Source organism: Variovorax sp. F042 (assembly GCF_057814215.1).
Genome location: NZ_JBVASX010000003.1, coordinates 282,972 through 397,641 on the forward strand (window position 1 = coordinate 282,972; position 114,670 = coordinate 397,641).

The following is a 114,670-nucleotide window of genomic DNA, read 5'->3' on the forward strand; positions in this document are numbered from 1 at the left end:
GCCCGGCTTCGGCATCTTCGTGACCCAGTCGGGCCAGTACTCCGACCTAGTGATGCGCAAGGACGCGGGCCCCGGCGCCAACCCGGACTTCGTGCTCGGCATGAAGCACCTGTTCGACCGCGAGCAGATGAAGAAGACCATCGCGCTCGACTACGCAGTGGTCGCCAACGACCAGCCGATCGACCCGACCAACCGCTTCTACTTCGGCGGCCTGCCGCAGCGCCCCTTCGACCTGGACAAGGCGAAGTTCCACCTGCAGAAGGCCGGCGTCACCGGCAAGGTGCCGGTGGTGGCGTCTCCCGCGGCGCTCTACTCGGTGGAGATCGCGCTGATGCTGCAGCAGACCGCGCAGCGCGCAGGCCTGGAGCTCGACATCAAGCGCATGCCGGCCGACGGCTACTGGTCGAACCACTGGCTCAACAGCCAGGTGGGCTTCGGCAACGTCAACCCGCGCCCGAGCGCCGACGTGCTGCTCACGCAGTTCTTCCAGTCGGGTGCGGCCTGGAACGAGTCGCGCTGGAAGAGCGAGAAGTTCGACCAGCTGCTGCTGGCCTCGCGCGCCGAGACCGACCTGGCCAAACGCAAGCAGATGTACGCCGACATGCAGACCATGATCCACCAGGACGCCGGCATCGGCATTCCGCTTTTCCTCGCGAGCATCGACGGCCACACTTCCAAGCTCAAGGGGCTGTCGCCGATTCCGCTCGGCGGCCTCATGGGCTACAACTTTGCCGAGAGCGTATGGCTCGAAGCATGAGCCCGCTGACATGAACCGACAGATCCTCAAGCTGCTCGGCCAGCGCATAGCGCTGGCGCTGCTGTCGCTGCTGGCGGTGTCGGTGATCGTGTTCTCGATCACCGCGGTGCTGCCCGGCGACGCAGCCCAGGAGCAGCTCGGCCAGGACGCCACGCCGGAAGCATTGGCCGCGCTGCGCGCGCAAATGGGCCTGGACGTACCCGCGCCCAAGCGCTATGCGCAGTGGCTGCTCGGCATCGCGAAGGGCGATCTCGGCCGCTCGGCCACCACGCAGATGCCGGTGTCGGAGCTGGTTGCCAGCCGCCTGCCCAACTCGCTGCTGCTGGCTGCTGTCACGGCACTGTTCTCGGTGCCGATCGCGCTGGCGCTGGGCATCGCCTCGGCGGTGTGGCGCGGCTCCTGGTTCGATCGCCTGGCCTCGACCTCGGCGGTGGCGGTGGTGTCGGTGCCGGAATTCCTGGTCGCGACGCTGGCGGTGCTGGTGTTCGCGGTCAAGCTGCGCTGGCTGCCGGCGCTTTCCTTCGTCAGCGACATCGACTCGCTGGGCCAGATGCTGCAGGCCTTCGCGATGCCGGTGCTGGTGCTGTGCTGCGTGATCGTCGCGCAGATGATGCGCATGACGCGCGCCGCGGTCATCGACCAGCTCGAGGCGCCCTACATCGAGATGGTGCGGCTCAAGGGCGCCTCGCCGATGCGCATGGTGCTGGCGCACGCGCTGCCCAACGCGGTAGGCCCGATCGCCAATGCGGTGGCGCTCAGCCTGTCGTACCTGCTCGGCGGCGTGATCATCGTCGAGACCATCTTCAACTACCCGGGCATCGCCAAGCTGATGGTCGATGGCGTCTCGCAACGCGACATGCCGCTGGTGCAGACCTGCGCCATGATCTTCTGCTGCGCCTACCTGATCCTGGTGACCGCTGCCGACATCTGCGGCATCGTCGCCAACCCGCGGCTGCGGCACCGCTGAAGAAGAGGCAGCAAGCATGGAATCGTCCACCTCCCCCTCCTCTTCTCCGGCTGTGAACGCCATGGCCTCCATCGCGGCCGCGCCGCTGCCCGAGCCGAAGCGCGGCCGGTTGCACTGGCTCGCAGGCTTCGGCGTCTCCGGCCTGCTCGGCCTCGCGGTGCTGCTCTTCTGGATGCTCGCGGCGGTGTTCGGCCCCTGGCTGCTCTCGTACAGCACGGCATCCACCGGCACCTCGAACGTCTTCATGCCGATCGGCGCGGCGCATTGGCTCGGCACCGACTACCTCGGCCGCGACATGCTGGCGCGCGTGATCGAAGGAGCGCGCTACACGGTCGGCGTCGCGCTGCTCGCCACGCTCGTGGCCAGCGGCACCGGCACCGTGCTGGCGCTGCTGGCAGCAGCCAGCGGCCGCTGGATCGACGCAACGCTCAGCCGCTGCCTCGACACCCTCACGGCCATTCCGAGCAAGATGTTCGCGCTCATCATGGTGGCGGGCTTCGGCTCCTCGGTGCCAATGCTTGTCTTGACCGCGGCCATCATCTACGTGCCCGGCGCCTACCGCATCGCTCGCTCACTGGCCGTGAACATCAACGCGCTCGACTACGTGACCGTGGCGCGCACGCGCGGCGAAGGCACGCTCTACATCATGCTGCGCGAGATCCTGCCCAACATCGTCGGCCCGATGCTGGCCGACCTGGGGCTGCGCTTCGTCTACACCGTGCTGCTGCTGGCGAGCCTGAGCTTCCTCGGCCTGGGCATACAGCCGCCGGCCGCCGACTGGGGATCGCTGGTGCGCGAAAACATCGGCGCGCTGGCCATGGGCGGTGCCTCAGTGATCGTGCCGGCGCTGGCCATCGCGAGCCTGACCATCGCGGTCAACCTCGTCATCGACAACCTGCCCGGCGGCGCCGCGCGAGAAAAAGGAACACGCTGATGGGAGCACCACTCACAGTCCGGGGCCTGAGCATCTGCGCCGGCGCGAGCACGCTGGTCGACAACCTGAGCTTCTCCGTGCAGCCCGGCGAAGTGCTGGCGCTGATCGGCGAGTCGGGCTCCGGCAAGACCACCACCGCGCTGGCGCTGATGGGCTATGCACGCCACGGCTGCCATATCTCGGCAGGCAGGGTGCAGATCGGCGACACCGACGTGCTGGCGCTCGATGCCCGCGCACAGCGCGCGCTGCGCGGGCGCACCGTGGCCTACATCGCGCAGAGCGCGGCTGCATCCTTCAACCCTTCGCGCACGATCATGGACCAGGTGGTCGAGCCGACCGTGATCCACGGCCTGTGCAAGCGGGCCGAAGCCGAGGCGAAAGCGGTGCAGCTGTTTCGCGAACTGGCGCTGCCCGATCCGGAGAGCATCGGCTCGCGCTATCCGCACCAGGTGTCGGGCGGCCAGTTGCAGCGGCTGATGGCGGCGATGGCGCTGATCGGCGACCCCGACCTCGTGATCCTCGACGAGCCGACCACCGCGCTCGACGTGACCACGCAGATCGAAGTGCTGCGCGCCTTCCGCCGCGTGGTGCGCGAGCGCCGCGCCACCGCGGTGTACGTGAGCCACGACCTGGCGGTGGTGGCGCAGATGGCCGACCACATCCTGGTGCTGCGCAACGGACGCATGCGCGAGCTGAACGCGACGGGGCAGATCCTCACCGCGCCGGCCGACGAATACACGAAGAGCCTGCTGGCCGCCGCACGGCCGGTGCCGCGTGCTTCAGCCGGGACAACCGACGACGGCCGCGAACTGCTGCTCGAAGTGCGCCAGCTCTCGGCCGGCTACGGCCCGGTGGATGCGCAGGGGCGCCCGGCCAAGCCGATCCTGCAGGACATTGACCTGAAGCTGTACCGCGGCCAGGCAATCGGCGTGATCGGCGAATCGGGCTCGGGCAAGACCACGCTGGCGCGCGCGGTGGCGGGCCTGCTGAAGCCCAGCCATGGCAGCGTGCTGTTCCACGGCCGCGAACTGAAGCCCACGCTGCAGCAGCGCGAGCGCGACGAACTGCGCCGCATCCAGATCGTGTTCCAGATGGCCGACACGGCGCTGAACCCGTCGCAGACCATCGAGCGCATCCTGGCGCGGCCGCTGGAGTTCTACAAAGGCCTGCGCGGCGAACCGCTGCAGAGGCGCATCCGCGAACTGCTCGACCTGGTGAAGCTGCCCCAGACCGTGGCCGGTCGCCTGCCGGGTGGGCTGTCGGGCGGGCAGAAGCAGCGCGTGAATCTGGCGCGCGCGCTCGCTGCCGACCCCGACCTGATCCTGTGCGACGAAGTCACGTCGGCGCTCGACACCGTGGTCGGCGCGGCGGTGCTGGACCTGATGGCAGAGCTGCGGCGCGAGCTCGGCGTGTCTTACCTCTTCATCAGCCACGACCTGCACACGGTGCGCGCCGTGTGCGACGAAATCGTCGTGATGCAGCACGGCCGCAAGCTCGCGCAGGTGGCGCGCGCCGACTACGACCGCGGCCCGCACCACCCCTACTACGAGCTGCTGGCGCGCTCGGTCCCCGAGTTGCGCCAGGGCTGGCTCGACGAGATGGACCGCGCGAATCACGTGGACCGCGCCACGGCCCTCACATCATGAGAAAGACCGAAATGACACCGACCTTCCGCATCGCGCTGATTGCCGGCGACGGCATCGGCAAGGAAGTGATGCCCGAGGGCCTGCGCGTGGTGCAGGCCGCCGCGGAGCGCTTCGGCTTCGAGCTCGACTGCCGCACCATCGACTGGGCCAGCGCCGACTACTACGCAGCGCACGGCCAGATGATGCCGGACGACTGGAAGGAACAGCTCAAGGGCGTCGACGCGCTGTTCTTCGGCGCCGTCGGTTGGCCCGCGACCGTGCCCGACCACGTCTCGCTCTGGGGATCGCTGCTGAAGTTCCGCCGCGAGTTCGACCAGTACATCAACCTGCGTCCGGTGCGCCTGTTCGAGGGCGTGCCCTGCCCGCTGGCCGGCCGCAAGCCCGGCGACATCGACTACCTCGTGGTGCGCGAGAACACCGAGGGCGAATACACCTCCCTCGGCGGCGTGATGTACGAGGGCACCGAGCGCGAAATCGTGATTCAGGAATCGGTCTTCTCGCGCCACGGCGCCGACCGCGTGCTGCGGTACGCCTACGAGACCGCGCGTGCGCGCAAGCGCAAGCACCTGACGGTGGCCACCAAGAGCAACGGCATCGCGATCAGCATGCCCTGGTGGGACGGACGCGCTGACGCGGTGGGCCTCGACTTTCCCGACGTGACGGTCGACAAGCAGCACATCGACATCCTGTCGGCGCGCTTCGTGCTGCAGCCCACGCGCTTCGACGTGGTGGTGGCGAGCAACCTGTTCGGCGACATCCTCTCCGACCTCGGGCCCGCGACCACCGGCACCATCGGCCTTGCGCCGTCGGCCAACCTGAACCCCGAGCGCAAGTTTCCGTCGCTGTTCGAGCCGGTGCACGGCTCGGCGCCCGATATCTACGGCCAGAACATCGCCAACCCGATCGCAATGATCTGGTCGGGCGCGCTGATGCTGGACTTCCTCACGCAGGGGCAAGGCGCGGGCCGCGCGGCGCACGACGCGATCCTGGGCGCGATAGAGGCGGTGCTGCGCGACGGTCCGCGCACGCGCGACCTCGGCGGCTCGGCGAGCACCACCGAAGTGGGCATCGCGATTGCAGAGCGCGTCGCGGCGGCCTGAAAAAAGACTTTTCGACCATGACGACACTCGAACTCGAACACAAAGACCTGATGCCCGGCCGCCAGCTCATCGGCGCCGATTGGCGCGAGGCCGGCGACGCCCGCCGCCTCGACGTGACCAACCCCGCCACCGACGCCGCCTTCGCGAGCGTGCCCGACGGCACGGCCGCCGACGCACGCGCAGCCGTCGATGCCGCGCACGCAGCCTTCCCAGCTTGGCGTGCGGTGCCTGCCAAGCAGCGCGCGCAGATCCTCAAGCGCTGGAACGACCTGATGCTGGCGCATCAGCAAGACCTGGGCCGCCTGGTTTCGCGCGAACAGGGCAAGCCGTTGGCCGAGGGGATCGGAGAGATCGCCTACGCGGCCAGCTACGTCGAGTGGTTTGCCGAAGAAGCCACGCGCGCCAACGGCGAAGTGATTCCCGCGCCGGTAACGGGCCGCCGCATGCTCGCGTTGAGAGAGCCGGTGGGCGTGGTCGCGGCGATCACGCCGTGGAATTTTCCGGCGGCCATGATCGCGCGCAAGATCGCACCGGCCCTCGCGGCGGGCTGCACGGTGGTGTGCAAGCCGGCCGAAGACACGCCGCTGACCTCGCTGGCCCTCGTGAAGCTGGCGCAGGAAGCGGGCGTGCCTGCCGGCGTGCTCAACATCGTGACCGCATCGCGCGAACGCACGCCCGAGGTGGTGGACGTGTGGCTGGCCGATGCGCGCGTGCGCAAGATCAGCTTCACCGGCTCGACGCCTGTGGGCAAGCACCTGGCGCGGGCTTCGGCCGACACGCTGAAGAAGCTCTCGCTCGAGCTCGGCGGCAATGCGCCCTTCATCGTGTTCGACGACGCCGACATTGACGCCGCGGTGGAAGGCCTGATGGCCTCCAAGTTCCGCAACGGCGGCCAGACCTGCGTGTGCCCGAACCGCGTGTTCGTGCAGGCCCAGGTGCACGATGCGTTCGTCGACAAGCTGGCCGCGCGGGTCGGTGCGCTGCGCGTGGGCCCGGCTACCGAGCCAGACTCGCAGATCGGCCCGATGATCAACGCGCGCGCGGTCGACAAGATCGAGCGCCATGTGCGCGACGCCGTCTCCAGGGGCGCGCGCATCGTGGTCGGCGGCGAGCGGCTGCGCAATGCGCGCTGCGACGGCCCCAACTACTACGCGCCCACCGTGCTGGTGAATGCCGACTCAACGATGGAATGCAGCTGCGAGGAAACCTTCGGCCCCGTGGTGCCCGTCATGCGCTTCGAGACCGAGGCCGAAGTGATTGCCGCCGCCAACGACACGCCCTTCGGGCTCGCGGCGTACTTCTATTCGACCGATGTGCGCCGCATCTCGCGTGTGGCCGATGCGCTGGAGTCGGGCATTGTCGGCATCAACGAAGGCGCGCTGGCCGCCGAGGCCGCGCCCTTCGGCGGCGTGAAGGAATCAGGCTACGGCCGCGAAGGCTCGGTGCATGGCCTGGAGGACTACATGCACATCAAGTACGTCTGCCAGGGCGGGCTGGGCTAGACGCTACCGGATCGCCTACTGGGCCAGCGCCGCCACGTCCGCGCTGCCCAGCGCGCCGCTGTAGATGCGGAAGTCGTCGATGCGCCCCTTGAGATACGAATCGCCGGAGAACTGCGAACGCCCCAGCCAGTTCTGCGTCGTCGAGCCGAGGTCGAAGGGCCCCAGGCTCATCTGCGCGTTGGAGCCGGCCTCGACGCCGTCCACGTACAAGGTGCCGAGCGCGCCGGACACGGTCACTGCAACGTGCACCCACTTGCCGGTCGGCAGCGCCGCCGATCCGTCGATCACCTGCTCGTTGTAGCCGTGGACGGTGGAGATCGCGAAACGCGGCGTGCCGCTGTTGCTGCGGGCGGTCAGCATCATGTAGCGGCGCTCGCCGGAGCCGAAGTCGAAGGCCCGCGACCACGTCGCGAGGCTGTCGATGTACAACCATGCGGTGATGCTGAAGTCGGCAAGGTCTTTCGACACCACGCCCGCAGGCAGGGCGACATAGCTGCCGGCCTTGCCGTCGAGCACAACTGCATTGCCTTCGCGTCCGGCAACCCGGGCCGCGCCGCCTTGCAATGCGCTGGCGCCGAACCGGCCGGTCGCGTCGGCAGCTGTGGTGCCGCTCGCTTCATCGAACTTGAGCTGCATCAGCAGCTCGGCCTTGATCGCGGCCCTCTCTTCGTTGGAGGCAGCGCTCTCTCCCGACGCGGTTACCGCAACGATCACGTAGTACCAGACTTCTCCGGCAACGACACTGCTGTCCGTGAACGTGAGCGTGTCGGTGATGTCCGGGGCGATGGTGGCGTACGGCCCGCCCGCGGTGCTCGCGCGCTTGACCGAATAGCTCTGCGCGTCGGGGCAGCCCCACCATGACAGCACCACCTGCGTGCCGCGCACCCGGGCTGTGAGCCCGCTCGGCTTTCCCTGTGCCGCGAGCGGATCGCGCGTGAAGGTCAGCGTGCCGAAGCCCAACTGGTCGCCGTTGCCACCGTCCCCCTCAGGGTACATCTGCGCCACCTGCAGGGCGGTGTAGGGCGTCGCGATGCCCAGGCGATTCGCGTAGTGGTTGTGCACGCTCTCCCAGACAGGTCGGCGGCTCCCCTGGCTTCCCGTCGACAGCACGGATTGCGTGCCCTGCCTGTTGATGTTGGTGACGTACGGCACCGTGTAGAAAGCGCCCGCACCATCGCGAAGATTGGACTTCGCCACGTACTCGGCACCGGCCAGGAAGCGGTTGTTCTCGTAGCCGTAGATGTCGTCGCCCTGGTTCCAGGCCATCTCGCAGAATGCGCCCGCAAGCCCGATGCCGAGCGTGCTGTGCCCCTGGTCGCGCCCGCTTTCCTGCCATTGGCCAAGGTAGCCGGGATGTACGTAATAGACCGCTTGCAGGCCCGCGCCGTTGCCCTGGCCTGTCTTGTAGTAGCTCATTGCCTCGTCGTAGATGTCCTGCCGGTCGCACAGCACGCCGATGGCCAGCATCGCGGCCAGGGTGCACTGGTCCCAGTTGGCCCAGTAGTTGGTGATGCCAGTGACGTTGGTGCCGTTATGGTCGGTGAGGAAGCTGTGGTTGAGCGGGTAGAAGATGTCCAGCATCATCTTCTGGAAGCGCGCGAAATCGGAGGCGGCCCAGCCCTCGTAGGTGCGCATGATCTCGGCCGCGTTGGCGAACTGGTAGCCGTAGATACCAGCGGCCAGGAAGCGGTCCGCATTGCCGGTGAGCGTGGTCATCGTGGATGACCATTCGTTCAGGAAGACCACGGCCAGATCGGCATAGCGCGTGTCCTGCGAGACCTTCCAGCGCAGCGCCAGTTGATAGGCGCGCGCGATGTCGATGTACATCTGCGCGAAATTGGAGTCGTCGCCGCCGCGGATCACGGTGGCCAGCGGGCGCGGCTTCGCACCAAGCTGCGCGCGGCCATTGCCCGTCAATGCGTTCCAGCCGTCGAGCCAGGGTTGCGCCTTGTCCTTGACCTTCTGGCGCATGCGCTCGAAGTCGGCTTCGGTGTGCAGCAGGCCGGGGTGGACGAACTTGCGCGCTTCCACGGATGGAGTCGTCGATTCGGGGACAACGACATCGGCAACGGCTGCTGCATCGGTCGACCCTGCCGCGACCGTTCCCTGCTGTGCGGCGCCAGAGGTGCCAGCGCCCGACGCGACCGAGAAGCTGCCTCCTCCACCGCCGCAAGCCGTTGTTCCCAGTGCCAGGGCGCTTGCCGTGCCCAGAAAAAACGTACGGCGGTCCAGAGAAAAGCCGTTCTTGTCGTCCAACGAATTTGCCATCTGCCGAATTTTTGTAAAAATTTAATTCAGCAACATGCATGCCATTCGCTTTGCGCCGTGCAAACGCGTGCCATTGGTAGCACGGATGAATGCATTCGGCCTGGATTGCGTTGGCGAATCGCGCAATCCCATGACATTGATGTCACAGGCGGCTTGCGACTGCGCCAGAAATGTCGGCTATCGAAGAAAGCGGCCGGGCGCGAACGGCAGTGGATCGATGTCGCAAGGCTCGCCGTGCATCAGCGATGCCAGCAGGCGGGCCGTTCCCGGACCGGTGTTGAAGCCGATGTGCTGATGGCCGAACGCAAGCCACAGGCCGGGACGCTGCGGGCATTCGCCGACGATCGGCCGGCTGTCCGGCAATGTGGGCCGGCTTCCCATCCAGGCCTCCGGTTCGAGGCGGCTGTCCAGCGGGAAAGCTTCGCGTGCCGCGCGTTCCGCAAGTTCGAGTTGAACGAAGTTCTTCGGCGCATCGCGCTGCGCGAGCTGCACGCCGGTGGAAAGCCGCAGGCCCTGCTCCATGGGCGACAGCACATAGGCGCCGCAGGTGTCGTACACGGGCCGTCCGAGCGAGGCGTTGCCCACTGCGCTGTAGTGCATGTGATAGCCGCGCTCGAACGCCATCGGCACGGAAATGCCGAGCGACTTCTTCGCGAACTCCCGGGTCCACGGCCCCAATGCGAGCACGACCTTCGATGCCTTGTGCACCGAGCCGCTCTCCTCGCGGAGCTGCCAGGCATCGGCTGAATCGGAGTAGCCGATCCCGCTGATCGACGCCTGCCTGACCTGCCCTCCGCGCGAGACGAAAAGCCTGGCGTACGCCTCCACGACGCGGCCCGGGCTGTCCACCGAATCGGTGTCCTGGATCCACAGCGCACGCGGAAAGAGAGGCTTCAGATGAGGCTCGAGGTCCGAGAGCTCTTTCGCATCCAGCACGCGCGTGGCGACGCCGAAGCGATCGAAGGTCTCGCGCGAAAGACGGCTGCCGGCAAAGCCTTCTTCGCTGCGGTAGAGAAACAGCCACCCGTTGGTGCGCAGGCGATGCGCCGCCCCTGCTTCGACGAGCAGGCGCCGGTGTTCCGACGTCGAGAGCCGGATCAGCGCATCCAGCGCGGTAGTGGTCTCCTGGAACACGCTGGCGCGCGCGCTGGCGAGAAAGCGCACGGCCCACGAAAGATTCTTCGCAAGGAACGCGGGGTCGTAGCGAAAGCTCGCCGCGGTGTTCTTCAACAGCTTCGGCAGCACCGACCACAGCCCGGGATGATTGAACGGCATCAGCGAGCTGCGTGCGATCACCCCGGCGTTGCCATACGAGGTCTCGCGGCCCGGGGCAGTGCGGTCGAACAGCGTGACCTCATGCCCTCTGCGTTGGAGCTCCAGGGCACACGACACGCCGACGATGCCGGCGCCCAGAATGGCAACAGTGTTCTTGTTCATTCCCTCGATTTTCGTCGGCGGCGAGGGCCAAGCCAGGTGCGCAACGCACTCGGGCTGCGAGATGGACGAATCAATCAGGCGTGCGCAGGCTCGCCCTTGGGCCTTGGCGCGGGAGCGAACGACGCCACGCCCAGGCCCTGGTAGTAGTGGCCGACCTTGGTGGCAAGGAACTGCCCGAGCGGCGCCTGCTCCTGCCCGACGAAACCGTGCGCGGGAAGCTGGCCCTGCCGCAGCAGTTCGAACACACCGACGACGCCGGCGGCCGTGGTCAGCTCGATGGCGGTGCGGTCCTTGCCGCGCAGCGGCGCTCCGAACACGCGCCCGACGCGCGTCTCCTGCTCGAAGCGGCCATTGCGCATGCCCGAGGCCGATGCAAACAGGATCACCACGTCTTCGCGGCTGTGCGGCACTGCATGCTCGAGCACCTGGCGCAGCAGGTCGCGCCGCTCGATCAGGCGCAGGTCGTGCAGCAGGAAGTTCATCGCGTCGCGATGGCCGGGATAGCGGATGGTCTTGTAGTCGAGATTGCGGACCTTGCCTTCGAGCGTCTCGCACAGCGTGCCCAGGCCGCCTGAGGTGTTGAAGGCCTCGAAGGCTTCGGCATCGAGCGTGAAGGTCTCGTGCCCTTCCATCGGCTGCACCGACACCAGCTGGCCGTTCACGATGGCGTCGCACGGGTTGCAGTACTCGTTGATGACGCCGTCGATGCTCCAGGTGAAGTTGTAGCGCAGGCTGTTGGTGGCATTGCGAGTGAGTGCGCCCACGCGCAGGCGCAGGTCGTAGAGCTCGTCGAAGCGGCTTGCGAGGTAGCCGCCGAGCATGCCGATCACGCCGGGCGCCAGGCCGCTCTGGGGCATGAGGACCGAGGTCGCCGTCTTCGAGATCTCGCGGATGGCCTTGGTTGCCGCCACGTCCTCTGTCAGGTCGAAGTAATGCACGCCGCATGCAGCAGCCTCGGTGGCCACGCGCTGCGCGAGGAAGAACGGCAGGCAGTTGATCACCACCGAGTGCGCGCGCAACGTGGTGCGCAGGTCTTCGGTGCTCTCCACGTCGAGCGCGATGCGCTGCACCAGCGGGTCGTTTTCGTCGCCGCGGCCCGGCCTCACGTCGGCCAGCGTCACGGGCAGGCGGTGGTATTCCGCAATCATGTCGGCCACGGTGCTGCCGACCTTGCCGGCACCCAGAACCAGGACTTTCTCGATCTTCACTTTGGTCATTTCATTTCTCCTGCGGGGCACCGTTGCCCTGTAAAAGAACTGTAAAAGTGAGTCCTGGCAGTTGATAGAGAGCAGATCGGCGAAAGGGCTGCGCGCTTCGTCGATACGACGACGCCGTTCGTCAGCTTGGACTGTCGGCACAGGGGCAATGACTTTCAGGCCTGAAGTCGCCGCGCGCAACGAAGCGCCGCATGCCCGGCCGAAACCGTCGAAACGACGCGCCAGACTGCATATCGCCGAAGACTCTGACGGTATGACGAGAGAAATCCGTCGTCCTGACGATGTGCCGCGTTGCTTGTGACAGTCCGCACTTCTAGACTCGGACTCGGGCTGGGAAGCGATACTTTCCTTTTCTTTTTATGGCGAGCTTCTTGCTTGGAGTGAACGTGCTTACCAAACGAATCCTTTTCCGTGCCCTCGTGGCTGTGACAACCGTCTGCGCGCTGGGCTCGACCTTTGCGCAGGAATCAGCAGAAAGCTCGCTGGCCCGGGTGCAGCGCACCAAGGTATTGCGCGTCGGCGCCGTCGCAGGCGCCATTCCGTATTTCGCCAAGGACATCACCACCGGCAAGTGGGAAGGCTTCGGCCCCGACTTCGCGGAAAGCCTGGGGCAGAAGCTCGGCGCCAAGGTCGAGTACGTCGAGACCACCTGGGGCAACGCGGTGCTCGACCTGCAGTCCAACAAGATCGACGCCATGTTCGGCATGGCCCCCACGCCGGCCCGCAAGGAAGTGGTGGGCTTCTCCGACACGCTCTTCGACAACACCTACACGGTGGTGTGCAAGAAGGGCATTCCGCAGAAGACCTGGGAGCAGCTGAACTCGCCCGACATGAAGATCGTGGTGGACGTCGGCTCCAGCCACGACCAGCTGGCAACGCGCGTGCTGCCCAAGGCCGATGTCTCGCGCCTGGAAAACTCCGGCGCCGCCACGATGTCGCTGCAGGCCGGCCGCTCCGATTGCCAGGTGCTGGTGATCCTGCTTGCCCAGCCGCTGCTCGCCAAGCGCGGCTCCATCGGCACCATGTACATCCCGCAGCCGGTCTACACCGCCCCGGTGAGCATCGGCCTGCGCAAGGAAACCGACACCGGCATGCAGAAGGCCGTCAACGCCTGGCTGGCCGATGTCCGCGCGAAGGGCGAAGTCCGCAGCGTCATCCTGAAGAACATGGAGAAACTCGCGGGCGTGCCCGCCAGTGCCTTCCCGCCCGAAATCAAGTTCTGAGGACGCCCCGATGGACAGCGTGGAATCTTCGAGCGAGCCGAAGAGCCGCTCCCCGCTCGGCTCGGCCCTGCTGATCGTCCTGGCCCTCGCGGGCGCCTGGGCGGCCCTGAAGCACTTCTCGGGCGGAGCCCTGGGAGGCGGTGCAGGCAGCTACGACTGGGACTTCGGCGTGCTCTGGAAATACCGCAGCCTGCTGGTGTCGGGCCTGCTCTACACCCTGCTCTTCACGGTGATCTGCGTGGTGCTGGGGCTGTTCGTCGGCCTGGTGACGGGCCTGGGCCGGCTGTCGAGCAACCCGCTCATCACCGCGCCGCTGCGCGCCTACATCGAAGTCTTCCGCTGCACGCCGGTGCTGGTGCAGCTCGTGTGGTTCTACTACGCGCTGCCGGTGCTGACCGGGCTCGAGATGTCGGCGGTCGTGGCCGCCACGCTGTGCCTGTCGCTCTACGGCGGCGCCTTCTATTCGGAGATCGTGCGCGGCGGGATCATCTCGATCGACGCCGGCCAGACCGAAGCCGCCAAGGCGCTGGGCATGACGCGGCTGCAGCTGCTGCGGCGCGTGATCCTTCCGCAGGCGTTCAAGAAGATGGTGCCGCCGCTGATGAACCAGTCGATCATGCAGCTGAAGAACACCTCGCTGCTGTCGGTGCTGGCCGTTCCCGATCTGCTCTACCAGGGCCAGGTCATCGCGCACGACACGTACCGGCCGCTGGAGCTCTACACCTTCATCGCGATCGCGTACTTCGCGGTTCTGCTGCCCATCACGATCTGGGCCAAGCGCATGGAATTCGGCTCCGGCCCGAAAGAGGTTTGACATGGCCAGCCCCCTGATCGAAATCGCCAACCTGAAGAAGGCCTTCGGGCAGAACGTCGTGCTGAAAGACATCTCGCTGCAGATCGAACGCGGCCAGGTGGTCGCGATGATCGGGCCCTCGGGCTCGGGCAAGTCGACGCTGCTGCGATGCATCAACCTGCTGTCGATACCGAACGCCGGGCGCATCACGGTCGGCGAGCAGACCATCGAGTTCGACGGCGCGCGCACCACGCTGCCCAGCGAGCGCAGCCTTGCGCGCTTCCGGGCCTCGACCGGCATGGTGTTCCAGCACTTCAACCTCTTCCCGCACATGACCGCGCTGCGCAACGTCATGGAAGGACCGGTCACCGTGCTGAAGACGCCCAAGGCGCAGGCCGAGGCCGAGGCGCGCGCGTTGCTGGCGAAGGTCGGCCTGCTCGACCGGGCCGACTACTACCCGGACAAGCTGTCGGGCGGACAGAAGCAGCGCGTTGCGATCGCGCGCGCGCTGGCGATGAAGCCCACGGTGATGCTGTTCGACGAAGCGACTTCCGCGCTCGACCCGGAACTGGTCGGCGAAGTGCTCAACGTCATCAAGGGCCTGGCCCGCGAAGGCATGACGATGATCCTCGTGACGCACGAGATCGGCTTTGCGCGCGAAGTGGCTGACCAGGTGATCTTCATGCGCGACGGCGTCGTCGCCGAATGCGGCCCGCCGGGCGTGGTGATCGACAACCCGCAGCAGGAATCGACGCGTGCCTTCCTCGGGCGCTTCAAGGCTTCGTCGGAAGCTGCCAGCAGCAGCAGCAGCAACAACAACGTCGTCACGGCCGTGGCGTAAGCGGGCGATGGTCCCCGCCATCGAGATCTCAGCGTACGACGGCCGCGACGCGGCGGCACAATCCACTCATTTCCGCTGCAGGGCCGCCATGGACCTACGACTCGACGACCTGGACCGCCACCTGTTGACGCTGCTGCAAGCCAACGCCCGCGAGCCCGCCGCCAATCTCGCTCGCAAGCTCAAGGTCGCCAGGACCACCGTGGTCGCACGCATCGCGCGACTGGAGCGCGATGGCATCGTCTCGGGGTACGGGGTGCGCCTCGGCCAGCGGCTGGAGCAGGCTGCGGTGCGGGCCTTCTGCGGCCTCAGCGTCAATGCGAAGAGCGCCCCCGTGATCATCAAGGCGCTCGGGCGTTTGCCCGAAGTGGAAGAAGTGTGGGCCGTGAGCGGCCAGTTCGACTACATGGTCCTGCTCCGATGCAGCAGCCCCGAACAGCTCGACACCCTTCTCGACCAGATGGGACAGATCGACGGCGTCAACCAGACGCAGACCTCGATCGTGCTGAGCCGCAAGATCGATCGCCGCAGCACGGTGGAGTGACGGCAGGCCCCACGATGGCAATGACCCGCGACGCCGGTGCCTTCCTTGGCGTGCTGATGCTCGACACGCGCTTTCCGCGGCCACCGGGCGACATCGGCAATCCTGAGACCTTCAGCCGCCATGGCATCCCGGTGCGGTTCCAAGTGGTCAGGGGCGCTTCGCCCGAGCGCATCGTGAAGCAGGCCGACCCTGCGCTGCTGCAGCCTTTCGTCGATGCCGCTCGGGCGATGGTCGACGAAGGCGCAGCGATGATCACGACCAGCTGCGGCTTTCTGGCCGCCTACCAGGACACGCTGGCCGACGCGGTGCCCGTTCCCGTCGTCACGTCGAGCCTGCTGCAGTGCAAGGACTTCGCGCGGCCGGGCGTCCTGACCTTCGATGCGGCTTCACTGAGCCCCGCCATCCTGGCCATGGCCGGCGTACCGCAGGCGACGCCCGTGCAGGGCGTGGAGCCGGGGTGCGAATTCCATCGGCGCATCCTCAACAACGAAACGCAGCTCGACCTCGAAGAGGCCGGCCGGAATGTGGTCGATGCCGCATGCCGCCTCGTGGAGCTGTCGCCCTCGGTCGAGGACATCGTGCTCGAGTGCACCAACATGCCGCCCTACCGCGAGGCGATTGCGCGCGCGACAGGGCGGCGCGTGCACGACATCGAAACCCTGCTGGTCGCGCGTTGGGCGGGGCGCGGGAAGCCCCACAGCAAGTAAAGGCGCGCCGCAAGCCGGCCGCCTCTTCCACCCCCTGAATTCCTGACTGCGGGCACGCCATCGGCGGCAGCCCGGGCAGCGCCGACGGCCGAATTGCGCCACCAATACAGCCCCCACTTTGGTGCCAATACAGTTATTTATAACGATTTGAACCGTAAATGGAATGCCTTCGACAAGGCACCGTACGATCCGCTCGGCTTCAATTGTTTTTATTCTTCAATCTTCTTTTCGAGCAAATCCGGACAATTAATCCTTTTTATTTAATTCGACAAATCACCAATCCCGACAGGGACTTTTTTGGCCCAACCGATGCCGAAGGCTGTTTATCGCCTCGGATTTTCTTTTCTTCATCTCCTGGAGATTTTATGGACAGCAATTCCGGTCGATCGATATTTCCAGCACCGCACCCCAGCATCGCGTGGATGGACGGTGAATTTGTCAATTGGGAGCAATGCACTTTGCATGTTCGCACCCAGGCTGGGTTTTTTGGTGCAAACATATTCGAAGGGCTTCGGGCTTATTGGGACGAATCCACGAAAAAATCGTACATCTTCCGCCTGGACGACCATCTGAAGCGGCTCGAGCAGTCGATGAAGATCATGCGGATGAAGTCGCGCTTCGATACGCCAACGCTCCGGCAGGCGACGATCGAGCTGCTGAGCCGCTGCGAATTTCAGGCGCACGCGCAAATCAACCTGTCGACGTATTTCAGATATTCCGGCCCCGGCGAGCCACTGGTTGCTACCGAAGACACGGGCGCGCACATTACCGCAATTCCGCTGCCGCGCTCCCCGAAGATAGAAAAAGGAGTTGCCGCTGCAATTTCCACCTGGCGCCGGATTTCCGACGACTGCATACCGCCGCGCGCCAAGGTAGCAGCCAATTACCAAAACAGCCGTCTTGCACAAAACGAAGCGCGCGATAACGGTTTTGATATCGCAATCATCCTGAATAACAGGGGCAAGGTGTCCGAAGGCCCGGCGGCGTGTCTTTTCATCATCAGAGACGGCGTCTTGATCACGCCTCCGACCTTCGCCGATATCCTGGAAAGCCTGACCCGCGACACACTGATCGTGCTGGCCAGGGAGAAATTGGGGCTGCAGGTCGTGGAGCGCGAAATCGACCGCACCGAATTGCTGATTTCCGATGAAGTGCTGATGTGCGGCACCCTGTTCGAAATACTTCCCGTGACTTCCGTCGATCGCCTGCCCATCGGCGACGGCGAAGTGGGGCCCATCACCCGCCAGCTGCAGGCGCACTACCTGACGACGGTGACGGGCGGATACCCGGAATATTCGTCCTGGTGCACCGAGGTGGCCGCGCCGCCCGCAGCGCTTCCACCCAAGGTCACGCTGACTCACCAGGAAGCCATCGAATGGGTGGACAGCGCCGACAACGCCTACCCGTGGGCCAAGGCGAGCCTGGACGATTTCAGCGGCTACCTGCGGGAGCCGAGCAAGTTTCCATGCAACTTCGCACGCGCGGCGTTCCGCACGAACACGCTGCATTTCGTCTTCGCGGGCTCCGACACCGATCCGCTCGAACTCGCTCGCGTGCGACAGGGGCTGCGCGAATACCTGAAGACGGTCTCGGTGATGACGGGGATCGAGGAATCCATGAACGTGCTGGTGATCCTGTTCAAGCCCGAAGCACAGGAGCGGGCGCTCGATCACTACCACCAGACCGCCTGGCACGTGATGCAGGACTGGGTCGACAACGATCCCGAACCGTGGCCGCCCGAGATTCCCACCGACCCCGAGCAGCCGTTCTGGAGCCTGTGCTTCGCGGGCGTTCCGCTCTTCATCAACGTCAGTGCGCCGGCGCACCGGCACCGCAAGAGCCGCAATCTCGGTCGATCGCTGGCCATGGTCACGCAGCCGCGGGCGGGCTTCGACCTGCTCGCCGGCCCCACGCCGGAAGGCGACAAGGTGAGGCAGCGAATCCGCCGGCAGGTGGAGCTGTACGACGGGCAGCCGGCGCCGGACGTCGTCGGCACCTACCACCGGGGCGACCTCGAGTGGAAGCAGTACGTCTTCACGGACACCAACGACGAGAAGCTGACCCGCTGCCCGCTGCACATCGACGCCGCAGCACCCACGCAGCAACGCCGCACGGGCTGAAGAAAAAAGGAGAACGAATTGAACGGTTCCGATGTCATTTGCGAAACCTTGATCGCCTCGGGCGTCGAGGTGTGTTTTGCCAACCCGGGAACCTCCGAGCTCCACCTCGTGGCCGGCATGGAGCGCCGGGCGGACCTGCGCTGCGTGCTGGGCCTTTTCGAAGGCGTGGTCACGGGCGCGGCCGACGGCTATGGGCGCATGACCGACAAGCCCGCCGCGACCCTGCTGCACCTGGGCCCGGGCCTGGGCAACGGGCTGGCGAACCTTCACAACGCCAGGCGTGCCAGGACTCCCATCGTCAACATCGTCGGCGACCATGCGACGCACCACCTGCCCTTCAACGCTCCGCTGACCTCCGACATCGAAAGCCTCGCCAGGCCGATGTCGAACTGGTACGGACGCATCGGCTCCGTGCATGACATTGCCTCGAGCGTTTCCGACGCGTGCCGGGCAGCCAGGTCGCTGCCCGGTGTCGCCACGCTGGTCGTGCCCGCGGAAGTCACCTGGGGCGATGCCGATCCGGTGCAGCCACCGAGTCTCACAAGATTCGCAGACTCACCGCCGCCTCCCGATCGCGAGAAGGAACAGCGGGCCGTGGCCCTGCTGCGCAGCGACCGGAAGACGGCGTTGTTTCTCGGTGGCCGCGCACTGCGGCAGGAAACCCTTGCGCTCGCTTCCGAGATCGCGCGCAAGACCGGCGCCAGCCTGCTGGCCCCCTTTGCGAATGCGCGCATGGCACGCGGGGCAGGAAGGCCCGCCGTGCCGCGCGTGGCCTACGCGACGGACCTGGCCGTGGCCCAGCTGGGGCAGTTCGATGCGATCGTCATGATCGGCGCCGAGCGGCCGGTGGCATTCTTTGCGCATCCGGGCATGCCGAGCCGCCTGCTTCGCGACGATTGCGAAGTGATCGAGCTGTGCGAACCGGGGGGCGACGTTGCTGCGGCCATCGAAGGTCTCGCGGAATACTTCGCTTCGGCCCGGTTGGTCCTGGACGAGCCCCCGCCCGCAAGACGCCGCGACCAGCCACATCTTCCACTAGGCCCCCTCACGAACGAAGCGCTCGCGGAGCTGATTGCCCGGCTGCTGCCGGACAACGCCATCGTCTGCGACGAGGCCCTGTCTTCCGTGACGCAGCTTTTTTCCAAGTCGTACGACGCGGCACCGCACGACTGGCTGCAGATTACCGGCGGCTCGATCGGCATCGGGATTCCGCTCGCAACGGGCGCCGCCATCGCCTGCCCCGACAGAAAGGTGATCACGCTTCAAGCCGACGGCAGCGGCATGTACACGCTGCAGGGGCTCTGGACGCAGGCGCACGAGAACCTCGACGCGATCACGATCGTTCTGGCCAACAGGAAGTACGCGCTGCTGATCGACGAGATGCGGCGCATGGGCGTGAAGCCCCCCGAACACCAGACGCGCGGCAGCTTCGACCTCACCGATCCCATTCTCGATTGGGTCTCGCTGGCAAAAGGCATGGGCGTGGAGGCCGCGCGTGCTTCCACGGCGGAAGAGTTCATCAAGGTCTTCGTCGGCGCGCTGAAGCGCAGGGGGCCTTTTCTGATCGAGGCGGTTCTCTCATGAGAACGCGCTCATAGCGCGGACAGGAACTGCCAGAACCTGTCCGTGTCGCAATAGGCCACGTTGAAACGGAACCAGGCGCTGGCGGTGTCCGATGCGCTGAAGTACATGCCTGGGGCGAGCCAGATGCCCTGCCTGAGTGCGCGTGCCGTCACTTCCCTGGCCTCGGCAGGATCGATCGGCAGGCGCCCCCAGAGAAAGAGGCCTCCGCGCGGGCGATGGAACAGTTCCACGCCGGCAGCGCAGAGCTTTCGCTCGATCTGCGTGTGCACATCCGCCAGGCGATGGCGCAGCCGTTCGAGATGCTGGCGATAGGCGCTGTCGACAAGAATCTGGTGAACGGCCTTTTCCGTGACCGCGGAAGAAGTGAGCCCCGTGACCATCTTCAGGTGCACCAGCGCTTCGAGGGTGGCCGCATCGGCCGCAATGAAGCCCACGCGCAGCAGCGGCGAAATGGTCTTTGAGAATCCGCCGATGTGGATGACCGGCCCGAGGCCCGCCATGGCGGCCAGCATCGGTGTGTCGGGCGGAGCGAGCCCCCGGCTCACGTCGTTCTCGACGATGAGCATCTGCGTGCGCTGCGCAATCTGGAGCACCTTGTAGGCCATCGGCAAGGTGATCGACGTGCCCGTGGGGTTGTGCAGCGCGGAGCTCACGAAGAGGGCCTTGGGCTTGTGCTTCTGCACCAGGGCCTCCAGCACGTCGGTGTCCAGGCCGGCCGGCGTGCGAGGCACGAACAGCAGCTGCACGCGCGCCAGCTTCAGCCGTTCGAGCAGGTTGCAATAGCAGGGGTCCTCGACCACGACGACGTCGCCTGGCTTGAGGAGAAAGCGGATGACGAGGTCGATGGCCTGCGTGGCGCCCTGCGTGATCAGCACCGAGTTGATGTCGGCAGGCACGCCGAAGCGCGCCAGCTCGAAGGCCACGCGCGACCGCAGGCTGGCATCGCCGAAGGGCTGGCCGTACCCGCCGACCTGGCTCTTCATGGTGCGGCTCAGCGATCGCAGGGCCCGTCCGAATTCGATGCCGTCGAGCCAGCCCGATGGAAGCCACCCGCAGCCGGCCTTGATGGACGCCGTCTGGTCGGAGAACACCTCCGACAGGAGCCATGCATCGTTGGGGCCGGACGGTGGCACACGCGGCTGCGGTGCAGGCTCCATCGTGACCTGGCTCGCCACGATGAATCCGGCGCCGGGGCGCGACGCGATCATGCCGAGCGACACCAGCCGCTGGTACGCCTGTGCAATGGTGAAGGTGCTGAGCTGCAGATGCATTGCCATCTGCCGCACGGATGGCAGCTTCTCGCCGGACAGAATCCTGCGCTGCCCGATCGCCTCGGCAATGCCGTCCACAAGCTGGCTGACCAGCGAGCTTGCGCGGCCTTTGCGGCGGTCGATGGAGAGCTTCAACCCATGGTCGCTCAGCTCCACTGCGTCCCCACCGGCCATGGCTTGCGCGCAGCGCCGGGGTTCGAGCACAGCCTGCTCAAGGCTTCGCCGCCATTGGAGCGAACTGCTGCTTTGCACGTTTGTCGAGCGCCTGGAAATTGGCACCAAATGCAGGGCGCGGCAGATAGCGGCCCGCGCCCCGCTCTGCGCGCAGGTCACCGTTGGCATACACCACGCGCCCCTGGCTGATCGTGTGCGTCGGAATGCCGCGCACGGTGCGTCCTTCGAAGATGTTGAAGTCGCCCCTGGAGTGCTGCGTTGCCGCCGAAAGGGTCTTGGAGGCCTGCGGGTCCCACAGCACGAGGTCGGCATCGGCCCCCTGGGCGATCAGGCCCTTGCGGGGATACAGGTTGAAGAGCCTGGCCGCATTGGTCGATGTGACGGCGACGAATTCGCTGGGCGTCAGCCGACCGGAGTTGACCCCGGCATCCCAGATCACGGCCATGCGTTCCTCGATGCCGCCGCAGCCGTTCGGTATCTTGGCGAAGTCGTCCTTTCCGGCGGCCTTCTGGGCCGCGCAGAAGGTGCAGTGATCGGTCGCGGTGGTCTGCAGGCTGCCCGACTGGAGGCCGCGCCACAGAAACTCCTGGTGCGCCTTCGAGCGGAATGGCGGGCTCATCACGTGTGCAGCAGCGCTGGCAAAGTCTGGCGCGCGATAGACGCTCTCCTCGACCACCAGGTGGCCTGCAAGGACTTCGCCGTAGACCCGTTGCCCGGCCGCGCGGGCGCGCGCAATTGCGTCGGCCGCCTCCATGCAGGACACGTGCACGACGTACAGGGGAACGCCCAGCACGTCGGCGATGGCAATGGCCCGCTGGGCCGCCTCGGCCTCGACCGCGGGCGGGCGCGACCGCGGGTGGCCCTCGGGTCCGGTTACGCCCTTGCGGGCCAGCTCCTGCTGGAGAAAGTAGACAAGCTCGCCGTTCTCGGCGTGCACCGTGGGCATGGCGCCGAGTTCGAGTGCGCGGCGAAAGCTCTTCACCAGGATCTCGTCGTCGCACATGATGGCGTTCTTGTAGGCCATGAAGTGCTTGAAGCTGCTCACGCCTTCTTCATTCACCAGGGTGCCCATGTCGCGGTGCACGCTCTCGTCCCACCAGGTGATGGCGACGTGGAAGCCGTAGTCCGCGGCGGACTTGCGCGCCCATTCCCTCCAGGTGCCATAGGCTTCCATCAGGGACTGCTGCGCATTGGGGATCACGAAGTCGAGGATGGTCGTGGTCCCGCCGGCCAGGCCCGCGGCCGTGCCCGTGAAGAAATCGTCCATCGTGACCGTGCCCATGAACGGCAGCTGCATGTGCGTATGAGGGTCGATGCCGCCGGGCAGCACGTACTGCCCGGAAGCGTCCAGCTGCACCGCGCCGGCCGGCGCCTGGCGTGCGGCATCGACGCCGATGGCGGCAATCTGCCCTTCGACGCACAGCACGTCGGCTGTGAACTCCCGGTCGGCGTTGACGACGATCCCGCCTCGGATCAAGAGCGCGTTCGTCATGCTCAAGCCTCCGAAGGCCTGGTCTGTTGCGGCACCGTCGTCTGCTTCTGCAGCCGCATCGACGCAACGTACACGACGGTCGAGATGGCGATGCCCGCGAACCATGCGTAGGTGTAGATCGTCTTGAAGACTTCGGGCACGGTCGGAAAGACGCTCGGCAGCGCCGCATTGAGGAATCCGGGGAGATTGGGCAGGACACCGGCGATGAACGCTGCGATTGCAGCAGGGTTCCACCCGTTCCTGTACCGGTACTCGCCATGGTCGCTGTACAGGTCGTTCACTTGCAGCTGCGTGCGGCGGACGATGTAGTAGTCGGCAATCAGGATGCCGGCGATCGGCCCGAGCAGCGCGGAGTAGCCGATCAGCCACGTGAAGATGTAGCCCTGCGTGGATTCGAGCAGCTTCCACGGCATCATCGCGACCGCGATACCGGCCGTGATGTAGCCCCCCGTGCGGTACGAGATGGCCCGCGGATTCAACGCCGAGAAATCGTAGGCCGGGCCCACCAGGTTGGCCGCCAGGTTGACGCTGACGGTATCGACCAGCAGCACGATCAGCGCGATGAGCACGGCCGCGCCCGTCATGCGGCTGGCCAGGTCGACCGGGTCCCAGATCGCCTTGCCGTAGATCACGACCGTGGCGGAGGTGACGACCACCGCAAGGGCCGCGAGCAGCCCCATGGGAACGGGCAACCCGACCGCCTGCCCGACGATCTGGTCGCGCTGCGATTTCGCGAAGCGCGTGAAGTCGGGAATGTTCAGCGCAAGGGTGGCCCAGAAGCCCACCATGGCCGTCAGCGACGGCCAGAAGACCGCTGCGAACTGACCCGCCTTCTTGCCGCCTTCGACGAACTGCGAGGGCTGCTGCAGGATCGGGCCCAGGCCTCCGGCGCGGTTGAGCGCCCACGCCAGCAGCACGAAGCAGATGAGGATCTTCAGCGGCGCCGTGTACGTCTCGAGCTTGCGGATCGATTCGATGCCGTGAATGACGAAATAGAACTGGAGCGCCCAGAAGACAAGGAAGCTCGCCAGCTGGAAGAAGTTGATGCCCAGCCAGGCGATCTTCTCGCCTTCGAGCGGATGGCCGATCAGCACGCCGACCAGCGTGTAGATCATCATCCCGCCGAACCAGGTCTGGATACCGTACCAGCCGCATGCCACGAGCGCGCGCAGCAGCGCCGGTATGCGGGCGCCCCGGGTGCCGAACGAGGCACGCGCGAGCACCGCGTAGGGAATGCCGTACTTCACGCCCGCATGCCCGATCAGCAGCATCGGGATCAGCACGATGAAGTTCCCCAGGAAGACCGTGCCGACGGCCTCGGACCAGGACATGCCGGACTCGATCAAACCGGCGGCAAGGGTGTAGGCGGGAATGCACATCACCATGCCCACCCAGAGCGCGGCGAAGTGATACCAGCGCCAGGTGCGCTGCTCGGGCCGCGTGGGCGCCAGGTCGTCGTTCCAGAGTCTCGAGTGGGCTTGCAAAGGTTCGCTTGATTTCATGATTTTTCCTTTGAGAGAGTCACGTGGGGCTGGGAATTGAGCTTCTTCGATATGCCTACTATTTATCCGTATAAAACATATAAATAGGAGCATTACATAGCAAGTTCGATGCCCGAACAAGCCCGATCACCGGCCTATTGCGCATGTTTTTGACTCAATTGCATTCAATTGCATCGATTTATCATGGGCGATCGGCTCCGCTCGGGAGCTCCCCAAGGAACAGGGCATGCCCATTGGTCAACGCGCAAGAAAACGCCCCAAGCTCTCGGACCTCGTCGTCGAAGACGTGAAGCGCTGGATCGTTACGGAGCGCAAGCAGCCGGGCGACCGGCTACCGAACGAGAAAGAGCTCGTCGAGCTTTTCGGCGTCTCGAAGAGCACCATGCGGGAGGGATTGAAGGCACTGGAAGTGCGCGGCCTGATCAAGACGCGCACAGGCCCGGCCGGCGGCGCCTATCTCCAGCAGGTCTCGCTGGATCACGCATCAGAGCCGCTGCGAAACTTCCTGCACTTCCACCACCTGGACGGGCATCACATCTACCAGCTGCGCAAGATCCTGGAGCCCGAACTCGCGGTCAGCGTCGTCGGCCGGCTCGACGCGAAGCAACTGGACCTGATCGAGCAGACCATCCGCCTGTGCGAGCAGGAGCCTCGCAACGACATCGAGTTGCGCGCACAACGCGTCGCCGAGCTGGAGTTTCACAACCTGCTGGCGGACAAGTGTCCCAACGCCCTGCTCGCCTTCATGTGCCGCTTTCTCAACGACCTGCTGCGCGACCTCATGGTCTACAAGAATGCGTGGGAGCACCGCCACTTCGGCGAAGCCAACCTGGGCTTTCACACCAGGCTGCTGCAGGCCTTCCGCGATGAGGATGCCGACGCCGTGCATCGCCTGATGACCGAGCACATGGTCGATGCCGAAACGCACATGCACGAAATGGAAGTGCACGTCGGCGTGCAGCAGTTGCTGATGCCCGCGGGTCGGCGCCACGCGTGACTGGCCTGCCCAAATAGAAAGAGCCGCTCCCTTTCGGGAAGCGGCTCTTTGCTTGTGAACCTGCGAAGGTCCGGATCAGAACGGAATGTCGTCGTCCATGTCGTCGAAGCCCGACGAAGACTTGGCCGGTGCCTGGCGCGGAGCCGGCGCCGCAGCGCGCGGAGCGGCTGCCGGCGCGCGCGGGGCGTAACCGCCGCCGCCGCCACCACCACCATTGCCGCCTTGCGAATAACCACCGCCGCCACCCTGCGAGTAGCCGCCGTCGTCCTCGGGACCGCCCGACGGGCCGCCCTGGCCCTGACGGCTGCCGAGCATCTGCATCTGGTCGGCGCGGATCTCGGTGGTGTACTTTTCGATGCCGTCCTTGTCGGTCCACTTGCGCGTGCGCAGGCTTCCTTCGACATACACCTGCGAGCCCTTGCGCAGGTACTGGCCGGCGATTTCGGCCAAGCGGCCGTTGAAGACGATGCGATGCCACTCGGTGGCTTCGCGCATTTCGCCGCTTTGCTTGTCTTTCCAGCGATCGGTGGTGGCCACTGTGACGTTCGCGACCTGGTCGCCGCTCGGGAAGGTACGCATTTCGGGGTCGCGCCCCAGATTGCCGACGACGATGACTTTATTGACCGATGCCATATGCACTGCCCCTGATAAGTAGATGAAGGAGGAGGTTGAGAAGAACCCTCGATTGTGCCCCAAGGCGATCGGCCGCACTCCCGCCAGGTGCCAGAATGGGCCTCTCCGATGAACCGCGAACCAGACTTTTTCGAGCATCTGCGCGCCGAGCTGTCGAACGGCCGCGTCTGGCTCGACCGGGCGATCGTGCTGGGCTACGCCATCGCGGCCGGGCTGTTCGTGGTGGGCTTCACGCTGGCCAGCGACTGGGTCTTTGGCGAATTCCACCGCTTCTACGCCGCCTGGCCCTGGGCGGTGCTGCTGACGACACCGCTGCTCACGGCCGGCATCGTCTGGTTCACATTGCGCTTCTTCCCCGGCGCGGGCGGTTCGGGAATTCCGCAGATCAAGGCGGCCCTGAATCCGGCCCTGCCCGAAGAGCGGCGCTTCGTTTTTGCCTCGCTGCGGCTCACGGTCGCCAAGATCGGGCTGGGCGCGGCGGGCTTCGCGGCCGGCCTTTCGATCGGGCGCGAGGGGCCTTCGGTCCAGGTGGCGGCGGGGGTCATGCAGCATGCGCGCCGCTGGCTCTCGCCCAACACCACCATCGATGGGCGGGCGCTGCTGGTTGCCGGCGGTGCAGCGGGCATCGCGGCAGCCTTCAATGCGCCGCTGGCGGGCGTGGTCTTCGCCATCGAGGAGCTGTCGGGCCGGCTCGAGGCACGCTCCAGCGGCTTGATCATCACGGCCATCGTGCTGGCGGGCCTGGTGGCGGTGTCGGCCTTCGGCAATACCAGCTACTTCGGCGTGATCCGTGTACCCCGGCTGGGCTGGGACGTGCTCGGACCCGGCCTGCTGGTCACCCTGCTGAGCGGCGCGGCCGGCGGGCTGTTCGCGCGGCTGCTGATCGCCTCGCTCACGGGCGCGGCGGGGCGCTTCAACCGCTGGCGGGCGCGCTTTCCGGTGCGGTTCGCGGCCTGCGGCGGGCTGGCCGTGGCCGTCATCGGTCTGGCGACGGGCGGCGTCACCTTCGGCGCGGGCTCCGAGGCGGTCAAGCAGATGCTGCAGGGCCACGACGAGCTCACGCCGCTCTACACCGTGCTCAAGTTCATCGCCACCTGGCTCACGGCCTGGTGCGGCGTGCCGGGCGGCATCTTCGCGCCGTCGCTGTCGATCGGCGCGGGCATCGGCGACGCGGTGGCCCGGCTGGCCAGCAGCGACCAGGGGCCGGCACTCATCGCCATGGGCATGGCCGGCTTCCTGGCGGCGGTGACGCAGGCGCCGCTCACCGCCTTCATCATCGTCATGGAGATGGTCGACGGCCACTCGATGGTGCTGAGCCTGATGGCCGCGGCCATGCTGGCCAGCCTGGTCTCGCGGATGATCAGCCGCCCGCTGTACGACACGCTGGCCGAGCACATGGTAGGCCGGGCCATAAGCAGTACGGGCAGTACGGGCAGTGGGGGCAGCACCGAGCCAGTGCATCCGCCCAGGCCTGCAGAGCCCGGCCACTCGCCATGAAATGCGCGGCGGTCTATCATGTCCGGTTGCCCTCGGACGATCGCCCCCTTGAATTCAATATCCACTGAAGACACCGCAGCCGACGCCGAAAGCGCACGCGATGCGGAGCGCGAACGCGCCACCTACCTCGGCGCAGTGCTCGCACAGCAGCGCATCAGCATCCGCGGCGCGCGCACCCACAACCTGAAGAACGTCGATCTCGACATCCCTCGCAACAAGCTGGTGGTGATCACCGGCCTGTCGGGCTCGGGCAAGTCGAGCCTGGCCTTCGACACGCTGTATGCCGAAGGGCAGCGGCGCTACGTCGAGAGCCTGTCGGCCTATGCGCGGCAGTTCCTGCAGCTCATGGACAAGCCCGACGTCGACGTGATCGAGGGCCTGTCGCCCGCCATCAGCATCGAGCAGAAGGCCACCAGCCACAACCCGCGCTCCACCGTGGGCACGGTGACCGAGATCCACGACTACCTGCGCCTGCTGTACGCCCGCGCCGGCACGCCCTACTGCCCCGACCACCACCTGCCATTGCAAGCGCAGACGGTCTCGCAGATGGTCGATGCCACGCTGGCCTTGCCCGGCGAGCCGCGCCTGATGATCCTGGCGCCCGTGGCGCGCGAGAAGAAGGGCGAGTTCCTCGAACTCTTCGCCGAGATGCAGGCGGCCGGCTACGTGCGCTTTCGCGTGGACGGGCAGACCTACGAATACAACGACCTGCCCAAGCTCAAGAAGACTGAGAAGCACGACATCGACGTTGTCATCGACCGCCTGCGCGCGCGCGCCGACATGCAGCAGCGCCTGGCCGAGAGCTTCGAGGCCGCGCTGCGCCTGGCCGAAGGCCGCGCTATTGCACTCGAGCTGGGCGCCGAGGGTGCGGCTGATAAAGAGCACCTGTTCAACGCCAAGTTCGCCTGCCCGATCTGCCACTACTCGCTGTCGGAGCTGGAGCCGCGCCTCTTCTCGTTCAACTCGCCCGTGGGCGCCTGCCCCAGCTGCGACGGCCTCGGCCACCGCGAGGTGTTCGACCCGGCGCGCGTGGTGGCCTTTCCTTCGCTGTCGCTGGCCAGCGGCGCCATCAAGGGCTGGGACCGCCGCAACGGCTACTACTTCAGCATGATCGAGAGCGTCGCGAAGCACTACAAGTTCGACGTCGACGCGCCCTTCGAGTCGCTGCCAGCCTCGGTGCAGCAAGTGCTGCTGCACGGTTCGGCCGCCGAGGAGATCAAGTTCAACTACACCATGGAATCGGGCAACTTCGCGGGCAAGAAGCTCACGAAGAAGCATCCCTTCGAGGGGATCATCCCGAACATGGCGCGGCGCTACCGCGAGACCGATTCGGTGATGGTGCGCGAAGACCTCGCGCGCTTTCGCAACCTGCAGCCCTGCCCCGATTGCGGTGGCTCGCGCCTTCGCCCCGAAGCGCGCAACGTGTTCCTGGTCGACGAATCGAACCGCCCGGCCGACGGCAGCGAACCGCCGCGCATGGCGATCTTCGAGCTCAGCCGCCTCACGCTGCGCGATTCGCTCGCGTGGTTCCATACGCTCAAGCTGCGCGGCGCCAAGGCCGACATCGCCGACAAGGTGGTGCGCGAGATCGGCCTGCGCCTGAAATTCCTGAACGACGTGGGCCTGAACTACCTGAGCCTGGACCGCAGCGCCGAGACGCTCTCGGGCGGCGAGGCGCAGCGCATCCGGCTCGCGTCGCAGATCGGCTCGGGCCTCACGGGCGTGATGTACGTGCTCGACGAGCCCAGCATCGGCCTGCACCAGCGCGACAACGACCGGCTCATCGGCACGCTGAAGCATCTGCGCGACATCGGCAACAGCGTGATCGTGGTCGAGCACGACGAGGACATGATCCACGCCGCCGACCACGTGATCGACATGGGCCCCGGCGCGGGCGTGCACGGCGGGCGCGTGATGGCGCAGGGCACGTATGCCGAGGTTTCATCCAACCCCGACTCGCTCACCGGCCAGTACCTGTCGGGCACGCGCAAGATCGAAGTGCCGAAGCACCGCACCGCGTGGCTGCCCGTGGTGAGCAAGCCTGCATTCAACGAAGGCAAGAAGGCCTCGCGCTTTCCGCCGAGCCCCGCGGCCGAACGCCGCGCCGCACGCGAGGCCGCCCACCTGGCCACGCAGACCGACCTGCAGGAAATTCGCGTCGTCGGCGCCACCGGCAACAACCTGAAGAACGTGAGCGTTGCCTTCCCGGTCGGCCTGCTGACCTGCGTGACGGGCGTCTCGGGCTCGGGCAAGTCGACGCTGGTGAACGACACGCTCTACACGGCAGTGGCGCGCACGCTGTACCGCGCGCACGAAGAACCGGCTGCGCACGAATCGGTCGAGGGCATCGAGTATTTCGACAAGGTCATCAATGTCGACCAGAGCCCCATCGGCCGCACGCCGCGCAGCAACCCGGCCACCTACACGGGGCTGTTCACGCCCATCCGCGAGCTGATGGCCGAGACCAACACCGCGCGCGAGCGCGGCTACGGCCCGGGCCGCTTCAGCTTCAATGTGGCGGGGGGGCGCTGCGAGGCCTGCCAGGGCGACGGCGTGGTGAAGGTCGAGATGCACTTCCTGCCCGACGTGTACGTGCCCTGCGAGGTCTGCCACGGTCAGCGCTACAACCGCGAGACGCTGGAGGTGCTCTACAAGGGCAAGAACATCGCGCAGATCCTCGAGATGACGGTCGAGACCGCGCACGAGTTCCTGAAGGCCGTGCCGACCATCGAGCGCAAGCTGCGCACCCTGCTCGACGTGGGCCTGAGCTACATCAAGCTCGGCCAGTCGGCCACCACGCTGTCGGGCGGCGAGGCGCAGCGCGTGAAGCTGGCGCTGGAGCTCAGCAAGCGCGACACCGGCCGCACGCTCTACATCCTCGACGAGCCGACCACCGGCCTGCACTTCGCAGACATCGAGTTGCTGCTGAAGGTGCTGCACCAGCTGCGCGACGCGGGCAACACCATCGTCGTGATTGAGCACAACCTCGACGTCATCAAGACGGCCGACTGGCTGATCGACATGGGCCCTGAAGGCGGCGCGGGCGGCGGCATGGTGGTGGGCGAAGGCACGCCGGAAGACATCGCGGCGAACGAGGCGAGCCACACGGGGCGTTATCTGAAGCGGCTGCTGTAGCCGCTTCTCGTCATCAACCTCAGGTCGTCGTCTGCACGTGCAGGCGGCTGGTCTTGCAGCGGTGGAGCGCGCGGTAATGCTCCAGCGGCCGGCCGTTGGCGCCGTAGGCGATCGATTCGATGCGCAGCAGCGGCTCGGGCTGCGGCAAATTGAGCAGCTGGCAGGTCTCGGCGTCTGGCAGCACCGCATCGATCCAGCGTTCGGCGCGCACCAGGCGCAGGCCGTACTGGCGGCGCAGCACGTCGTAGAGCGAGCGGTCGTCCAGGCGCGTGCGGTGTAGGCCCGGCGCAAGGTCGGCGGGCACCACGGTTTCGACCAGCAGGCGCAGCTCGCCGTCCACGCTGCGCAGGCGCTTCAGCGCGACCACCTGCGTGTCATCACTCAACCCAAGTGACGCGGCTTCCTGCTCGGTGGGCGCGCGCAGTTCCTGCGTGAGGATCTGCGTGCGAACCGAGCGGCCCTTGCGCTCCATCTCGTCGGAAAAGCCGAGCACGGTAGAGACGAAATCCTCGTCGCGCTCGCGTGCCGACACGAACGCGCCGCGTCCCTTGATCTTGTAGATGAGGTTGTTGCGCACCAGGTCGGCCAGCGCCTCGCGCACCACGATGCGCGAGATGCCGAACTGCTCGCCGAGCTCGGCTTCGGACGGCAGCTTGGCGCCGATGGGCAGCGCGCCCTGCAGGATCTGCAGTCGAAGCGCATCGCGGAACTGGGCCCACAGGGGCGACTCGGAGTCGCGGTCGAGCACGGTCGAAGTTTCGGTCGAAGAGTTCACGTTGAGGGCTGGCCCAAGGCCTGAGGAGTCATCAATGATGCATCGAAAGACGGCGGCGCATCGGCCACCACCGGCGAAAGCCGCACGCCGTGGCGCTCGCGCAGGGCGGCGGAGCAGGCTTGCAGTTCGTGGTGCGCCTGCGCTGCGTCCCAGCCGAGCGCCTCGGCTGCGATGCCAGCCATTTCAGCCAGCGCGGCATCGGTGACGAGCCCGCGAATCGCCAGCAGCGTGCGGCGGATCACGAGGTCGTCGAGATGGACCACGCCGGTTTCGAGGCAGAGGTACGAGAGTTCGGCAACCGAGTAATCGGGCGCGTGCTGCAGCGGCACGTCGCCCGAGGCACCGAGGCGCTGCGCCAGCGGCAGCGCCTTCGATCCGTAGCGGCGCAGCAGCACCTGTGCGCGCGTGCGGCCCAGGCCGGAGGTGGCAACCATGCGATCGACGAAGCGCTCCGTCGCCTGTGCATCGGCAGGCAGCTCCGCACCGCCGCCGATGGGCAGCAGTTCGGTCGATGCGGTGCGCGGGCGGCCCAGCTGCTGCAGCACTTCGTTGGTGGCTTCTTCAGCAAGTGCACGAAAGGTCGTCCACTTGCCGCCGACGAGGCCGACGATGGGAATGTCGCGCGTCGCATTCGGCGGGTCGAGCACCACCGAATGGTCGCGCGAGATCTGGCCCGGCTTGTCGGCGTCGGAGCGTGCGAGCGGCCGCACGCCGACATAGGTGTAGACCACGTCGCCGCGCCCGAAGGAGAGGTTCGGGAACACCTCGGCCAGCACGTCGAGCAGGTAGTCGACCTCTTCGGGCTCCGTGCCGATCTGATCGGGGTCATCCACCGGAATGTCGGTGGAGCCCACCAGCACGCGGTCGAGAAAGGGATAGACGATGCACACGCGCCCGTCCACCGCCTCGAAGTAAGCCATGCGGCCTTCGAGTGCATCGCGCAGCGCGGGGTGGTCGAGCACGAGGTGCGAGCCCTTCGTGCCCATCACGCGTGAGCCCGCGCCGCCGAGCACGGCCGTGCTTCGGTCGAGCCACGCACCGCTGGCATTCACCACGGTGTCGGCCGTCACGCGCACCAGCGCGCCGGTGATCTCGTCGCGCAGCGTGAGGATGTTGCCCGCGCAGCCCATCACGCGGCAGTAGTTGGCGGCGGCCGAGCGCGGCTGGTCGCGGCAGGCGTCGCCGATGAGTTCGAGGATCAACCATTCGGGGTGGCTGATCCACGCATCGAAGAAGGTGGCGGTCCAGCGCACCGCGGCGCGGAACAGGCTGCGGTCGTTCTGCGGCACGCGGCTGATGCGGTGGTTGGGCATCACGCGCTGGCGGCGGCCCAGCAGGTCGTACAGGCGCAGGCCCGCCGCCACGGCCAGCAAGCCGCGCGTGCGCTGCGGCGGCGTGCGGCCGAAGAACTTGAGCGCGCTGCTCATGAGGCCGCCGAAGAAGCTCGACAGCGGCACCACCGTCTTCAGCGGCTGCACCAGGTGCGGCGCGTTGCGCAGCAGCAGGTTGCGCTCGCGCGTGGCTTCGGCCACCAGCGAGAAGCTACCGTTCTCCAGGTAGCGCAGGCCGCCGTGGATCATGCGCGAGGGCGCGCTGCTGGCACCCGCGCTGAAGTCGCCCTTGTCGACGATGAGGCAGTCGACGCGCTGCAGGCACAGGTCGCGGAACACGCCGACGCCGTTGATGCCGGCGCCGACGATCACTGTCGAGAAATGACGATCCGCCAGCGAAGCCGGACGCACGAAAGGCAGTTGCCAGGCGCTCATTTCGCAGCTCCCGACAGATGGGAAAACACAGGAGACATGGTGTCGATCAGTTCGTTGAAGCCGGCGTTGAAATCGGCATGGGCGCGTGCCTCGGCGGCATCGGGTTCGACCGTGTCGCAGGGCGCGAGCAAGGCGCTGCCTTGTTCGGCGTGGTCGATGCCTTGCGACATGGCGGCGTAGATGGCTGCGCCGCGCGCGCCGGTTTCGTCGTCGGCGCAGCGTTCGACCGGGTGAGCCAGGAAGCCGGCGAGCAGGCGCACGAGGCGCGTGTCGCTCGCACCGCCGCCGAGCACAGTCGATGCGGACACGGGCAGGCCGCAGGCTGCAAGGCGCGCGGTGTGCCGCGCGTGCAGCGCGGCGACCGAATCGACCACCGCGCGCGCCATGTCGCCGCGCGTGTGGTGGCTCTTGAGCCCGACGAAGCCCGCCGTCACGCCGCCACCGCCGTTGACGAAGGGCAGGAAGCGCAGGCCGCCCGCGCCCAGCGGCACCGACATCGCCAGGTCGACGACAGCGCGCGAATCGGGCAGCCCGAGCACGCCGGCCAGCCATGCGATGTTGGCCATCGACGACGGACTGTTCTCCATGTAGAGCCGCTTGTCCTCGCGGCCGAAGTTCACGACGGCGGCAACGTCGGGCTTGGGCTCGATCACAGGGCCGATCACCGCGTTCACGCACCACGTGCCGAAGACCGACACCGCGCGGGCGCGCCCTTCCGCGCAGATCGCGGTCATCGAGGCGAGCAGGTCGATGGCGCCCATCGCCACGGGGATGCCGGCGGGCAGGCCGCACAGCGCGGCTTCGGCAGGCCGCAGCTTGCCGACGACCTCGCCGCTCGGCACCAGCGGCCCGAAGACGTGCGGCCCGAGGTCCGCGATGCCCGATGCATCGAAGGCCGCCTGCGACCACGTGCCCGTTGCGATCGACACCAGCCCGGCAGTGCTTGCATCGCTGGCATCGGTCGCGATCTCGCCTGTCAGCAGAAAGCCGAGATAGTCCTTCGCGAACAGCAGCCGGCGCACCGCCCCGCGCTGCACGGCATCGGTGCCCAGCAGCTCGGCCGCGATCACGGTGGGCTGCCCCGGCCACGGCCTGCAGCCGACATCCGCGAACAGAGCGTCGCCATGGCCCAGTGAGAGCGAACGTGCACGCGCATCGGCGCGCTGGTCGGTCGACGCCACGGCCCGCCCGCCCACGAGTTCGTTGCGCACATCGAGCGCATAGAGCCCCGCGCCGTGGCCCGTGCAGCCGATGGCGCGGACCTCGGCCGCGCGGGCGCCGAGCTGGTGGGCGACGTCGCGCAGCACGTGGGTCAGGGCCGCGCGGATCGCCGTCGCGGCCACTTCGCATCCCCCTCCAGGCAGCCGGTCGTGCGGCAGTGGCATTCGGGACAGGGCGATGGAGCGGCCGCTCCCGGCTTCGAGGGCCAGGGCTTTCAGGCTGCTCGACCCCATGTCGATGCCGATCAGTATGTTTGGCTTCATGTCATAACAGCTTCGGCGGAATAAAAGCGCGTTGCCAGTAGCGTTTCCCCTAGTTATCCCGTCAAACGGGCAGCGCGTACATTCTAGCCTGTCATAACAACTGTCGTGACGCAGAGGATCAAAGCGCTGCCCTGAAAAGCAGCATTGCAAGCTGAGCCCACCCAACGTGAGGAGACAAAAAATGAGGCGTAATTTCCTGAAGTCCGCCGCGGCAGCCGGCATCGGCCTGGCCGGCGCCAGCGCATTCGCGCAGCAGCAGGCCGCGGCACCCGCCGCGGGCGGCGGACTGCGCGGCAACCCCAGCGACGTCTACGTGATGAACGTGATGGTGTCGGGGGTCGAGTACTGGTTTCCGGTCTACGAAATGATGAAGCAGCTCGGCCGCACGCTGGGCGTTCGCACCCGCTACACCGGCACGCCGGAGTACGACGTGAACAAGCAGCTCGCATCGTTCGAGCAGGAGCTGGCGCGCAAGCCTGCCGGCATCCTGCTGCACCCGATGAACCCCGACCCGTTCATCGAGCCCATCAATCGCGCGGCGGCGATGGGCATCCCGGTCGTCACCTTCGCGGCCGACTCGCCGAACTCCAAGCGCACCTCTTTCATCACGTCCGACAACGACCGCGAAGGCACGCAGGCCGCCGACGCCATCGCCGCATCGCTGGGCGGCAAGGGCGAATACGCTGTGCTGGAGAACCCGGGCCAGGACAACCACGACCGCCGCATCGCCGCCTTCGTGAACCGCATGAAGGCCAAGCACCCGGGCATGAAGCTGGTCGGCCGCGCCGCCAGCAACCAGGACCCGAACAAGGCCTACCAGGCGGTGCTGAGCCTGGCGCAAGCCAACCCGAACCTGGGTGCCCTCTTCATGCCCGAGGCCAACTCGGCGCTCGGCGCGGCGCAGGCCAAGGTCGAGACCAAGAAGAACATCAAGGTGATGTGCTGCGACGTGAACGCCAAGATCCTCGACATGATCAAGTCGGGCGACGTGTTCGGCGCCATCAACCCGAACCAGGGCATGCAGGGCTACATGGGCATGATGATGCTGTTCCTTGCGAAGAACCCGACACTCATCGACCCGATGAACGACGCCAAGCGCAACGGCACCAACCCGATGGCCGTGCCTTTCCTGGACAACGGCCTTGCCGTGGTCAGCAAGGCCAACGCCGACGACTTCTACTGGGACAAGTACCTCGCCCGCCGCGGTACCAAGGGAATCGGCGAGTGAACGCAGTGAGCGCATTGCTCGAACTGAAGGGGATCAGCAAGCGCTTCGGCGCTTCGCGTGCGCTCTCGGGCGTGGACTTCTCGCTGCACCGCGGCGAGATCCACGCCCTTTGCGGCGAGAACGGCGCGGGCAAGTCCACGCTGATGAACATCATCGACGGCATCCACCAGCCCGACGAAGGCACGATCTCGCTCGACGGACAGAAGGTCGTCATCGACGGCCCGGCGCACGCCATGCGCCTGGGCATCGGCCTGGTGCACCAGGAGATCGCCCTGTGCGGCGACGCCACCGTGGCCGAGAACATCTTCATGCCGGAGATCAACGCCGGCAAAACCGCGTGGATGAACTACGCGAGCCTCAATGAGCGCGCCGCCAAGGTGCTGCAGCGACTGGGGCAGGACATCGATCCTTCCGCGCTGGTGAAGGACCTGAGCATTTCCACGCAGCAGCTCATCGAGATCGCCAAGGCGCTCACGCTGAACTGCAAGGTGCTGATCCTCGACGAACCGACGGCCGCGCTGACCGACAACGAATCGGCCGCTCTCTTCAGGGTGCTGCACGACCTCAAGACGCAGGGCATCGGCATCATCTACATCAGCCACCGCATGGCCGAGATCTTTGCGCACGGCGACCGCGTCACCGTGCTGCGCGACGGACGCGACGTGCACAGCGGCCCGCTCGCCGAGCTGAACGCCGACGACCTGGTGCGCCGCATGGTCGGGCGCGACCTGGGCAACTACTACCCGCCGAAGCAGGAAGAGCCTGCATCGGACGAACACGTACTCGAAGTGACCGACATCGCCGACGGCGAGCGCGTGCACGGCGTGTCCTTCACGCTGAAGCGCGGCGAGATCCTCGGCATTGCGGGCCTGATGGGCGCCGGCCGCAGCGAGCTCGCCGAAACCGTGTGCGGCCTGCGCCCCGCGCGGCGCGGCACCGTGCGCCTGCGCGGCAAGCAGCTCACGATCCGCAAGTACAGCGACGCATTGCGCAAAGGCATCGCCTACCTCAGCGAAGACCGCAAGGCAGCCGGTGTGTACCTCGACCTGCCCATTGCGCAGAACATCGCATCGATGGCGCTGAAGCGCGTCAGTTCGCGCTTCGGCCTGCTTCAACGCTCGGCCGAACACAGGCTGGCAGTGGAGCTCGGCACCAAGCTCAAGCTGAAATCCGACGGGGTCGACATCGACGTGGCGAGCCTGTCGGGCGGCAACCAGCAGAAGGTGGCCATCGCCAAGCTGCTGGCCACCAACCCCTCGGTGCTGCTGATGGACGAGCCCACGCGCGGCGTGGACGTGGGCGCCAAGTCGGAGATCCATCGCATCCTGCGCGAGCTGGCCAACCAGGGCGTGGGCGTGATCGTGATCTCTTCGGAGCTGCCCGAGATCATCGGGCTGTGCGACCGCGCGCTGGTGATACGCGACGGCCGGCTGGCCGGCGAAGTGCAAGACAACGAAATGACGGAAGAGGCGCTGCTGCGGCTGGCCTCCGGACTTTGCGAAGAGGAAACGACAGCATGAACTACCCAGCACAACTCGATGCGGGGGCCGCCCCAGGCCTCCAGCCGCGACCACAGACTGGAGGAGGAGGAGGCCCCGTGAAACCCGCCAGCAAACTCGGCAGCATGCGCGAGATGGGCTTGCTGCTCATCATCGCGGCGCTGTGCGTGGGCATGAGCTTCGCGTCGCCCTACTTCCTCACCTGGGACAACGTGCGCGCGATGCTGCTGTCGTTCTCCATCGAGGGCATCGTGGTGGTGGGCATGACGATCCTGCTGATCGTCGGCGGCATCGACCTGTCGGTGGGCTCGGTCGTGTGCTTCGCGATGGTGGTCACGGGCAAGCTCTTCCTCATGGGCTTCGACCCGTGGACGGCGGGGCTGGTGGCCATCGGCGCAAGCGCGCTGATCGGCGCGATGATCGGCGGCTGCGTCACGCGCATCGGGCTGAACCACTTCATCGCCTCGCTGGCCTTCATGGTGATCGTGCGCGGCCTGTGCCTGGCGCTCACGCAGGGCACGCCGCAGTCGCTGTTCTCGCTGCCGGCCGAGTTCAAGTTCATCGGCCAGGGCACTCTCTTCGGCATTCCGGCCGTGATCCTGATCTTCCTGGCGATCGTGGTGGCAAGCGACTTCGTGCTGCGCCGCTCCACCCTGCTGCGCCGCGTGTTCTACACGGGCAGCAACGAGAAGGCCGCGCTGTACTCGGGCATTCGCGTGGGCAACGTGAAATTCTGGGTCACGGTGCTGTGCTCGGCCTCGGCCGGCCTGGCCGGCGTGATCTACACGGCCCGCTTCGGCGCCGCCACGCCCACCTTCGGCATGGGCATGGAGCTCAACGTGATCGCCGCAGCGGTGATCGGCGGCGCCAGCCTCAAGGGCGGCTCGGGCACGGTGCTGGGCGCTGTGCTGGGCCTGGCGCTGCTGTCGGTGGTGACCAGCTCGCTGATCCTGCTCGACGTGTCGCCTTACTGGCAGGACGTGATCAAGGGCCTCATCCTGCTCGCAGCCGTGACCATCGACCACCTCATGAACACGAGAAAGACCAAGCGATGAACAACGCATCGATGAAGAAGACCACGCTCGGCCCTTCGGGCATCGAATGCTCGGCCATCGGCCTGGGCACCTGGGCCATGGGCGGTTGGATGTGGGGCGGCGGGGACAACGCCGCCGCCGTGCTGGCCATACAGGCTTCGCTAGACGCGGGCGTGAACCTGATCGACACCGCGCCGGCCTACGGCCTCGGGCGCTCCGAGAGCATCGTCGGCACCGCGCTCAAAGGCCGCCGCCACGAGGCCGTGATCGCCACCAAGTGCGGACTGGTGTGGCACACGCAAAAGGGAACGCACTTCTTTGAAGAAGACGGCCACCCGGTGTATCGCTACCTCGGGCGCGAGTCGATCATTCACGAGGCGGAAGAAAGCCTGAAGCGCCTGCAGACCGACTACATCGACCTCTACATCACGCACTGGCAGGACAGCACCACGCCGGTCGAAGAGACGATGAGCACGCTGCTCGAACTCAAGAAGCAGGGAAAGATCCGCGCCATCGGCGTGAGCAACGTGAGCCCCGAGACGCTCGCCGAGTACCTGCGCTACGGCCCGGTCGACGCGGCGCAGGAGCGCTACAGCCTGATCGACCGCGAGATCGAGCAGACGCTGGTGCCCCTGTGCAGCGAGAACAACGTGGCGGTGCTGGGCTACTCGTCGCTGGCGCTCGGCCTGCTCGCCGGCCCCATCGACCCCGAGCGCAAGTTCAACGGCGACGACCAGCGCGCGAGCAACCCGCGCTTCAGCGCCGGGAACCGCGGAAAGCTCAAGGCCTTCTTCGAGGAGATCGAACCGCTACGCAAGCAGCTCGAATGCTCGTTCGGCCAACTGATGATCGCGTGGACGCTGGCACGCGGCAGCATCTCGGTGGCGCTGTGCGGCGCACGCGTCAGCAAGCAGGCCATCGAGAACGCGGGCGCCGGCTCGGTGTACCTGCGCGACGACGCGCTGCAGCTCATCGACACGGCGGCCAGCAGGCATCTGCTCGCGCTGGCCTGACTCACCTTTTCTGTCCCACAACCAAACAAGCAAGGATTTCTTTCGTATGTCGAAGGACAAGACCGCACGCCTGAACCGGCTGCTGAACAACGGGCGCTGCCTGGACATCGCGCTCGACCATGGCGTGTGCAACGAGCCCTCGTTCCTCAACGGGCTCGAGGACATGCCGGCGGTGATCGACAAGCTGGTCGCCGCCGGCCCCGACGCGATCCAGCTCAACTACGGCCAGGCCGATCTGCTGCAGGACCGCCCCGGCCGTGACAAGCCCGCGCTGGTGCAGCGCATCGACATGGGCAACCCCTACAACGCCACCGCGCACCGCGTGATGTGGGCCGTGCTGCAGAACGAGCATGACCCGGTGCTGCCTGCCGTGCAGCGCGACGCCGCCTGCGTGGTCGTCAACCTGTTCATGCTGCCGGACGAGCCCGACCTGTTCCGCCAGTGCGTGCAGAACATCGCGCGCGTGCGCGCCGACTGCGACCGCTACGGCATGCCGCTGATGATCGAGCCGCTGGTGATGCAGTCGCCCACGCCCGGCAGCCGCTACATGGTCGACGGCGACGCCGAGAAGATCGTCACGCTGGTGCGCCTGGCGCGCGAGATGGGCGCCGACATCGTCAAGGCCGACCCGACCAGCGACCCGGCCGACTTCCACCGCGTGGTACAGGCCGCGCGCTGCCCCGTGCTCGTGCGCGGCGGCGGGCGCGAAGACCTGCAGCAGGTGTTCGCGCGCTCGCGCGTGCTGATGGACGAAGGCGCCGTCGGCATGGTGTACGGGCGCAATGTGTACCAGCACGCCAATCCGTCGGCGGTGGTCGATGCGCTGATGGCCATGATCCACCGCGGCGCGAGCGCCAAGGAGGCGTGGGACATCTATGAATCGGGCGGCGTGAAATGAGCTGACGCCACCCGACCAAGGAGAGAGCGAGAGAGGGAAGAAGAGGAAGCAAAGGCTGTACGGCGGGCGACGCATGCGTCGCCCGCCGGGGTGCGTCCTGCGCGCGAGCTTTTGCCAGAAGAAAAAAGACGGAGCGAGTTGGCCGAGAAAAAGGGTTCCCCTGCGGACTTCAAACAACCTGGAGGCAACGATGAAAATCCGGTATTACTTGATGGCGTTCCTGCTGCCGTTCGTCACGCTGCTGACGCACGCGGCAATCACCGGGGTCAGTCCGATGACGACCCTGAACAACATGGCGGCAGCGGTCTCCGCGGCCGTCGCCGACCCGCTCCCGCTGCAGGGGCCGGGCCTGGGCAACCTCACCTACACGTCGGCCGAGCTGTTCAAGCCGGTGTCGATGATCACCAGCCCCGCGCACCCGCTCGATCCGGCGCACAGCAGCGCCTACGAATCGCGCGAGGTGCCCGCCACCTACCCGGGCCGCAAGGACTACGGCATGAACGCGGGCATCATGGTCAACGGCTACTTCCTCACCTCCTTCGCGCCGGACAGCGGCCTGGGCCCGGGCGGCTTCCTGCTGTACGACGTGTCGAACCCGCGCCAGATCCAGCTGGTCAAGAAGATCTACGAACCCGAGGCCCGCACCAAGGAGTTCCGCGAAACGCACTCCTTCGGCACCGCGAAGATCGGCGGCAAGACGTACGTGGTGCTGCCCAGCATCAACGGCGTCGAGTTCTGGGACTTCACCGACGTCAACGACATCAAGCAGGTGAAGAAGCTGGCGCTGCCCGGCGTCAATGGCGGCGACTACGAGAACGTGGCCTGGCAGCTCTGGTGGCAGGCACCCTACCTGTACGTGGCGTCGGCGGGCCGGGGCATCTTCATCGTCGATGCCGGGGACCCCGCGAACGCCGTGATCGCGAACCGCGGCGCCGGCAAGCCCAATCCGGTACCCACCGGCGAGCTCGGCGGTTTCCGCATCGGCCCGATCTTCACGATGGGCAACCACATGGTGCTGACCGCGATGGAAAGCAATGGCGGCTTCGCGAGCCTGGACATCTCCGATCCGCTCAACCCCAAGGTGCTCGACTCCATCGTGGGCACCACGCCGTTCTACTACGCGACCTGCTTCGACGGCCGAAACCTGCATGCCTCCGCGCGCAACAGCGGCGCCAGGATGTACAGCTACGACCTGAGCGACCGCTCGCACTTCGTGGCCGAGGACAACCGACTCGTCATCGACGAACAGCTGTACTGCGCCACGCAGGACAACTACGTCATCCAGGGCGCGCAAACGCGCATCCACAAGGTCGACGTGAGCAATCCGCTCAACCACGTGGAGGTGGGCCGAGGCAGCATCCTGCGCGAGGACGACCCGAACTTCACGCATTCGGACAACGGCCAGGTCGCGATGTTCGGCAATCTCGTCTTCGTGGGCAACGACCATGGCTCGGGCAGCGGCTTCGTCGTGCACTCGGTGGACCCTGATACCACCAAGCCCGAGGTCAAGCATGTCTCGCCCGCCAACGGAGCGAAGCAGCAGGCGCTGACATCGCGCATCGGCCTGGGCATGACGGACAACATCCGGCCCGAGAGCGTGAACTCCAACACCTTCATCGTGCGCCCTGTCGGCGGCAACACGCTGGCCGGTACCTACAGCGTGCAGTTGGGCATCATCAACTTCCACCCCGACCAGCCGCTCTCGCCCGGCACCAGCTACGAAGTGTTCCTGCCGGCCAACGGCGTGAAGGACTATGCGGGCAACGCCATCGGCGCGGACTACAAGTCGACGTTCAACACCGGCAACGCGACCGACATCAACCTGATGCACTACTGGACGCTGGCGGGCAACCTCTCCGACCAGATCGGCGCCAACAACGGCACGCCCGCCGGCGGCGACGCGTTCGAGAGCATCGGCATGAACTTCGCGAACCGCACCACCGGTGTGCCGCTGAAGAACGACAGCGTGGCCACCGTGCTCGGCGGCACCGCGTCGCTGAGCTTCTACATGAAGACCACGCAGGCGGGCGGACCCAACTCGTGGACCGCGCCCGGCATCTTCGGGCGCGACCAGTCCGGCGGCGCGGACGACGTGTTCTGGGGCTGGCTCGACAACGGCGGGCGCATCAAGCTGTCGATCGGCAACGATGCGGGCACCACCTCCACCGCAGCGGTGAACGACGGCAGCTGGCACCACGTGGTGATGACGCGCGACGCGGCCTCGGGTGCGCAGGCCGTGTACGTCGATGGGGTGAAGACCACATCCACAGGCCCCACCGGCAACAAGGGCCTGTCGAACAAGTTCAACCTGCTGGGCCAGATCCAGGGCAATGCCACGCTCTTCAAGGGCACGCTGGCGGAGGTGCGCGTCTACGGCCGCGTGCTCAACGACAGCGAGGTGAGCACGCTGCGCGGCCAGGCCATCATCGGCGACCCCGGCATCGGCGGCGGACCGAAGATCGTCAACGGCCAGCTGGTGTTCAACCCGGCCACGCTGGGCAGCAGCGGCGCGCAGTTCCGCTGGAACTTCGGCGACGGCACGCAGACTGCCTATTCGAGCCAGCCGAACTACACCTACACCTACACGCGCCCCGGCCACTTCACGGTGACGCTGACGGTGAAGGACAGCAGCGGCCGCGAGACCTTCTACACCTACAACCTCACGGTGATCGTTCCGACCACGGCGCGGGCGCCCACGCACACCACCAACATCGCAGGCGACGCGAACTCGGTGTATTCGGTCAACCCCGACAGCGGCACGGTCGCCGCGATCAACGCGCAGACCCTGGCCAAGCTCTGGGAGACCCGCGTGGGCGATGAGCCGAAGACGCTGGCAGTAGGCCCCGACGGACGCATCTGGGTCACGGTGCAGGGCGAGGACAAGCTGGTCGCGCTCAACGCGGCAGACGGCGCCATCTCCGCCACCGTGGCGCTCGCCTACGGCAGCGGCCCCTACGGCGTGGCCTTCACGCCCGATGGTGCGAAGGGCCTACTGACGCTGGAGAGCAAGTCGGTGCTGATGAGCTTCGACCCGAGCAACGGCGCCACAACCGGTGCGGTCGCGCTCGATGGCGCGCTGCGCGGCATTGCCGTCAACTCCGACTCGCAGGTGGCCTACGTCACGCGCTTCAAGTCGAAGATGACGGGCGGCCAGCTGCACAGGGTGAACCTGCAGAGCATGAGCGCCATGACCACCATCGCGCTGCCGGTGGACACCACCACGGTGGACACCGAGAGCCGCGCGCGCGGCGTGGCCAACTACCTGAGCCAGGTCGTGATCTCGCCGGACGGCAAGCGGGCGGTGCTGCCTTCAAAGAAGGACAACATCGTGCGCGGCAAGTTCAGGGACGGCAACAACCTGGTGCACGACCAGACGGTGCGCTCCATCCTGTCGCAGGTCGACCTGCAGGCCGCGGCGGAGAAGTTCGACGAGCAGATCGACTTCGACGACCGCGCACCGGCGCGCGCCGCGCTGTTCTCCGCCTCGGGCGACTACCTGTTCGTTGCGCAGATGGAAGGCAACCGCGTCGCCATCGTCGATCCGTACAGCCGCTCGGTGCGCGGCGAGATCAACGCCAGCAGCGCGCCGCACGGCCTGTACCTGGACTCGGCGCGCAAGCGGCTGTTCGTCAACAACTTCCTGGCGCGCTCGGTGTCGGTGCACGACGTGGCCTCGGTGCTGAGTTCGGAGACCAATGCCCCGACCTTCCTGCAGAACGTGTCGACGGTGGCGCAGGAGCCGATGGCGGCCGCGGCGCTGCGCGGCAAGCAGGTGTTCTACAACGCCTCCGACCGGCGCATGAGCAAGGACAACTACATCTCCTGCGCGAGCTGCCACGCGGACGGCGGCGATGACGGCATGGTGTGGGACTTCACCCAGCGCGGCGAGGGCCTGCGCCGCACCATCAGCCTGCAGGGCCGGCGCGGCATAGGCCACGGCAAGCTGCACTGGACGGCCAACTTCGACGAAGTGCAGGACTTCGAGAACGACATCCGCAACGAGTTCGGCGGCACCGGCTTCCTGACGAATGCGGACTTCGCGGCCACCTCCGACCCGCTGGGCGCGCCCAAGGCCGGCAAGAACGCGCAGCTCGACGACCTGGCGGCCTACCTGGGCTCGCTGAGCAAGTTCATGCGCAGCCCGGCGCGCAACGCGGACGGCAGCCTGAGCGTGGATGCGACGCGCGGCCAGACGCTGTTCAGTTCGGCGCAGTGTGTGACCTGCCACTCGGGCGGCACCTTCCGCGACGGCCTGCGGCACGACGTGGGCACGATCCAGGCATCGTCGGGCAAGGGCATGAACCAGCCGCTGGCGGGCGTGGGCTTCGACACGCCGACGCTGTCGGGCACTTGGAACACCACGGCGTTCTTCCACAACGGCCAGGCGGCCACGCTGCAGGACGTGCTCACCAGCGGCCACGGCAACGCCAACAGCCTGCCAGGGGCCGACCAGGTGGCGATCCGCGAGTACGTGCGCTCGCTCGACACCGCACCGGCCGTCGTCGCGCGCATTCGCTCCGACCTGAACCCCACGATGTGCGTGAACATCAAGGGCGCGGCAACCACCAGCGGCACGACCGCCGTGCAATGGCCGTGCGGCAACGCCGGCAACGAGAAGTTCACGGTGAACAGCCTGACGGGCGGCTACGTGCAGTTCGTGGCAGAGCACAGCGGCCTGTGCCTGGCGCAGAACGGCACCGCGACGACGAATGCGCCTGTGGTGCAGCTGGCGTGCACCGCCGGCGACACGACGCAATGGAGTCTGGTCGGCGGGACGGTTCGCAACCGCGCATCGGGTTCATGCCTCGATGTGCCGAACGGCTCGACAACGCAGGACACGGCACTCATCACGTGGACCTGCAACGGCGGCAACAACCAGAACTGGACCCAGTTGCCCTGAGGCTCTGACGCTCCCCTGAAAGCCGGCCGCTTCTTGCGGCCGGCTTTTTTTTCGTGCAGCCCATGACCTCCCACGTCATGGACCGTGCGCACCCTCTCTGGGAAAGTACCTCCATCGAATCAATCAACCAACCAGGAGAAAACACCATGACCGGCTTCAACATCCTTCCCCTCGCAGTCGCCCTGCTGATCGGCGTCGCGGCCCTCGGCTCCTGCCTCGGCATCGGACTGGTCGGCCAGAAGTTCCTGGAAAGCACCGCGCGCCAGCCCGAGCTGGTCGACACACTACAGACCAAGTTCTTCCTGGTGGCCGGCGTGACCGACGGAGCCTTCATCATCGCCACCGGCATCGGCCTCTGGTTTGCCACCGCCAACCCCTTCGGCTGAGCAGGAACGAGACGGCGCACTGGCACCATTCGTGCTAGCACTGTTGACACCGAATTGTTTACAGTTAAAGTATTTAGCTATCAACGGTTTGATGTCGCCGGTGCCGCATGGGGCGGTACCGGTGCGTTGTTTCATCTTTCCCTGCCGGAGAACCCATGAGCCACCTGCCCCCGAAGTCGCCCGCGCTGCCGCGCACCCTGCTTTCGCTGCTGCTGTGCGGCGCAGCCCTCGGTACCGCGGTGTCGGCCGCTGCCGCACCCGTCAAGGTGGGCCTGGCCCTCGACATCTCGGGGCCCTTCGCGGCATTGGGCGCCGAGGCGCGCGACGGCTTCGCGCTGGGCATCAAGCAGCTGGGCGGCAAGCTCGGCGGACAAGACGTCGAATTCGTGCAGGCCGACATGGCCGGCAGCCCCGACCAGGCCAAGCAGCTGGTCGACCGCATGATCCAGCGCGACAAGATCGACATCTTCAGCGGCCCCATCGGCTCCAACGTGGCGCTGGCCGTGGGCCCCACGCTCTTCAACGCCAAGGTGCCGTACCTCTCGGCCAACGCCGGCCCGAGCCAGTTCGCGGGCGCGCAGTGCAATGCCTACTTCTTCGGCACCGCCTACCAGAACGACCAGTTCCACGAGGCCGCCGGCAAGTTCGCGCAAGACCGCGCCTTCAAGAAGATCGTGCTGATCGCCCCCAACTACCCGGCCGGCAAGGATGCCCTTGGCGGCTTCAAGCGCCAGTTCAAGGGCCAGGTGGCCGACGAGCTCTACACCAAGCTGGGCCAGATCGACTACGCCGCCGAGCTCGCGCAGCTGCGCGCGGCCAAGCCCGACTCCATCTACTTCTTCCTGCCCGGCGCGATGGGCATCAACTTCATCAAGCAGTTCGTGGGCGCGGGCCTGTCGAAGGACATCACGCTCGTGACCAGCGGCTTCTCGGCCGACGAGGACGTGATCGGCGCCGTGGGTGACCCGATGCTCGGCCTGTTCAACACCTCGCACTGGGCGCACGACCTCGACAACGCTGCCAACAAGGCCTTCGTGGCCGCGTTCCGCAAGGAATACAACGGCCGCTACCCGTCGGTGTACGCCGCGCAGGCCTACGACGCGATCCTCGCGATGGACGCCGCCGTGAAACAGTCCGGCGGCAACGCGCAGAACCGCGAAGCCGTGGTGGCCGCGCTGAAGAAGGCCAACTACGCATCGACGCGCGGCAACTTCAAGTACGCGAACAACCACTTTCCCATCGAGAACTTCTACCTGCGCGTGATCGGCAAGGACACGCAGGGCAAGGTCACGAACAAGCTGATCAACACGGTTCTCACGAACTACGGCGACAGCTACGCAGACAAGTGCCCCCTGAAATAGGCTCGCCCCCAGGCTTCGCGCACTTCGTGTCGCTTCTCCTTCCCCCTACCGGGGGCAACACCTGAGGCCCGGCAAAGCCGGTTCCTCGGTGTTCCTCGAATGAAAACGCGAGCAATCCTTGTGATCCTATGAGTGGAATTCTTGTTCTCGAGCAGCTGCTCAACGGCCTCGGCTACGGGCTGATGCTGTTCCTGCTGGCTGCGGGGCTCACGCTGGTGTTCGGCATCATGGACGTGCTGAACCTCGCGCATGGCTCGCTCTTCATGGCCGGCGCATATGTGGCGGCCGAGGCGCACACGCGCACCGGTTCGTTCGCGGCGGCCATCGTCATCGCGGTGGCGGTCACCGTGGTGGTGGCGCTGCTGCTCGAAGTGCTGCTGATGCGCCGCCTCTACACACGCGACCACCTCGCGCAGGTGCTGGCCACCTTCGGCGTGATCCTGGTCGCCGACGACATCGTGACGATGGCCTGGGGCCCATCGCCGGTGATGGCGCCGACGCCGGCCGCGCTCTCGGGGCCGGTCAACCTGATGGACGGCCTGCCCTACCCGGCCTATCGCCTCGTCATCCTCGTCGGTGGCCTGCTGGTCGCGCTGGCGCTGTACCTGCTGGTGAACCACACGCGCATCGGCATGCGGGTGCGCGCGGGCGCCTCCGACCGGCCGATGGCCGAGCTGATGGGCGTGCGCGTGGGCCGCATCTTCAACGGCGTGTTCCTGCTCGGTGCGGCGCTGGCCGCGCTGGCGGGCGCGTTGATGGGCCCGATCGTCGCGGTGCAGGTCGGCATGGGCGAGGCCATCCTGATTCCGGCGCTCGTGGTGCTGGTGATCGGCGGCATCGGTTCGGTGCGCGGCGCCTTCGTGGCTGCACTGCTCGTGGGCGTGGTCGACACCGTGGGGCGTGCCTTCGTGCCGATGCTGCTGCGCGCCACGCTGCCGCCGGCTACTGCAGCCGACCTGGGGCCGCTGTTCGCCGAAGTCGCGATGTACGCGCTGATGGTGGTGGTCCTCATCTTCCGGCCCTCGGGCCTTTTCTCGGCACGCGCATGAAGTCCTCACGCTACATCGGCCTCGGGCTGCTCTTCGTGCTGCTCGCGGCGTTTCCGCTGGTCGCGCCTGTCTTCGGGCTCGAGTTCTACATCGGCTTCGTGCGGCGCGTGCTCATCGTGGCGCTGGCTGCGGCGAGCCTCAACTTCATCCTCGGTTTCGGCGGCATGGTGGCGCTGGGGCACGCGGGCTTCATCGGCGTAGGGGCGTACACGGTGGTCGCGCTCAGCGACGCGGGCGTGATGTCGGCGTGGGTGATGTGGCCGCTGGCCGCGCTCGTGGCCGGCCTCGTCGCGGCGCTGATCGGCACGGTGGCGCTGCGCACGCGCGGCGTGTACTTCATCATGACCACGCTGGCCTTCGCGCAGATGCTGTACTTCGTGGTGGTGTCGCTGCGCCGCTATGGCGGCGACGACGGCTACACGCTGATGTCGCGACCCACGCTGCTGCCGGGGCTGGACCTGGGCAATGAAGCCAACTTCTACTGGGTGGTGCTGGCAATCGTGGCGCTCGCGCTCTGGTGGCTGCACCGTGCGACGCTATCGCGCTTCGGCCATGCGCTGATGGGCATCCGCGACAACGAGACGCGCATGCGGGCGCTGGGCTATCCGGTGTTCCGGCTGCAGCTGGTGGCGTTCGCGATTGCAGGCGCCATCGCGGGGCTGGCCGGTGCGCTGCTCGCGGGCGGCAACGGATTCGTGAGTCCGGCGACGATGCACTGGACGCAGTCGGCCACGCTGCTGGTGATGGTCGTCATCGGCGGGCTGGGGCGCAGCTGGGGCGGGCCGGTGGGCGCTGTTGTCTGGCTGTTGCTCGAAGAAGCGTTGAAGCAGCACACGGAGCATTGGCATATGCCGCTGGGGTTGTTGCTGATCGCTGTTGCGTTGTGGGCACCCAAAGGGCTTGCCGCCCTCTACAAGCGCCGCTTGCCCCTCACCCCAACCCTCTCCCCGGAGGGGCGAGGGAGTAAGACGACACCATGAGCCTTTTCAGAATCGAAGGGTTGGTCAAGCGCTTCGGCGGACTGCTGGCGACCGACCATGTGAACCTCACCGTGGAGCGCGGCGAAGTGCATGCGCTGATCGGCCCGAACGGCGCGGGCAAGACCACGCTGGTGAACCTGATCACCGGCCTGCTGAAAGCCGATGCCGGCCGCATCCTGCTCGACGAAGCCGACATCACGAAGCTGAAAGATCATCAGCGCGTGGCCGCCGGCATGTCGCGCTGCTTCCAGGTGACGCGCGTGTTCCCCAAAGAAACCGTGCACGACAACCTGATGCTCGCAGCGCAGGCCCATGCGGGCACCAGCCTGCGCTTCATGGCGCCGCGCGCGAAGGAACGCGACCTCGTCGATCGTGCAGTGGCGCTTGCGGACCGCGTCGGCCTCGGCAGCGAACGCGAGCGCATCGCGGGCACGCTGCCGCACGGCGCGCAGCGCGCGCTCGACGTGGCGCTGGCGCTCGCGGCCGAGCCCAAGCTGCTGCTGCTCGACGAGCCGATGGCCGGCATGGGCCCGGACGAATCGGCGCGCATGGTGGAGCTGATCGAATCGCTGCGCGCATCGATGGCCATCCTGCTGATCGAGCACGACATGGACGCGGTGTTCCGCCTGGCCAACCGGCTCACCGTGCTGGTGCAGGGCAAGGTGCTGATGAGCGGCACAGCCGACGAAGTGCGGGGCCACCCCGACGTACAAGCCGTCTACCTCGGCACGGAAGCAGAAGGCCATTCATGAGTGCGGCATCCACATTGCTCGAAGCGAAATCCATCGAAGCCGGCTACGGCGCCAGCCAGGTGCTGTTCGGCATCGACCTCGACATCCGCCCCGGCGAAGTGCTCGCGCTGCTCGGACGCAACGGCATGGGCAAGAGCACGCTGCTCAAGGTGCTGACGGGCACGCTCTCGCCGATGCGCGGCAGCGTGCACTTCGGCGGCGCGGCCATCGGCGGCCACAAGCCCGACGCCATCGCGCGGCGCGGCGTGGCCATCGTGCCCGAAGGGCGGCATGTGTTTCCCAATCTCAGCGTCGATGAGCACCTGCGCGCCTTTGCAAGACCGCGCCCGGGCAGCGCGCCGCGCTGGACGCTCGATGCGCTGTACGGCCTGTTCCCTCGCCTGTCGGAGCGCAAGGCCAACGCGGGCAACCAGCTCTCTGGCGGCGAGCAGCAGATGCTGGCCATCGCCCGCGCGCTGTCGACGCACCCGCGCCTGCTGATCCTCGACGAAGCCACCGAAGGGCTGGCCCCGGTGATCCGCGAGGAGATCTGGCACTGCATTGCCACGCTCAAGGCCGAAGGCGAGGCGATCCTGGTGGTGGACAAGTACGTGCAGCGTTTGCTGCCGCTGGCCAACCGCCATGTGATCCTCGAACGCGGGCGCGTGGTGTGGCAGGGCGACTCGGCTGCGCTGGACGCCGACCGGTCGCTGTGGACGCGCTACCTGGGCGTGTAGGGCCTCCGTTCGCCCCCTGGCTCGCGCGGCTTCACGGCGTTCACGGCGCCGTGTCTCATTGCGGACGAAGCGCGAGGAAGTAGACCCACGCTTCCTCGTTGCGGCCGATGCGCTCCATCTCCCAGTGCGTGCGCAAGCCGGCCTCTTGAAGCTGCGCGGCGAACAGGTCTTTCGCCCAGTACACGGTGTGACAGTCGCCATTCGTCTCGCCTTCGCCGACTCGCATGGAGACCAGGAAGGCACCGCCGGGCTCGAGTGCGTCGAAGACCTTGCGCAAGATCGGGCCGATCTGCGCGCGATCGACATGAATCAGCACGCACATCGCGAGGATGGCGTTGTAGGGCCCTCCCAGCGCATCCGTGATGACGTCGAGCAGTTCGCCCTTCTTGCCGCGCTCCGCCTGCAGATCGAGAAATGCCTGTGCCGCATCGGTGCGCCTGACGACCCCGCCCAGGGACTCGATGAAGTCGGCGTCCCGCCCCGGACCGGAGCCGATCTCGAGCACGGTGCCGCCGGTGGGCACGAACTGCATCATCCGCCGCATCGCGTCCGCGATTTCGGGCTGCAGCGGGTGTTCGGCCACGATCGCGTTGTACTCGCGGGCAGAACCTTCGTAGGACTGGACGGTGCGGTGCGATTTCTCCAGCGCCTGTGCGGAGATTTTCATGAGCAGCCTTTCCGGCCCATCGGACATCCGGCGGGACCTGGATGGAAAGTCTAGGTCCAACGCGCCATCCGGCTCATGGGGAAAATCGCCTAGGCGCTGACCGGTGCCCTGGCGTGCGCGAGCCGCAGTGCGCGGGAAGGCACGGCGCCCGCTTGACCTTTCAGTCGGGCGCGGTATCGAGCTGCAGCACCAGGTCGCGGCTGGCCTGGTTCATGCCGGCCACGTCCACCACGCTGCCGTGCTTGCGCAATCGCTCGACCACTTTCTTCAGCGCGGCCACGGCGGTCACGTCCCAGAAATGTGCTTGCGACACGTCGATGCGCACCGCTGCACCGTCGATCTCGCGCACGTCGAAGGCGTCGACCAGCATGTCGGCGGAAGCGAAGAACACCTGGCCGGTGACGCGGTAGACGCGCGCGCCGTCGGCGTCCTGCGCTGCATGGACATGCAGCAGCCGCGCCACCTTGAATGTGAAGAACACGCCGCTGAGCATCACGCCCGTGGCCACACCCGCGGCAAGGTTGTCGGTGGCCACGGTGACGGCCACCGTGGCGAGCATCACCGCGCTCGACATGCGCGGATGCCGCACCAGCGTGCGCAGCGAGCCCCAGTCGAAAGTCGAGGCCGACACCATCACCATGATCGCGACCAGCGCCGCTACAGGCACCTGCGACACCCAGGGCTTGAGCAGCACCATGAGGATCAGCAGGAACGCGCCCGCGAAGAGCGTGGACAGCCGCCCGCGCCCGCCGTAGCGCACGTTGCTCACGGTCTGGCCGATCATTCCGCAGCCCGCAATGCCGCCGAAGAAGCTGGCCGCGACATTGGCCACGCCGAGGCCGCTGCACTCGCGGTTCTTCGAGCTCGGTGTGTCGGTCAGCTCATCGACCACGCTGGCGGTCATCATCGACTCGAGCAGCCCGACCATCGCGATGGCGAACCCCGGCAGCGCGATGATGCGCAAAGTCTCGAGCGTCAGCGGCACGTCGGGCAGCGCGAACGCCGGCAGCGCGCCGGGCAGTTGCCCGAGGTCGGCCACCGTCTTCAGCGGCAGCCCCAGCCAGTGGCCCACCAACGTCACCACCACGATGCACACCAGTGGCGAAGGCACGATCGTTGTGATGCGCGGCAGCAAATAGATGACGGCCAGCCCGAGCCCGACCATGGCCCAGGTCGCGGTGTTGGCACCGATGAAATGCGGCATCTGCGCCGCGAAGATCAGGATGGCGAGTGCGTTGACGAAGCCGGTACGCACGGACGACGAGACGAAGCGCATCAGCACACCCAGGCGCAGCAGGCCGAACACGATCTGCATTGCACCGGCGAGCACGCCGGCAGCCAGCAGGTACGGCAGGCCGTGCGCATGCACCAGCGGCGCGGCCACCAGGGCCACAGAGCCGGCCGCGGCCGACACCATGGCCGGCCGGCCGCCGGCGAAGGCTATGACGATGCCGATGACGAAGGAAGCGAACAGGCCGACCGCCGGATCGACGCCGGCTACAAAAGAGAAAGCGATGACTTCGGGAATGAGAGCGAAGGTGGCGACGGCACCAGCCATGAGCTCGCGGGGAATGCTGGGGCACCACTCGGTGCGCAGGCGACTGTGGGAAGAAGACATGGAAAAAGAAAAGCAGCCCGCATGCCACCGGCAAGGCGGTGCGGGAGATGGCAGGACAAGGGCCGGCGTGCGACCCGTGCGCGTCGCGTCGGCCGAAGCCGCCGCGCATCACTGCGCTCGCGTCAAGGAGGCGTCGGCCGCGAGCAACCCGACTGCCGGCGGCGAATGGGAAAGCGGGGCATCCTCGGGCACATGGGCGAGATTGTAGAGAGCGGCCTGTCGCCGGCCGCCGGGCTTCACACCGAGCGCGTGATGCCGCCGTCCACGCGCAGGTTCTGGCCGGTGATGTAGCCGGCGCCTTCCGAAGCGAGGAAGCCGATGACGGCCGCGATCTCGCTGCTCTTGCCGTAGCGGCCCATGGGAATGCGGCCGCGGAATTCGGCCTTCTCGGGCAGGCTGTCGATGAAGCCGGGCAGCACGTTGTTCATGCGCACGTTGTCGGCTGCGTACTTGTCGGCAAAGAGTTTGGTGAAGGCTGCGAGGCCCGCGCGGAACACGCCCGATGTGGGGAACACCGGGTCGGGCTCGAAGGCGGCGAAGGTGGAAATGTTGATGATCGTGCCGCCGCCCTGCTTCACCATCAGCGGCGCAACGAGGCGCGCGGGGCGCACCGCGCTCAGCAGATAGACGTCCATGCCGCGGTGCCAGTCTTCGTCGGTGATGTCGAGGATGGGTGCGCGAGGGCCGTGGCCGGCGCTGTTGACCAGCACGTCGACGCGGCCCCACTGGGCAACGACCTTGTCTACGAGCCGCTTCAGGTCGTCGTTCGACTGGTTCGAGCCGGTCACGCCGATGCCACCCAGCTCGGCAGCCAGTGCCTCGCCCTTGCCCGACGACGAGAGGATGGCTACACGAAAGCCGTCGTCTGCGAGCTTGCGTGCTGCTGCGGCGCCCATGCCGCTGCCACCTGCGGTGACGATGGCTACTTTTTTCTGTTCTTCAGAAGACATCTGGGATTCCTTGGTTCATGCGGAGCCTGCATTTAGCCAAGGAATCGGGGCTCTTGCCATTCAGGCTCTTGTCTTGTTGTTCAGGGCGAGTGCGAATGACACCGGGTACTCCCCTCCGCGAATGTCCCCCGTCGGCGTGAGCGCGCCCCGAACGAACGAAACCTAAACCGCAGGCAAAGTAGCCTGCATCGACGCACGCTGGTTGAACGCCTCGAACCACTTCGCGCTGTTCGGCGCTTGAGCGCGCCAATCCACTGCGGGAAACCGGAAGTCCATGTAGCCCAACGCACAGCCGAAAGCGATGGTGCCGATATCGACACGGTCACCGAACGAAGGCGCTGCCGTCTCGAGCCATTCGAGGCCGGTACGCACCTTGGCGAGCTGACCGTCGGTCCAGTCGGCCCAGCGCAGCTCCTCGGGACGCAGCACGCTCTCGTAGCGCGCGAGCAATGCGGCGCCAGTCATGCCGTCGGCCAGCGCAAGCTCGGTCAGGCGCGCCCAGCGCGCGGCGCCGTCTACCGGAAACAGCTTGCCCGACTGCATGGCGTTCAGGTACTCGCAGATCACGCGGCTGTCGAACAGCACCTGACCGTCGTCGGTGATGAAGGTCGGCACCTGGCCGAGCGGGTTCTTCGGAATGATGGTGGCGTCGCGCTTCACGGGGCCGGCCGCGCTCGGCAGCTTCTCGATGCGGTCTGCAATGCCGAGCTCGTGCGCCACGACCATGCACTTGCGCACGAAGGGGGAAGCAGGAGAGAAGAAGATTTTCATGGTGATGAGAGCTTGTGCTTCGGGCTTGCGCTGTTGTGACTACGCCGGCTTCCTGATGCGCAGCATGCCCTCCTGCGCGGCCGAAGCCACGAGCCGGCCGTCGCGCGCATAGAGGCTGCCGCGGCACATGCCGCGCGCGCCGCCCGCGCTGGGCGAATCGAGCACGTACAGCAGCCAGTCGTCCATGCGGAAATCGCGGTGGAACCACATCGCGTGGTCGAGACTCGCGGGGCGCACCTGGCCGCTCATGAAGCTCAGGCCGTGCGGCAGCATCGCGGCGCGAAGCAGGCCGTGGTCGGAGGCATAGGCCAGCAGCGCGCGGTGCACCATCGGATCGTCGGGCAGCGGCGCGATGGCGCGCATCCAGATGGCGCTTTGCGACGCCGCCGGGCGCGGCAGCGGCGCCATCAGGTCTTCGGGATCGACGCGGCGATATTCGATGCCGTGCGGCTGGATCGCCTTGGAGCGCCAGGGCTCTGGCAGGCGGTCGCCGAGGGCGATGCGCTGGTCGAGCTCGCTGACGAGGCCTTCGGGGCCGGCCACCTCGGGCATGTCGAACTGGTGCTCGACGCCCTCGTCCACGGTCTGGAACGAGGCCGACATTTCAAAAATGATGCGCTCCTGCTGGCGCGCCACCACGTGGCGGGTGGTGAAGCTGCGGCCGTCGCGCACGCGGTCGACGCTGTACTCGATGGGGGCATGTTCGCCCGGCAGCAGGAAGTAGGCGTGCATCGAATGCACCGGGCGCTCGGCGCCCACCGTGAGGCTGGCCGCCATCAGCGACTGGCCCAGCACCTGGCCGCCGAACACGGCGGGCGTGCCGATGTCCTCGCTCTGGGCCAGGAAGCGGTCGCCGCCCAGTGGCTCGAGCTGCATGAGCGCGACGAGTTCGTTGACGAGGTGGGCGGCGGTGGCGGAATCGGTGGTCATCGGGGGAAGGCTGTCAAAACAGGGCAGAAAGCAACCCTGGACCATAGCAAAGGCCGCGCCCGCGGGCTGTCGCGGGCCGGTCAGCGGCTGCTATCTGAAGAAGCAGATGTCCATGAAGCGGGCCCGGCAGCTGTAGTCCGTTCCGCCCTGCACCACCGACAACGGCGCCCCGCCCAGCACCAGCGAGCCGTCGGCGGCGCGGGCCAGCGGCGTCGGCGCGGCCTTGTCGGCAGGGCCGCTGGCCGTTTCCTGCTCCACGTACTTGAGGTACTGCGTCCGGGAGAAGTCGACCGCCTCGTCCTGCTTCAGCACGCCGGCCTCGTAGCGGCGGCCCTTCACGCTGCCGAAGTAGCGCAGCGCCGGCCCGGTGCGGTCGCCGTATTTCACTTCGGTCTTCGCGAAGCCGGTCTGGATCAGGAAGGCCTGGTCGTCAGGCGTCAGGTCGGTGTCGAAGGCCATCAGCACGTACTGGCCTTCGAGGCTCTGGTTGCGCGCCACCTTCAACTCGCCGACCAGTGCGGGCGAGATCTTGGTGCGCCCTTCCCACCGCAGGATGGTGGCCACGCCCGGGTCGCCGTCGAACACGTAGTGGTACTTCTCGCCGGCAATGACGAGCTTGCGGCCGTCCTTGCTCGCGAGAAAGCTCACCATCGCGTCCTTGCCATGAACGGGCTCGCCCTCGGGCGTGCTGGCGCAGCCCCACTGCATCAGGCCGAGCGCGGCGCACGAAAGAGCCAGGAAGCCGCGGCGCGCGGTGATCGACAACGAAAGAAGGTTCACGTTTCGTCCGGGGGTCGAGTTCATCTTGCCCCGGACTCTAGCGCGCCGCCGTGCTCAGCGGTCGAGGTCGGCGCCGTCGGCGGCCAGCTTTTTCTGCAGGGCCGGCACATCGACCTTCGCGAAGGCCGTGCTGCCCAGCGACGCTGCCGCCGTACCCGCGGCCTGCCCCATGACGAAGCAGCCACCGCTCGCGCGCGCGGCCGACTGGCCCTCGTGCGTCATCGACGCGCAGCGGCCGGCCACCAGCAGGTTGTCGAGCGTCTGCGGCACCAGCATGCGCCACGGCAGGTGGTTGTAGGCGTTGGCTTCGTCGCGCGGAAAGGCCCACTCGATGCGGCCGTCGGCGTGCATTTCCATCGGCCAGGCATTCAGGCCGATGTTGTCGTCGAACTTCGCCGAGCCCAGGATGTCTTCGCGCCCGAGCGCGTAGAGCCCCTGGATGCGCCGCGTCTCGCGGATGCCGACTTGCGGCGCGATCTCCACGATGGACGACTGCGCGAAGCCCGGCACCTCGGCCTTCAGGAACTTGAAGTACTCGCTGATCTGGCGGCGGCCTTCGAGCTCGCCCTCGGTGAGCTCGCGCGCATCGACACCGTTCATCGCGCGGCCCTGGGCGTTGCGGATCTGCGTGACGTTGGCGCGCCATTCGCGCGGGTCCTTGTTGGGCCGCAGGATGGCGCCTTCGCGCGGAAACTTGTAGACGCCCGGCTTCTGCTGCTCGGTGCGCGCCATGTAGTCGTTGATGGCCTTGAACTCGCCCACCGCTTCCAGCGCGGCCGGCGCGTCGACCTGGCCGATGCGGAACATGGTGGTCGGGAACAGCCCGCTGCCGTGTCCGTCGCCCACCTCGAAGGGCACGCCGGCAAAGGCCGCCACGTCGGCGTCGCCGCTGGCGTCGATGAAGGCGTTGGCGCGAATGGCCTGGCGACCCGACTTGGTCTCGACCACCAGCGCCGCGATGCGGCTGCCCTCGCGGATCACCGCGGCCGCGTACGCATGGAACAGCAGCTTCACGCCCGCGGCGTCGAGCAACTGGTCAGCGGCCAGCTTGTAGGCCGAGGTGTCGTACGAGCGCACGCAGATGCGCCCGCCCATGCCGTTCTGCGGCTGGTTCATGCCGTTGAGGCCGGCGATGCGGTCGATCAGCTCGTCGACCACGCCGTGCACCAGCTGCGTCATCTCGCCCTTGCGCTTGCCGTACAGGCCCGCGAAGTTGGTAACGCCGCCGGCAGTGCCCATGCCGCCGAGAAAGCCGTAGCGCTCCACCAGCAGCGTGTTGGCACCGTGGCGTGCGGCGCTCACTGCAGCGGCGATGCCGGCGGGGCCGCCGCCGACCACCACCACGTCGTATTCACCGAAGACCGGCAGCTCGCGCGCCGGTTCATGCAATGTTGTGGGAGACGTAGTCATCACTGGAGCTTGATTCCGCGTGCGGAAATGATCTTGGTCATGATCGCCGCCTCTTCGTTGACGCGCGTGCGCATCCCGTCCGGCGAGGTGCCCACGGCCTGCCAGCCTTGCTCGAAGAGCTTGCGGCGCACGTCCGGGTTCTTCATGACCACTTCGAGTTCGCGGCTGATGCGCGCCTGCGCCGCCTTCGACAGGTTGGCCGGGCCGAGCAGCGCCACCCACACTTCGAGATTGAAGTCCTTCACGCCGGCTTCCGACAGCGGCGGGATCTCGGGCACCAGCGCGCTGCGGCCGCCCGTGAGGCCGATGGCCTTGAGCTTGCCGGCCCTGATCTGCGGCATGGCCACGCCCGGCGGGATCAGGCCCATCTGCACCTGGTCGCCCAGCATCGCGGTGATGACCTGCGGGTTGCCCTGGTAGGGCACGTGCTCGGGCTTGAAGCCGGGCACGCGGGTCTTGAGCAGTTCCATGCCCAGGTGCCCGACCGAGCCGATGCCCACCGAGCCGTAGTTCCACTTGTCGCCGGCCTTGCGGCCCTCGTCGAAGAAGGCGGTGCCGGAGGGCAGGTTGTTCTGCGCCACCAGCACCAGCGGCGCGGTCGCGATCAGCGACAGGTAGGTGAAGTCTTTCACCGGGTCGTACGGCAGCCTGGCGTACAGCATCTTCGACGACGTGAGGTTGCCGTTGATGACGATGCCCAGCGTGTGGTCGTCGGTGGCCTTGGCCACCTGGTCGGCCGCGATGTTGCCCGAGGCGCCGGCCTTGTTGTCGACCACGATCGGCTGGCCCAGCGCCTTCGACAGCGGCTCGGCGATGGTGCGCGCCGCGATGTCGGGCGTGGAGCCGCCCGGGAAGCCCACGAGCAGGCGGATCGGCTTGGTCGGCCAGGCAGCGTTCTCTGCATTGGCGCTCAGCGGCAGCGCGGTGGCGGCGGCCGCCAGACCGCAGGCAATCAGGAGAGCTCTCTTGGTGGCTTGCATGAAAAGAAGTGTGAAAAAGTTGTCAAAAACTAAAGAGGGCCAGCTTAACTGTCGAGCAAGACACCGGGCAAGCCACGCCCCCGCTATTCGAGGCTGATGTTGCCCCTGCGCACCAGCTCGCCGTACACCTTCGACTTGGCCTCGGCATTGCGCTCGATTTCCTCTGGCGACCAGGCCAGCGGCTCGAAGGCGAAGGTGTCGAAGCGGGCGCGGATCTCGGGGTCGGCGATGACCTTGGCCACGTCGGCATTGATCTTCGCCTTGATGGCTGCCGGCACACCCTTGGGCGCGAGCAGCGACACGAACGAATTCACCTCCAGCGAAGCCGGGCCGCCGGCCTCGGCCATGGTCGGCACGTCGGGCATCTGCGGAATGCGCTTGGGCGCCGCGATGGCCAGGTAGCGCAGCTTGCCGGCCTTGTAGATGCCCTGGCTCGACGGAATGCTCGCGAAGCTCCACGGCACCTCGCCCGCCCCCACGTTGGAGAACAGCTGCGACACCTCGCGGTACGGCGCATGACGCATGTGGATGCCGGTGAGCGCCTCGAGCTGCTGCGCGCCCAGATGGCCCGGGCTGCCCACGCCCCACGAGCCGTAGACGATGCCGTCGGGGTTGGCCTTGGCGGCGGTGATCAGGTCGCTCATGTTCTTCCACTTCGAGTCGGTGCCCACGGCCACGAAGAAGGGCGTGCGAAAGAGCGACGCCACCGGGTCGAAGTGCTGCAGCGTCACGAAGTTGCGCGACTTGTACAGATGCGGCAGCGCGGCGATGTGCTCGCTGTCGAGCTGCAGCAGCGTGTAGCCGTCGGGCGCGGCGCGGCGGGCCTGGTCGATGGCGATGAAGCCGCCGCCACCGGGCTTGTTGTCGATCAGCACGCGCTGGCCCCACAGGCGCGAGAGCTTGTCGGAGACCAGGCGCAGCACCGCGTCGGGGCCGCTGCCAGCCGCGAAGGGGGTGACGAGGGTCACGGGCTTGTTGGGGAAGTCGCCGGCTTGCGCCATGGCGCCTGTCGCCGCCGTCAGGGCGAGGACGCCCGCCAGAAGTGCGCGCGAAAAGTTCATGTCTTGTCTCCTGGGCCTGGGGCCTCGATGGTTATGAATGTTGGAAGCAACGAGTGTCAGTGCAGCGAAAGCGCGGCGGCCATGGCGGCCGCTTCAGCAGATGGCCGCCGCGCCTCGGGCGCATCGTCCAGGCAATGCTCGGGCCGCCAGGCGTAGAGCCATTCGACCGCATCGTAGAAACGCTCGGGTGAGCGGCCGACCCACAGGCTGTTGCGCACGAGGCGCTCCACGCCCTTGGCGTGATACAGCCGCCCCATCTCGCGCACCGACAGCACCACGCGCGCCGTGCGGGCGATGCGTGCAGCTTCATAGAGCTTGAACGCGGCGGTCATGTCGAAGCCGCAGGCCTTCACCGCCTCGCCGAGCGTCACCGCGTCTTCGAGCGCCATGCACGCGCCCTGCGCGAGGTACTGCATCATGGGATGCGCCGCATCGCCCAGCAGCGTGGCCGGGCCCTCGCTCCAGCGTTCGACCGGATCGCGGTCGGCGGTGCTCCAGCGGCGCCACGAGGTCGGACGGTCGAGCAACTGGCGCGGGCGCGCATGCACGCCCTCGAAGTACGAGAGCACTTCTTCCTTGCTGCCATCGGTCACGCCCCACTCCTCCTGCTCGCGGCTGTGGAATGTGACGACCAGGTTGTATTGCTCGCCATGGCGCAGCGGGTAGTGCACCAGATGGCAGTTGGGGCCGGCCCAGACCACGGGCGCGTTCCAGCGCAAGTCGGCCGGCATGTCGGCCGCAGGCACCACGGCGCGGTAGACCACGTGGCCCGACACGCGCGGCGCATCGCCGATGAGTTTGCTGCGCACCACCGACTTCACGCCGTCGCAGCCGACGATGGCGTCGGCCTTGAACTGCCGGCCATCGCTCGTGACGGCAGTGACGCCCTGACCGCCCATATCGATAGCCTCGACCTGCGCCGAGGTGTGGAAGCGGATCAGCGGATGCTGCTTCACCGCCTCGTGGATTGCGCCATGAAGGTCGGCACGGTGACTCACCGCATAGGGATTCCTGAAGCGCGCGCGGAAGGCTTCGCCGACCGGCACCGAGGCCACTTCACCGCAATCGACCGCGTCCATCATCACCAGCCTGTCGGTGAACACCGAGCCCCGCCGCACCGCCTCGCCCACGCCCAGCGCGTCGAGCGCGGCGAAGGCATTGGGCCCTAGCTGCAGGCCGGCGCCGATCTCGCCGATGGTGGCGCTCTGTTCGAGCAGGTCGATGGAAACGCCCAGGCGCGCGAGCGCCAGCGCCGCGGCCATGCCGCCGATGCCGCCGCCGACCAGCAGCACGGTGGGAGGGTTCTTCGATGGAGTCATGGCGAGCCTGTGCGGTGAAGAAGATCAGTCGATTTGCACGGTCAGCGACGGCAGGCGGTCGATGCTCACCTTGATCGTCTGGCCGGGCTTCACCGCGCCCACGCCTTCGGGTGTGCCGGTGAAGATCAGGTCGCCGGGCTGCAGCGTGAACAGCGTCGACAGGTTGGCGATGACTTCGTTCACCGACCAGATCAGGTGCGTGATGTCGCTGTTCTGGCGCACCTGGCCGTCGACTTCGAGCACGATGGCGCCGGCGTTGATCTCGCCCACGTCGGCCAGCGTGCGCAGCGGCGCGATGGGCGCGGAGAAGTCGAAGGCCTTGCCGATTTCCCATGGGCGGCCCTGCTCGCGCATCTTCATCTGCAGGTCGCGGCGGGTCATGTCCAGGCCCACGGCGTAGCTGTGGATGTGGCTTGCGGCCTGGTCGACCGGAATGTCCTTGCCGCCCTTGCCGATGGCAACCACCAGCTCGGCTTCGTAGTGGTAGTTGCTCGTGAGCGGCGGGTAGGGAATGGACGCGCCTTTGCCGTCGAACACCGGCACCACGGAAGCGTCGTCGTTCGGCTTGCAGAAGAAGAAAGGCGGTTCGCGGTCGGGGTCGAAACCCATCTCGCGTGCATGGGCCGCGTAGTTGCGGCCGACGCAGTAGACGCGGCGCACGGGGAACTGCTGGTCGGAGCCCATGATGGGCAGGCCGACGATGGAAGGAGGCGTGAAGACGAAGGACATGAAGGCTCCTGCCGCGCGTGGCGGCACACGGTCGAACAAAAAAAGAAAAGAAGGGTCGCCCGGGCTTCAGGCGTCTTCGAGAAAGGCTTCGCGCAGGATGCCCATGGCCTGCTGCACCGGGCGGTCGGAAAAGCTGAAGAGCACGGTGTCTTCGCCCTGCGACGACAGCCGAAGCGGCGCCCACGAAGGCACCACGAAGGTGTCGCGTGGACCGAACTCGAAGCGCTGGCCGGCGATCTCGGCCGTGCCGTGGCCTTCGACCACGCTGTACACCGCGCCATCGGTCGCGCGGTGCGTCTTGCCCGCGAAGCCCTTTGGCAGCAGTTGCAGGTTGGTCGAGATGGTCGGCATCGGCGAGCCGCCCGTCAGCGGGTTGATGTAGCGCAGCTTGTGGCCCAGCCATGCGTCGGGCGCTTCCTGCGTCTGCAGTTGCGCCAGCGCCTCGCGGCTGCGTGCGTAGGGGTAGTTGAAGATCGGCGAGGTGGCCGATGTGTGGTCGTGCCGCACCGGCACCATGTTGTGGCCGAAGCGCGCGAGGCTGTTGCCTTCGGGGCGCGACACGTACTGCACCTTGGCGTCGTCGTTCTCGGCGAAGCCTGCGTCGAAGAAGCGCAGCATCGGAATGTCGAGCCCGTCGAGCCACACCACCGGCTCCACGCTGCCGCCGAGGCCTTCGTTGCCATGGTCGTGCCAGGCCCACGAGGGCGTGATGATGAAGTCGCCGGGGTACATGGTGGTGCGTTCGCCGCCCACCGTGGTGTAGGCACCCTTGCCGTCGACGATGAAGCGCAGCGCCGACTGCACGTGGCGATGCGAAGGCGCCACCTCGCCCGGCATGATGAGCTGCAGGCCCGCGTAGAGCGACTGCGTGATCGACGAGTTGCCGGGCAGCGCCGGGTTCTCGAGCACCAGCACGCGGCGCACGGCCTCTTCGGCGGTGATGAGCTCGGCCGACTCCATCAGCAGCGGACGGATCTCGTCGTAGCGCCAAAGGGCGGGCACGCAGGGCGTCTGCGGCTCGCGCGGCACCAGCGCGTGCAGCGATTCCCACAGCGGCGTGAGGTTCAGCGGGCGGATGCGGGCGTAGTAGTCGCGGCGTTCTGCCGCATTGGAAGGCGCGGGTTTCATGGCGTGGGTGTCTCCGTGGCGGCATTGTTGAGCCGCACCACTATTTCCTCAAGACCGGTAGCCAATACACGGAATTCGAAATTTCGATAATGGTGCCTTTCACCGTACGCAGGAGCCCCCGATGTCCAAGCTCGATCTCGAATGGCTCGCCGTGTTCGACGAGGTCTACAAGACCGGCAACGTCTCGAAGGCGGCCGAGCGGCTGGGCATGGCGCAGGCCGCGGCCAGCACCGCGCTGAACAAGCTGCGCGCGCACTTCGACGACCGCCTGTTCACCCGCACCGCGCAGGGCATGCAGCCCACGCCGCATGCCGAGCGCATCTATCCGAACCTGCGCGAGGCGCTGGCCCAGTTGGCGCAGGCCCAGGGCAACCGCAGCAGCTTCGAGCCCGCGCAGGCGCAGCGGCGCTTTCGCATCTGCATGACCGACATCAGCGAGGTGGTGCTGCTGCCCGGCCTGCTCGACCACCTGCGGCGCGCGGCGCCGGGGGTGCATATCGAGACCGAGATCATCTCGACCATCAGCGGGCGCCGCCTGCAGGACGGCGAGGTCGACCTGGCCGTGGGCTTCATGCCGCAGCTGGACGCGGGCTTCTACCAGCAGACGCTGTTCATGCAGAACTTCGTCTGCCTGGCGGCGCAGAACCATCCGCGCATCGGCGCGAAGCTCACGCGCAAGCGCTTCGAGGCGGAGGCGCATGCGGTGGTGTCGACCTCGGGCACCGGGCACGCCATCGTCGACACGACCATCGCGCGGCTGGGCCTGAAGCGCGACGTGGTGGTGCGGCTGTCGAGCTTCCTGAGCGTGGCGCGCATCGTGGCGCACACCGAGCTGATCGTGGTGGTGCCGCGCATCCTCGGCAAGGTGCTGGCCACGCAGGAGCCGGTGAAGCTGCTGGAGCCGCCCTTCACGCTGCCGGCCTATGCGGTGAAGCAGCACTGGCACGAGCGCTTCCATGCCGACCCGGGCAATGCCTGGCTGCGACGCACCCTGGCCCAGCTGTTCAGCGGCAGCTAGCAGCCGACTGACTGAGCGTGCATGCCCGGACGACGGGCGGCATCCGCAAGCGTGCGCCCGCTCGCATAATCGCGGCTCCCCACCCCATAGCCATATCCGAAAAGGCGGCCCCATGTCTTCGATCACCCTGCGTTTTCTCGCCGAGCCCAGCACCGTCAACTTCGGTGGCAAGGTCCACGGCGGCACGGTCATGAAGTGGATCGACGAGGCCGGCTACGCCTGCGCGACCAGCTGGGCCAAGCGGTATTGCGTTACCGCCTTCATCGGCAGCATCCGCTTTCACCGGCCGATCATGATCGGCGACCTCGTCGAGGTGGAGGCCCGCCTGGCCTACACCGGCAACACCAGCATGAACATCTCGGTCGAGGTGCGCAGCGGCGACATGAAGGGCGGCTCGATGGAAAAGACCACCGAATGCCTGATCGTGTTCGTCTCGGTCGACTCGCACGGGCGGCCGCTGCCGGTCGAAGCCTATGTGCCCGGCACGCCCGGTGAAATGGCCCTGGCCGAGCGCGCGAAGGCGCATCTCGACGCGAGCCGTGCGGCGGGCGCAACGCCCTGAGCCTTCCCGGGGAGGCTTGGCCTCATAGACGCGAAGCTCTAATGGGAAGCACGTCGAACGGCTAGAGTCGGCCGATTGTTTGCAAAGGAACATTCGCATGGCTACCCAGGACGACGACAGCAACGGCAAGGCCGCAGACCGCATCAAGGATTCCGCCCAGCAGATCTGGCTTGCCGGGCTCGGTGCCTTCGCCAAGATGCAGCAGGAAGGCAGCAAGGCCTTCGAGGCGCTGGTCAAGGATGGTGCCGGCATGCAGAAGAAGACCCAGCAGGCCGCCGAGGAAACCCTGTCCCAGGCCCAGCAACGCATGGCCGGCTTCGCCAGCGAGTTTGGCACCAAGGCCGCGGGCCAGTGGGGCAAGCTGGAGAACATCTTTGAAGAGCGCGTGGCGCGCGCCCTCGAAAAGCTCGGCATCCCCAGCGCCGCCGACATGGCCGCGCTGCAGGCGCGCGTCGAGGCGCTCGAAGCACAGCTGAAGAAACCGCAGGGCGCCGCCGCCGCTCCCCGCAAGACCGCGGCCCGCAAGACGGCCGCGCCGGCCGCCAAGAAAACCTTGCGCCGCAGCAAAGCCGGCTGAGCCAGCCCGCGCCGTCTGCCGACCGGTCGGTATTGCGGCACTGCACAAAAAATCAGCGCGGCAAAACATCTCCCGCACCGTTCATGGTGCGGTGCACATGCGCTAGAGTGCCCCCAAGAGACCACGAGACAACCGGGGGCACCGACATGGCAAAGAAGGCGCCACGCCGCACGGCGCAACGCATCCTCGAAGCCGCATTGGATCTGTTCAACCGCTTCGGGGAGCCGAACGTCTCGACCACCCTGGTGGCGGGCGAACTCAACATCAGTCCGGGCAACCTGTACTACCACTACCCGGCCAAGGAAGAGCTGATCAACAAGCTCTACGAAGCCTACGAGACCGAGCTCAACGAACTGCTGCACGCGAGCGAAGGCGTGCACGACGTGGAGGACGCGTGGTTCTTCATGCACAGCCTGTTCGAGCTGATCTGGCGCTACCGCTTTCTCTACCGCGACCTCAACGACCTGCTCAGCAAGAACCGGCGGCTGGAAACCCAGTTCCAGCTGGTGCTGAAAAACAAGGCACGCGCCATCCGCCAGCTGATTGCCGGCCTGAGCCGCGCCGGGCACCTCGAGATCGACGCGCACGAGGTCGACACGCTCGCGCAGAGCATGGTCGTGGTGCTGACCTACTGGCTCAGCTATGAATACGTGCGCAACCCGCGCGAGGCGCTGGAGCCCGCGCATGCGCAGGGCGCGCTGATGCGCGGCGGCCACCACACCCTGCACCTGCTCGCGCCCTACCTCGGGCGGGAACAACGGCGGCATCTGCTGACACTCAGCAATGCCTACAACGGCGAAGATTCCAGCAACAGCGGTGCCGGCAGCAGCGCCGGCGCCGCGGCTTCCCCGGTCGATATGGCGGTCTAGCAACCATGCCTCACCCCGATTTCAAACCGCTCTCGCTGATGTCTGCCAGCCCGCTTGCCGCCGCCGACGCGGCCCCCTGGACGCCCCTGCCCTGGGCCGACGTGCCCCGTTTCGATGCCCGCAGCGTGCTGCTCCACTGGCCGCGCCTGCATGCCGGCCACGAGCTGCCGCTGCCGGCCGAAAGCTCTGCGCTCGCCGAAGGCTGGGCGCTGTACCACAGCGGCGAATTCGAACGCGCCGCCGCCATCGGCCTGCTGCAGGGCGCCGAAGGGTTGGCGCTGGCCAACCAGGCGACCGCGATCTACGCCAACTACGTCGAACCGCGCGAGGCCGTGCGGCTCGCGATGTTCCGCCAGGTGATCGAGCGCGCGAGCGCGCAGGCCGCTGCCGAGCCCGAGAACTGCCAGGCGCTCTACTGGCAGTCCTACGCACTGGGCCGCTACAGCCAGGGCATCAGCGTGGCGCGAGCGCTGGCGCAGGGACTGGGCAGCAAGCTCAAGGGAGCGCTGGAGCGCGTGATCGAGCTGCAGCCGCGGCACGCGGACGCGCACCTCGCGCTGGCTTCGTTCCACGCCGAGGTGATCGACAAGGTCGGTGCGCTGGTCGGGCGCATGACCTACGGCGTGCGTGCCGAGACCTCGCTCGAGCTGTTCGAACGCGGCCTCGAACTGCACCCCCATTCAGCCGCCGGAATGATGGAATACGCCCGCGCGCAGCTGATGCTGCACGGCGAATCGCGCACGGGCGAGGCAACGCGGCTATATGAAAGAGCTGCAGGGCTGAAGCCGGCCGATGCGCGGGAGCGGCTCGATGTGGAGCTGGCGCGGGCGGGGCTGAAGGACTGAATCTGGTACCACCGGGTACCGCGCAATTTAAGATGCACGGTTTCCGCTTTTCTTCAATTCGACCGCCATGTCTGATCTCAACGCCCAATTCGAAGCCGCCCAGGCCAACTCCAAGCTGCTCGCCGAGCGCCCCGACAACCCGACGCTGCTGAAGATCTACGGCCTCTTCAAGCAAGCCACCGAAGGCGACAACACCGCCAAGAAGCCCAGCTTCAGCGACATCGTCGCGCGCGCCAAGTGGGACGCATGGACCGCCCAGAAGGGCGCGAGCGCCGACGAGGCCAAGCAGAAATACATCGACCTGATCGAATCCCTGCGCGGCTGATCGACCGCGCCTTCGCGCCAGTCAGGCCGGAAGCTTCGTATCGGCGTAGCGCCGGATGGGCTGGACGAACGCGATGTCAACGCCATCGAGCACGTCACGCCCTTCGAGGCTTTCGAATTTGAGCCCGGTCTCTGCTTCGACGAACGCGAGCGGACGCTGTGATGTGTCGAAGTCTTCGAGGTCGCGCGCCACTCCTGAATCGAGATAGGTGCCTTGGCTCATCAGATAGGCGATGGCGCTCAACTCGCCCGTCGCCTCGCTGATGAAGGCCACCACCTTCCAGAAGTCCCGCGGAATCTGTATGCCGAATCTCTCCGGGTCGTCCGACCGGAGGATCGGGCCCGTGAAGACGCTGATGCGCTTGTCGTCGCCCTGGGCGTTGCCGAGGATGTAGTCCTCTAGATCGCCCCACAGCCCGTCGTTGAAAGGCTGCCATTGCGGGCAGGCGTTGGTGGCAAAGAAGGTGTCGATGTTGGCCCGTTGCGCCGTTACCAGCGAGCCCCAGTTCGGGTCCTGCCTGCGCGTCATGTGGCCGCGGGAAAATTTCTTGTCCTGCTCGGGGCCGTAGGCCTCCCGCAGCATCTGGTATTCCTTCTTGATGCGGCCGTCGTAGTTCCAGGTGTCATGGCGCGGAACGTTCTTCGACTTCGACCCGTCGATGTTGCACGCCGAGTAAAGCGGCACGCGCCGGGAAATGCATTGCACCGTGCTGAAGTGCTGGTACTTGAGTTCGAAGGAGCCGTCTTCGAGCTTTGCGATGTCGTCCATGGAGATGGCGTCGCCCATCGACGGCAGTTCCACTCGGTTGGCGTCCCCGAAGAACTCTGGTGCGTAGCCTTCACGGCCCCTGAAGAACTCAGGCGGCTTCGGCGTTGCGGCGACGCGCTGGATTCCGGCCCATGAATTGCTCACGACCTGGATGTCTGTATCGGACATGAAGCTCCCTATCCAAAAAACTCCATGACCACCAGCGGCCGTGGGCGCCTTGCGGCTATTTCGCGAGCTTGGCGCGTGCGTTTTTCAGATTGAAGACAGGTTTGCGGATTTCCGCGAAGCTAGGCTGGGACACGGCCCATTCCGGGTTCTGTTCGAGCGCCGCCAGTTGCTCCTCGTCGAGCTGGGCTTCCACCAGGGTGCTCGTCTTTGGCGTGAGCACCGCGCCCGGCACGCTGCGACGCAGCCGTGCTTGCGCCGACAACTTCTTGCCAGGGCTGCCTGTGTAGGTCAACACGACGCTTGTCACTTCAGAACTCCAAAACCTTCATATTCGGCTGGCCAACCCACCTTTTGCGCTGTCTGAGACAGCATCTTGACGATGGCGTCGGCCTTTTCAGGACCGTCAGGCATGTTAAGCAGCTTCGAATTCCCTGACAACAGACGGGCCGCCATGCCCGAGGAGTACGGCGTGGCCATCGAGGTGCCGGACATCATTGCGTACTTTTCGCCCGGAAACGTCGACAGCACCGCCACGCCGGGGCCGATGAAATCGGTCGAAAGCCCGTAGTTCGAGAACTCGGCGACAAACTCTTTCTTGCGGCGGATCTCGCTCTCCTGAAAGCTCTCGGGGCAATCGGTCGGAAATGTCCCGTCGCGCCCCAGCGCGCCGACGGCCAGGGTGTGGCTGTACCGGGCCGGATAGCGCAGCAGGGGCTGGCCGTCGTTGCCGGTGGCCGCGAACACCACGACGCCGGCATCGCGCGCCTTCTGGAGGATGTCCGGCATCTCCGGCATCGGCTCCAGGCTGCCCATGCTGATGTTCACGATGTTGCAGCCGTCACTGATGGCGCGTTCGAGCGCGCTGGCAATGTCGGTCGATTTCGCGCGTCCACGCTCGCCGGTCTTCGGGCAGACCCGGTAGGCCAGCAGGCGGCAGGCCGGCGCAAGGCCATAGATGCCGGTGGCGGCCGCTTTCTTGCCCGCGATGATGCCGGCGACATGGGTCCCGTGCCCGATGCCGTTGTCGAGAAAATCCGCGGCATTCTCGCCAGTGACGAAACAGCCGCCGCCCGCCACGGCGATGTCCGCATGCGGCCCGACGCCGCTGTCGATCACGCCGACCGTCACGCCCGCTCCGGCCTGAGGGTCGTATGGCGCGTAGTTCGCCAGCAGCTGGAAGCTGTCGGGCACCAGCGGCGTGGCCTGCACGTTCAATCGCTTCGGTGCCGCGACCCGGTCGAATCCCTTGATGAAGACCGACCAGTGCGTGTGTTCCGGCTCGACCAGGATCATTTCCACCCGCGGGTAGAGCACCGGAATTCCCAAGCTCGCGATTCCCTTGCTGTCGGTCACCGCGGGCATGTGTGCGCCGTCCCAATCGACGAGCGCCTTGACCCGGACGCCCGGCACGGGCTTGCCCTGCGGGTCAGCAAGATGCAGCTCGAAGCTCTTGACCTTGGCCCCCGGCGCGACCTGGATCGCGCTGGAATCCAATTCATCGCTCAGCGGCCGGATGTACTGGAGGTAGGCCCATGCGGCAGGTGCAACCCGCAGCCCTGGCGTGTTGCGGCGCATCGCCAGCAGGGCGGACGAGTTGGCCTGCATCACGGACACGTCGTCGAGCTGCTTGATGAGCTTCATCCGGGGAATGCCGCGACCTTCCACTCTTTGACCGAGCGCCTCTGCCGCGTTGCCGAGATTGATTGCGCTCAGTGCCGCCATCTCTGCACCGCCAGCCACGGCGCTCCTGGAGGGCCACACGATGACGTCGTCGGAGAACTTGGGCTCCACGGCCACGCGGCGCAGACGCAGTTGCTGCAGCAGGTGCTCCACCTTCTCGCAGTCCGATTTCGACAAGTCCCATTTCGCAGTCCCGTAGACGCGTTCGGTTTCACGCGCGGGGGTGCTGCTGTTTCGCCTCGGGGCATCCTGTCGCCTGTTCGCTGCTGCCATGGACTCTCCTTGTTGCCCGGTTTATCGCACGGAGGCCATTTCAGGCCCATGAATGGCCCGTATCGGCTAGCCCACTATTCCGCGCTCGTGCAGCGCGGCGATCTGCTCGGCGCTCAGGCCGATTTCCCTCAGCACCGCATCGGTGTCCGCGCCCAGCGCCGGCGCGTTGTGCCGGTGGCTGGCCGGCGTGAGCGACATCTTGGGCACGAAGCCCGGCACCGCGAGCGCAGTGCCGTCGGCCATCTGCACCTGCTGCAGCATGCCGCGCGCGGCGTAGTGCGGATCGGCCGCGATGTCGGCGATCGTGTAGATGCGCCCGCCCGGCACATGCGCCGCGTCGAGCGCGGCCAGCACCTCGTCGACGGTGTGCTGCGCGGTCCAGTCGCCGATGGCGGCATCGAGCATCTCGACCTGCGCCACCCGGCCGGTGTTGCCGGCCAATGAAGGATCGGCCGCGAGGTCGGGCCGGCCGATGCACGCCATGAGCCGGCGAAAGATGCTGTCGCCGTTGCCCGCGACGATCGCGTAGCCGCCGTCCGCGCAACGGTACGCATTGGTCGGTGCAATGCCCGGCAGCGCGCTGCCGGCCGCCTCGCGCACAGCGCCGAATTCACCGTACTCGGGCAGCAGGCTTTCCATGCAGTTGAAGACGGCCTCGTAGAGCGCCACGTCGATCACCTGTCCCTTGCCCTTCGGATATTCCGCACTCACCGTCGCGTGGCGGTGCTGCATCGCCATCAGCACGCCGATCACGCCGTGCAGCGAGGCCAGCGTGTCGCCTATCGACACGCCCACGCGCACCGGCACGCGCCCCGGCTCGCCAGTGAGGTGGCGCAGCCCGCCCATGGCCTCGGCCACCACGCCGAAGCCGGGGCGGTCGCGGTACGGGCCGGTCTGGCCGTAGCCGCTGATGCGCAGCATCACGAGCGCAGGGTTGGCGGCCAGCAGTTCGTCGGGGCCGAGGCTCCAGCCTTCCATCGCGCCGGGGCGGAAGTTCTCGACCAGCACGTCGGCCTCGGCCGCGAGCTTGCGCACGACGGCCTGCGCCTCGGGCTCGCGCAGGTCCAGCGCCAGCGAGCGCTTGTTGCGCGACTGCACCTGCCACCAGACGGAGGTGCCGTCCTTCAGCAGCCGCCAGGTGCGCAGCGGATCACCCGCGCCGGGCGGCTCGATCTTGATGACCTCGGCGCCGAAGTCACCCAGCGTGCGCGCGGCGAAAGGCCCGGCGATGAGCTGCCCGAGCTCGATGACCTTGAGGCCGGCCAGCGGGCCCGCTGCCGGAGGGGAGGAGCTTGTTGTCGTCATGACGCCAGAGTGTGCCCGGGCCTGCCGGGGCGGGAAAACACCTATGAATTCTTGACTCCGCGAATCCGGCGCTTTCCGCAGCGCAGCAAATACCGCCCTCGCCCCCTCCTCTCCCCGAGGAGAAAGGAGTTTGCTGCGGCGCAATGCATGGCGCGGCATCGGCCATCCGGGCCTCCCCGGAAGTCAAAAAAGTATCGATTCCGGGCGCCATCTCTGGTTGTTGGCATCGGGAGCGGTTCGTACAGTCCGCCCCATGCAACCCGACCTGGAAATCGTTGAAGTCCGCGGTGACGAATCGTTCACCTGCTGGGCGCACGGCTACCCGTACCGCACGGTGCGCTGGCACTTCCATCCCGAGTACGAGATCCAGCTGATCGTCGAGACCCAGGGCGTGTATTTCGTGGGCGACCACGTCGGCCATTTCGAGCCGGGCAACCTCGTGCTGATGGGCCCCGACCTGCCGCACAACTGGATCAGCGACGTGCCCGCAGGCCAGAGCGTCGAGCGGCGCGGCATCGTGATCCAGTTCCCGGCCGGGCTGATGCAGAACATGGCCGGCACCTTTCCCGAGTTCGAGCGCATCGCGCCGCTGCTGGCCGAATCGGGCTCGGGCCTGCTGTTCTCGGTGGAGACCGCCGCCGCGGCCAAGCCGATCATGGAATCGCTGCTGCAGGCGCGCGGCCTGCGCCGCGTGATCCTGCTGCTGTCGCTGCTCGAACTGCTGGCCGACGGCAACGACCGCCAGCGCCTGGCCAGCCCCGCGTTCAAGCCCGACCCCAAGGCTTTCATGTCGCACGCAATCAACAACGTGCTGGCGCACATCGCGGCCAACCTCGGCGACGACCTGCGCGAGCCGATGCTGGCCGAGCTGGTAGGCCAGAGCCCGAGCGCGTTTTCGCGATCCTTCCGCAAGCACACGGGCCAATCGTTCGTGCGCTACGTGAACCGGCTGCGCATCAGCCGCGCCTGCGAGCTTCTCACCAACAGCGAGAAGCCGGTGCTCGACGTCTGCATGGACGTGGGCTTCAACAACGTGTCGAACTTCAACCGGCAGTTCCTGCTGCACAAGCGCATGCCGCCGACCAAGTTCCGCAATTTCCATCGCATGCAGGCCGCGGCCTCGCGTGCCGCCAACCCGCCGTAGCCGGGCTTGCGTGTTCCCCGTGTCGTCACCGACGCGGCCCTTCGGGCACCGCGTGGGGCGAGCCTTTGTCCGCGTTTTTCGACAGTCACAAACCCAAGGAGACAGCCACCATGAAGAACATCCTCAAAGCCACCGCCCTTACTGCCGCACTGGTCTGCGGCGCATCCGCTGCGCAGGCGCAGGCCCCGAAGCAGCCGCTGCGCATCGGCATGACCTTCCAGGAGCTCAACAACCCCTACTTCGTGACGATGAAGCAGGCGCTCGAAGAGGCCGCTGCCAGCATCGGCGCGACCGTGGTCACCACGGACGCGCGGCACGACGTGGCCAAGCAGATCGGCGACGTGGAAGACATGATCCAGAAGAAGGTCGACATCCTGCTGCTGAACCCGACCGACTCCACCGGCGTGCAGTCGGCCGTGCGCTCGGCCAAGAAGGCGGGCCTCGTGGTGGTGGCGGTGGACGCCAACGCGCAGGGCCCGGTCGATTCCTTCGTCGGCTCGAAGAACACCGACGCCGGACGCCTTGCCTGCGAATACCTGGCAAAGAGCATCGGCGAGAAAGGCGACGTGGCCATCCTCGACGGCATTCCCGTGGTGCCGATTCTGGAGCGCGTGAAGGGCTGCCGCGAAGCACTCGCCAAGTACCCCGGCATCAAGGTGGTGAGCACGCAGAACGGCAAGCAGGAACGCGCCACCGCGCTCACCGTGACCGAGAACATCCTGCAGGCCAACAAGGACCTGAAGGGCGTTTTCAGCGTGAACGACGGCGGCTCGATGGGCGCGCTCGCGGCCATCGAAGCCAGCGGCAAGGACGTGAAGCTCACCAGCGTGGACGGCGCACCCGAGGCCATCAAGGCCATGCAGAAGCCGGGCTCGAAGTTCATCGCCACCACCGCGCAGTACCCGCGCGACCAGATCCGCCTGGCCATCGGCATCGCGTTGGCGAAGAAGTGGGGTGCCAACGTGCCCGCTGCAGTGCCGGTCGACGTGAAGCTGATCGACGCCGAAGGCGCGAAGACCTTCACCTGGTAACCGACGCCAGAAGCAGCGCACGGCCATGAACGACACCGCCGAAATGCTGAGGCTCGAAGGCGTCTCGAAGAGCTTTCCGGGCGTGAAGGCGCTCGCGGGCATCGACCTCTCGATCCGCAAGGGCGAGGTGCATGCGCTGCTCGGCGAGAACGGCGCGGGCAAGTCGACGCTGATGAAGATCCTTGGCGGCATCTACCAGGCCGACGAGGGGCGCATCTTCATCGAAGGCAGCGAGCGAAAGTTCGCGGGCTACAACGATGCCATCGCAGCGGGCATCGGCATCATCTTCCAGGAGTTCAGCCTCATCCCGTACCTGAACGCGGTGGAGAACATCTTTCTCGGCCGCTACCTGAAGAACCGTTTCGGTCTGATGGACAAGGCGGCGATGAAGCGATCCGCGCGGGCCTTGTTCGACGAGCTGGGTGTGCAGATCGACCTCGGCGTGCCGATCTGCCAGCTCTCGGTGGCGCAGCAGCAGTTCGTGGAAATCGGCAAGGCGCTGTCGCTGAAGGCGCGCCTGCTGGTGCTCGACGAGCCGACCGCCACGCTCACGCCGAACGAGGCCGGGCACTTGTTCAAGATCATGCGGGAGCTGCGCGCCAAGGGCGTGGCGATGATCTTCATCTCACATCACCTCGACGAAATTTTCGAGGTGTGCGACCGCATCAGCGTGCTGCGCGATGGTGCCAATGCGGGGCATGCCGAGGTGGGCGCGACCGATGTGGATGCGCTGGTCGAAATGATGGTGGGCCGCCGCATCGAACACAACTTTCCGCCGAAGCCGGTGCCCGCGCCGCGCGGGCGCAAGGTGCTCGAAGTGCCGCACATCCAGCTAGCGAAGGGCGGCCCCATCAATGCCTTCGATCTGCATGAAGGTGAGATCCTCGGCTTTGCGGGGCTGGTCGGTTCGGGCCGCACCGAGTTGGCGCTGGGCATGATGGGCGCCGACCGCGTGCACCGCAAGACAGTGCTGCGCAACGGCAAGCCCGTGCGCCTGGACGACCCGACGCAGGCGCTGGAAAACGGCATCGGCCTGCTACCCGAAAGCCGCAAGGTCGAAGGGCTGATCACCGACTTTACGATCCGCTTCAACATCTCGCTGAACAACCTCGGCAGGCACCGCAGCGCGGGGCTGGTGAGCCAGGCGTCGGAGAAGCAGGCGGCCGGTGAACTCTCGCGCCGCGTCGGTGTGAAGGCGCCGAACATCGAGACGCGCGTGGCCACGCTGTCAGGCGGCAACCAGCAGAAGGTGGTGATCGCGCGCTGGCTCGGCCACGCCTCTGAAGTGCTGATCTTCGACGAACCCACGCGCGGCATCGACGTAGGTGCCAAGGCCGAGATCTACGGCCTGATGCGCGAGCTCACGCGGCAAGGCAAATCGATCGTGATGATTTCGAGCGAGCTGCCCGAAATCGTCGGCATGTGCGATCGCGTTGCTGTGTTCTCGGGCGGGGCCATCGTGGCAACGCTCGAAGGCGACGCAATCAACTCGGGCGACATCATGCGTCACGCTACTTCATCCGGGGGCGCTCAATGACTGCGACAGAGATTTGTTCGGGGCGCGATCACGCCGAGAGCGCCCACTGTGCACAGGGCATCCCGTCTTCGCGCAATACCCAGTGGAGCACATGAAATGAACGCAACCGCAACCCACCCCACACCACCGGCACCTGCAGGCGGCTTCTTCACCCAGCTGCGCCGCTCCACAGCCTTCCTCCCACTGGTAGGCCTGGTCGCGATCTCGGTCTTCATGATCGTCGCGACCGACAACTTTCTCTCCTGGGGCAACCTGCAGAACATCGCGCTGCAGTCGTCGATCAACGCGATCATCGCGGTGGGCATGACGGCCGCGATCCTCACCGGCGGCATCGATCTTTCGGTGGGTGCGGTGGTGGCGCTGTCGGGCACGCTGGCCTCGGGAATGATGGTGCAGTTCGGGCTGCCGCCGATGCTGGCGGTGCCGCTCGGCCTGGCCGTGGGTGTGGTGATCGGCCTGTTCAACGGCTACTGCGTAGCCTACCTGCGCATGCCGCCGATCATCGTGACGCTGGCCACCATGGGCATTGCGCGCGGCATTGCGCTGATCTACACGGGCGGCTATCCCATCGACGGGCTGCCCGATTCTTTCGCCTTTCTCGGCGGCGGTGTGCTGGCCGGCATCAAGGTACCGATCCTCATCATGCTGGCGACCTACCTCGTGGCCTACGTGCTGCTGAACATGGCGCCGTTCGGCCGCTACGTGTATGCCATCGGCGGCAATGAGGAAGCCACTCGACTCTCGGGCGTGCGCGTGTCGCGCTACAAGCTGCTCGTGTATGCGCTGAGCGGGCTGACCGCCGCCATCGCCGGCATCGTGCAGGCAGCGCGCGTGACCAGCGGACAGCCCGGCGTGGGCGTGGGCTTCGAGCTCGACGCCATCGCAGCCGTGGTGATGGGCGGCACATCGATTGCCGGCGGGCGCGGCGCCATCGTCGGCACGCTGGTCGGTGCGCTGCTGCTGGGCGTGCTGAACAACGGCCTCAACATGATCGGCGTGTCGCCGTACCTGCAATTGATCATCAAGGGCGGGATCGTCCTGCTCGCCATCTTCATCAGCCGCGAAGCCAAGCGCTGACTTCGCAACAGACACATTCCCCCACTCCCCCAACCTCATGTCTTATCAAAAGCTCCAGCCCGGTACGTCCGGCGCCATCGCACAACTCGCTTCAATGCAGGCCGTCGTCTGCCATGGCCCGAAGGACTATCGCCTCGAAACCGTCGACATGCCGGCCATCGGCCCGAACGAGTTGCTGATCTCCATCGCCGCCTGCGGCATCTGCGCCTCCGACTGCAAATGCCACTCGGGCGCGAAGATGTTCTGGGGCGGCGACGGCCAGCCCTCATGGGTCAAGGCGCCGGTCATTCCCGGCCATGAATTCTTCGGCTACGTCGAAGCCCTCGGCGAAGGCGCGGGCGAGCACTTCGGCGTGGAGAAAGGCGACCGCGTGATCGCCGAGCAGATCGTGCCCTGCGGCAAGTGCCGCTTCTGCACTTCAGGCAAGTACTGGATGTGCGAAGTGCACAACATCTTCGGCTTCCAGCGCATCGTGGCCGATGGCGGCATGGCCGACTACATGCGCCTGCCGCCGACCTCGCGCGTGCACAAGATCCCCGACGGCATTTCGCTGGAAGACGCGGCCATCATCGAGCCGCTGTCCTGCGCGATCCACACGGTGAACCGCGGCGACATACAGCTCGACGACGTGGTGGTCATCGCCGGCGCCGGCCCGCTGGGGCTGATGATGGTGCAGGTCGCGGCGCTGAAGACGCCGAAGAAACTCATCGTGATCGACCTCGTGCCGGAACGCCTGGCGCTCGCCAAGCAATACGGCGCCGACGTCGTCATCAACCCCAAGACCGAGAACGCAGATGCCATCGTCAAGGGCTTGACCGAAGGCTACGGCTGCGACGTGTACATCGAGACCACCGGCGCCCCCATCGGCGTGACGCAGGGGCTGGACATGATCCGCAAGCTCGGCCGCTTCGTCGAGTTCAGCGTGTTCGGCTCGGAAACGAGCGCCGACTGGTCGATCATCGGCGACCGCAAGGAGCTCGACGTGCGCGGTGCGCACCTGGGGCCCTACTGCTACCCCGTTGCCATCGACCTGCTGGCGCGCGGCTTGGTCACCTCGCAGGGCATCGTCACGCACGGCTTTCCGCTGACCGAATGGGAGCGCGCCTTCGCGCTGGCAAACTCGCTGGATTCCATCAAGGTGCTGCTCACGCCGCAGCCCCGATCCTGAGAGACAACACACCATGAAATACGTGATCGGCGTCGACATAGGCACGCAGAGCACCAAGTGCCTGCTGGTCGGCATCGACGGCAAGGTGCATGCGCAGGCGAGCGTGGCCTACCAGCCCGAGACGCCGAAACCGCTGTGGGCGCAGCAGGACTGCGCCGTGTGGTTCGACGCGGTGTGCGAGAGCGTGCGCACCTGTGTGGCCGACAGCGGCGTCGCGCCGTCGGACATCGCAGCGATGTGCGTGAGCAGCCTGTACGGCGGCGCGGGCATTCCGGTCGACGAGCAGATGCAGCCGCTGCACCCTTGCCTGATCTGGATGGACCGCCGCGCCACCGCCGAGGTCGCATGGGTGAACGCGAACGTGGAAGTGCCACGCCTCGAAGCCATCACCGGCAACGGCGTCGACAGCTACTACGGCTTCACCAAGATCCTGTGGGTGCGCGAGCACCTGCCCGATGTGTGGGCGAAGACGCGGCATTTCCTGCCACCCAACAGCTATATCAATTGGCGGCTCACGGGCGAGCTGGCCGTCGATCACAGTTCCGCCGGCAACATCGGCGGCGTGTACGACGCGGCGCGCCGGCAGTGGTCCGAAGAGGCGATGCAGATGCTCGGCATTCCGTCGCGCATGATGCCGCCGCGCTTGGTCGAGTCGAGCGAGGTGGTCGGCGGCCTGAGCGCCGAATGGGCCGCGAAGCTCGGCCTTGTCGAAGGCATGCCGCTGATGGCGGGCGGCGTCGATGCAGCGGTGGCCACCTTCTGCGCGGGTGTCACCGGCAGCGGCGACCACGTGGCGATGATCGGCACCAGCATGTGCTGGGGCTTCGTGAGCCCCACGGTCGATGCACGGCACAAACTCATAACGATGCCGCACGTGTACAGCGGTGCGGACCGCAGCTATGTATTCGGCGGCGCGATCACGGCGGGTGCAGCCATCACGTGGTTCCGCGAAGCCTTCTGCCAGGCCGAAGTGGCCGAGGCGGCGCGCACCGGCGAAGATGCGCACGCACTGATCGAGCGCAAGGCCGTCGACGTGCCACCCGGTGCGGAAGGCCTCGTGTTCCTGCCCTACCTCATGGGCGAGCGCAGTCCGATCTGGGACGCGCAGGCCAAGGGCGCCTTCATTGGCCTCTCGCTCGCGCACAGCCGGGCGCACCTGTACCGCGCGGTGCTCGAAGGCGTGAGCTTTGCACTGCAGCACAACATCGAGGCGGGACGCCAGAGCGGGCAGCCGCTGGACGACCGGCTGATCGTGGTCGGTGGCGCGGCGCACTCGGACCTGTGGATGCAGATCGTGGCGGACATCACGGGCTACCCGGTGTTCACCATCGAGCAAGAGGTCGAGGCCGCGCTCGGTGCGGCAATGCTCGCGGCATTGGGCGCGGGGCTGGTCGATGCGGCGACGGCCGAGCGCGGCTGGGTCACGCTGGTGGAGCGGGCGCGGCCCGAACCCGCGGCACAGGCTGTGTATCGCGAGCGCTTCGAAATCTACAAATCGCTTTATCCAGCGTTGCGTGATGCGATGCATCGGCTGACATGACTGCTCGATGCGATCTGGAGCGAAATAAAGAAGGAAGCCGCAGGCCGGGGGACATTCGCGGAGGGAAGCACCCGGTGTCATTCGCACCCACCCCGAACGAACACTGAAGCAACTGACATGACAACCTCCTTCAACTTCTCCGGCCAACGCGCACTGGTGACTGGCGCGAGCAGCGGCATCGGCCGCGCAGTGGCGATGCGACTCGCGCAGTCCGGCGCAAAGGTCACAGCCGTGGGACGCAACGCCGCGGCACTGGAGACGCTGCACGCCGAAGCCGGCTGCACGCCACTCGTGCTCGACGTGGCCGACGCTCCCGCACTCGAACATGCGCTCGCTGCGTTGCAAGCATTCGACCTCGTAGTGAACTGCGCCGGTATCGCACTGCTCGAATCCGCTGTCGAAATGAAGGCCGAAAGCTTCGACACCGTGATGGCAGTCAACGCACGTGCCGCAGCACTCGTGGCCTCACGCTGCGGCAGGGCCATGATCGCGGCCGGCATACGCGGCAGCATCGTCAACGTGTCGAGCCAGGCCTCGCTGGTCGCACTCGACGCGCACCTCTGCTACTGCGCCTCGAAGGCCGCGATGGACGCCATCACTCGCTCGCTGTGCCTGGAGTTCGGGCCGCACGGCATCCGCGTGAACAGCGTGAACCCGACCGTCACGCTCACGCCCATGGCCGAACAGGCCTGGGCCGACGCGAACAAGAGCGCTGCCGCCCTCAGGAACATTCCGCTGGGCCGCTTTGCGCAAGTGGAGGAAGTGGTGGCGCCGATCCTCTTTCTGCTGAGTGATGGCGCGTCGATGGTGAGCGGCGTGGCGCTGCCGGTGGACGGCGGCTACACCATCGTCTGAAGCCGAAGTCTCTCAGGCGAGACGGGTGCCGCCACCCCGGGGGGATTCGAGCAACGCGTCGAGGTTGCGCGTGATCTTCTGCTCGATCATTTCGCTGAAGCTGCTGAACAGGAAGCCCAGCGTCGCGTCGAGCGTGAAGGTGCTGGCCGTGACCTCGACGGTGCCGTCGATGCCAGCGCGCGTGAAGGTTGCCACGTCGCGGTCTTCGCCCTTGGTGTAGACGCATTCGAGGCCGAACTCCTGCTCGGCCTGCTTGATCCACTGGCGTGCGGCGACGCGCGCCCCGGCGATGCCCAGCGTGTGGTTGCGTTCGATATGGATGTCAGGCACCGTGATCTCCGTTTTTTTGTTCCGGGCTGGAATGGGTTTGCATGATGCCGGTCGCCGCCTGCAAGGCACTGCGGCGTTCTTCCGTGGTCGGCAGCGCGGCGATGCGCCGGACCTCAGTGTAAAAGCGCGGCCAGTCGTGGCCTTCGTGTTCGAAGAGTTTCTCGAAGCTGGGCACGAGATCGTCGTAGGCGCCCTGCGCGCCGAAGGCCGCGTTGTTGGCGCGCGCCACCCAGGCGTCGTAGGCGTTGCGGCGGGGGCCGGACCAGCCCTCCTTCAGCTTCGCGTAGCGCTCGCGGAAATCGGCCATGGCCGCCTGCTTCATGACCTCGACCTTGGCCCAGTCTTTGGCCTTGGCTTCGGGCGATTCGTAGACCTGCGTCAGCGCGCGGCGGGTGTTGAGAGCCAGTGCGCGGAAGTCCTGGCGCTGCCCATCGAACTGCGCGTACTCGCGGCGGGCCTGCTCGCCGGCTTCGCGCTGCAGCCACATCGCCCCGCCAATGCGCTCGACGGCCGTGGCGTACGACTCGTTGAACACCGTGTCGCCGGCCACGTAGAGCACCTGGTGCGCCAGTTCGTGGAACACGATGCGCGCGAGCTCGCCCTCGGGGTAGCCGATGAAGGTGGACAGCAGCGGGTCGCCGCCGGCCCAGTTCATCCAGCCCAGCGTGGAGTACGCGGGCACGGGGTACACGGCCACCTCCAGATCCTGCTTCTTCTGCGCCTCGGCTTCGGCCTTGGCCGCGTCCTCGCTGTAGTAGCCGCGGTAGCCCACGCAGCCCGCCACCGGGAAGCACCAGCTCTTGAGCGTGAGCGAGTACGGCGGCGCGGCCACCACGTTCCACACGGCGGCGGGGCGGTGCAGGTCGGCATACGACTTGTAGCTGGCGTTGTCGGGCAGGCCGAGTTCGGCGGAAGCGAAGCGGCGGATGCGCTGCGTGAGTTCGAGCTTGGCCTTCAGCGGCGCGGACACGGCCGGGTCGGCCAGCCACTCGGGCACCGGCTTGGCGGCCCGCATGATGCCGATGTGGCCGCTGGCGGACTGCCAGTAGTAGCCGAGGTCGGCACAGCCGGTGAGCAACAGCGCGCCGGCCAGCGCAAGCGCGGGGAGAGGCCTCACGCCTTTTCGACCTCGACGAGGCAGTCGTAGAACGTGGGGCCGCGGCCGATGTCGGTCAGGCGCTGGCTGGTCAGCTCATTGACGTTGGTGCCGTCCATGCCGAGCTTGCGCCACCAGATGCCCATGCCGTGCACCACGCCCTGCCGCGCGCGGCGCGAGACCTCGGCGCGGCAGCGGTGCTCGCCGCGCTTGTTGAACACGCGCACCATCGCGCCGTCCTCGATGCCGCGTGCGGCGGCGTCGGCCTCGTGGATCTCGAGCAGCGGCTCGACCTCGATGGCGCGCAGGCTCGTCACGTTGACGAAGGTGGAGTTGAGGAAATTGCGCGCCGGCGGCGAGATCATGGCCAGCGGAAATTCGGTCGAACTGCCGGCCGGCTCCCAGTTGGGCACGTGGTCAGGCAGGCCGCCGATGCCCATGGCTTCGAGGCGCGCGCTGAAGAATTCGCAGCGGCCCGAAGGCGTGGGAAAGCTGCCTTCGGCAAACGGCGCCTCGGGCAGCTTCACGCTGGTGAAGCCCTGCGCGAGCAGCTCGGGGAAGTCGATGGCGTTGTCGGCAAAGGCGGTGCGGCACAGCGTCTCGTCGGAATCCGAGAAGCAGGGCTCGCCAAAGCCCATGCGGCGCGCCAGCTCGCGGAACACCCAGGCGTTGCTGCGGGCCTCGCCGCGCGGTGCCACGGCCGGGCGGTTCAGCAGCACGTCGGTGTGGCCGTAGCTGCAGTGGATGTCCCAGTGCTCCAGCTGCGTGGTGGCGGGCAGCAGGTAGTCGGCGTAGTCGGCTGTGTCGGTGCGGAACTGCTCCAGCACCACGGTGAACAGGTCTTCGCGCGCGAAGCCCGCCGCCACCTTGGCCGATTCGGGCGCCACCGCCACGGGGTTGCTGTTGTAGACCACGATGGCCTTCACCGGGTTTGCGGTGTCCAGCAGCGCGTCGCCGATGGTGCTCATGTTGATGGTGCGCGGCTTGCGCCCGGCCAGCAGGTCGGGGCGCTGCAGCGCAGCGCGGTCGACCGGGTAGTGGCCAGAGCTGCTCAGCAGCAGGCCGCCCGCGCGGTTGCGCCAGGCGCCCACCAGCGCCGGCAGGCAGGCGATGGCGCGGGCCGCGTTGCCGCCGCCACGCACGCGCTGCATGCCGTAGTTCAGGCGGATCGCAGCCGGCTTGGTGGTGCCGTAGGCCCTGGCCAGCGACACGATCTGTTCTTCGGGAATGCCGCAGACTTCGGCCGCGCGCGACGGCGGCCATTGCAACGCGCGCTCGCGCAGTTGCTCCCAGCCCAGCGTGTGGCTGGCGATGTAGTCGTGGTCGAGCCAGTCGTGCACGATCAGCTCGTGCATCAGGGCCAGCGCCAGCGCGGCGTCGGTGCCGGGCAGCAACGCGATGTGCTCGTCGCACTTGTCGGCGGTTTCTGTCTTGCGCGGGTCGATGCACACCAGCCGTGCGCCGGCGCGCTTGGCGGCCTGGGCGTGGCGCCAGAAATGCAGGTTGCTGGCGATGGAATTGCTGCCCCAGATCAGGATCAGCCTGGCTTCGGCGAAGAATTCGATGCGCATGCCGACCTTGGCGCCCAGCGTGTAGACCATGGCCTCGCCGCCGGCCATCGAGCAGATCGTGCGGTCCAGCAAGGTGGCGCCCAGCTTGTGAAAGAAGCGCCGGTCCATCGACTCGCCCTGCACCAGCCCCATGGTGCCCGCATAACTGTAGGGGACAATAGCTTCGGGTTTTCCCTGTAATACTCGAAGATGCGCGGCGATGTCGTCCAATGCGGCTTCCCAAGACACCGGCTCGAACTGGCCGCTGCCCTTGGGGCCGACACGTTTCAGGGGCTGCACCAGCCGTTCGGCATGGTCGTTGCGTTCGATGTAGCGTGACACCTTGGTGCACAGCACGCCACCGGTGTGCGAGTGGGCGGCATTGCCCTGCAGCTTGACGGCCACGCCGTCCTTGACGGTGGTAACGAGCGCGCAAGTGTCCGGACAGTCGTGGGGACAGGCGCCCAGCACGGTGGTCGTTACGGGCTGGGGAGGCGCTTCTTCGAGCAAGGTATCCGGTGCGTGGGCCATCGGGCGAGTCTAATTTGTGCGCGAGTCAGAGCGCGGGAGTGGGTTTTCATCATGTTGAATCGACGTCATTTTTCTTTGGCCGCAGGCGCGGCCGCCACGCTGGGGAGTTTCGGCATTGCGCGGGCACAGGGCGACACGCCGCTGGTGCTGGGCCAGTCGGCAGCGTTCACCGGTCCGGCGGCGCAGCTGGGCATCCAGTTTCACCAGGGCGCCAAGGTGTTCCTGGACCAGTACAACGCCCAGTCGGGGCACCGCGACGTGGTCATCAAGAACCTCGACGACGGCTACGAGCCCGACCGCTGCGCGGCCAACACGCAGAAGCTGATCTCGGAAGACGTGTTCGCGCTCTTCGGCTACATCGGCACGCCGACCAGCCTGGCGGCGCTGCCGCTGGCGGTGAAGGACAAGGTGCCGTTCGTGGCCCCCTTCACCGGCGCGATGTCGCTGCGCGAGCCCTTCCAGAAGAATGTGTTCCACCTGCGCGCCTCGTACAACGACGAGACGGCGCTGATGGTGAAGCAGCTCACCCACCTGGGCCTGAAGAAGATCGCGGTCTTCTATCAGAACGACGCCTACGGCAAGGCCGGGCTCGACGGGGTGACGCTGGCGCTCGGCGAGCAGCAGCTCAAGCCGGTGGCGCTGGCCACGGTGGAGCGCAATTCGTCCGACGTGGCGCAGGCGGTGAAGACCATCGTGGCGGCGCGGCCCGATGCGGTGGTGCAGGTGGGTGCGTACAAGGCCTGCGCGGCCTTCATCCGCGAGGCGCGCAAGGCGGGCTACGGCGGCACTTTCTTCAACATGTCTTTCGTTGGCACGCAGGCGCTGGCGGACGAGCTGGGCAAGGACGCGGCCGGCGTGATGGTGACGCAGGTGGTGCCCTCGCCCTACAACCAGGCCAATGCGCTGGCGCGCGAGTTCACCGAGGCGGTACGCAAGGCCGGCGGCGGCGCGAGTGCCAATTTTTCGAGCATGGAGGGCTACCTGGCCGCCAAGGTGCTGACCGAGGGCCTGCGCAAGGCGCCGGGCAAGCCCACGCGCGAGAGCCTGATCGCGGGGCTGGAAAGCATCGACCGCCAGCAGTTTGGCGGGTTCGAGGTGTCGTTCTCTGCGAAGAACCACGTGGCGTCGAAGTTCGTCGAGCTTTCGATGCTGACTGGGGATGGGCGGGTCAGGACTTAGGGGCTTGTGCTGACCGATCAGGTCAGCCGCTGAGCCCGTCAGCAGCCTGGAACATCGCCTGCCGCGCCTGGCTGACGATCTGCCCACGCCAGGCATCGGTGTCCGTATAGAACGCTTCCAGCATCCGTGCCCGGATACCGTCGGCCAGGTCGGCCGGCGCCTCGGGGTGCTTGTGCAGCCAGTGGTCGGCACGCAGCGCGCCGGTCACTTCGAGGATCGGCAGCGTGCCGTATTCGAGCGCGATGCCGGTGTACTCTGCCTGCGGGCACTCCTCGTACACAGAGTCCCACATCAGCCCGCGCAGCAGCGCCGAGGTCGAGGAGCCGTCGTAGATCGAGGTGACGGGCGCGGCGGGCGTGCCCCACCACGCATTGGCGCGCGCATAGGCGACCTTGTCGTCGCGGCAGGCGAAGATGCGTTCGCCCAGACCGTTCGGGCCCAGCCCCGTATGCAGGTCGATCCAGGCAATGCGCTTCGCGTTGCCCGCGTGGCGCTTGAGCACGCTGCGGATGGTCTTGTTGCTCCAGGTCGGCGCCTTGCCGCCGAAGAACAGGCCGTCGTCGAACTGGTATTGCCCGCTGGTCACGGCCGCCTGGTAGGCAGTGGCGCCGTGCTTTGCGATCCACTTGTCCACCGCCGCCTGGTTCTCGGGCGTGGGCGGCCAGGTGGCGGGCAGCAGCAGGTCGTGCAGCTTGGCATACGGCTCGTTGACCGGCACCGGCTTCGAGAAGTCGATGAAGTTGCGGTTCAGGTCGACGTTCTCGTGCGTCACGCGCCGGCCGTAGGAAAAACCGTGCGGGTTGAGCGCATGCACGTACAGCACCGCCACGCCCTGTGCCTTGGCCTTCTCGCGCCATTCGGCGTCGTGCAGCGCGAACACCTGCACGCCGCTGCCGCAGTGCCCCTCGGCGCCGTGGCAGGCGCTGCTGACGATCAGCAGGTTCTGCGCATTCGCGTCGCCATCGAGCGCGACGTCCATCGACAGGTCTTCGCCGTCGCGCCCCTTGAGCGGGTGCGCATGCGGCTCGACCGTGAGGCCGGCGCTCACGCAGCCTTGCAGGAACTTCTGGCGCGCCTGGGCGTAGCGCGGCGAAAAGGCCTCTGCGATGCCGATCATGTCGCTGCGCCGCCGGGCTTGAGGAACTGCTCGGCGATCTGCACCCAGCAGGTGGCGCCCAGCGGGATGAGGTCGTCGTTGAAGTCGTAGCTGGCGTTGTGCAGCGTGCACGGGCCTTCGCCGTGGTGCACGTCGCGGTGCGTGCCGTCGCCGTTGCCGATGAAGGCATAGGCACCGGGCTTGGCCTGCAGCATGAAGGCGAAGTCTTCGGAAGTCATGGCGGCCTCCTGCTTCAGCACGTTCTCGGGGCCGACGATGCCGCCCATCACGCGGCGCGCGAAGTCGGCTTCGGCCTCGGTGTTGATGGTGGGCGGGTAGTAGCGCTCGAAGCGGAAGTCGCAGGTGGCGTCGTGCGCCGCGCAGATGTGGTCGCAGACCTGCTTCATCTTCGCCTCGATCAGGTCGAGCACCTCCAGCGAGAAAGTGCGCACTGTGCCCGACAGCTCGCAATTGTCGGGAATCACGTTGTTGGTTTCGCCGGCGTGGATGGTGGTGACCGAGATCACGGCCGAATCGGTCGGCTTCATCTTGCGCGTGAGGATGGTCTGGAAGGCCTGCACGATCTCGCAGGCGATAGGCACCGGGTCGATGCCTGTATGCGGCAGCGCGGCGTGGCCGCCCTTGCCGATCACGTTGACGTGGAACTTGTTGCCCGAGGCCATCACCGGCCCGGGGCTCACGGCGAACTGGCCCGCTTTCATGCCGGGCCAGTTGTGCATGCCGAACACGGCATCCATGGGGAACTGCTCGAACAGCCCTTCCTTGATCATTTCGCGGGCGCCGCCGCCGCCCTCTTCCGCCGGCTGGAAGATCAGGTAGACGGTGCCGTCGAAGTTGCGGTTCTTCGCCAGGTGCTGGGCGGCGGCCAGCAGCATGGCCGTGTGGCCGTCGTGGCCGCAGGCGTGCATCTTGCCGTGGTGCTTGCTGGCGTGGGCGAAGGTGTTGAGCTCGGTGACGGGTAGCGCGTCCATGTCGGCGCGAAGGCCGACTGCGCGGCTGCTGGAGCCATTCTTGACAATGCCCACCACGCCGGTGGTGCCCAGGCCGCGGTGAATGGGAATGCCCCATTCGGTGAGCTTGCCTGCCACCACGTCGGCGGTGCGGACTTCCTGGAAACAGAGTTCGGGGTGGGCGTGGAGGTCACGTCGGACGGCGGCGATGCCAGCCGCCTGCGTGACGAGCGAGTCGATGAGTTTCATGGCGTGGACGTCTCAAAATGCCAGTCTATCCACTCTGGCGTTTCGAGGCACCACCAAAAATGCGCACCCCGCGTGCGCACCCGGGGTTCAGTGCCCGGCGGTCCAGAAGCCGACGTGCGGCGCGGAGGCTTCCTCTTCGAGCAGCGGCCCCACCACCTCGACGCGCCGCTGCCCGCGCGCGAAGACTTCGCGGCAGGGGAGCGAAAAGGTCGGGTTTTCGGGGTGGTCGCCGGTCAGGCCGAGCAGCGCATGCTCTGAAAGCGCGTAGACCACGCGGCCGATGTTCGTCCAGTAGATGGCGCCCGCGCACATGCAGCAGGGCTCGGCGCTGGTGTACAGCGTGCAGCGCGCGAGCTGCTCGGGCGTGAGCAGGCGTGCGGCCTGCGCGGCGGCGGCCAGCTCGGCGTGCTGCGTGGGGTCGCCCTCTGGCGGCATCGAGTTGTTGCCCGCGGTGACGACGACCTCGCCATGCTCGTTCGCCACGAGCGCGGCAAAGGGATGGCGCCCACGCGCCTTCGACTCGTCCGACAGGCGGATGGCCATGCGCAGCAGTTCGAGGTCGCGCGGCGACAGGTCGGTGGTCATGCCTGGACGATGCCTCCGCTCAGCGGCCGATGCTCTTCAGGTAGTCGGCGCGCGCAGCCAGCGCGGTGTCGGTGAAGTCGGTGAACACGCCATCCACACCGAGCTTGTAGTACACGCCGTATTCGTTCTGGCCGCTCTTGTTGTAGTCGGACGCCAGGCGGCGCGACTCGTTGCGGAAGGTGAATGGGTGCACGAACAGGCCAGCCTTGTGTGCATCGGCAATCAGCGAGGTGGGCGCTGTGGAGGTGGCATCGGCGTCGTTGATCTTGCCGTCCTTGTTGACGTCCACCGGCTTGCCGTCGGCGCCGATGGTGCCCTTGATGCTCACGATGTAGCGCTTCCACGGGCCAATGCCGTCGGCGTAGGTCTTGATCTCGGCCAGGCCTGCGGGCGTGACCATGGCGTCGAAGTTGCGCTTGTCGCCGGCCTTGGTCCAGTCGTAGGGGCGGTCGCTGGGCACGGCGAAGGTCACGGCGCCGGTCTTCAGGTCGACGCTGTCGCCGTCGATCAGCTGGATGAGCCGGGTGTTCAGGCCCTTGCTCTTCATGTACTTGAGGCTGCCGGGCTCGAAGGACTGCACGTAGATGGGCGCGGTCTTGCTGTTCCAGCCGGCCGCGTTGATGGCGGCGATGACCTTGTCTTCCAGGGGCAGGCCCAGGTCGCGGAAGTAGGTCGGGTTCTTGGTCTCGGGGTAGATGGCGATGGTGCGGCCGGTTTCCTTCGACTTGGCCTTGGCGAAATCGATGATCTCCTGGAACGTGACGATCTTGAACTTGCCGTTGAATTCCTGCGGACGCTCGGCGTCGGTGGAGATGCCGCCCAGCGTCTTGATCTCGGCCAGCGTGAAGTCGTTGCTGAACCAGCCGGTCTGGGTTTCGCCGTCGACCTTGATGGTCTTCTTGCGCAAGGCGAAGCGGGGGTGCTTGGCCACGTCGGTGCTGATGGCGAGGTTGGGGTCGTGGCGGGCGATGAGCACGCCGTCCTTGGTGGAGATCAGGTCCATCTCGATCACGTCGGCGCCGAGCTCGATGGCGCGCGCATAGGCTTCGAGCGTTTCTTCCGGCAGGTAGCCGGATGCACCGCGGTGGGCGATGACCAGCGGCGGGTTGCCGTCGAGCGTCAGCAGCTTGTTGCTGGAAGGTCCGGTGGTGCTGCAGGCGGCCACGCAGAGGGCGGCGGTGGCGGTCAAGGCGATCTGAAGGGTGCGCATGGTGCTGGTTTCTCCGTCCAAAAGAAGAGGGGCAGCGTACCCGCTTCGCGTGACGGCTACGACATCCACGCACGCGCCGCGCCGACTTCCGGGAGAATGTGTTGCATGCTCCACACGCTTTCCCCCCAAAGCCTGCTGCTGGCCCAGACCCTGGTGCGCATGAACACCGTCAGCGCCAACAGCAACCTCGAACTGATCGACTTCGCGCAGAGCCACCTCGCGGCCCTGGGCGTCAAAAGCCGCATCACCTACAACGCCGAACGCACCAAAGCGAACCTGTTCGCCACGCTGGGCGAAGGCAAGCCAGCCGGCGTGATCGTCTCGGGACACACCGATACGGTGCCCTGGGACGGACAGGACTGGAGCGTCGACCCGCTCTCCGCCGTGGTGCAGAACGAGCGCCTCTACGGGCGCGGCTCGGCCGACATGAAGAGCTTCATCGCCATCGCGCTGGCCAATGCCCATCGCTTCCTGGAGAGCGACTCGCCTTTCGCGATGCACTTCGCCTTCAGCTACGAGGAAGAGATCGGCTGCTTCGGCGTGAAGGAACTGATCGCCGACATGCGCGACGCCAACATCAAGCCTATCGCCTGCATCGTGGGCGAGCCCACCAGCATGGTGCCCGCCATCGCGCACAAGGGCGTGTACCGCTACAAGTGCTGCGTGCGCGGCAAGGAAGCGCATTCCTCGCTCACGCCGAAGTCGGTCAACGCCATCGAAATGGCGGCCCGAGTGATCGGCAAGGTGCGCGACATGGCGGAAGACTTCGAGCGCAACGAGCCCCGCTACGAGGGCTTCGACGTGCCTTTCAGCACCGCGAGCGTGGGCCAGTTCCACGGCGGCATTGCCGACAACGTGGTGCCGCGCGACGCCGAGTTCCGCTATGAATTCCGCGACCTGCCGACCGCCGACGCCAAGCGCATGCAGGCCGACGTGGTGGCCTACGCGGGCAGCATCGAACCGGCGATGAAGAAGGTCGCGCCCGACGCGGGCTTCAGCTTCGAGACCATCTGCGAGATTCCGAGCTTCCTTGGCGCGGCCGACAACCCGATCACCAAACTGGCGCAGCGCCTGGCGGGCGAAGAACGCACCACGCTGGTGGCCTTCGGCACCGAAGCGGGCCTGTTCAAGAACGCCGGCATCCCCACCGTGGTGTGCGGACCCGGCAGCATCGAGCAGGCGCACCAGCCCGACGAATTCGTGAGCCTCGAGCAACTCGCGCGCTGCGAGCTGTTCATGGAACGTCTCGCGTCCACGCCCGCCATTGGCTGAACCGGCGGAAAACAGCGGCGATGCGCTGGGGCGCATGAAGCGCGTCGCGCTCGGCCTGCTGTGCGGCGCGGCTTTGCTCTACGCGGTGGCGAGCGCGCTGCATGCGCAGCACCCGGCCTGGGGCTACGTGGCAGCCTTCTCGGAGGCCGCGATGGTCGGCGCCATTGCCGACTGGTTCGCGGTGGTGGCGCTGTTTCGCCATCCGCTGGGCCTGCCGATTCCGCACACCGCGATCATCCCGAGCAACAAGGACCGCATCGGCGCCAAGCTCGCGGGCTTCATCTGCGACAACTTCCTGAGCACCGAACAGGTGCTCGGCAAGCTGCGGCAGTTCGATGCGGCCGGGCGCATCGCCGACTGGCTGGCACGCCCCGCCAGCGGCGAGAAGCTCGGCGAATGGGGCGTGGCCGCCACGCGCTACGGGCTTTCGGCCTTCGACGACGAACGGGTGCGCGACTTCATGGGGCGCGCCGCCGCGGCCGGCCTCAAGAAAATTGACCTCTCGCGCCTGACCGGCCAGGCGCTCGATGCACTCACCGCCGGCGGGCGCCACCAGGCCCTGCTCGACGACGTGCTGCAGCAGGTGGCCGGCCTGCTCGAAGGCGACGAGGTGCAGGCGCACATCACCGAGGCCATTGCGCGCGAGATCAAGACGCTGCGCTACGTGGGCCTCGACCAGGTGGCGGCCAAGCTGGCCACGCGCAAGATCGTCGCGGCCGTGGCGCGCACCATCGGCGAGCTCGCGGCCGAGCCCGACCATCCGATGCGCAAGCGCTTCGATCACTTCGTCGAGGACTTCGTGGTGCGCCTGAAGCTCGACCCCGAGTTCCAGCAGCGCGGCGAACAGATCCGCGCCGAGCTCATCGCGCACCCCGCCCTCGGCGACTACCTGCACGGGCTGTGGGGCGAGCTACTGGCGTGGCTGCACGACGACCTGGGCCGCGACGACTCGGCCATCCGCCAGCGCATCGCCTCGATGGCCGGCGCGCTGGGCACGCGGCTGCAGGGCAACGAAGCCATCCGCCGCTGGATCAACGAGCAGATCGAGGCCGCCGCGCCGCTGGCCATCGAGCGCTACCGCGAGGACATCCGCCGCTATATCGAGGAACGCGTCGGCGAGTGGAACGCGCAGGAGATGACGCTCGAACTGGAACGCCACATCGGGCGCGACCTGCAGTTCATCCGCATCAACGGCACGCTGGTGGGTGGGCTGGTCGGGTTGCTGATCCACACGGTGACGCAGCTGCTGCGCGGCTGAACGAACGGGCTCGGGTAATCCACAGCGGACGAAAGTCCGCATGGTGTCTCCGGGGAGACTTTGCGGCCCCTTTCGCCTCCTAGACTGCTTCGCGCATCAACAAGAGGAGAAAACGCCATGCCCTGTCGAAGCAGCCTTCGCGCGGTCGCACTGACCGCCACCCTCGCCCTGATGGGCGCCTGCAGCACGGTCGCGCCGCCATCGCCTGCCACGCGGCCCGCATCATGGGCCGCTCCTGAAGCGCTGGTCGCTCCGTCGTCCTTCTCAGGCGTGCACGGGCTGGCCATCGACGCGAAGGGCCGGCTGCTCGCGGGCTCGGTCGTCGGCAACACGCTGTGGGAGGTCGACCGCAACACCGGCGCGGCCAAGGTGCTCATCGATGCGCCCGAAGGCCAGGCCGACGACATCGCCGTGGGGCCGAAGGGCGAGCTGGCCTGGACCAACTACCTCATGGGCATGCTGCGCTACCGCGAGAGCGACACCGCCCCGCTGCGCGTGCTGGCCAAGGACCTGCCGGGCCTCAACTCGCTCGACTTCGACCGCCGCAACGGCAAGCTCTACGCCTCGCAGGTGTTCCTGGGCGACGCGCTGTGGGAGATCGACCGCGAAGGCCAGAAGCCGCCGCGGCTCATCAAGAAGGACATGGGCGGCTTCAACGGCTTCGAGGCCGGCCCCGACGGCATGCTCTACGGGCCGCTGTGGTTCAAGGGACAGGTCGTGAAGATCGACCCGGCGAACGGCAACATGACCGTGATCGCCGACGGCTTCAAGATCCCGGCCGCCGCCAATCTCGACGGCAAGGGCAACCTCTGGGTGGTCGATGCGCGCAGCGGCGAGCTGGTGAAAGTAGACCTCGCCACCGGGCGCAAGACGGTCGCAAAGCAGCTGCGGGCCTCGCTCGACAACCTGGCCATTGCGCCGGACGGCACGATCTATGTGTCGAACATGGCCAACAACGAGGTGCAGGCCTTCAACCCCGCCACTGGCGAACTGCGCACGCTCACCAGCGGCAAGGTGGCGGTGCCGGCCGGCATGAAGATCGACGGCAACGACCTGTGGGTGGCCGACGTCTTCGGCTTCCGCCAGGTCGACGTGCGCACGGGCGAGGTGCGCGACGTGTTCCGCATGCAGCGCGAGCCGGAACTCGACTACCCCTTCGCAGTTGGGCTGTCGCCAAAACTCTTTGCGCTGAGCTCGTGGTTCACGGGCACGGTGCAGCTGGTCGACCGGCAGACGCTGAAGACCGTAGAAACCATCCACGGCCTGAAGGCACCGTTCGACGCCATCCCCATGCCCGACGGCAGCGTGATCTACGCCGAAATAGCTACCGGCAGCATCACCCGCGCCAGCGGGCCGAAGTTCACTGAAAAGTCAGTGCTTGCTAGCGGCCTGAACGGCCCTGTGCAGATGATCGTCGGCCAGGACGGCGCGCTCTACGTGACCGAGGCGGCCGGCAAGCTGCTGCGCATTCCGCTGGACGCCAGCGCGCCGCTGCGCACCGTGGCTGACGGGCTGGCGCTGCCCGAAGGCGTGGCGCAAACGCCGTGGGGCAGCTTCATCGTGGCCGAGAGCGCGGCGCGGCGGCTGGTGGAAATCGCCCCCGACGGCACGCGCCGCACGGTCGCCGAGAACCTGCCGATCGGCCTCGCGCCCGGCCCCGGGCTGCCTCCGCCCTACGTGGTCACGGGCGTCGCCGTGGGACGCGACGGCACGATCTACATGTCGGCCGATCGCAACAATGCGATATATCGAATTCGCCCCGTAAGGTAGAGTAACAATAAGTGTAAATTGGAGTTTACTTTTAAAAACAAATATTACAGACTGCGCGGGACGTCTTGTGGCGTCCCGATTGCATCCGGTAGTCGGGAGGTCTGCGAGGCGCTCTTTTCCTGAACTTGAAAGGACATCGCATGACTCCGCTCGTCGTAGGCCAACTCCTGTCGCCCGAGTACTCCCTGGGCATGGTGGCGCTCTCCTTCCTGATCTCATTCGCGGGCTCGCTGGTGGCCCTCATCTGCGCCGGCCGCATGGTCGGCGCCGACGGCAAGCCCAACCTCGCCGTCGTGGCCTGCGCCGCGGTGGCGCTGGGCGGCATCGGCATCTGGTCGATGCACTTCATCGGTATGCTGGCGTACCGCCTGCCGGTGGCCATCTCGTACAACATGCCGCTCACGGTGGTGTCGCTGGTGGCGGCCATCCTGATCTCCGGCATTGCGCTGTACATGGCCGGTGGACGGCGCAAGTTCAGCAAATCAGGCTGGCTCGCCGGCAGCCTGCTGGCCGGTATCGGCGTCTGCGTGATGCACTACATGGGCATGTTCGCGATGAGCATGCGCGCTTCGATGAACTTCGACCTGGCCGTGGTCGGGCTGTCGGTGCTCATCGCCGTCACCGCCGCCGCGGCCGCCCTGTGGCTGGCGTTCAACCTGCGCAAGTTCTCGCACAAGGTCGCGGCCGCTGCCGTGATGGGCGTGGCGGTCTGCACCATGCACTACGTCGGCATGAGCGCGGCCAGCATGGTCTGCATCGCAGCCGCGCCCGCCGACGCGCTGGCCATCGGCGGCAGCTACATGGGTCTCACGGTGTTCGGCACGGCCGGCGCGGTGCTGATCTTCATCTACTGGGTGGTCACGGGCAGCAGCCTCGATGCCCCCGTTGCCGCGCCACGCGCGCGCGCCAGCTGATGACCGGCTGACGACCAGCTAGTAGGCGCAAGCGGGCGCGGCGCCCGCCCCCTAGAGTCTGTGCAGAGCGAAAACAAGCGACCTGCACAGACTCTTCCCATGCCCGTCATCGAATCCCGGCTGCAAGCGGCCAGCGACACCTTCCAGGCCAACCGCACCGGCATGCTCGCGCTGCTCGACCAGGTGCGCGCGCACGAGGCCCGCGCCGTAGCGGCCTCCAGCGCCTCGGCGGAGCGTTTTGCCAAGCGTGGGCAGTTGCTGCCGCGCGAGCGCATCGCGCTGCTGCTCGACACCGGCGCGCCTTTTCTGCCGCTGGCCTCGCTCGCGGGGCTGGGGCAGGACAACCCCGACCTGGCCAAGAGCGTGCCCGGCGGGGGGTTGATCTCCGGCATCGGCCAGGTGTCTGGCGTGCGCTGCATGGTCAGCGCCTCCGACTCGGGCATCGACGCCGGCGCGCTGCAGCCCATGGGCCTCGACAAGCAGCTGCGCGTGCAGGAGATCGCGCTCGAAAACAAGCTGCCCTACGTGCAGCTGGTGGAAAGCGCCGGCGCCAACCTCATGCACTACCGCGTGCAGGACTTCGTGCGCGGCGGCAACATCTTCCGCAACCTCGCGCGGCTGTCGGCTGCGGGGCTTCCGGTGGTGACGGTGACGCACGGCTCCTCGACCGCGGGCGGCGCCTACCAGACGGGCCTGTCCGACTACATCGTGATGGTGCGCGACCGCACGCGGGCCTTTCTCGCGGGGCCGCCGCTGCTGAAGGCCGCCACCGGCGAGATCGCGACCGAAGAAGAACTGGGCGGCGCGGTGATGCACACGCACATCTCGGGCCTCGGCGACTACCTGGCCGAAGACGACCGCGACGCCATCCGCATCGCGCGCTCGATCCTCGGCGGCATCGACTGGGCGCGCAACGAAGCGCCGCGCCAGTTCATTCCGCCGCGCTACGACGCCGGAGACCTGCTCGGCATCATGCCGAGCGACGGACGGCGGCCGGTCGACATGCGCGAAGTCATCGCGCGCATCGCCGACGGCTCCGAGTTCCTGGAGTTCAGCGAGCACTACGGCAGCGCCACCGTCTGCGGCCACATCCGGCTCGAAGGGCATGCCGTGGGCATCGTCACCAACAACGGCCCTATCGATTCCGACGGCGCAACCAAGGCCACACACTTCATCCAGGCCTGCTGCCAGACGCGCACGCCCATCGTCTACCTGCAGAACATCACGGGCTACATGGTGGGCCGGGCGCACGAGGAGGCCGGCATCATCAAGCACGGCGCGAAGATGATCCAGGCCGTGACCAACGCGAGCGTGCCGCAGATCACGCTGCACTGCGGCGCCTCTTATGGCGCGGGCAACTACGGCATGTGCGGGCGGGGCTTCGCACCTCGCTTCTGCTTCTCGTGGCCCAACGCGCGCACAGCCGTCATGGGCGGCGAGCAGGCTGCGAAGACCATGGCCATCGTCATGGAGGCGGGCATGGCGCGCAAGGGTGCGGTCGACCACGCGAAGATCGATGCGATGCAGCAGCAGATCGTCGAGCGCTTCGATCGGCAGATGAGCGTGTTCACCACCAGCGCGCTGCTGCTCGACGACGGCGTGATCGACCCGCGCGACACGCGTGCGGTGCTGGCGGAAGTTCTTTCCGTGTGCCGCGATGCCGATGCGCGCGTGCCGCAACCCATGCAGTTTTCGGTGGCGCGGCCATGAACAGTGCATTCCGCAAGATCCTGATCGCGAACCGCGGCGAGATCGCGGTGCGCGTGATGCGCACGGCGCGCGCGATGGGCTACCGCACGGTGGCCGTGTATTCGAGCGCCGACGCGGATGCCGAACATGTGCGGCAGGCCGACCAGGCCGTGTGGATCGGCGAATCTCTGCCCGCGCAGAGCTACCTGAACATCGCCGCAGTCATCAAGGCCGCGCGCACCAGCGGTGCGGATGCAGTGCATCCGGGCTATGGCTTTCTCGCGGAAAACGCAGCGTTCGCACAGGCCTGCCGAGACGCGGGGCTGGTCTTCATCGGACCGTCGCCGGAAGCCATTCGCGCGATGGGCGACAAAGCCGGCGCCAAGCGGTTGATGCAGGCGGCGGGCGTGCCGTGCATTCCGGGCTACCAGGGCGAAGACCAGGGCACGGAGAAACTGGCGGCCGAGGCGGCGCGCATAGGCTGGCCCGTGATGATCAAGGCAACAGCAGGCGGCGGTGGGCGCGGCATGCGGCTCGTGACATCGGCCGACGACTTCACCGGACAACTGCACAGCGCGCAGTCCGAAGCGCTCAACGCGTTCGGCGATGCCTCCGTGATCCTGGAGCGCGCCATCGTCGCGCCGCGCCACGTCGAAGTCCAGATATTTGCGGACCGGCATGGCAACGCCATCCACCTTGGCGAGCGTGACTGTTCGGTGCAGCGGCGGCACCAGAAGGTTGTCGAGGAAGCGCCCTCGCCGGCGGTGTCCGACGCACTGCGCGAACGCATGGGCGCCACCGCCGTCGCCGCGGCGAAAGCCATCGCCTACGAAGGCGCGGGCACGCTCGAATTCCTGCTCGACGCCGAAGGCCAGTACTGGTTCATGGAAATGAACACGCGCCTGCAGGTGGAGCACCCGGTGACCGAAGCGGTGACGGGTCTCGACCTCGTCGAGCTGCAACTGCGCGTCGCGGCCGGCGAGCCCTTGCCGCTGACGCAGCAAGACGTGCGCATCACCGGCCATGCGATCGAAGTGCGCCTGTGCGCCGAAGATCCGCGGCAGGGCTTCATGCCTCAGAGCGGCACGCTCGCAGCGTGGCGGCCCTCGGCCGCGCTGCGCACCGAACACGCCTTGCGTGACGGCGCCGCCGTGCCGCCCTTCTACGACTCGATGATCGCCAAGCTCGTGGCGCATGGCCGCACGCGAGAAGAAGCCCGGCACCGGCTGATCGCGGGCTTGCAGGACACGGTGACGCTCGGCATCTCGACCAACCAGCAATTGCTGCAGCGTGTGTTGTCGCATGACGTGTTCGCAAGCGGTGCTGCTACGACCGCCTTCATCGGCGATCACCTCGACGCTCTGCTCGCCACCGATGCGGAGGATGAAACCCGCGCCGCATTGCTCGCCGCCCTGCTCCTTCAACTGGGTGACCGTGGCTGGCCCTCGCCGCTCGCACACACGCTGCCCAACGCCCTTCGCTTCGCGCTCGACGGCACGGTACACGCGGCCCGGGTGACGCCGCGCGGCGCTGGCCGGTTCGACATCGCACTGGACAACGACGCGCCAGTGCAGCTCGCCTTGCTCGCTCTACCCGGCAACGGCAGCCTCCGCTTCTCGTGCGGCGGTCTGTCCGAACAAGCCTTCGTCGTGCGCCAGCCCGACCGCGTGGATTTCCACTTTCGCGGCCAGTCGTTCCAGCTGGAGAACCTCACGCACGTAGCGGTGCCCCGCACCGACGGCACCGCCGGCGACGGCCTGCTGCGCGCATCCATGAACGGCCGCGTGATCGCCCTGCTGGTGGCCGAAGGCGATGCGGTCGCAGCTGGCCAGCCACTCGTCACGCTCGAAGCGATGAAGATGGAGCACGTGCACTGCGCGCCGCGCGCCGGCCGTGTCGCACTGCATGTCGCGGTGGGTGCGCAGGTGGCTGCGCGCCATGTGGTTGCGCAAGTCGCCGACGCGTGACGCTCTTCAAGACAAGTTTCCGAAAGTCTTCCGCATGAATGCATCCTCCCGCTACCGCTCCGTCTTCGCACCCGGCCTGTTCGGCGGACAGGTCATCGTCGTCACCGGCGGCGGCTCCGGCATTGGCCGCTGCACAGCGCACGAACTCGCGGCGCTCGGCGCACAGGTGGTGCTGGTCGGCCGCAAGCCCGAGAAGCTCGACAAGGTGCGCGCCGAGATCGAAGCCAGCGGCGGCAAGGCCAGCACACAGGCCTTCGACATCCGCCAGGAAGAAGCGGTACGCGCGGCCATCGCCGCCGTCGTCGCAGCGCACGGCCGCATCGACGGCCTCGTCAACAACGCTGGCGGCCAATACATCACGCCGCTCGCCGCCATCTCGGCCAAGGGCTGGGAGGCGGTGATCCACACCAACCTCACGGGCGGCTTCCTGGTCGCGCGCGAGTGCTATGTGCAAAGCATGCAGGCCAACGGCGGCGCCATCGTCAACATCGTGGCCGACATCTGGGGCTCCATGCCCAATATGGGCCACAGCGGCGCGGCGCGCGCCGGCATGGTGAGCTTCACCGAAACGGCGGCCGCCGAATGGGCCGTGAGCGGCGTGCGCGTGAACGCGGTGGCACCGGGCTACATCGCATCGAGCGGCATGGACCACTACCCGCCCGAAGCCGGCGACATGCTGCGCGCCATGCGCAACACGGTGCCTGCGGGCCGCTTCGGCAACGAGGCCGAGACCTCTGCCGCCATCGCCTTCCTGCTGAGTCCTGCGGCCAGCTTCATCAGCGGCAGCGTGCTGCGCGTGGACGGCGCACGGCCGCAGGTACGCATGGGCTGGCCGATGGAAATTCCCGATGCGCAGACGCAGCAGCGCGCGGCAGTGCGGCCTTTCGATGGCTTTCACCTCGCCCAGACGCCGCGCGTGTTCCAGGACAAGTAAAGAACGACCGGAGACAAGACACCATGCAGTACACCCACGAACACCTCGAGATCCAGAAGACCCTGCGCCGCTTCATCGACGACGAGATCAACCCGCATGTGGACGAATGGGAGGCGGCCGAGATCTTCCCTGCGCACGAGGTGTTCAAGAAGCTCGGCAATCTCGGCATGCTGGGCCTGAACAAGCCAGAGGCCTTCGGCGGCGCCGGGCTCGACTACTCGCACGCGATGGCGATGGCCGAGGCGCTGGGCCACATCAGCTGCGGCGGCGTGCCGATGGCGATCGGCGTGCAGACCGACATGTGCACGCCCGCGCTTGCACGTTTCGGCAGCGACGAGCTGCGCCGCGAGTTCCTGGCGCCCGCCATCGCCGGCGACATGGTCGGCTGCATCGGCGTGAGCGAGCCAGGCGCGGGCAGCGACGTGGCGGGCCTGAAGAGCCACGCGCGCAAGGACGGCGACGACTACCTCATCAGCGGCCAGAAGATGTGGATCACCAACAGCCTGCAGGCCGACTGGATGTGCATGCTGGTCAACACCAGCGACGGCCCCGTGCACCGCAACAAGTCGCTCGTGATGGTGCCGATGGACAGCCCCGGCATCGAGAAGGCGAAGAAGATCCGCAAGATCGGCATGAATTCGAGCGACACCGGGCTCATCTACTTCGACAACGTGCGCGTGCCGCAGCGCTACCGCGTCGGCGAGGAAGGCCAGGGCTTCGTCTACCAGATGCAGCAGTTCCAGGAAGAGCGCCTATGGGCGGCTGCAAGTTCGCTCGAACCGATGGAAGACTGCATCGCGCAGACCATCGAATGGGCGCAGCAGCGGCAGATGTTCGGCGCCACGCTGGCCGACCAGCAGTGGGTGCAGTTCAAGCTGGCCGAGCTGAAGACCGAGGTGGAGGCGCTGCGCGCGCTCACGTATCGCGCCTGCGACCTGCATGTGCAGGGCGAAGACGTGCTCGAACTCGCATCGATGGCCAAACTCAAGACCGGTCGCCTCACGCGGCAGGTGTCCGATACCTGCCTGCAGTTCTGGGGCGGCATGGGCTTCACGCTGGAAAACCGCGTGTCGCGGCTGTACCGCGACGGGCGACTGGGCTCCATCGGCGGCGGCGCGGACGAAGTGATGCTCGGCATCCTTGCGAAGACCATGGGCATCGCCAAGCGGCCGCCGCGCGGTTGAACACGGCATGGACGCCGAACTGCAAGCCGACCGAGCCGCGCTCGCCGATACGGTGCGGCGCTTTGCCGAAAGCGAGATCGCGCCGCATGTGCAGGCGTGGGACGACGAGGGTGAGTTTCCGCGCGCGCTCTACGCCCGTGCCGCCGAACTTGGCCTGCTGGGCCTGGGCTATCCGGAAGAACTCGGCGGCACGCCGGCCTCGTATTCGCTCAAGCTGCCGGCGTGGGTCGCGCTCGCGCGCCATGGCAAGAGCGGCGGCGTGCTCGCGAGCCTGTTCTCGCACAACATCGGCCTGCCGCCCGTGGTGCTGCATGCAAGCGACGCGTTGCGCCAAGAAGTCGTGCCGCCGGTGCTGCGCGGCGAGAAGATCGCAGCGCTTGCCATCACCGAGCCCGGTGGCGGCTCCGACGTGGCCTCGTTGCGCACTACTGCAAGGCGAGAAACAGACGGCGACGGCGATCACTACGTGGTCAATGGCGAGAAGACTTTCATCACCTCGGGCATGCGCGCCGACTGGATCACCGTGGCCGTGCGCACCGGCGAAGGACGCGGCGCGGGCGGCATCTCGATGCTGCTGGTGCCGGGCGATACGCCCGGCCTTTCGCGCACACGCCTGTCGAAGATGGGCTGGCTGTGCTCCGACACCGCAACACTGCACTTCGACAACGTGCGCGTGCCGGCGCGCTACCTTCTCGGGAACGAGGGCGAAGGCTTCCGCATGGTCATGGGCAACTTCAACGGCGAACGCATCGGCATCGCGGCGGGCACGCTAGGTTTCTCGCAGGCCTGCCTCGACGAGGCCCTGGCCTGGGCGCGCGAGCGCAAGACCTTCGGCGCTGCGCTCATCCAACACCAGGCGGTGCGCCACAAGCTGGTCGACATGCAGATGCGCATCGCCTCCACCGAGGCCTGGATCGAGGCGGTATCGGCCGAAGGCGACGCGCTCGAAGCGGCGGGGCGCTTCAATGCACCCGAATGGGTCGCGCAGATCTGCATGCTCAAGAACCACGCGACGCAGACCATGCAGTTCTGCGCCGACCAGGCGGTGCAGATCCTTGGCGGCATGGGCTTCATGCGCGGCACGGTGAGCGAGCGCATCTACCGCGAGGTGAAGGTGATGATGATCGGCGGCGGGGCCGAAGAGATCATGAAAGAACTGGCAGCGAAGCAGATGGGCTGGTAGTCACCTTTCTTTGGGCCGGGGCGGAACGCCGCCAAGCGCCGGGTGTCCAACCATCCAGCGCTTTCGCTGGGTCGCAGGAGACCAACATGCTCTCTCTTACCTCCGGCATCGGCGCCGTCATCCTTGTGCTGTTGGCGGTGCTGCTGTTTTCAGCGGTATGGATCTTCCGGGAGTACGAACGCGGCATCGTGTTCACCCTCGGGCGCTTCTCGAAGGTTTCGGGGCCGGGTCTGGTGCTCGTGATACCGGCCATCCAGCAGGTGGTGCGCGTCGACCTGCGCACCGTGGTGCTCGAAGTGCCGACTCAGGACGTGATCTCGCGCGACAACGTGTCGGTGAAGGTCAGCGCGGTCGTCTACTTCCGCATCGTCGATGCCGAGAAGGCCATCATCCAGGTGAAGGACTTCTTCAACGCCACCAGCCAGCTGGCCCAGACCACCCTGCGCTCGGTGCTCGGCAAGCACCAGCTCGACGACATGCTGGCCGAGCGCGAGAAGCTCAACCTCGACGTGCGCGAGTCGCTGGATGTGCAGACGGCTTCATGGGGCATCAAGGTGTCGAACGTGGAGATCAAGCAGATCGACCTGACCGAATCGATGGTGCGCGCCATCGCGCGGCAGGCGGAGGCGGAACGCGAGCGCCGCGCCAAGGTGATCCACGCGGAGGGCGAACTGCAGGCTTCCGAGAAGCTGTTCCAGGCCGCGCGCGTGCTGGCGCAGGAGCCGCAGGCCATTCAGCTGCGCTACCTGGAAACTCTCACGGTGATCGGTGCCGACAAGAACACGACCATCGTGTTTCCGTTGCCGATGGATCTGATCTCGAGCTTCCTCGGCAAGCAGCACGCATAGCGGCACGCAACGCGCGGAAGCGGAAAACTGTTCTTCACGCGCGAAGGCCTGCAACGCATGGCCTTTCGCGAGGCGCCTGCTTACCATCGTGCGCATGTTCAAGCACATCGTGATGTGGGACCTGCGTGGCGACACGCCGGAAGAAAAGACGCAGGCCCGCCAACTGCTCAAGCACAAGTTCGAATCGCTGCGCGGCCAGATCCCGGGCCTGCTGCACATCGAAGTGGGCGTTGATTCGAGCCGCGCAAGTTATGCCTGCGACGTGGTGCTCTACAGCGAGTTCGACAGCCAGGCCTCGCTCGACGGCTACGCCACGCATCCAGCGCACCTGCGCATTCGCGAAGAGCTGGGCGACCTTCGCGTCGCGCGGCACCAGGTCGATTACGCGGCAGACTGATCGGCGCCGGCCTGCGCGAGCCCAACGCAGAACTCGCGCACCAGCCGCAGCGCAGGCGCCTCGGTGCGGCCTTCGAGCGTGACGAAGGCGAACTGCGCGTTGAGCCCCGCAGCAGGCTCCACCTTCAACTCGGCCAGTTCGCCGCTGTCCTGCAGCGCGCGGGTGGCAGCGAGCACGCCCAGGAAGATCGCGTCGGTGTTGCGCACAGCATCGATCAACGCGCCGATGTCTTCCGACGACACATGCAGCCAGCGCTGCGGGCTGGCGTCGCTGCCGTAGCGCTCGACCAGGATGCGCGCCACGTCGTCGCTGACCATCGTCGAGACCACCGGGTAGCGCACGAGGTCGTCGAAGCGCACGGGCTTGCCGCGGCCCTTCGCGAGCAGGGGATGGCCGCGCCGGCAGACGAAGCCGGAGCGCAGCGTCGGCAGCACATCGATGTGCAGGTCCTCGCGCGGTGACACCGCCCGGTAGGTGAGCACCAGCGCGTCGAGCGTGCGCGTGCGCAGCGCCGCCAGTTGCGAGTCAGGCCCGCCGCCGTGCAGTTGCAGGCCCACGCGCGGGTGGTTGCGCAACATGTGAGTCAGCAGCGGCGACGAGAACAACGCTCCCGGCGCGGCGCCAAGCCCCAGCCGTACCAAGCCGGCCTGCCCGTCGGCCAGCAGCGCGGCGGCGCGCTTCAGTTCGTGCGTCTCCATCGAGATGCGCTTGGCGCGGGCCAGCACTATCGCACCGAAGGGCGTGAGCTCGTTGCGCTTGCCGACACGGTCAATCAGCTGCATGCCGAGTTCCTGTTCGAGCATCTGGATGCTGCGGCTGAGCGCCGGCTGCGTGAGATGCACTTTCTCGGACGCGCGGCTGAAGGAGCCGGTTTCGGCGAGCGCGAGCAGGTGGTCGAGTTGCTGGAGGTTCATGGTGGGCCGTCCGTTGTCATACGCATGAGGCGTACTCATGGTAATGACAAAAACAATGCATTGGACAGATATACCGCTGATTCCTAGCATCCATCGCGTACTACTTTGGACCAAGGAATTTCCCATGAAGCGGTTCGGTCAATGGCTTTGCGCGCTGGCTTTTCTAGGCTGCGGCACGGTGGCGATGGCGCAGGCGCCCTACCCCTCGAAGGTCGTCACGATGATGGTTCCCTATCCGGCGGGCGCGGCCAGCGACTTCACCGCACGGGCGCTGAGCGAGCTGATCGGCAAGGAACTCGGCGGGCAGGTGATCGTCGAGAACATCGGCGGCGCGACCGGCGCCATCGCTGCGAGCAAAGTGCTGGCAGCGCCGGCCGACGGCCACTACCTGTTCCAGGGCTCGCCCAACGAGCTGATCCTGTCGGGGCTGGTCAACAAGAGCACGCGCTACAAGCCAGAGGACTTCCAGTGGATCGCGCCGGTCGCCACCTCGCCGCTGGTGCTGGTGGTCAACAGCCAGCTGCCGGCTCACTCGCTCGATGAATTCGTGGCGCTGGCGCGCTCGCGCAAGGACGCGCCGCTGAGCTACGGCACACCGGGCGCCGGCACGCTGTACCACCTGCTCGGCGAGCTCTTCGTCAAGCGCACCGGCGCGCCCGTCACGCACGTGCCCTACAAGGGCGGCGCGCCGATCATTCAGGACCTGATCGGCGGGCAGATCGACTTCGCGTTCATGCCCTACCAGGCCTTCTATGCCGACTACGTGAAGCAGGGGCGCCTGCGCGTGATCGGCTCGCTGTCGCCCGGCAAGCGGCTGCCCGCGCCCTTCGACACGCTGCAGACCAGCGCGCAGAGCAAGGACATGAAGGACTTCGACTTCGGCATCTGGACCTCCTACATGGTGCGCAAGGGCACGCCGCGGCCGGTGGCCGAACGGCTCAACGCCGCGATCGCCGCCGCGCTGAAAAACCCGCATGCGCGCGCGCAGCTGGAGTCGCAGGCCAAGACCGTCTTCGAGCCGATGAGCCTGGAGGCGGGAGAGAAGTTCTACGCAGCCGAGATTGCGCGCTACCGCGACCTCGTCAAGACCATCGGCTACGAGTCGCCCTGAGCCCCGTTCCATTCCAAAACAAGAGGTGCATCCATGAAGACGAGACAAATCAATGGCCTGGCGCTGACGCTGGTGGTCGCGCTGTCGCTCTCCGCGTGCGGCGGCGGTGGCGGCGGCACGGGTTTCAGCGGCATCGCGCTGCCACCGGCCGCGGGCCCCGCACCGGTGGCACCCGCACCTGCGCAGGACGACCTCACGGTCGCGGTCACCACTGAAGGCAAGGTCGCGGGCAGCGCCGGCGCGAACATGGTGTCGTTCCTCGGCATTCCCTACGCGCAACCGCCGGTGGGCGCATTGCGCTGGGCGCCGCCACAACTGCCGGCCGCACATGCGGCAACGCTGCAGGCCAAGGCCTTCGGCAATGCGTGCCCGCAGGCACCCGGCGCGGTGTCGTCATCGATCGCCGAAGACTGCCTCTACCTGAACGTGTGGAAGCCGGCAGGCACGAAGCCCGGCGACAAGCTGCCGGTGGTTTTCTACATCCACGGCGGCGCGTTCACGCTGGGTTCGGGCGAAATGGGCCCCAGCCCGCTGGCGAGCCGCGGCGTGGTCGTCGTCAGCATCAACTACCGGCTCGGCGCGCTCGGCTATCTCGCGAACAAGGCGCTGCGCGCGTCCAACAAGGACGGCAGCCTCGGCAACTTCGCGGTGATGGACCAACTGGCCGCGCTCGGCTGGGTGCAGAAGAACATCGCGGCCTTCGGCGGCGATGCGGGCAACGTCACGCTATGGGGCACCTCGGCGGGCGCGACGCAGAGCTTCTCGCTGCTGCAGTCGCCGAAGGCCAAGGGACTGTTCCAGCGCGCGGTGATGCAAAGCGGCGGCGCGGCCGAGTACTCGAACCCGAGCATGGACACCTCGCTGGCAGTCGGCGACACCGCCGTGCAGAACCTCGGATGCAGCGCCGCCACCGACGTTGTCGCCTGCCTGCGCGCGCTGCCGGTGTCGGCGCTGCTCGAGCAGGGCGGGCTCAAGTGGCGGCCCACGGTCGATGCGCAGGTCATCACGCAGGTGCCCGCGCGCGCCTTCGCGACCGGCAATTTCAACCAGGTGCCCGTGATGATCGGCGGCGTGTACGACGAGGGCACGCTCTTCGTCGACACCAAGCTGAGCGCAACCTACTACCCGCTGTACCTGCGCGGGCTCGCGCCGGCCGGCTACGACACCACGGCCATCGAGGCGGCCTACCCGATCAGCAACTACGCCGTGCCGGCGCAAGGCATCGCGCGAGCCATGGGCGACGCGATGTACGCCTGCGGCAACAGCGCGCGGCGCGATGCGCTCGCGGCCTGGGTGCCGGTGTACGGTTGGGAAATGACCGATCCGCAGCTGTCGTTTCCGCCGAGCCCCACGGCCTTCTACTACGGCACGGCGCACGGCATGGACAGCTACTACCTGACCGGCACGGTCGATGCGCTGCCCGGCTATCCGTACTACGACTCCGGCAGCGCCACGCCCGACGCGGCCACCACGGTGCAGCGCAAGGCGCTGTCGGCGCAGATGGTCGCGTACCTCCTCAACTTCGCGAAGAACGGCGACCCGAACGGCGACGGCCGCAACGTCGCGACGCGCTGGCCGCGCTCCATGGGGCCGTCGGACCGCGCACTGATCGAGTTCACCTACCCCACCGTCAAGACATCGAGCAACGCGTTCGAGCACACGCACAAGTGCGACACGCTGTGGGGACCGGACGTGTTCCCGCCGATGTACTGACGAGCCAACCCATCCCACTCACCCATGAACGAACAACAAGTCATCGACCACCTCGACGCCCGCCAGCCGGAGATCGTGGACTGGCTCAAGGCCTTCCTCCGCATCCCGAGCGTGAGCGCCGATCCGTCCTTCGCACCGGGCATGCACGAAGCCCGGCGCTTTCTCATCGAGCGGCTGCAGCAGATCGGCCTGGCCGGCGTGCGCCTGCTCGACGGCGACGGCGAGCCCGCTGTGTACGGCGAATGGAACGGCGCACCCGGCCAACCCACGCTGATGATCTACGGCCACTACGACGTGCAGCCAGCCGATCCCGTCGGGCAGTGGCGCACGCCGCCATTCGAGCCGACGGAGGTGGACGGCCGGCTCTACGGGCGCGGCACTTCCGACGTGAAGGGCTCGACCACGATCGCGCTGGAGGTGATCGCCTCGTTCCTCGCGGTGCAGGGCCGGAGCCCGGTGAACATCAAGGTGTTCCTCGAAGGCGAGGAGGAAACCGGCAGCCCCTCGCTGCAAACCATCGTCGAGCGCCACCGCGCGCTGCTGCAGGCCGACGCAGTGCTGTCCGCCGACGGTGGGCGCGCGAGCGCGGAGGTGCCGACGATCAACACCGGCGCGCGCGGCAACGCGCAGCTCGAAGTGCGGTTGCGGACCGCGAGCAAGGACCTGCATTCCGGCCGCTACGGTGGCAGCGTGCGCAACGCACTGCACGAGATGGCGCGACTGGTCACATCGCTGCACCATGCGGATGGAGGCGTGGCGGTCGAAGGCTTCTACGAGGGCGCGATATCGCTCAGCGCCAGGCAGCGCGCCGACACCGCAGCTTTTCCGTACGACGAAGCCGCGTTCTTCTCGGATGTCTGCGGCAGCGCGCACGGCGAGCCCGGCTACACCGCGCGCGAACGCGTCACGCTGCGGCCCGCGCTCGACGTCAACGGCCTGTGGGGCGGCTACACGGGCAGCGGCGGCAAGACCATCGTGCCTTGCGAAGCGACCGCCAAGCTGACGACGCGCGTGGTCGCGGGGCAGAACCCGGGCGCCGTGATCCACGCCGTGCTGCGCCACCTGCAACGGCACTGCCCGCCCGGCTGCACGCTCGACATTGTGGCGATGAACGACGGCTCACCGGCATCCACCCTTGCGCCGGACCATCCGCTGGTGCGCGCGGCCGAAGCAGTGCTCGAACGAGAGAGCGGCCGGCGTCCGATCCACGTGCGGCTCGGCGCGAGCGTGCCGGTGACTTCGATCTTCAAGGAGATGCTGGGCATCGACACGCTGATGTTCGGCTTCAACCTGCCCGATGAAGACGTGCATGCGCCGAATGAGTTCTTCAGGCTGGCTTCAATCCAGCAAGGGACTCGGGCGTGGACGTTGCTGCTCGCTGAGCTGGCGAAGCATCGGCCGGCGTCTTTTCACGTCGGCTGAAGCCTGACGAAAGACTTCGTCAGCGCCCTTCGCCGTCGTCGCTCGGCTGCGCAGCCTTCGCCGCTGCACGCAGCTTGTCTTTCTTGCTCGGCCGCTTGCCCTTGATGCCGCCCGTGCCCGACGCATCGACCAACGGCACCGCCACTTCCGTCGGCTCGAAGCCTTCGACGCGCTCACGCGGCAGGCTCAGCCCCTGGCGCTTTTCGATCAGCCGGAAGTGCGCCTCGGTCGACGCGCTCACGAAGCTGATCGCAAGGCCGCTCTCTCCTGCGCGCCCCGTGCGGCCGATGCGGTGGATGTAGTCGGTCGGCGAGCGCGGCAGGTCGTAGTTGATGACCACGGGCAGCTGCGCGATGTCGATGCCGCGCGCCGCGAGGTCGGTGGCGATCACCACGTCCCAGCGGCTCTGCTTGAACTGCGAAAGGATGTCGGTGCGCGTACCCTGTGCGATGTCGCCGTGGAAGGGCACGGCGTAGATGCCGTTCTTGTAGAGCTTCTCGGCCACGATCTGCGCGGCGTGCTGCGTGGCGACGAAGACCAGCACACGGTCCCATTCGTTCTCGTGCTGCTTCAGCAGATGGCGCAGCAGCTGCGTGCGGCGGGCGGCGTCGACCTCGATCACGCGCTGCACGATGTTCGGCTCGGTGCCGGGCTCGCCCTGCACGTCGACGACGGCCGGGTCGTGCAGCATGCCATCTGCCAATGCCTGGATGGCGCTCGGGAAGGTGGCGGAGAACAGCAGGTTCTGGCGCTGCTTGGGCAGCAGCGCGAGGATGCGGCCGAGTTCTTCGGCAAAGCCGAGGTCGAACAGGCGGTCGGCCTCGTCGAGCACGAGCATCGACACGGCATCGAGCTTCAGCGCGTTGTGCTCGACCAGGTCGAGCAGACGGCCGGGAGTGGCAACGACGATGTCGGCACCGCCGCGCAGGCCCATCATCTGCGGGTTGATCGACACGCCGCCGAATGCGACGACGATCTTCAGGCGCTCGGGCAGGTGCTGCGCCAGGCTGCGCATGGTTTCGCCGACCTGGGCCGCGAGTTCGCGGGTGGGCACGAGCACCAGGGCACGCACGCGGCGCGACGAGCCCTGCGCACGTTCAGCGCCCAGGCGCTGCAGCAGGGGCAGGGAAAATGCGGCGGTCTTGCCGGAGCCGGTCTGCGCCGAGCCCCGCACGTCGCGACCTTGCAGAATCGCGGGGATGGCCGCGGCCTGGATGGCGGTCGGCGCGGCGTAGCCGCTTTGAGCGGCAGCCTGCACGAGCGCGGGGATCAGGCCCAGTGAGTCGAATGGCATGTAAGCAGACAGAGAGAGAAGAGACGAATCGAATGTCGACGATGAAACAGCAGCGCAATCAGTCCGGCAGCGCCCTGGTGTACTCCACCGAGGCGGGCGGGCGCATGTGCCCCGGCTGCGGGGAGCCGGTGGCCCAGTGCCGCTGCAAGGAACTCAAGGCGCGCGTACCGGCCACCGACGGCATTGTGCGTGTATCGCACGAGACCAAGGGGCGCAAAGGCAAGGGCGTGACGCTGGTCAAGGGCGTCGCGCTCGATGCGGCGGCGCTCACGGCACTCGGCAAGCAGCTGAAAACGGCCTGCGGCTCGGGCGGCACGGTGAAGGACGGCGTGATCGAAATCCAGGGCGACCACCGCGAAACGGTGATTGCCGCACTCGTGAAGCAGGGCCACACGGTCAAGCGGGCGGGAGGCTGAGCACGCGATGAAACCCGAAGACCTGCAGCGGCTGGTGACGCTCGAAATGCCTTTTGGCAAGCACAAAGGCACGCTGATTGCCGATTTGCCCGGAAATTACCTGACGTGGTTTGCACGCGAGGGTTTTCCCTCGGGAGAAATAGGCCGGCTACTCCATTTGATGCATGAAATAGACCACAACGGGCTCTCGGACCTGCTGAAACCGTTGCGAAACCGCCCGTCGCGCCGGGATGTTTCTCAATAACACACGATTTCGCCACGTTTTTTGCAATTAGGGCTGGATAATCCGGCCTACGTGTCTGTGAGCTTTGTCTCCCGTGCACGTAATTCGGTGATCGGTCAGTTTCGCGCCACAGCGCATTTTGTTTGTTGTGATTCTGGGACTCCATCGCTTTGTCTTGTTGGTTTGAATTAGGAGTCCCTCAATGGGCAAGAAACTCTACGTAGGCAACCTCGCCTACTCCGTGCGTGACAACGACCTGGAACAAGCCTTTGGCGAGTTCGGCGCAATCGTCAGCGCCAAGGTCATGATGGAACGTGACACCGGCCGTTCGAAGGGCTTCGGCTTTGTCGAAATGGGTTCGGATGCTGAAGCACTCGCAGCCATCGAAGCCATGAACGGCCACTCGCTGCAGGGCCGCGCCCTGACGGTGAATGAAGCCCGTCCGATGGAAGCTCGTCCCCCCCGTACCGGTGGTGGCGGCGGCTACGGCGGTGGTGGTGGTGGCGGCTACGGTGGTGGTGGCGGCGGCGGCGGTTACGGCGGCGGCGGCGGTGGCCGCAGCGGTGGTGGCGGCGGTTACGGCGGCGGCGGCGGTGGTCGCGGCGGCTACTAAGCCCTTCCCTCCAGAGCCTTCGGGCTTCTGAATGAAAAGCTCCTTCGGGAGCTTTTTTCGTTTGTGGCCCTCTGTGGCGCAGGGGGCGTCGAGGGAGAACCCTAGCCCTGCGGTAAGCATTTGTCCGTACCGGGCAGGTCAGCCAACGGTCAGGCCCGCAGAACGACCCTCACCCTTCCATACAAGAGGGGCGAGACGACATGCGCATCAAGAGTCAGGCTGACTTCTTTTCAGGAGTCATGTTCACCACCGTGGGGGGCGCCTTTGCGATAGGCGCGACCACCTACACCATCGGCGACGGTGCCCGCATGGGGCCGGGCTACTTCCCGCTCATGCTGGGCATCCTGCTGGCCATCCTCGGGGCCATCATCATGTTCCAGGCGCTGGTGGTCGAAACCACCGACGGCCACCCGATCGGCAAATGGGCCTGGAAGCCGCTGGCCTTCGTGCTCGGCGCCAACCTGGCCTTCGGCGTGCTGCTGGGCGGCCTGCCCAGCATCGGGCTGCCGGCCATGGGGATGATCATCGCGATCTACGCGCTCACGATCATCTCGAGCATGGCGGGCGAGCACTTCAAGCTGCGCGACGTGCTGATCCTCTCGACCATCCTGGCGGCTGGCAGCTACGTGGCCTTCATCTGGGCGCTCAAGCTCCAGATCCAGGTCTGGCCCACCTTCATTTCGGGCTGAGGAGCGCACACCATGGACCTGATCCACAACCTTTCCATCGGTTTCGGCGTTGCCTTCACCTTCACCAACCTGCTGTACTGCCTGCTGGGTTGCATCCTGGGCACGCTGATCGGCGTGCTCCCGGGCATCGGCCCGGTCGCAACCATCGCGATGCTGCTGCCCGCCACGTACGCGCTGCCGCCCGTGTCGGCGCTGATCATGCTGGCCGGCATCTACTACGGCGCGCAGTACGGCGGCTCGACCACGGCCATCCTGGTTAACCTGCCGGGGGAGTCGTCCTCGGTGGTCACCTGTATCGACGGCTACCAGATGGCAAGGCAGGGCCGCGCAGGCCCGGCGCTCGCCGCGGCCGGCCTCGGCTCGTTCTTCGCGGGTTGCGTCGGCACGCTGATCCTGGCCGCCTTCGCGCCGCCGCTGACCGAGCTGGCTTTCAAGTTCGGTCCGGCCGAGTACTTCTCGCTGATGACGCTGGGCCTGATCGGCGCCGTGGTGCTGGCTTCGGGCTCGCTGCTGAAGGCAGTGGCGATGATCGTGCTCGGCCTGCTGCTGGGCATCGTGGGCACTGATGTGAACTCGGGTGTCGCGCGCTACAGCTTCGACATTCCGGAACTCACCGACGGCATCGGCTTCGTGGTGATCGCCATGGGCGTGTTCGGTTACGGCGAAATCATCGGCAACCTCTCGCAGCCCGACGACGAGCGCGAAGTGTTCACGCACAAGGTCAAGGGCCTGTGGCCCACCAAGGACGACTTCAAGCGCATGCTGCCCGCGGTGCTGCGCGGCACTGCCCTCGGCTCGGCGCTGGGCATCCTGCCCGGCGGCGGCGCGCTGCTGGCCTCGTTCGCCTCGTATGCGCTGGAGAAGAAGATCCGCATGCGCCCCGGCGAAGTGCCCTTCGGCAAGGGCAACATCCGCGGCGTGGCATCGCCCGAGTCGGCCAACAACGCCGGTGCACAGACTTCCTTCATCCCGCTGCTGACGCTGGGCATTCCGCCCAACGCGGTGATGGCGCTGATGGTGGGCGCAATGACGATCCACAACATCCAGCCCGGCCCGCAGGTCATGACCAGCAACCCCGAGCTGTTCTGGGGCCTGATCGCCTCGATGTGGATCGGCAACGCGATGCTGATCATCCTGAACCTGCCGCTGATCGGCATGTGGATCAAGCTGCTGACGGTGCCCTACAAGTTCCTGTTCCCCGCCATCGTGCTGTTCTGCGCGATCGGCGTGTACTCGACCAACAACAACACCTTCGACGTGTGGATGGTGGCGGCCTTCGGCTTCATCGGCTACCTGTTCATCAAGCTGCGCACGGAGCCTGCGCCATTGCTGCTGGGCTTCATCCTCGGGCCGATGATGGAAGAGAACCTGCGGCGCGCGCTGCTGCTGTCGCGCGGTGCGTGGAGCGTATTCGTCACCCGGCCGCTGTCGGCGGGACTGTTGGTGGCGGCTGCGCTGCTGCTGGGCATCGTGCTGCTGCCCGCAATCAAGGCCAAGCGCGAGGAAGCCTTCGTCGAGGAGTGAGCGCTCCGGTCCCTGCAAGAAGCCCCCGCTCCGGGGGCTTTTTTCATTTGGGGCCTTTGCTCGGGGTGCCCCAAATAGACGCGCTCTTGTTGGTGCCCGGCAGGGTCGCCGGCGGTGCGCCCGGAAACACGGCGAGCAGCGAGGCGCCCGTTACCACCAGCATTTCCATAGGGGGAGGACTACCCCACCCGTGGCGCTATCAAAAAAGGAGCTGAAGATGCAGGTGTATCAAGTCATGCAGGCATAAAAAAGGCGCCGACCAGCGGCGCCTTTCAAAGTCAAACACGGCATCTCGTACGGAGCCTTTGAAGCATTTTTATTGTTGCTTGGGGATTGTCTCCTCGGACCCTCGGCAGCACGAGCAGGGCCCGTTCGCGAGTGGGCAGACTTTAGGGTGCGCACCGCCTCAGTGCATTGGGAATTACCCGCTTTGCCTTACCGAGAAAGCCAGATTTGCGAACCAAAGTGTTTCTGATAGTTAACGATGTGGCACGACTTGTGCAGGCAGCACCAAGGTCCATCACTTCAAGAAGAAGAAACGGTCATGGCCCTGGCTCCGCACGCCTCCATCAACGCGGCAGACACCGCATGGATGATGACTTCGACCGCGCTGGTGCTGCTGATGACGCTGCCCGGCATCGCACTCTTCTATGCGGGCATGGTGCGCCGCAAGAACGTGCTGGCCACCATGGCGGGGGTGGTGGCGATAGCCGCGGCGGTCTCGCTGACCTGGTTCGCGGTGGGCTATTCACTGGCCTTTACCGAGGGCTGGCCCTGGCTGGGCGGCACCGGGCGCTTCTGGTTCTCGGGCTTCGAGTATCTGAAGGAGGCCGGGCAGGTTGCGGTGAGCCACGTCGCGCCGAACGTGCCTGAATCGGTCTACGCGATGTTCCAGCTGACCTTCGCGATCATCACCACCGCACTGGTGCTTGGCGCTTTTGTCGAGCGCATGCGCTTCTCGGCGATCCTGTGGTTCGCGCTGCTCTGGAGCGTGCTGGTGTATGCACCTGTCGCGCACTGGGTGTGGGAGCCGGGCGGCTGGCTCGCGCAGATGGGCGCGCTCGACTTCGCCGGCGGCTCGGTGGTGCACGTCAACGCGGGCATCGCGGGGCTGGTGTGCGCCTATGCGCTCGGGCCGCGCAAGGGCTACGGGCGCGAGGCCTTCGAGCCCTACAGCCTGGCGATGACGATGACGGGCGCGGGCCTGCTGTGGGTAGGCTGGTTCGGCTTCAATGCGGGCTCGGCGGTGGCGGCCGACGGGCGCGCGGGCCTGGCGATGCTGGTGACGCACATCGCGGCGGCGGCCGGCGCCATGAGCTGGATGCTCGGCGAATGGATCGTGCGGCGCAGGCCTTCGCTGCTGGGCCTGTGCTCGGGCCTGGTGGCGGGGCTGGTGGCCATCACGCCGGCGGCCGGCTTCGTCACGCCGCTGTCCGCGCTGGCCATCGGCGCGATCGCGGGGCTGGCCTGCTACTGGGGCGCCACCGGGCTCAAGCACCTGCTTGGCGCGGACGACTCGCTCGACGTGTTCGGCGTGCACGGCATCGGTGGCATCGTGGGCGCGCTGCTGACGGGCGTGTTCGCCGATGCGCGCATCTCGGGCGCCACGGGCGACGTGCTGACGCAGGCGATCGCCGTTGGCAGCGTGGCTATCTACAGCGCAACGGGGACGGCGGTGGTGCTGTTTCTGGTGCACATCATGGTCGGGTTGCGCGTCGATGCCGACAGCGAGGTGCTGGGCCTCGATCTTGCACAGCACAGAGAACATCTCGGGAGTAGTTGACCCACCGACGGAGGAACCATGCCATCCATGTCCGAAAGCGAACGCATCGCCCTTGCTGCCCGCCTTCACGTGGCGCTGCGGCGAAAGCATGGGCGCGTGACCGACACCGAGTGGATGGCGACCAATGCCGAGTACGCGGCCGAGATCGTGCGCATGACGCGCGCGCACGCTGCCGACACCAAGGACGAGGAGCTTTACCAGTTGGCGACACGGCTGGAGCAGGCGATGGAGCCGCTGGCTCGCGCTGCGCGGCTGGCGGCGCGGCAGCCCGATGGGACGCCGCCTACGCCGCCGCCTCGCTATGTGGGTGGGTTGCGCTGAGTCTTTTCGGGGTGCGTGCGAATGACACCGGGTGCTCAGCTTGCAGCCAGCGCTGCCTTGCGAATCGACTGCAGCGTGCTTCCCGGGGTGATCGCTTCCGGGTCCAGCAGGCAATGCAGGATGGCCGGCTTGCCGCTCTCTCTCGCTCGCGCCAGTGCGGGGCCGAACTCTTCGGTGCTCGTCACGCGCTCGCCGTGGCCGCCGAACACTTCGGCATAGCCGCGGAAGTCCGGGTTCTTCAACTGCGTGGCGCTGATGCGGCCGGGGTAGTGCTTTTCCTGGTGCATGCGGATCGTGCCGTACATGGCGTTGTCGAGCAGCACCACGATGATCGGCAGGCCGTACTGCACGGCCGTCGCGAATTCCTGGCCGTGCATCATGAAGTCGCCGTCGCCCGCGAACACGACCACTTCGCGCTGCGGCCACAGCCGCTTGGCGCCGACGCCGGCCGGCAGGCCGTAGCCCATCGAGCCGCTGGTGGGCGCAAGCTGGCTCGCGTAGGAGCGGAACGGCCAGAAGCGGTGCACCCAGGTGGCGAAGTTGCCCGCACCGTTGCAGAAGATGGTGTCGGCCGGCAGCACTTCGCGCAGGTGCTGCATGACCTCGCCCATCTGCAGCGGGCCGGGAATGCGGATGGGCGCCGGGTCGCTCCAGCGCAGGAAGTCCTCGCGGGCGGTCTTCGTTTCTGCCTGCCATGCCGGCGTCTGTGCGGGGCGCAGCGTGGACACGGCTTCCGCGAAAGCCTGCGGCGTGGCGTGGATGCCCTGCGCCGGACGATAGAGCTTGCCGAGCTCGTCGGCGTCGGCGTGCACATGCACCAGCGCCTGCTTCGGCTGCGGAATCGCCAGCAGCTCGTAGCCCTGCGACGGTACTTCGGACAAGCGCCCGCCGACCAGCAGCACGAGGTCGGCGTTGCGGATGCGCTCCAGCATGCGCGGATTGGCGCCAAGGCCCAGGTCGCCCGCATAGCAGGGGTGCTCGGCCGACATCAGCATCTGGCGACGGAACGAGCAGTACACGGGCAGCGAGAACGCGGCCGCGAAATCCGCGAACTGCTGCGCGGCCTTCTCCGACCAGCGGCTGCCGCCCAGGATGACCACCGGGCGCTGCGCCTGCGACAGTCGCTGCTGCAGCTCTGCGAGTTGCGCTGCACCGGGATGGGTTTCGGTC

Annotated in this window: 98 protein-coding genes and 2 pseudogenes (2 of these 100 only partly in view); 63 read left to right on the forward strand and 37 right to left on the reverse strand. The window is 66.9% G+C overall.

Going from position 1 to position 114,670, the window contains the following annotated elements:
- From ACZYSP_RS14150 to ACZYSP_RS14175, 6 genes are all read left to right on the forward strand, one after another.
- Positions 1-757 carry the 3' portion of an ABC transporter substrate-binding protein gene (locus ACZYSP_RS14150; RefSeq protein ID WP_093076890.1) on the forward strand. 866 nt of this gene lie to the left of the window's left edge, so the window shows 757 of its 1,623 coding nt (coding positions 867-1,623); its start codon lies off the left edge, out of view; its stop codon occupies positions 755-757.
- A gap of 10 nt (positions 758-767) precedes the next feature.
- Complete coding sequence (locus ACZYSP_RS14155; RefSeq protein ID WP_093053887.1) at positions 768-1,724, forward strand: ABC transporter permease; 957 nt, start codon at positions 768-770, stop codon at positions 1,722-1,724.
- A gap of 61 nt (positions 1,725-1,785) precedes the next feature.
- Positions 1,786-2,658, forward strand: a complete 873-nt coding sequence (locus ACZYSP_RS14160) for an ABC transporter permease (protein WP_489015005.1) — start codon at positions 1,786-1,788, stop codon at positions 2,656-2,658.
- A complete protein-coding gene (locus tag ACZYSP_RS14165; protein WP_489014737.1) occupies positions 2,658-4,304 on the forward strand; it encodes an ABC transporter ATP-binding protein in 1,647 nt (548 codons plus the stop codon). Before ACZYSP_RS14160 ends, ACZYSP_RS14165 begins: the two co-directional genes overlap by 1 nt.
- Positions 4,305-4,315: 11 nt before the next feature.
- Complete coding sequence (locus ACZYSP_RS14170; protein ID WP_093076886.1) at positions 4,316-5,404, forward strand: tartrate dehydrogenase; 1,089 nt, start codon at positions 4,316-4,318, stop codon at positions 5,402-5,404.
- A gap of 17 nt (positions 5,405-5,421) precedes the next feature.
- A complete protein-coding gene (locus ACZYSP_RS14175; protein WP_489014739.1) occupies positions 5,422-6,906 on the forward strand; it encodes an NAD-dependent succinate-semialdehyde dehydrogenase in 1,485 nt (494 codons plus the stop codon).
- Positions 6,907-6,921: 15 nt separating this feature from the next.
- Here ACZYSP_RS14175 and ACZYSP_RS14180 read toward each other — a convergent pair whose 3' ends face one another.
- The 3 genes from ACZYSP_RS14180 to ACZYSP_RS14190 all read right to left on the reverse strand — a co-directional run bounded on the left by ACZYSP_RS14180 (position 6,922) and on the right by ACZYSP_RS14190 (position 11,828).
- Entirely contained in the window at positions 6,922-9,174 is a 2,253-nt protein-coding gene (locus ACZYSP_RS14180; RefSeq protein ID WP_489014741.1) for a LamG-like jellyroll fold domain-containing protein, read from the reverse strand.
- A 177-nt stretch (positions 9,175-9,351) separates the two neighbouring features.
- Positions 9,352-10,611 (reverse strand): NAD(P)/FAD-dependent oxidoreductase, encoded by a 1,260-nt coding sequence (locus ACZYSP_RS14185; RefSeq protein ID WP_489014743.1) that lies wholly within the window; start codon positions 10,609-10,611, stop codon positions 9,352-9,354.
- A 74-nt stretch (positions 10,612-10,685) separates the two neighbouring features.
- Positions 10,686-11,828 (reverse strand): saccharopine dehydrogenase family protein, encoded by a 1,143-nt coding sequence (locus ACZYSP_RS14190; protein ID WP_093175327.1) that lies wholly within the window; start codon positions 11,826-11,828, stop codon positions 10,686-10,688.
- A 419-nt stretch (positions 11,829-12,247) separates the two neighbouring features.
- Between ACZYSP_RS14190 and ACZYSP_RS14195 the strand changes: the two genes are divergently transcribed.
- The 7 genes from ACZYSP_RS14195 to ACZYSP_RS14225 all read left to right on the forward strand — a co-directional run bounded on the left by ACZYSP_RS14195 (position 12,248) and on the right by ACZYSP_RS14225 (position 19,637).
- Positions 12,248-13,051: a transporter substrate-binding domain-containing protein gene (locus ACZYSP_RS14195; RefSeq protein ID WP_256328945.1), complete on the forward strand. Its 804-nt coding sequence runs from the start codon at positions 12,248-12,250 to the stop codon at positions 13,049-13,051.
- Between the two features lie 10 nt (positions 13,052-13,061).
- Positions 13,062-13,865: an amino acid ABC transporter permease gene (locus ACZYSP_RS14200; protein WP_307615394.1), complete on the forward strand. Its 804-nt coding sequence runs from the start codon at positions 13,062-13,064 to the stop codon at positions 13,863-13,865.
- Between the two features lies 1 nt (position 13,866).
- Positions 13,867-14,685: an amino acid ABC transporter ATP-binding protein gene (locus tag ACZYSP_RS14205; RefSeq protein WP_489014747.1), complete on the forward strand. Its 819-nt coding sequence runs from the start codon at positions 13,867-13,869 to the stop codon at positions 14,683-14,685.
- 88 nt (positions 14,686-14,773) lie between these two features.
- Complete coding sequence (locus tag ACZYSP_RS14210) at positions 14,774-15,226, forward strand: Lrp/AsnC family transcriptional regulator (protein ID WP_093053860.1); 453 nt, start codon at positions 14,774-14,776, stop codon at positions 15,224-15,226.
- A 14-nt stretch (positions 15,227-15,240) separates the two neighbouring features.
- Positions 15,241-15,933 (forward strand): aspartate/glutamate racemase family protein, encoded by a 693-nt coding sequence (locus tag ACZYSP_RS14215; protein ID WP_489014750.1) that lies wholly within the window; start codon positions 15,241-15,243, stop codon positions 15,931-15,933.
- A 365-nt stretch (positions 15,934-16,298) separates the two neighbouring features.
- Positions 16,299-18,053: a branched-chain amino acid transaminase gene (locus ACZYSP_RS14220; protein WP_489014752.1), complete on the forward strand. Its 1,755-nt coding sequence runs from the start codon at positions 16,299-16,301 to the stop codon at positions 18,051-18,053.
- A gap of 18 nt (positions 18,054-18,071) precedes the next feature.
- Positions 18,072-19,637: an acetolactate synthase large subunit gene (locus ACZYSP_RS14225; protein WP_489014754.1), complete on the forward strand. Its 1,566-nt coding sequence runs from the start codon at positions 18,072-18,074 to the stop codon at positions 19,635-19,637.
- An 8-nt stretch (positions 19,638-19,645) separates the two neighbouring features.
- Here the strand turns inward: ACZYSP_RS14225 and ACZYSP_RS14230 are convergent, their stop codons facing one another.
- Genes ACZYSP_RS14230 through ACZYSP_RS14240 form a run of 3 tightly spaced genes read right to left on the reverse strand, consistent with a single transcriptional unit; the run spans position 19,646 to position 24,076 of the window.
- Positions 19,646-21,112, reverse strand: a complete 1,467-nt coding sequence (locus tag ACZYSP_RS14230; protein ID WP_354337191.1) for an aminotransferase-like domain-containing protein — start codon at positions 21,110-21,112, stop codon at positions 19,646-19,648.
- 7 nt (positions 21,113-21,119) lie between these two features.
- Positions 21,120-22,574: a dihydropyrimidinase gene (gene hydA / locus ACZYSP_RS14235; RefSeq protein WP_489014757.1), complete on the reverse strand. Its 1,455-nt coding sequence runs from the start codon at positions 22,572-22,574 to the stop codon at positions 21,120-21,122.
- 2 nt (positions 22,575-22,576) lie between these two features.
- Complete coding sequence (locus tag ACZYSP_RS14240; RefSeq protein ID WP_354337193.1) at positions 22,577-24,076, reverse strand: NCS1 family nucleobase:cation symporter-1; 1,500 nt, start codon at positions 24,074-24,076, stop codon at positions 22,577-22,579.
- A gap of 226 nt (positions 24,077-24,302) precedes the next feature.
- Here ACZYSP_RS14240 and ACZYSP_RS14245 point away from each other — a divergent pair, with 226 nt between their 5' ends.
- Complete coding sequence (locus ACZYSP_RS14245; RefSeq protein ID WP_093076867.1) at positions 24,303-25,073, forward strand: FadR/GntR family transcriptional regulator; 771 nt, start codon at positions 24,303-24,305, stop codon at positions 25,071-25,073.
- Between the two features lie 75 nt (positions 25,074-25,148).
- Here ACZYSP_RS14245 and ssb read toward each other — a convergent pair whose 3' ends face one another.
- Positions 25,149-25,706 (reverse strand): single-stranded DNA-binding protein, encoded by a 558-nt coding sequence (gene ssb / locus ACZYSP_RS14250; RefSeq protein ID WP_093076866.1) that lies wholly within the window; start codon positions 25,704-25,706, stop codon positions 25,149-25,151.
- A gap of 108 nt (positions 25,707-25,814) precedes the next feature.
- Here ssb and ACZYSP_RS14255 point away from each other — a divergent pair, with 108 nt between their 5' ends.
- A complete protein-coding gene (locus ACZYSP_RS14255; protein ID WP_489014761.1) occupies positions 25,815-27,203 on the forward strand; it encodes a chloride channel protein in 1,389 nt (462 codons plus the stop codon).
- Positions 27,204-27,221: 18 nt separating this feature from the next.
- The gene (gene uvrA, locus ACZYSP_RS14260) at positions 27,222-30,338 is read left to right on the forward strand and encodes an excinuclease ABC subunit UvrA (RefSeq protein WP_093053828.1); all 3,117 of its coding nucleotides are present in this window, start codon (positions 27,222-27,224) and stop codon (positions 30,336-30,338) included.
- A 19-nt stretch (positions 30,339-30,357) separates the two neighbouring features.
- On the opposite strand, the gene ACZYSP_RS14265 is transcribed toward uvrA, so the two are convergent.
- From ACZYSP_RS14265 to ACZYSP_RS14275, 3 genes are read right to left on the reverse strand one after another with little or no spacing between them, the layout of a single operon-like run.
- Positions 30,358-31,113: a GntR family transcriptional regulator gene (locus ACZYSP_RS14265; RefSeq protein ID WP_093053825.1), complete on the reverse strand. Its 756-nt coding sequence runs from the start codon at positions 31,111-31,113 to the stop codon at positions 30,358-30,360.
- Positions 31,110-32,879, reverse strand: coding sequence for a glycerol-3-phosphate dehydrogenase/oxidase (locus ACZYSP_RS14270; protein WP_093076864.1), 1,770 nt, complete (start codon positions 32,877-32,879; stop codon positions 31,110-31,112). The genes ACZYSP_RS14265 and ACZYSP_RS14270 overlap by 4 nt, the downstream gene beginning before the upstream one ends.
- Entirely contained in the window at positions 32,876-34,363 is a 1,488-nt protein-coding gene (locus ACZYSP_RS14275) for an FGGY family carbohydrate kinase (RefSeq protein WP_489014764.1), read from the reverse strand. Before ACZYSP_RS14275 ends, ACZYSP_RS14270 begins: the two co-directional genes overlap by 4 nt.
- A 181-nt stretch (positions 34,364-34,544) precedes the next feature.
- Between ACZYSP_RS14275 and ACZYSP_RS14280 the strand changes: the two genes are divergently transcribed.
- From ACZYSP_RS14280 to ACZYSP_RS14335, 12 genes and pseudogenes are all read left to right on the forward strand, one after another.
- Complete coding sequence (locus tag ACZYSP_RS14280) at positions 34,545-35,591, forward strand: substrate-binding domain-containing protein (protein ID WP_093076861.1); 1,047 nt, start codon at positions 34,545-34,547, stop codon at positions 35,589-35,591.
- Entirely contained in the window at positions 35,588-37,111 is a 1,524-nt protein-coding gene (locus ACZYSP_RS14285; RefSeq protein ID WP_489014766.1) for a sugar ABC transporter ATP-binding protein, read from the forward strand. Before ACZYSP_RS14280 ends, ACZYSP_RS14285 begins: the two co-directional genes overlap by 4 nt.
- Complete coding sequence (locus ACZYSP_RS14290) at positions 37,108-38,145, forward strand: ABC transporter permease (RefSeq protein ID WP_489014768.1); 1,038 nt, start codon at positions 37,108-37,110, stop codon at positions 38,143-38,145. The genes ACZYSP_RS14285 and ACZYSP_RS14290 overlap by 4 nt, the downstream gene beginning before the upstream one ends.
- Positions 38,146-38,156: 11 nt before the next feature.
- Positions 38,157-39,137 (forward strand): aldo/keto reductase, encoded by a 981-nt coding sequence (locus tag ACZYSP_RS14295; RefSeq protein WP_426393138.1) that lies wholly within the window; start codon positions 38,157-38,159, stop codon positions 39,135-39,137.
- Between the two features lie 46 nt (positions 39,138-39,183).
- Positions 39,184-40,035 (forward strand): class I fructose-bisphosphate aldolase, encoded by an 852-nt coding sequence (locus ACZYSP_RS14300; protein ID WP_093053811.1) that lies wholly within the window; start codon positions 39,184-39,186, stop codon positions 40,033-40,035.
- 190 nt (positions 40,036-40,225) lie between these two features.
- On the forward strand, positions 40,226-44,935 hold the full coding sequence (locus ACZYSP_RS14305; protein ID WP_489014770.1) for an Ig-like domain-containing protein: 4,710 nt from the start codon (positions 40,226-40,228) through the stop codon (positions 44,933-44,935).
- A 146-nt stretch (positions 44,936-45,081) separates the two neighbouring features.
- Entirely contained in the window at positions 45,082-45,321 is a 240-nt protein-coding gene (atpE, locus tag ACZYSP_RS14310; RefSeq protein WP_012745530.1) for a F0F1 ATP synthase subunit C, read from the forward strand.
- A 155-nt stretch (positions 45,322-45,476) separates the two neighbouring features.
- On the forward strand, positions 45,477-46,682 hold the full coding sequence (locus tag ACZYSP_RS14315; RefSeq protein WP_489014774.1) for an ABC transporter substrate-binding protein: 1,206 nt from the start codon (positions 45,477-45,479) through the stop codon (positions 46,680-46,682).
- Positions 46,683-46,810: 128 nt separating this feature from the next.
- Positions 46,811-47,731, forward strand: coding sequence for a branched-chain amino acid ABC transporter permease (locus ACZYSP_RS14320; protein WP_258351677.1), 921 nt, complete (start codon positions 46,811-46,813; stop codon positions 47,729-47,731).
- Complete coding sequence (locus tag ACZYSP_RS14325; protein ID WP_426391184.1) at positions 47,728-48,711, forward strand: branched-chain amino acid ABC transporter permease; 984 nt, start codon at positions 47,728-47,730, stop codon at positions 48,709-48,711. Before ACZYSP_RS14320 ends, ACZYSP_RS14325 begins: the two co-directional genes overlap by 4 nt.
- Positions 48,708-49,463, forward strand: a complete 756-nt coding sequence (locus ACZYSP_RS14330; RefSeq protein WP_093053796.1) for an ABC transporter ATP-binding protein — start codon at positions 48,708-48,710, stop codon at positions 49,461-49,463. The genes ACZYSP_RS14325 and ACZYSP_RS14330 overlap by 4 nt, the downstream gene beginning before the upstream one ends.
- Positions 49,464-49,540: 77 nt before the next feature.
- Positions 49,541-50,179, forward strand: a pseudogene (locus ACZYSP_RS14335) (ABC transporter ATP-binding protein); the annotation flags it as partial.
- A gap of 55 nt (positions 50,180-50,234) precedes the next feature.
- On the opposite strand, the gene ACZYSP_RS14340 reads toward ACZYSP_RS14335, so the two are convergent.
- The 12 genes from ACZYSP_RS14340 to gtdA form a co-directional block, all read right to left on the reverse strand.
- Positions 50,235-50,846, reverse strand: coding sequence for a class I SAM-dependent methyltransferase (locus ACZYSP_RS14340; RefSeq protein ID WP_093053790.1), 612 nt, complete (start codon positions 50,844-50,846; stop codon positions 50,235-50,237).
- Positions 50,847-51,006: 160 nt separating this feature from the next.
- Entirely contained in the window at positions 51,007-52,464 is a 1,458-nt protein-coding gene (locus tag ACZYSP_RS14345) for a SulP family inorganic anion transporter (RefSeq protein ID WP_093076849.1), read from the reverse strand.
- 236 nt (positions 52,465-52,700) lie between these two features.
- Positions 52,701-53,414, reverse strand: coding sequence for an SDR family oxidoreductase (locus tag ACZYSP_RS14350; RefSeq protein WP_097200534.1), 714 nt, complete (start codon positions 53,412-53,414; stop codon positions 52,701-52,703).
- A 162-nt stretch (positions 53,415-53,576) separates the two neighbouring features.
- A complete protein-coding gene (locus ACZYSP_RS14355; protein ID WP_489014779.1) occupies positions 53,577-54,185 on the reverse strand; it encodes a glutathione S-transferase in 609 nt (202 codons plus the stop codon).
- Between the two features lie 39 nt (positions 54,186-54,224).
- Positions 54,225-55,115 (reverse strand): acyl-CoA thioesterase, encoded by an 891-nt coding sequence (locus ACZYSP_RS14360; protein ID WP_489014781.1) that lies wholly within the window; start codon positions 55,113-55,115, stop codon positions 54,225-54,227.
- Positions 55,116-55,205: 90 nt separating this feature from the next.
- Positions 55,206-55,895 (reverse strand): hypothetical protein, encoded by a 690-nt coding sequence (locus ACZYSP_RS14365; RefSeq protein ID WP_093076843.1) that lies wholly within the window; start codon positions 55,893-55,895, stop codon positions 55,206-55,208.
- A gap of 54 nt (positions 55,896-55,949) precedes the next feature.
- The gene (locus ACZYSP_RS14370; protein WP_093076842.1) at positions 55,950-57,305 is read right to left on the reverse strand and encodes an FAD-dependent oxidoreductase; all 1,356 of its coding nucleotides are present in this window, start codon (positions 57,303-57,305) and stop codon (positions 55,950-55,952) included.
- Positions 57,305-58,285, reverse strand: coding sequence for a Bug family tripartite tricarboxylate transporter substrate binding protein (locus ACZYSP_RS14375; RefSeq protein WP_093053766.1), 981 nt, complete (start codon positions 58,283-58,285; stop codon positions 57,305-57,307). The genes ACZYSP_RS14370 and ACZYSP_RS14375 overlap by 1 nt, the downstream gene beginning before the upstream one ends.
- A gap of 83 nt (positions 58,286-58,368) precedes the next feature.
- Positions 58,369-59,346: a Bug family tripartite tricarboxylate transporter substrate binding protein gene (locus ACZYSP_RS14380; protein ID WP_489014784.1), complete on the reverse strand. Its 978-nt coding sequence runs from the start codon at positions 59,344-59,346 to the stop codon at positions 58,369-58,371.
- 56 nt (positions 59,347-59,402) lie between these two features.
- Positions 59,403-60,665, reverse strand: coding sequence for a 3-hydroxybenzoate 6-monooxygenase (locus ACZYSP_RS14385; protein WP_489014786.1), 1,263 nt, complete (start codon positions 60,663-60,665; stop codon positions 59,403-59,405).
- A gap of 24 nt (positions 60,666-60,689) precedes the next feature.
- Entirely contained in the window at positions 60,690-61,394 is a 705-nt protein-coding gene (locus tag ACZYSP_RS14390; protein ID WP_489014789.1) for a fumarylacetoacetate hydrolase family protein, read from the reverse strand.
- 66 nt (positions 61,395-61,460) lie between these two features.
- Positions 61,461-62,522, reverse strand: coding sequence for a gentisate 1,2-dioxygenase (gene gtdA, locus ACZYSP_RS14395; protein WP_489014791.1), 1,062 nt, complete (start codon positions 62,520-62,522; stop codon positions 61,461-61,463).
- A gap of 121 nt (positions 62,523-62,643) precedes the next feature.
- Here gtdA and ACZYSP_RS14400 point away from each other — a divergent pair, with 121 nt between their 5' ends.
- From ACZYSP_RS14400 to ACZYSP_RS14425, 6 genes are all read left to right on the forward strand, one after another.
- Positions 62,644-63,540 carry a LysR family transcriptional regulator gene (locus ACZYSP_RS14400; protein WP_093053751.1) on the forward strand — a complete coding sequence of 299 codons (897 nt, stop codon included), beginning with the start codon at positions 62,644-62,646 and terminating at the stop codon, positions 63,538-63,540.
- Between the two features lie 112 nt (positions 63,541-63,652).
- Positions 63,653-64,102 carry an acyl-CoA thioesterase gene (locus tag ACZYSP_RS14405; protein WP_093053749.1) on the forward strand — a complete coding sequence of 150 codons (450 nt, stop codon included), beginning with the start codon at positions 63,653-63,655 and terminating at the stop codon, positions 64,100-64,102.
- Positions 64,103-64,199: 97 nt separating this feature from the next.
- Positions 64,200-64,679 (forward strand): phasin family protein, encoded by a 480-nt coding sequence (locus ACZYSP_RS14410; RefSeq protein ID WP_307615997.1) that lies wholly within the window; start codon positions 64,200-64,202, stop codon positions 64,677-64,679.
- Between the two features lie 146 nt (positions 64,680-64,825).
- Positions 64,826-65,548: a TetR/AcrR family transcriptional regulator gene (locus tag ACZYSP_RS14415; RefSeq protein WP_093053744.1), complete on the forward strand. Its 723-nt coding sequence runs from the start codon at positions 64,826-64,828 to the stop codon at positions 65,546-65,548.
- Positions 65,549-65,553: 5 nt separating this feature from the next.
- Positions 65,554-66,393 carry a hypothetical protein gene (locus ACZYSP_RS14420; protein ID WP_489014794.1) on the forward strand — a complete coding sequence of 280 codons (840 nt, stop codon included), beginning with the start codon at positions 65,554-65,556 and terminating at the stop codon, positions 66,391-66,393.
- A 67-nt stretch (positions 66,394-66,460) separates the two neighbouring features.
- Positions 66,461-66,718, forward strand: coding sequence for an acyl-CoA-binding protein (locus ACZYSP_RS14425; protein WP_007835415.1), 258 nt, complete (start codon positions 66,461-66,463; stop codon positions 66,716-66,718).
- Positions 66,719-66,739: 21 nt separating this feature from the next.
- On the opposite strand, the gene ACZYSP_RS14430 is transcribed toward ACZYSP_RS14425, so the two are convergent.
- The 4 genes from ACZYSP_RS14430 to ACZYSP_RS14445 all read right to left on the reverse strand — a co-directional run bounded on the left by ACZYSP_RS14430 (position 66,740) and on the right by ACZYSP_RS14445 (position 70,912).
- Positions 66,740-67,654, reverse strand: coding sequence for a DNA/RNA non-specific endonuclease (locus ACZYSP_RS14430; RefSeq protein WP_489014797.1), 915 nt, complete (start codon positions 67,652-67,654; stop codon positions 66,740-66,742).
- A 55-nt stretch (positions 67,655-67,709) separates the two neighbouring features.
- Positions 67,710-67,949: a hypothetical protein gene (locus tag ACZYSP_RS14435; protein WP_143042575.1), complete on the reverse strand. Its 240-nt coding sequence runs from the start codon at positions 67,947-67,949 to the stop codon at positions 67,710-67,712.
- A gap of 8 nt (positions 67,950-67,957) precedes the next feature.
- Positions 67,958-69,607, reverse strand: coding sequence for a S8 family peptidase (locus tag ACZYSP_RS14440; RefSeq protein ID WP_489014799.1), 1,650 nt, complete (start codon positions 69,605-69,607; stop codon positions 67,958-67,960).
- Positions 69,608-69,673: 66 nt separating this feature from the next.
- Positions 69,674-70,912, reverse strand: a complete 1,239-nt coding sequence (locus ACZYSP_RS14445) for a CaiB/BaiF CoA transferase family protein (protein WP_489014801.1) — start codon at positions 70,910-70,912, stop codon at positions 69,674-69,676.
- A 253-nt stretch (positions 70,913-71,165) separates the two neighbouring features.
- Between ACZYSP_RS14445 and ACZYSP_RS14450 the strand changes: the two genes are divergently transcribed.
- The 7 genes from ACZYSP_RS14450 to ACZYSP_RS14480 all read left to right on the forward strand — a co-directional run bounded on the left by ACZYSP_RS14450 (position 71,166) and on the right by ACZYSP_RS14480 (position 79,264).
- Entirely contained in the window at positions 71,166-72,056 is an 891-nt protein-coding gene (locus ACZYSP_RS14450) for a helix-turn-helix domain-containing protein (protein ID WP_093076831.1), read from the forward strand.
- Positions 72,057-72,166: 110 nt separating this feature from the next.
- Positions 72,167-73,087, forward strand: a complete 921-nt coding sequence (locus tag ACZYSP_RS14455; RefSeq protein WP_093053723.1) for an ABC transporter substrate-binding protein — start codon at positions 72,167-72,169, stop codon at positions 73,085-73,087.
- Between the two features lie 25 nt (positions 73,088-73,112).
- Entirely contained in the window at positions 73,113-74,624 is a 1,512-nt protein-coding gene (locus ACZYSP_RS14460) for a sugar ABC transporter ATP-binding protein (RefSeq protein ID WP_489014804.1), read from the forward strand.
- Positions 74,625-74,720: 96 nt separating this feature from the next.
- Entirely contained in the window at positions 74,721-75,701 is a 981-nt protein-coding gene (locus ACZYSP_RS14465; protein ID WP_093053717.1) for an ABC transporter permease, read from the forward strand.
- A gap of 37 nt (positions 75,702-75,738) precedes the next feature.
- A complete protein-coding gene (locus tag ACZYSP_RS14470) occupies positions 75,739-76,869 on the forward strand; it encodes an alcohol dehydrogenase catalytic domain-containing protein (protein ID WP_093053714.1) in 1,131 nt (376 codons plus the stop codon).
- 13 nt (positions 76,870-76,882) lie between these two features.
- Positions 76,883-78,409, forward strand: coding sequence for an FGGY-family carbohydrate kinase (locus ACZYSP_RS14475; RefSeq protein ID WP_489014807.1), 1,527 nt, complete (start codon positions 76,883-76,885; stop codon positions 78,407-78,409).
- A 117-nt stretch (positions 78,410-78,526) separates the two neighbouring features.
- Positions 78,527-79,264 carry an SDR family oxidoreductase gene (locus tag ACZYSP_RS14480; protein WP_489014809.1) on the forward strand — a complete coding sequence of 246 codons (738 nt, stop codon included), beginning with the start codon at positions 78,527-78,529 and terminating at the stop codon, positions 79,262-79,264.
- A 12-nt stretch (positions 79,265-79,276) separates the two neighbouring features.
- Here the strand turns inward: ACZYSP_RS14480 and ACZYSP_RS14485 are convergent, their stop codons facing one another.
- Genes ACZYSP_RS14485 through ACZYSP_RS14495 form a run of 3 tightly spaced genes read right to left on the reverse strand, consistent with a single transcriptional unit; the run spans position 79,277 to position 82,771 of the window.
- Complete coding sequence (locus ACZYSP_RS14485; RefSeq protein WP_093053707.1) at positions 79,277-79,594, reverse strand: polyhydroxyalkanoic acid system family protein; 318 nt, start codon at positions 79,592-79,594, stop codon at positions 79,277-79,279.
- The gene (locus ACZYSP_RS14490; RefSeq protein WP_093053704.1) at positions 79,587-80,711 is read right to left on the reverse strand and encodes an aminopeptidase; all 1,125 of its coding nucleotides are present in this window, start codon (positions 80,709-80,711) and stop codon (positions 79,587-79,589) included. The genes ACZYSP_RS14485 and ACZYSP_RS14490 overlap by 8 nt, the downstream gene beginning before the upstream one ends.
- Positions 80,708-82,771, reverse strand: a complete 2,064-nt coding sequence (locus tag ACZYSP_RS14495) for a molybdopterin-containing oxidoreductase family protein (protein ID WP_489014812.1) — start codon at positions 82,769-82,771, stop codon at positions 80,708-80,710. Before ACZYSP_RS14495 ends, ACZYSP_RS14490 begins: the two co-directional genes overlap by 4 nt.
- Positions 82,772-82,822: 51 nt before the next feature.
- Here ACZYSP_RS14495 and ACZYSP_RS14500 point away from each other — a divergent pair, with 51 nt between their 5' ends.
- Positions 82,823-83,950, forward strand: coding sequence for an ABC transporter substrate-binding protein (locus ACZYSP_RS14500; protein ID WP_093076819.1), 1,128 nt, complete (start codon positions 82,823-82,825; stop codon positions 83,948-83,950).
- 22 nt (positions 83,951-83,972) lie between these two features.
- Here the strand turns inward: ACZYSP_RS14500 and ACZYSP_RS14505 are convergent, their stop codons facing one another.
- The 4 genes from ACZYSP_RS14505 to ACZYSP_RS14520 all read right to left on the reverse strand — a co-directional run bounded on the left by ACZYSP_RS14505 (position 83,973) and on the right by ACZYSP_RS14520 (position 88,061).
- Positions 83,973-85,067, reverse strand: a complete 1,095-nt coding sequence (locus tag ACZYSP_RS14505) for a M14 family metallopeptidase (RefSeq protein ID WP_489014815.1) — start codon at positions 85,065-85,067, stop codon at positions 83,973-83,975.
- Entirely contained in the window at positions 85,064-86,266 is a 1,203-nt protein-coding gene (locus ACZYSP_RS14510; protein WP_489014817.1) for a M20 aminoacylase family protein, read from the reverse strand. Before ACZYSP_RS14510 ends, ACZYSP_RS14505 begins: the two co-directional genes overlap by 4 nt.
- Positions 86,267-86,353: 87 nt before the next feature.
- Positions 86,354-86,851 (reverse strand): nucleoside deaminase, encoded by a 498-nt coding sequence (locus tag ACZYSP_RS14515; protein WP_093053690.1) that lies wholly within the window; start codon positions 86,849-86,851, stop codon positions 86,354-86,356.
- A gap of 19 nt (positions 86,852-86,870) precedes the next feature.
- The gene (locus tag ACZYSP_RS14520; RefSeq protein ID WP_489014820.1) at positions 86,871-88,061 is read right to left on the reverse strand and encodes a glycerophosphodiester phosphodiesterase; all 1,191 of its coding nucleotides are present in this window, start codon (positions 88,059-88,061) and stop codon (positions 86,871-86,873) included.
- Between the two features lie 105 nt (positions 88,062-88,166).
- Here ACZYSP_RS14520 and argE point away from each other — a divergent pair, with 105 nt between their 5' ends.
- The 11 genes from argE (at position 88,167) to ACZYSP_RS14575 (ending at position 101,477) form a co-directional block, all read left to right on the forward strand.
- Positions 88,167-89,333 carry an acetylornithine deacetylase gene (gene argE, locus ACZYSP_RS14525; protein WP_489014822.1) on the forward strand — a complete coding sequence of 389 codons (1,167 nt, stop codon included), beginning with the start codon at positions 88,167-88,169 and terminating at the stop codon, positions 89,331-89,333.
- Positions 89,326-90,591 (forward strand): DUF445 domain-containing protein, encoded by a 1,266-nt coding sequence (locus ACZYSP_RS14530; protein ID WP_489014824.1) that lies wholly within the window; start codon positions 89,326-89,328, stop codon positions 90,589-90,591. The genes argE and ACZYSP_RS14530 overlap by 8 nt, the downstream gene beginning before the upstream one ends.
- Before the next feature lie 117 nt (positions 90,592-90,708).
- Entirely contained in the window at positions 90,709-92,361 is a 1,653-nt protein-coding gene (locus ACZYSP_RS14535; RefSeq protein WP_489014826.1) for a Vgb family protein, read from the forward strand.
- Positions 92,362-92,501: 140 nt separating this feature from the next.
- On the forward strand, positions 92,502-93,275 hold the full coding sequence (locus ACZYSP_RS14540) for an MHYT domain-containing protein (protein ID WP_093053681.1): 774 nt from the start codon (positions 92,502-92,504) through the stop codon (positions 93,273-93,275).
- Positions 93,276-93,374: 99 nt separating this feature from the next.
- Complete coding sequence (locus tag ACZYSP_RS14545) at positions 93,375-94,985, forward strand: acyl-CoA carboxylase subunit beta (protein WP_489014829.1); 1,611 nt, start codon at positions 93,375-93,377, stop codon at positions 94,983-94,985.
- Positions 94,982-96,931 carry an acetyl/propionyl/methylcrotonyl-CoA carboxylase subunit alpha gene (locus ACZYSP_RS14550; protein ID WP_489014831.1) on the forward strand — a complete coding sequence of 650 codons (1,950 nt, stop codon included), beginning with the start codon at positions 94,982-94,984 and terminating at the stop codon, positions 96,929-96,931. The genes ACZYSP_RS14545 and ACZYSP_RS14550 overlap by 4 nt, the downstream gene beginning before the upstream one ends.
- 34 nt (positions 96,932-96,965) lie before the next feature.
- The gene (locus ACZYSP_RS14555) at positions 96,966-97,865 is read left to right on the forward strand and encodes an SDR family oxidoreductase (protein ID WP_258351724.1); all 900 of its coding nucleotides are present in this window, start codon (positions 96,966-96,968) and stop codon (positions 97,863-97,865) included.
- A gap of 23 nt (positions 97,866-97,888) precedes the next feature.
- Entirely contained in the window at positions 97,889-99,049 is a 1,161-nt protein-coding gene (locus ACZYSP_RS14560; protein WP_489014833.1) for an acyl-CoA dehydrogenase family protein, read from the forward strand.
- Between the two features lie 7 nt (positions 99,050-99,056).
- Entirely contained in the window at positions 99,057-100,232 is a 1,176-nt protein-coding gene (locus tag ACZYSP_RS14565) for an acyl-CoA dehydrogenase family protein (RefSeq protein ID WP_489014835.1), read from the forward strand.
- 86 nt (positions 100,233-100,318) lie between these two features.
- The gene (locus ACZYSP_RS14570) at positions 100,319-101,080 is read left to right on the forward strand and encodes a slipin family protein (protein WP_093076802.1); all 762 of its coding nucleotides are present in this window, start codon (positions 100,319-100,321) and stop codon (positions 101,078-101,080) included.
- Between the two features lie 94 nt (positions 101,081-101,174).
- The gene (locus ACZYSP_RS14575; RefSeq protein ID WP_093053666.1) at positions 101,175-101,477 is read left to right on the forward strand and encodes a Dabb family protein; all 303 of its coding nucleotides are present in this window, start codon (positions 101,175-101,177) and stop codon (positions 101,475-101,477) included.
- Here ACZYSP_RS14575 and ACZYSP_RS14580 read toward each other — a convergent pair.
- The gene (locus ACZYSP_RS14580; RefSeq protein ID WP_489014838.1) at positions 101,462-102,391 is read right to left on the reverse strand and encodes a LysR family transcriptional regulator; all 930 of its coding nucleotides are present in this window, start codon (positions 102,389-102,391) and stop codon (positions 101,462-101,464) included. The two genes, ACZYSP_RS14575 and ACZYSP_RS14580, sit on opposite strands and share 16 nt — an antisense overlap.
- Positions 102,392-102,515: 124 nt before the next feature.
- Here ACZYSP_RS14580 and ACZYSP_RS14585 point away from each other — a divergent pair, with 124 nt between their 5' ends.
- Genes ACZYSP_RS14585 through ACZYSP_RS14595 form a run of 3 tightly spaced genes read left to right on the forward strand, consistent with a single transcriptional unit; the run spans position 102,516 to position 106,637 of the window.
- Positions 102,516-103,502, forward strand: coding sequence for a Bug family tripartite tricarboxylate transporter substrate binding protein (locus ACZYSP_RS14585; RefSeq protein ID WP_489014840.1), 987 nt, complete (start codon positions 102,516-102,518; stop codon positions 103,500-103,502).
- A 33-nt stretch (positions 103,503-103,535) separates the two neighbouring features.
- Positions 103,536-105,215 carry a carboxylesterase/lipase family protein gene (locus ACZYSP_RS14590; RefSeq protein WP_093076798.1) on the forward strand — a complete coding sequence of 560 codons (1,680 nt, stop codon included), beginning with the start codon at positions 103,536-103,538 and terminating at the stop codon, positions 105,213-105,215.
- A 24-nt stretch (positions 105,216-105,239) separates the two neighbouring features.
- The gene (locus tag ACZYSP_RS14595; protein WP_489014843.1) at positions 105,240-106,637 is read left to right on the forward strand and encodes a dipeptidase; all 1,398 of its coding nucleotides are present in this window, start codon (positions 105,240-105,242) and stop codon (positions 106,635-106,637) included.
- 19 nt (positions 106,638-106,656) lie between these two features.
- On the opposite strand, the gene ACZYSP_RS14600 is transcribed toward ACZYSP_RS14595, so the two are convergent.
- A complete protein-coding gene (locus ACZYSP_RS14600) occupies positions 106,657-107,931 on the reverse strand; it encodes a DEAD/DEAH box helicase (RefSeq protein WP_489014845.1) in 1,275 nt (424 codons plus the stop codon).
- Between the two features lie 32 nt (positions 107,932-107,963).
- Between ACZYSP_RS14600 and ACZYSP_RS14605 the strand changes: the two genes are divergently transcribed.
- The 5 genes from ACZYSP_RS14605 to ACZYSP_RS14625 all read left to right on the forward strand — a co-directional run bounded on the left by ACZYSP_RS14605 (position 107,964) and on the right by ACZYSP_RS14625 (position 111,396).
- A complete protein-coding gene (locus tag ACZYSP_RS14605; RefSeq protein ID WP_489014847.1) occupies positions 107,964-108,347 on the forward strand; it encodes a translation initiation factor Sui1 in 384 nt (127 codons plus the stop codon).
- Between the two features lie 7 nt (positions 108,348-108,354).
- Positions 108,355-108,591 carry a DUF3820 family protein gene (locus tag ACZYSP_RS14610; protein ID WP_093053658.1) on the forward strand — a complete coding sequence of 79 codons (237 nt, stop codon included), beginning with the start codon at positions 108,355-108,357 and terminating at the stop codon, positions 108,589-108,591.
- A 181-nt stretch (positions 108,592-108,772) separates the two neighbouring features.
- Complete coding sequence (rbp, locus tag ACZYSP_RS14615) at positions 108,773-109,183, forward strand: RNA-binding regulator (RefSeq protein ID WP_093053653.1); 411 nt, start codon at positions 108,773-108,775, stop codon at positions 109,181-109,183.
- Between the two features lie 200 nt (positions 109,184-109,383).
- Positions 109,384-109,872, forward strand: a complete 489-nt coding sequence (locus tag ACZYSP_RS14620) for a tripartite tricarboxylate transporter TctB family protein (protein WP_093053650.1) — start codon at positions 109,384-109,386, stop codon at positions 109,870-109,872.
- A 12-nt stretch (positions 109,873-109,884) separates the two neighbouring features.
- Complete coding sequence (locus ACZYSP_RS14625; protein ID WP_093053647.1) at positions 109,885-111,396, forward strand: tripartite tricarboxylate transporter permease; 1,512 nt, start codon at positions 109,885-109,887, stop codon at positions 111,394-111,396.
- A 64-nt stretch (positions 111,397-111,460) separates the two neighbouring features.
- Here the strand turns inward: ACZYSP_RS14625 and ACZYSP_RS14630 are convergent.
- Positions 111,461-111,565 (reverse strand): annotated as a pseudogene (locus ACZYSP_RS14630) (sulfite exporter TauE/SafE family protein); the annotation flags it as partial.
- Between the two features lie 375 nt (positions 111,566-111,940).
- On the opposite strand from ACZYSP_RS14630, the gene ACZYSP_RS14635 reads away from it, so the two are divergent.
- Positions 111,941-113,179, forward strand: a complete 1,239-nt coding sequence (locus ACZYSP_RS14635; protein ID WP_093053644.1) for an ammonium transporter — start codon at positions 111,941-111,943, stop codon at positions 113,177-113,179.
- 18 nt (positions 113,180-113,197) lie between these two features.
- Complete coding sequence (locus ACZYSP_RS14640) at positions 113,198-113,500, forward strand: hypothetical protein (RefSeq protein ID WP_093053641.1); 303 nt, start codon at positions 113,198-113,200, stop codon at positions 113,498-113,500.
- Positions 113,501-113,535: 35 nt separating this feature from the next.
- Here ACZYSP_RS14640 and ACZYSP_RS14645 read toward each other — a convergent pair whose 3' ends face one another.
- A protein-coding gene (locus ACZYSP_RS14645) for a thiamine pyrophosphate-binding protein (RefSeq protein ID WP_093175455.1) crosses the window boundary here: on the reverse strand, positions 113,536-114,670 show its 3' portion. It continues 539 nt past the right edge of the window; the window shows 1,135 of its 1,674 coding nt (coding positions 540-1,674); the start codon falls outside the window, past its right edge; it ends in the stop codon at positions 113,536-113,538.

Bases quoted from the DNA above. Each gene is read 5' to 3' on its own strand.
- ACZYSP_RS14155 (WP_093053887.1), top strand. From the start codon at position 768: ATGAACCGACAGATCCTCAAGCTGCTCGGCCAGCGCATAGCGCTGGCG.
- ACZYSP_RS14160 (WP_489015005.1), top strand. From the start codon at position 1,786: ATGGCCTCCATCGCGGCCGCGCCGCTGCCCGAGCCGAAGCGCGGCCGG.
- ACZYSP_RS14165 (WP_489014737.1), top strand. From the start codon at position 2,658: ATGGGAGCACCACTCACAGTCCGGGGCCTGAGCATCTGCGCCGGCGCG.
- ACZYSP_RS14170 (WP_093076886.1), top strand. From the start codon at position 4,316: ATGACACCGACCTTCCGCATCGCGCTGATTGCCGGCGACGGCATCGGC.
- ACZYSP_RS14175 (WP_489014739.1), top strand. From the start codon at position 5,422: ATGACGACACTCGAACTCGAACACAAAGACCTGATGCCCGGCCGCCAG.
- ACZYSP_RS14180 (WP_489014741.1), bottom strand. From the start codon at position 9,174: ATGGCAAATTCGTTGGACGACAAGAACGGCTTTTCTCTGGACCGCCGT.
- ACZYSP_RS14185 (WP_489014743.1), bottom strand. From the start codon at position 10,611: ATGAACAAGAACACTGTTGCCATTCTGGGCGCCGGCATCGTCGGCGTG.
- ACZYSP_RS14190 (WP_093175327.1), bottom strand. From the start codon at position 11,828: ATGACCAAAGTGAAGATCGAGAAAGTCCTGGTTCTGGGTGCCGGCAAG.
- ACZYSP_RS14200 (WP_307615394.1), top strand. From the start codon at position 13,062: ATGGACAGCGTGGAATCTTCGAGCGAGCCGAAGAGCCGCTCCCCGCTC.
- ACZYSP_RS14205 (WP_489014747.1), top strand. From the start codon at position 13,867: ATGGCCAGCCCCCTGATCGAAATCGCCAACCTGAAGAAGGCCTTCGGG.
- ACZYSP_RS14210 (WP_093053860.1), top strand. From the start codon at position 14,774: ATGGACCTACGACTCGACGACCTGGACCGCCACCTGTTGACGCTGCTG.
- ACZYSP_RS14215 (WP_489014750.1), top strand. From the start codon at position 15,241: ATGGCAATGACCCGCGACGCCGGTGCCTTCCTTGGCGTGCTGATGCTC.
- ACZYSP_RS14220 (WP_489014752.1), top strand. From the start codon at position 16,299: ATGGACAGCAATTCCGGTCGATCGATATTTCCAGCACCGCACCCCAGC.
- hydA (WP_489014757.1), bottom strand. From the start codon at position 22,574: ATGACGAACGCGCTCTTGATCCGAGGCGGGATCGTCGTCAACGCCGAC.
- ACZYSP_RS14240 (WP_354337193.1), bottom strand. From the start codon at position 24,076: ATGAAATCAAGCGAACCTTTGCAAGCCCACTCGAGACTCTGGAACGAC.
- ACZYSP_RS14245 (WP_093076867.1), top strand. From the start codon at position 24,303: ATGCCCATTGGTCAACGCGCAAGAAAACGCCCCAAGCTCTCGGACCTC.
- ssb (WP_093076866.1), bottom strand. From the start codon at position 25,706: ATGGCATCGGTCAATAAAGTCATCGTCGTCGGCAATCTGGGGCGCGAC.
- ACZYSP_RS14255 (WP_489014761.1), top strand. From the start codon at position 25,815: ATGAACCGCGAACCAGACTTTTTCGAGCATCTGCGCGCCGAGCTGTCG.
- uvrA (WP_093053828.1), top strand. From the start codon at position 27,222: ATGTCCGGTTGCCCTCGGACGATCGCCCCCTTGAATTCAATATCCACT.
- ACZYSP_RS14270 (WP_093076864.1), bottom strand. From the start codon at position 32,879: ATGAGCGCCTGGCAACTGCCTTTCGTGCGTCCGGCTTCGCTGGCGGAT.
- ACZYSP_RS14275 (WP_489014764.1), bottom strand. From the start codon at position 34,363: ATGAAGCCAAACATACTGATCGGCATCGACATGGGGTCGAGCAGCCTG.
- ACZYSP_RS14280 (WP_093076861.1), top strand. From the start codon at position 34,545: ATGAGGCGTAATTTCCTGAAGTCCGCCGCGGCAGCCGGCATCGGCCTG.
- ACZYSP_RS14290 (WP_489014768.1), top strand. From the start codon at position 37,108: ATGAACTACCCAGCACAACTCGATGCGGGGGCCGCCCCAGGCCTCCAG.
- ACZYSP_RS14295 (WP_426393138.1), top strand. From the start codon at position 38,157: ATGAAGAAGACCACGCTCGGCCCTTCGGGCATCGAATGCTCGGCCATC.
- ACZYSP_RS14300 (WP_093053811.1), top strand. From the start codon at position 39,184: ATGTCGAAGGACAAGACCGCACGCCTGAACCGGCTGCTGAACAACGGG.
- ACZYSP_RS14305 (WP_489014770.1), top strand. From the start codon at position 40,226: ATGAAAATCCGGTATTACTTGATGGCGTTCCTGCTGCCGTTCGTCACG.
- atpE (WP_012745530.1), top strand. From the start codon at position 45,082: ATGACCGGCTTCAACATCCTTCCCCTCGCAGTCGCCCTGCTGATCGGC.
- ACZYSP_RS14315 (WP_489014774.1), top strand. From the start codon at position 45,477: ATGAGCCACCTGCCCCCGAAGTCGCCCGCGCTGCCGCGCACCCTGCTT.
- ACZYSP_RS14320 (WP_258351677.1), top strand. From the start codon at position 46,811: ATGAGTGGAATTCTTGTTCTCGAGCAGCTGCTCAACGGCCTCGGCTAC.
- ACZYSP_RS14325 (WP_426391184.1), top strand. From the start codon at position 47,728: ATGAAGTCCTCACGCTACATCGGCCTCGGGCTGCTCTTCGTGCTGCTC.
- ACZYSP_RS14330 (WP_093053796.1), top strand. From the start codon at position 48,708: ATGAGCCTTTTCAGAATCGAAGGGTTGGTCAAGCGCTTCGGCGGACTG.
- ACZYSP_RS14340 (WP_093053790.1), bottom strand. From the start codon at position 50,846: ATGAAAATCTCCGCACAGGCGCTGGAGAAATCGCACCGCACCGTCCAG.
- ACZYSP_RS14345 (WP_093076849.1), bottom strand. From the start codon at position 52,464: ATGTCTTCTTCCCACAGTCGCCTGCGCACCGAGTGGTGCCCCAGCATT.
- ACZYSP_RS14350 (WP_097200534.1), bottom strand. From the start codon at position 53,414: ATGTCTTCTGAAGAACAGAAAAAAGTAGCCATCGTCACCGCAGGTGGC.
- ACZYSP_RS14355 (WP_489014779.1), bottom strand. From the start codon at position 54,185: ATGAAAATCTTCTTCTCTCCTGCTTCCCCCTTCGTGCGCAAGTGCATG.
- ACZYSP_RS14360 (WP_489014781.1), bottom strand. From the start codon at position 55,115: ATGACCACCGATTCCGCCACCGCCGCCCACCTCGTCAACGAACTCGTC.
- ACZYSP_RS14370 (WP_093076842.1), bottom strand. From the start codon at position 57,305: ATGACTACGTCTCCCACAACATTGCATGAACCGGCGCGCGAGCTGCCG.
- ACZYSP_RS14375 (WP_093053766.1), bottom strand. From the start codon at position 58,285: ATGCAAGCCACCAAGAGAGCTCTCCTGATTGCCTGCGGTCTGGCGGCC.
- ACZYSP_RS14380 (WP_489014784.1), bottom strand. From the start codon at position 59,346: ATGAACTTTTCGCGCGCACTTCTGGCGGGCGTCCTCGCCCTGACGGCG.
- ACZYSP_RS14385 (WP_489014786.1), bottom strand. From the start codon at position 60,665: ATGACTCCATCGAAGAACCCTCCCACCGTGCTGCTGGTCGGCGGCGGC.
- ACZYSP_RS14390 (WP_489014789.1), bottom strand. From the start codon at position 61,394: ATGTCCTTCGTCTTCACGCCTCCTTCCATCGTCGGCCTGCCCATCATG.
- gtdA (WP_489014791.1), bottom strand. From the start codon at position 62,522: ATGAAACCCGCGCCTTCCAATGCGGCAGAACGCCGCGACTACTACGCC.
- ACZYSP_RS14400 (WP_093053751.1), top strand. From the start codon at position 62,644: ATGTCCAAGCTCGATCTCGAATGGCTCGCCGTGTTCGACGAGGTCTAC.
- ACZYSP_RS14405 (WP_093053749.1), top strand. From the start codon at position 63,653: ATGTCTTCGATCACCCTGCGTTTTCTCGCCGAGCCCAGCACCGTCAAC.
- ACZYSP_RS14410 (WP_307615997.1), top strand. From the start codon at position 64,200: ATGGCTACCCAGGACGACGACAGCAACGGCAAGGCCGCAGACCGCATC.
- ACZYSP_RS14415 (WP_093053744.1), top strand. From the start codon at position 64,826: ATGGCAAAGAAGGCGCCACGCCGCACGGCGCAACGCATCCTCGAAGCC.
- ACZYSP_RS14420 (WP_489014794.1), top strand. From the start codon at position 65,554: ATGCCTCACCCCGATTTCAAACCGCTCTCGCTGATGTCTGCCAGCCCG.
- ACZYSP_RS14425 (WP_007835415.1), top strand. From the start codon at position 66,461: ATGTCTGATCTCAACGCCCAATTCGAAGCCGCCCAGGCCAACTCCAAG.
- ACZYSP_RS14430 (WP_489014797.1), bottom strand. From the start codon at position 67,654: ATGTCCGATACAGACATCCAGGTCGTGAGCAATTCATGGGCCGGAATC.
- ACZYSP_RS14440 (WP_489014799.1), bottom strand. From the start codon at position 69,607: ATGGCAGCAGCGAACAGGCGACAGGATGCCCCGAGGCGAAACAGCAGC.
- ACZYSP_RS14445 (WP_489014801.1), bottom strand. From the start codon at position 70,912: ATGACGACAACAAGCTCCTCCCCTCCGGCAGCGGGCCCGCTGGCCGGC.
- ACZYSP_RS14450 (WP_093076831.1), top strand. From the start codon at position 71,166: ATGCAACCCGACCTGGAAATCGTTGAAGTCCGCGGTGACGAATCGTTC.
- ACZYSP_RS14455 (WP_093053723.1), top strand. From the start codon at position 72,167: ATGAAGAACATCCTCAAAGCCACCGCCCTTACTGCCGCACTGGTCTGC.
- ACZYSP_RS14460 (WP_489014804.1), top strand. From the start codon at position 73,113: ATGAACGACACCGCCGAAATGCTGAGGCTCGAAGGCGTCTCGAAGAGC.
- ACZYSP_RS14465 (WP_093053717.1), top strand. From the start codon at position 74,721: ATGAACGCAACCGCAACCCACCCCACACCACCGGCACCTGCAGGCGGC.
- ACZYSP_RS14470 (WP_093053714.1), top strand. From the start codon at position 75,739: ATGTCTTATCAAAAGCTCCAGCCCGGTACGTCCGGCGCCATCGCACAA.
- ACZYSP_RS14475 (WP_489014807.1), top strand. From the start codon at position 76,883: ATGAAATACGTGATCGGCGTCGACATAGGCACGCAGAGCACCAAGTGC.
- ACZYSP_RS14480 (WP_489014809.1), top strand. From the start codon at position 78,527: ATGACAACCTCCTTCAACTTCTCCGGCCAACGCGCACTGGTGACTGGC.
- ACZYSP_RS14495 (WP_489014812.1), bottom strand. From the start codon at position 82,771: ATGGCCCACGCACCGGATACCTTGCTCGAAGAAGCGCCTCCCCAGCCC.
- ACZYSP_RS14500 (WP_093076819.1), top strand. From the start codon at position 82,823: ATGTTGAATCGACGTCATTTTTCTTTGGCCGCAGGCGCGGCCGCCACG.
- ACZYSP_RS14505 (WP_489014815.1), bottom strand. From the start codon at position 85,067: ATGATCGGCATCGCAGAGGCCTTTTCGCCGCGCTACGCCCAGGCGCGC.
- ACZYSP_RS14510 (WP_489014817.1), bottom strand. From the start codon at position 86,266: ATGAAACTCATCGACTCGCTCGTCACGCAGGCGGCTGGCATCGCCGCC.
- ACZYSP_RS14515 (WP_093053690.1), bottom strand. From the start codon at position 86,851: ATGACCACCGACCTGTCGCCGCGCGACCTCGAACTGCTGCGCATGGCC.
- ACZYSP_RS14520 (WP_489014820.1), bottom strand. From the start codon at position 88,061: ATGCGCACCCTTCAGATCGCCTTGACCGCCACCGCCGCCCTCTGCGTG.
- argE (WP_489014822.1), top strand. From the start codon at position 88,167: ATGCTCCACACGCTTTCCCCCCAAAGCCTGCTGCTGGCCCAGACCCTG.
- ACZYSP_RS14535 (WP_489014826.1), top strand. From the start codon at position 90,709: ATGCCCTGTCGAAGCAGCCTTCGCGCGGTCGCACTGACCGCCACCCTC.
- ACZYSP_RS14540 (WP_093053681.1), top strand. From the start codon at position 92,502: ATGACTCCGCTCGTCGTAGGCCAACTCCTGTCGCCCGAGTACTCCCTG.
- ACZYSP_RS14545 (WP_489014829.1), top strand. From the start codon at position 93,375: ATGCCCGTCATCGAATCCCGGCTGCAAGCGGCCAGCGACACCTTCCAG.
- ACZYSP_RS14550 (WP_489014831.1), top strand. From the start codon at position 94,982: ATGAACAGTGCATTCCGCAAGATCCTGATCGCGAACCGCGGCGAGATC.
- ACZYSP_RS14555 (WP_258351724.1), top strand. From the start codon at position 96,966: ATGAATGCATCCTCCCGCTACCGCTCCGTCTTCGCACCCGGCCTGTTC.
- ACZYSP_RS14560 (WP_489014833.1), top strand. From the start codon at position 97,889: ATGCAGTACACCCACGAACACCTCGAGATCCAGAAGACCCTGCGCCGC.
- ACZYSP_RS14565 (WP_489014835.1), top strand. From the start codon at position 99,057: ATGGACGCCGAACTGCAAGCCGACCGAGCCGCGCTCGCCGATACGGTG.
- ACZYSP_RS14570 (WP_093076802.1), top strand. From the start codon at position 100,319: ATGCTCTCTCTTACCTCCGGCATCGGCGCCGTCATCCTTGTGCTGTTG.
- ACZYSP_RS14575 (WP_093053666.1), top strand. From the start codon at position 101,175: ATGTTCAAGCACATCGTGATGTGGGACCTGCGTGGCGACACGCCGGAA.
- ACZYSP_RS14580 (WP_489014838.1), bottom strand. From the start codon at position 102,391: ATGAACCTCCAGCAACTCGACCACCTGCTCGCGCTCGCCGAAACCGGC.
- ACZYSP_RS14585 (WP_489014840.1), top strand. From the start codon at position 102,516: ATGAAGCGGTTCGGTCAATGGCTTTGCGCGCTGGCTTTTCTAGGCTGC.
- ACZYSP_RS14590 (WP_093076798.1), top strand. From the start codon at position 103,536: ATGAAGACGAGACAAATCAATGGCCTGGCGCTGACGCTGGTGGTCGCG.
- ACZYSP_RS14595 (WP_489014843.1), top strand. From the start codon at position 105,240: ATGAACGAACAACAAGTCATCGACCACCTCGACGCCCGCCAGCCGGAG.
- ACZYSP_RS14600 (WP_489014845.1), bottom strand. From the start codon at position 107,931: ATGCCATTCGACTCACTGGGCCTGATCCCCGCGCTCGTGCAGGCTGCC.
- ACZYSP_RS14605 (WP_489014847.1), top strand. From the start codon at position 107,964: ATGTCGACGATGAAACAGCAGCGCAATCAGTCCGGCAGCGCCCTGGTG.
- ACZYSP_RS14610 (WP_093053658.1), top strand. From the start codon at position 108,355: ATGAAACCCGAAGACCTGCAGCGGCTGGTGACGCTCGAAATGCCTTTT.
- rbp (WP_093053653.1), top strand. From the start codon at position 108,773: ATGGGCAAGAAACTCTACGTAGGCAACCTCGCCTACTCCGTGCGTGAC.
- ACZYSP_RS14620 (WP_093053650.1), top strand. From the start codon at position 109,384: ATGCGCATCAAGAGTCAGGCTGACTTCTTTTCAGGAGTCATGTTCACC.
- ACZYSP_RS14625 (WP_093053647.1), top strand. From the start codon at position 109,885: ATGGACCTGATCCACAACCTTTCCATCGGTTTCGGCGTTGCCTTCACC.
- ACZYSP_RS14635 (WP_093053644.1), top strand. From the start codon at position 111,941: ATGGCCCTGGCTCCGCACGCCTCCATCAACGCGGCAGACACCGCATGG.
- ACZYSP_RS14640 (WP_093053641.1), top strand. From the start codon at position 113,198: ATGCCATCCATGTCCGAAAGCGAACGCATCGCCCTTGCTGCCCGCCTT.